This is a genomic window from Paenibacillus sp. J22P165 (assembly GCF_059692015.1).
On the sequence record NZ_JCAUAP010000008.1, the window covers coordinates 461,372 to 543,205 of the forward strand.

Sequence of the window (81,834 nt, forward strand, 5' to 3'; positions counted from 1 at the left end):
CTTGATATTTACCCAACACTCTGCGAGTTAGTTGGCGTAGAAACGCCTGCCACCGTAGAAGGATTGAATTTGCTTCCGATGATGAATAATCCAACCGTACGCTTGCGGGAATCGCTCTATTTTGCCTATAGTGATCTGATTCGCAGTGTGAAAAATGATCGCTATAAGCTCATTGAATATGTCGGAAATGTACGAGAAACGCAATTATTCGATCTGATACAGGATCCATTCGAAACGACCAATTTGATTCATGAGCCCGTGTATGAGTCAGTGGCAGCCGAGCTGCGGGAGTTGCTGTTTCATTACCGAGAGGAATGGGATGATCGACTCCACCCTCTAGGTAAATCCTATTGGGAAGCTTATGAAGGGTAATATGGAAGTTCCCGTGAGATAGACGGGAGCTTCTTTTTTGCGATATTGATCAGCCAATGAAACCGTGCTACACGCGCTTACTCACATATACATAATAAGCCCCTCGAATGTTGCCCTCATCATCTTCCAGATAGGTTTGCAAATGTGCAGGACCCGCACGCAATGCCAGCGTGAACGTGATATGTTTGTCTGCCTCTGTCACAGCACTCGTCATCTCAACATCACGAATTTTCAAGGTAGCTTGGGTCACCGCAATCGCTACACCCCCGCTATACCATCCTTGTAAAATCCCATCAATCCCACCTGTGATATCGCGGTCTTCTTCTAGCGGCCAACGCCGGAGCTCGAAGGCATACTCGCCATCCGTCTCGACCAGCAGTTCAACATAACTATTGCATATTTTGCCTGCGCGAATATCTCCTTGATTCCAAGCACAATCCCCTACATCACCTCGCCAATCGTGCGAAGTTATTTTCGTAATGAGCTCTTGCTCTGATCCAATACTTATCGGAATCTCTTCATCAAATTGTCTCGATACCTTGCTCCACCACACCTCATAATCCAATCGCAGCTGTGCAACGACAGAAGGAAATTGTTCCGCTACGTCACTTCTCTGCTCAGGGTCCAGCTGCAACGCATACAATTCCTTGCCATTGATTAACCGCCAGTTCCCTCGCATAACCGCGCTATCCTTCCACTTTACGGGTGTTGGCACACGCTGCGAATCGGTGACGACAGCCCGGTCGGGCCAAGGCTGTTCCACACGATCAAGTAGTGGCTTCAGACTTTGTCCATCGAAATTCAACACCTTCGGAGAAGATACCTCACAAAGCTCCATAAGCGTAGGCATAATATCCACATACGAAGTTAAGTGGGATATGTCTTGACCTACCCCATACCCGCCATTGGGCCAATGGAGAAAGAATGGAACGCGATGCCCCCCTTCATAGGGCGAACTCTTCTTCCCTCTCATCCCGTAATTGAAGCCGCTTGTGACGAAACCATCCGCATCAAGCTCGCATCCATTGGCTGAACCATTATCCGTAGTAAACACCAGAATCGTGTTATCAGATAGTCCTAACTCCTCCAATCTACGGCGGAGTCCTCCGACATTTTCATCAATATTGGTGATCATCCCATAAAATTTGGCCCGCTTCTCGGACACCTCTTCTCGATAGGGCTCCACATACTTATCCTCTACATGCAGTGGTGTATGAGGCGCATTTGTGGGGATATAACACAGAAAAGGTTGATCTTGATGACGTTCAATGAAATCCAGCCCTAAGCGGAACCAGATATCTGTGCAATAACCTTCAAACTTTCTGGGTACACCGTGATCATAGTACGTATCGTCAAAATAATCATTTCCCCAATAATCGGGCGTCTGCCCAATCCCACCTCCGCCATGCACGACGACTTCATCGAAGCCTCGATCTTGCGGCCTGTAGGGATAATTATCACCCAAATGCCATTTCCCAAAAATACCAGTGCGATAGCCCTCAGCCCGAAACACATCCGCTAAACTCACTTCATCCTTGCGGAGCAAGGATCTGCCGCCAATTGTGTGCCAGACACCGGTACTATTATGATAATGCCCTGTCAACAGACCTGCCCGTGTTGGCGCGCAGGTCGGTCCGACATGATAATCTGTAAGACGCAGACTTTCGGTATAAAGCTGATCGATGTTTGGCGTTCGAACGATCGGGTTGCCTGAGCAACCCAGATCGCCGTAGCCTTGATCGTCCGTTATCACGATTACGATGTTTGGCTTTTTCTCATTCACATGTGACGCTCCTTATTCTTCATATTGTTCATACACATCAAACAATTTAACATCATCAAAGTAAACATTTCCCGTGGTTGTTGTATCCGCAGCATCTCCAAGATAAATTTCATCGAAGGAAGTAATAATGTCCGTCGTCGCGATCAAAGTACCATCAATATACAACTTCGTATCGACACCCGATGAGAGATCGAACTTAAATTCGTGCCACCCCCCTGAGCGATTAACAGAAGAAGCTACCCAGGTTTGGCCATCTACTAAATACGAATATTTATTCGTTGATGTATTCGTAACCACGCCGATCATGGCGTTCTCTTCCGTTGAAGTGCTGCTGAGTCTAGCGCGAACCTTCATATCGTTGAAATTGAGGTTATCGTGGAACCACACCGTCAATATGCCATAGGTTTCATCACCCATTACATGAACAATCTCATCCTGCTCCTGATTCGGGAAAAAACTTTGCGTACCCGCATGCGCTTGAGCAGTTGTTGCCGTTGGTGTACCATACGTAGGCGTCCACGCATCGAAGCCGTTCTCAAAGTCTTCTGAGAAAGAAGCATCCGGACTAGGCTCAACGATGCTCGTTTCAATACTCATCGTGGCAGCTGTATCGGTGTAGGGATAATCCCTTTTTAAACCAATTGAACTCTGATCGATTTGCACAAACCCGCGTGCTAAGCTTGGCGAAGTGGATTGCAGGGTGTAATTATGATTAGCCGCATCGACGAACTGCGGGTTGGCGGTTGTTGAATTTTGATCATATTTGTGACTGTAGAGATTTTTCCAAGTTGCTAATGTATCACTTCCAGGTATATTGACGAAAGCATAGGATCCTGTCGAACTATAAAATGTATTATTGTTCGAAGCTTGCACCCGATTGCTCGACCAAGAGGAGAAATTATAGAACACTCTAGCCTTAAAAATAATGTTGTTCAGCAGTTGGTTATCTCGTGTTGGTTGATCGCCAATGACATTTAACTGCACACCTTTGGCACCGCCAGTGGCGTCAGCGATATTATTTTGAACTAGATTCTCAATCCCTTTGACGTTATAGGTAATTTTCGTGCCGCCTTTCAGCCCATAGACAATGTTGTTCGTCACGGTATTGTGATCTGACACATCGTCCAGATAAAGCCCCTTCTGCAGCCCAAATCTGCCGCTATCATGCAATCGGTTATTATTAATCGTTGCGTAGACAATACCGCCTGTTTTGAGAATACCTGTATCCTGCGCGTCTTGGTTCACTTTGGACACATCATTGTATTGAATCACATTATAACGGCCTGGGTTAAAATTATACCGGTTGGCTGTCGTCACTGTGACGCCTTCGATCACCGCTGGCATTTCGGTCCATTTGCTTCCTTTTACTTGAATGCCATAATGGGTCGCGTTCGTGACTTTATTATAAGAAGCTTCTGTGCTGCCGGCATTTGCAAAATAAATACCTGAACCATTCGTCGATGTACGAGCGATATCATCAATCTCATTGTTAGATACCAAATGACCGGTATGCGTGTAATCAGCCGTATTGGCGGCCCCCGTAATTCGCACGCCACTATCCCCTACATCATGAATGTAATTCCCATAAATAATCGTGTCATACGCACGGGTTTTCACGGGGGTAGTCTGAAAATCATTCGGTGGAAACGAAATACCGTTGGAAGCTGAATTCAGAATCCGGTTGTTTTTGATCGTAATATGATCCGCGTTGAGGATGACGATATTGCCTGTTTTCCCGCTATTCATATCTTGATACGTGCTATTGGAAACCATGAATGTCAAACCTTCAAACTGAATATTCGTGACACGATTCGTTGCCGTGCTCCCATTCAGTGTTACAACTCTATCTACTTTCGGGGCAATAATTTCCTGAGCGCTTATGCTGCCATTCCTTGGATAGTAGTACAGATAGCCTGCCGCTTTATCAAGATAAAATTCACCCGGCTGATCCAGCAGTTCAATCGCCCCTTGCAGGAAATAGCGAGAATTTGCACCAAGCGTTCCCAAATAAGACCAACGTTGATTCTCACTCAAAGTGATTTTCTTACTTGCTGTATTAATTGCGGTGACAGGCAAGATCTCATTAGCCCAATTTACAGCCCCTGGCCACACATAAACCTGCAAATTACTGATATCTGCTATTGCCGGCACATCGCCATTGTTGTAAATGAATGCTTTTTTCGGCTGCGAAGCATCACTGCTTTTAATCTTCTTATAACCATTATTCGGAAACCTTGCGAGTGTGGCTCTCTCCCCATTTTCATACAACGTATCGAAACTCCAGCTCGTGCCTACATTCGTTTTATAAATATTTCCCGCGTGCAGCTGCCAATTGGTTATCTTCTGACCTCCTATCAGACGAGCGCTGCCTAGTGCATCATAATTTTTATAAATCACTTTATAGCCGTTAGTTCCTGAATCAGACTCCGTGAAGGTAATGGTGGTGTCGTTAAAGTAATCTCCCGCACGTAAGTAAACCAGGATATCCCCCGTCATATTGGTATTCATAGTCCTGACGACATCCCTTGCTTTTGCGATTGTCTTAAAAGGCTGCGCGAGCGTTCCAGCATTCGTATCACTGCCATTTGCTGCAACATAAAAAGTGGCTTGCGTAGCAGCATGCGTGACCGAAGATCCAAAGGCGAAAAATTGCACAGTAAACAGTGCAGTTACAACTAGCATGAACAATGAATAGCGTTTGCGCGATAAACCTAAACTCATAAATAATCTCCTCTCACCTACATAGTGTATTATTCCTATCTACATAGTTGAGATTATGATATTTTGCTTAACCTGCCTACTGTAAACCTACTGATTAGCTGGATTAAACTAAGAAAAATTCATTTGATTCTGCTTTTGCAATTGGAATTCATTAAGAATTCACTTCAAACCTCATAGAAAAAGGAACTGGCCACAGCTTGAGCCCATGCTCCGAACTGACATCCAATTCCTTATATACTTCTTAATTGACCCGTATTTTTCCTGAACGTTCCCGGGCTAATGCCTTCCATACGCTTGAACGCCTTATAGAACGTATTCGTATTGTGATATCCGACTTGCTTAGCGATATCATCGATCGTCAGATTTTCTTTCATGAGGAGCTCACAGGCATGGGTCATACGAATATGCTCCATATAGCTAGAGAAATTCTCCCCTACCTGTTCCTTGAAAAATTGGGACAAGTACACTTCGCTAATATGAAAATGTTCCGCTACATTCGCCAAACACAAGTTGCCATCTGAGTAGTTCTTATGTAAGTATCCTATAATGCGATCCTTCAGCTCCACATTGCGGCTCTTTTTCTGTGTGTTGACATATTGGCACAAGCTGGCAAGTGTATCGGTTATATAGCGAAAGGCATCTTGAAAAGCTTGAAATGCGCTAACATGTTCTATAAAATCTCGATACGCGAGGTCTTCCTCTTTCCCATTTAACTGAAAAACCTCATGGATTAATTTATACCCTGTCGCTGATAGATCAAAAATAAGGAGCCTCATCGTATTCGTTGTCATACGTCGTTCCTGCGTATTCTCTCTATGTATATCCTCGAACAGCTTCCGGACTTCTCTCTCATTGCCTGATTTCACTAAATTCATCATTCGCTGTTCGATTTCGATCGGATAGTAGTAGCCCTCATCATCCTTCGGTATCTCGTCATAGCGAAGCACGTAGGACTCGTTCCTATTCATCAACATATCAAGCGCTTTATTGGCTTCATTAAAGGAACGATACACGTCTAGCAGGTTTTCATAGATACCGCCAACGCCAAACGTCACTTGTATATCTGTAAATTCATTCACCCTCTCATTCAACCTGTGAATGGTCCCCATCGCTAGTTCTTCGAAATGCTCCCGATTCTCATCGGAGAAATTCATCAAAATAGCAATTCGCTCCTGCCCCAAATCATGAATGAAACCCGAAGAGCCGAGTTCTTTACTAAGCAATTCTTTCATGATGACTCTTTTCATTGTCAGGAAATCATGAGCTAGACTACTCCGACCTTCCTCATGCCATTTCAGCCGCAGTACAGCAACACTATAATATTTGCCTGTCAAATGTAAGCTCATATCAGCGAACGAAGCTTCAATTTCATACGAATCATTGAATTCACCACGCAGCAAACGATCTACTAAGGCAGCTCTAAGCAACGGGATCTGCTGTTGGATCTCTGAATGCAAGGCTTCGTTATTCACAATCAACTTTGAAATAGAGCCTTCTAAGAAGCTATACTCATTGGAATTGTTATCACTTATTCCAGTGAGTTTTTCTCCGAAACGTTTAATTAACGCACGAATCGGTTGGCTATTCCGATTAGCAAAGAAGATGGCAATGATGAGACCGACGAAGAGTCCTATCAGAATAATAAACGCGTTGAGTTTCTTCAGATCATCCACTTTCTTCATGACCAGTCGGGTGGGTATGGCCGAAACGTAGGTCCATTTCGTTTCCGAGGATGTATAATAACTAACGAGCATATCCTCTCCGCTCATTCGTTGCTGAATGAAGCCCTCTTTCCCGTTAAGCGCCAAATTCTCTATATGAGGAAGACCGTTCTGGCCGCCAATTGACGTAATCACTCGCCCATTGTTGTCAGAAATATAAGACCATGCCCCGTTCTGGAGGTTAAGTCGGTTCAACAACCGATGAATTTCGGATTCTGGAATGAGTACGAGAATAGTTCCCTTGGGATGATTAAAGCCTAGTGGCACGGACTGAATATAAGTCACATACGGATTCCGTTTCCCGTTTACGACAATATCACGCGCTGGCAAGTACTCACCTTTATGGTATTTCTGCAGAAACTCCGAGTTCCACTCTTCATAGGTAAGTCCGCTGAAATTTAACGTTTCTTGATAGTACATAGGCATGCGCATTGACATATCTTTGGGTGACATAATCAAGTCCGTATTGTTGAAATGAACGTAGAAGTTTCCAATAAAATCACTGGTGAATTTATAATTTTGTATATATTTCCAGGTGTCAATCGCCTTATAGGAATCCGAATCCCCTGTTAAGGAGGTGACGTTGAGAAGAGAGCTGATTTTGGGATGAAAGCTCACCTGGGTCACGATATTCTCAACTTCCTTCAAGCGTGCATCCACGACTTCACTACTCTGCCTGAGCATGGATACATTCGATTCGGTAGCATCCTTCTCGACGACGCGCAATGCCACAACATACATAACTGCGCCAATCGACACGGTGAAAAACATAATAATCAGATAGGATACTAATAAGCTTGAGAACGTACGTTTCAACTTACTTCTCAACGGAAACACCTCCGATCACTAGCGGTGAACCCATTATATTCACATAATTCCCATGTGTCAAGTCGGAATTACACACTTTGATGAAAACGCTATCATCAGTTACCATCACCAAGTCGACGTCCTATTTTCGTTAAAACGTCCTTATCTTTGGGATCCAAAGAGCCATCTGGTAACACGCCAATATTCAAAAGCAAGTTATATTTCTTAGCTCTCGCTGCCATTAACTTATCCCATACTTCCCCTTCTGTCAGATGCTTCGCTTCGGCTTTGTATCCCCACGAAACAGGGTTATTAATCATCGTCGTGCAGACTTCGACTATCTTTCCTTCTGCTTGATCCCCTTGATTTAGCTTTTCAATATTATGCTCCGGAGCAAAAAAGTCCTCTGTACCCAATAAGCCTTGTTTGTATGAGATCAAAGCATGAGGGGATGTTGCTCGGATATGTTCGTATAACTCTTCACAATTGAACTGTGTATGGTCCCCCGTCCTCAATACGCCAATCCCATCTAACCAAATGCCCGCAGCAGTGGGATATTGGACAAGCAATTCCGTTATCTGGGCCTTCATGAAAGCCACGTAAATGGACAACTGACTCTCTTCTCCATACTTATATGTCGGCTCATCTGGGTTATATGCTGGTCGCGCAGCACTGCCCCAAAGATTATTGTTGGGTGCATGTGGATGTTTCCAATCTCTTCCATGCGAATAGTACAAGAAGAAGCCTAATTGATATTTCTCACAGGCATCAGCCAATTCTTTCACCAAGTCACGCTTTGCTGGCGAATTCAAGCTATTAAAGTCGGTCAACTGCGTCTCAAATAAGCAGAAACTTTCATGATGGCGTGTCGTCAAATTGATATAATTCATTCCGCTTTCTTTGGCAAAAGCCGCTATGGCATCCGCATCAAAATGTTCAGCCGTAAATTGATCCTTCAACTTTGCGTATTCACTGACAGGAATTTGTCGGTTATATTGCACCCATTCCATGATTTTTTCGTCTTCACGGCTATCAACGCCCAATAAGGAGTATAGGCCGTAATGAAGAAACAGTCCGTACTTGGCCTCCTTGAACCAAGCCAAATTTGCTTCACGGGGGTTGTGTTGATACAGCTCCGCATACCGTTCTAAATAAGCAGGAACAGGTAACATGATGATCTCTCCTTTAGCTTGATGAATGCTTCAATGCGCCTTGTAATTCACGCACAACCTGCTCATGTTGCTGAGCAATATCGCTATTTTCCCATGGATCATTAACGACATTAAATAACTTCGGTTCTTCATTATCGGTCATAATCAGCTTAAATGTGCCGTCGGAAATCAACGACCAGCTACGTTTATTGTGTTTGCCGTCGGCAGCCAGTGACGAGACTTGATAGTCCCGAAGCTGCACCTGTTTCCCTTCCAGAAGCGGCTTTAATGAGATTGCATCCACAGCTTCCGGCATGACCGTGCCCGCATACGCCGTGAAAGTCGCAGCTAAATCTTGCAGCTCTACTAGCGCTGCAGAAACCTCCCCGCGACGGATGCCTGGACCGCTGATCACCAGTGGAATATGCACCGAACTGCGGTGTGGAACACATTTTCCAAAACGACCATGATCTCCTAACATTTCACCATGATCCGAAGCATACACAATGATCGTATTCTCCCATTCGCCTCTAATCTTGATCTCATCGATGATCAGTCCGATATTTCGATCAATATTCTCCAGCATGGCCGCGTAGTTTTGCCGAATTTCGTTAGGGTTGCGATCCCCATCTGGTTCCCAATTGTAAGGCAATGGGAAAGTAACATCCTGCCAAGACGCTTTCATTCGTTTCGTGATATCCCATGGTCCATGCGGTCCCGTAAAGTTCACCATCAAAAACCAAGGCTGGTTTACATCAAAATTCTGCAGCAGACTCACCGCATTCGATGTAATCCAATTGTCGCAGTACGCATCTTCTGGCAGATCGGTCGGTGCTGTACCATGTCCCTTGCGATTCTTCATGTCCGCCATGTGAAGCTGTGCAAGATCACGTTGATATAAATAGGCCATATAAGGATCTTTCGGGCCTTCCTTCCCAGATAGAATAGCATCAATTTTGCCAGCATTATCTATGGCTTTAGTGAATCCAAGCGTAGCCAAATCATCGATCCAACCGTCCAACCCCCACCAGTAGGTAGGCTTGTGAAGATCGAATTTTCCTACTCCGCCGACCTGGTAACCAGCTTCTTTAAGCACACTGTAGAAGGTCTTCTTTTCTAACGGGTAATTCGCCTCATTACTCGGTGTTTCACACTGATCATACCTGACTCCGGCAGCCAAACACGCTCTCGCCGGGGCACATAAGGGCGACGGTGTAATCGCTTGTGTAAACGTAACCCCTTCCTGCATCAATTGCTGGATATGAGGCATCCGTAACGGCAAATTCGCGCCCTCATAAGGCATCCAATCCCCCCGATGGGAATCAGGAAAAACAAATAGCATATTCGGCTGCCTATTCATCGCATCATACCTTTCCTGTCTGTTGCTCTAACTGGTCAAATTCTTTTTTCCATACGTCATATGACATATGATGGATGCCAAATTTGCCAGCTGTTTGTTGTGTGGCGATGGGCTCCAAATCCATTTGCAAAATTAACTCATCCAAGAGTTGCAGCGTAAGCTGTTTCTGAATGACACCATACTCGCTTTTGTTATACAAATTGTTCAGTTCTTGCGGGTCCTGAATCAAATTGTATAGCTCACCATTCGGATCGCCAGCGACATAAACCAACTTCCATTCCTCCGTAATCAACGCATGTTGATCAGGGCTTAATCGACGATCTCGCCCTGCATGGAGAAGGGTTAAATGTTCACGTACACTTTCGCTCTCCCCATTCACGACTGCCCATTGCGATACCCCATCCGCTGACAAAGTATGCTGGTCAATACCTACAGCTTCCAGGAGTGTAGGTACAACATCTACAAATGACAAGAGGGCTTCTGTCTGAACGCCTGTGTAGGAAGAGCCCGGATTTTTGATGAGAAAAGGAATATTAATCAGCTCTTCATAGAGACAGCCACCTTTAGCCATTAAACCGTGTGAGCCCATGTATTCCCCATGATCCGAGGTAAAAACGATAATGGTATCGTCTGCTAAGCCGAGCTCTTGCAGTTTATCTAGCATTTTCCCCACATTTTTATCAATAAGACTGACTGCCCCCCAATACGCACGTGTGATCATTGCTAGATCAGACACATCCTTGACATAATGCCCACCGCCATCATAGCCTTTCCTATTTTCGTGCCGAAGCGCTCTGAATTGCTGCGGATAATTGTCTTGCTCCGCTTCTCCGTTATAAGGCGTCACAGCTGGGATCTCCACGCCTTCATACATGTCAAAGAATGGTTTCGGCGGCATAATCGGCCAATGCGGGTCCGGGAAGCTGGCAAAGCAATAAAACGGTTGTTCACTGTCCCTCACCGATTCCAGAAAGCTGCAGGTTTGATCTCCTACATAACTAGAGGAAAATAGCTGCTCAGGAATATCGTTCTTATACACCCCTTGACCACAGGATACATCCAGCTTCTGCATGTTTTCTGTCTTAAAATAGTGATAGTCTTCTGCATGCTCCTCTCGGAGCCACTTGCCATAATGCCCATACAATGAATTACTATGCCCTAGTATGAGCTGCACCGTTTCAAAACCTGCGTAAGGCCCGTTCCACGCTTCCAACTTCCCCTCTCGCCAGTCCGCGATTGACTCCTCTGTCCCTCGATGCTGTTGCGATTTGAAATGCGCTTTACCGATAAAATGTGTCCGATACCCTTGCTCGCTAAGCACATCACCTATGGTTCTCTCGCCGCTGCGCATGGAGTTATTGTGATGCGTCGCACCATGGTGACTTGATTTCTTACCCGTAACCAGTGTTATCCGCGATGGTGTGCAGACCGGACTCTCACAGTAAGCGCGATTAAACTGTATCCCTTCTTGGGCAAGCCTATCTAAATTCGGTGTCTGAATATGCTCATTGCCATAACTCCTTACTGTATCCTTGCGCTGTTGATCGGTTGTAATAAATAAGATATTTTTCCGCTTCGTCTGCATGGTGGCTCCACTTCCTTTCTGCTTTTCTACATAAAAAGAGGCACAGCCATCGTGCCCCAGATGATAACGTTGTCGTTCTTCTTATTTTTTATATTGTTTGTCGTAAGCCTTCTGCGTGAGATCAACGTATTTCTTCAAGCCGATTTTATCTAGCTCTTTCAGATAGGTATCCCAGTCTTTGTCAGCATCAAGGTCCCCAACGACAAATCTAGCCGTCGATTCTTTCACATATTCCATAATGGAGAAATCAATGCCATTGTACTCTTCCGCTGTTTTTTCCTCTAAAAAGATAGGTGGCAGCACTTCTTTTGGCTTAAACGGCTCATATTTCTTCTTCGTTTCCTGATACAGAATGGATTCTTGATCTGTCGCTTCAGCAATATTCGCACTGCGGAAGGCTTGCGGATAATACACAGGTGTATTCTTGTTCCAGTGCACATTCTGCGTGTTGCCGAATTTCAAGATTCGGAAGAATGTGCCCTTATTGCCATCAATGCCCTTCTCTCCGTCTTTCCCATATCGCCACTCAATATCCTGTCTTCCTGCATTCGATCTCAATGTGCCATCAATACTATAGAACCAGTCGATCCAACGAATCGCGGCTTCTGGATTTTTACTTGCGCTCGTAATCGCGAACTTGCCTGAGTCGACTTGATACGGATAGTATCCCGTTGTTTGTACCCCTTTTGGACCTTTCAATGGCGGAACTGAGGTGTAGCTCTTCATTCTATCGGTGCCTGCCGCCATAAACCCAGTCATCGCACCTGCAGTCACACTACCGATCAGAACATCATTTTTGTTGTTACCCAGTTGTTTTAATTGCGCATTGTCCTGCGTGATTGCTCCTTTATCCAGTAAGCCCTCCTTATACAGCTTGTTAAGGAATTTCAAGCCTTCCTTCCACTCTGCTTTGTCAAAAGAGGTAGATACTTTTCCATTCTCCAAAATAAATGGCCGCTCATCAAAGCCTCTATCATACACAAAAGCAGACATAATAAAGTGATATACGTTGATGTTATAGCCGTTAATGCTGCCTGTCAGCGGGATTTCATCCGCTTTGCCGTTGCCATTCGGATCTTTTTCTTTGAAAGCTTTGAGAACCGTGTACAGCTCATCTGTCGTTTCCGGCATTTTGAGCCCAAGCTTCGTCAGCCAATCTTGGTTAATCCATAGCTTTTGCCCTAATGTCGTATGATACGTTTCTTCAACGGAAGGCAGCGCATAGATCTTGCCATTCGGCGTAGTGATCATTTGCTTAATTAGCGGATTCGCGTCTAGGAGTTTTTTAATATGAAAGCCATATTTATCAATTAAACCGTTCAGCTCCAACAGAACCCCTTGGTTCCCATACTGCACTTGTTGGACATTGCTGATCTTCGTATTCATAAACACATCGGGCAGATCCGAGTTCGCAGCTAACAATAGATTTCTTTTCTGTTCCATATCCTTACTGCTAACAAGTGACCAATCAATATGAATGTTCGTTTTTTCTTCGTATTCCTTGGTCAGTTCATTTGTTTCGATATTTTCGATGACAGGGTCATTCAGAGTAAATATTTTGAGCGTCGTCTTTTCTTTTGTAATCGGAAAGGAACCTGCTGCTGTCACCTTCTCTTCTTTCACAGGTGTCACCGTTGGCTGATCTTGCGCAGCCTTATCGGAGCAGCCCGCAAACACGAAAGCCGTTGATACCGTTAAACTTAGCACCGCTGTTAATTTCTTGGTCTTGTTCATTGTCGTTTCCTCCTGAAAAAGTAGTTAACCTTTAATAGAACCAATCATGACTCCCTTTACAAAATACTTCTGGACAAACGGGTACATCAGTAAAACGGGGATGCTTGAAACGATAATGACAGAATACTTGAGTAGCTCCCTCACTCCTTCCCTAGCGCTCATCTCATCTAAATCCACGCCAATTAAAGATGTATCGACGGAATTGAGGATTAGAATATCGCGGAGAAACATCTGCAATGGGAACTTATCCTTATCTCGCAAGTAAATCAGCGCATCGAAAAATGAGTTCCAATGATCTACCGCGTAAAATAAGGAAATGACAGCAATGATAGCTTTGGATAATGGCAGCACGACATACCCTAGAAATTGAAAATCACTGCAGCCATCCATTTGAGCCGCTTCCAGCACTTCATCAGATATGGTGCTTTGGAAATACGTGCGAGCCAGAACCACATTCAACACGGTGATGGCACTCGGGATAATTAAGGCCCACATTGAATTCACTAATCCTAGTCCGTTTACGACCAAGTACGTTGGAATAAGGCCGCCGCTGAAAATCATCGTAAACGCCATGAATAGCATAATGCCGCCGCGCCCATAGCAATCTTTGCGAGAAAGCGGGTACGCTGCCAAAATCGTCAAGACCACATTGATGAAAGTTCCTACCACCGTATAAATGATGGAGTTCGAGTATCCTCGCCAAATGGGTTTATATTCAAATAGCGCTTTGTACCCTGCAATACTGGGCTCAACAGGCCATAGTCGCACTCTTCCTGTTAGAACAGCTTCCGGAGAGCTGAAGGATGAGCTTACGACATACAGAATAGGATACAAAACAGCTAGGAAAAACAAGGTGATACATAGATAATTAATCACATTAAAGACATGATCTTTTTTACTTTCTTGAAAAGCGTACATACAACTGCTCATCTCCTTCCCTCATGGGATTGTCGATTACCATAGACTTACTTGGCCTGCTTTTTTGGCGATTTGATTCACGGTAATGATAAAAATGAAATTGACCACGCCGGTGAATAAACCGATGGCGGTTGCAAAGGAATAGTCCGTCATCGCGGACGCTAATCCCACTTTATACACATAGGTTTGGAGCACTTCCGCCGTTCTTAAATTTAAAGGATTTTGTAGCAGCAACACTCTTTCGAAGCCTACTTGCATGATATGTCCCGTTTGTAAAATGAGGAGAATAATGGCGGTCGGCATGATGGCAGGAATATCGATATAGATTAACCGCTGGAATTTCGTCGCCCCATCCATGAGCGCTGCTTCATATCGTTCTGGATGAACACCCGCAAGCACAGCCAAGTAGATGATGGTTCCCCACCCTGCATTCTGCCAAACTTCCGTCCCCACATAGATAGATTTGAAGTAGGCGGGCTCGCCGAGAAAATCGATCTGTGGTCCTCCGAAAAAGGCAATGAGATGGTTGATGATCCCTAATCTCAAACTCAAGAACTGCAGCGCAATCCCGATAATGACGACCGTCGAAATAAAATGCGGCGCATACGTCGTCATTTGTACGATTTTCTTGTATGTCTTGTTATTCGTATTATGTATACCTAGTGCCAGAAGGATTGGAAATGGGAAAGCGACAATCAATTGGTAGAAACTTAAGCCGATTGTATTTAGCACAATTCGTTTGAATTGATAGGAAGCGAACAATTTCTCAAAGTTCCTGAAGCCAATCCAAGGGCTATCCCAAATCCCTTTCACCGCCATAAATTTCTTGAAAGCAATTTGGATGCCGAACATGGGTATATATTTGAAAATAATAAAATAGATTATCGGAAGCAGCAGCATGAGGTAAAGTTGTTTGCTTCTGCTCAGTTTCAGTACTATTTTCTTAAATTTTCCATTTTCATTAATTCCCATTGGTATACTTGGTTTCATGAGGTGACCATTCCTTCTTTCCATTCGACTGGTTACTTTAGCCTACTGAAATAGCGTCGACAAAAAAACCATCACTTCACATAAACATGGATTTAATTAGGAAATGGCAGGTTGATTATTTTAAGAAAGATGGATAATTTTATGAGCTGTACCGGCAGAAAGCTTGATCTTATGCGTAAAAAGGCTCCATCATCCGTTAAGATGAGGAGCCTTTTTATTAGCGATCAGCGCGCAGCTTTTCACTCATAATTCATTTCCAGCAGATACATAAACCCATTGTCCATCCGTGCTGCTACCAACCAAGTAATAATCGCCAGGACTAAGCTTTGCAATCATTTTCTCTTTTTGATCATCGACGTTGTAACTATACAGGGATACAGAAGAATTGGCGTTAAAGTTCATATTCTTGAATGACACAAAGCGATGAGTTCCTTTTTGCCAAAAACGTGGTTGTAAATCGGCTGGCAGGGTCATCCTTTCGTTTTCATGATACATCACACCATTACCGTTGTAATAATAACGATATGCCCCATCGTCTGAAGCCACAAATCCACTCCAACCATGATCTCCAATTGGCGATTTCCACGCCTCAAACATGCCACTGCTCCACGAATAGCGGAATTCCTGACTTTCATGTGTCTCTTCATTTATCATATACGTATAGACGTACCTGCCATCATCTTGAAATTGAATGGGAATTTTAGTAGAGCTAACTTGATTATCAGGTACTTGACCAATGAGTTTTTTGGGGAGGTTCACTATTTTCTTCGTTTCCAAGTGATAAATGACAAAATCCAAATCCGTCTCTTGCTTTTCTTGGCCGAGGGCCAGAATCAATTGCTTACGATCTAGACTAAATGAGGCCCCATGGACATAGCCCGCCACGTGAATTTCTAGTTCCGTTTCGCTTCGCGGAATCTCAACGCCGTTCTTCGGTTGCTCATAGAAAAATCCTCGTGTGTCCGCGACAAAATCGCCTTTCCCTTTATATTGAATCATAAGCGGTATAGGATACGTCTTCATTTCATTAAGACCAACGTTATAGACCGAATGGGATAGCGGTAATGTCGCATCACATTCGCAGTAGTCAAGGAATTGCGTAGCTAGCATGAAATCGGCACTATACAAGGCCTGCAAATGATAGGGTTAAGTGAACTTACTGATCTTTTCCTTACGTCCATCTTCGACGGAGATGCGCCATAATTGTTGAGGCTTTTGAATATAGGTCTGAAATGTAGGGGTATCTCTCAGTACTGTACCTGAACTTGTTACTGCTCCGTTCACATCAACGGAATAGCCATGTGTTGGATACGTATTGTTAACGAGACCTTTTATGGAGACGGTGAGGTTTAACTCTCTCTCATTGTGCCAATTGAATACGACGTCTATTTGTGGACTAGGATCTCCACTCATCGTGATAGCTTTACGTAATGTTTCCTCTACAGATTTGCGATTCATCCCTTCAGGAAACGTAATGGCGAATGTTTGCGGTGTGTCCGCGACAATCGTCTCAACGGGTGCTCTTAAGTAACCTCTTGGCTCCAAACGAATACTGACAGCTTGCTGAGGTACTTCCACGAATGGTGTGACTTCACTTGACTTGGAAGTTGGTGATACGGAGGGCATTTCAACCGGTATCGTACTCTCCTTAGCAGGTGTTACGGGTACATCCTTTTCTTCTCTTTCACAGCCGACGATACAAGTAAGGATTAAAATTGCGTAAATCAACCATTTCCTATTCATCAAACCAAACCACCTCTACATCCAATGTATGCCATTTTAGTTAGACGTATGGTACCCCTCATTTGTTGTGCAAATAAACTAATATTGGAAAAAAATCTATGTTAAAGATAAAGGGATGCCATACGCTCTTCGCGTATAGCATCCCTTTATCTCTTATGGTGCTAGCGGTCCTACTTGTGCAGTTGTCAACGGCACTTGGACTACTGAACTTGTTGCATACTCATCCGCGCCTACATCATTCGTTCCCGAACGGCTCTGACCATCCATATCCGTCGTAACAAACGTGTAAGAACCTGCTGAAGCATTAATCGCCGGGCTTGAACTAGATAACTTCTGTAAGCCGCCTGACGTCGTTAACAATGGATTCACGTTATTGATTTCAGCAGATGTTCTAGCCACATTGCTTAACGTGGAACCGAAGCCAATGTTTCCTTGGAACGTGGTATTGCTGGTTTTCACCTGATTGTATAACGTACCTGTTGCGTTTTTCACGATATTGTTTGCAATGATGCTGTCTACAGGCGCTTGTGAGTAGTTCCCGCCGATCACGATCCCGGTTGTACTGTTTACAATCGTGTTGTTAACAATCTGCGCGCGGTACACTCTCCAGTGCTTGCTTAAATCAGAGCTCGTGTACGAATTACCATTCGTACCTCCGTCAAAATCCCCACCGTCTACGTTAATCGCATCCGAGTACCCACTGCCCGTTAGGTTTTCAAAATAATTATTGAACACCTTGTGATCATTCGCGTACAGACGGATACCGCCGATGCCTGATTTCACCCCATCCCCTAGGAAGAAGTTGCCGTAAAAGCTCTGAGCATGTCCATGCCGAGATGAAAGCACGCCTTGCGAGTTGCGGAACGTATTATACCGAACGGTGTTGTTACCGCTTTTCACAGAGATATATTCGGGATCACCGTCACAGTTTTCAAACAAATTATATTGAATCGTTGCATAGGCGTTCGACATGGACAGTGTACTGACGCCTAATCGTATGGCTTCCATTTCATTCGTTGCACGAGGACCGATGTCATGGAAGTAGTTGTACTCAATCGTATCGTATTGCGAGATTTGAGTCGAAGATCCGTCCACTGTAATAAAGTTACCCAAGTCATGCTTAGGCCCGAATTCATTATGATCAATACGGTTATGATGGCTGTTGGCACCACCAATGTAAACCCATTTCAGTGAATTCCCATTTTCAGTAAGGGCAAACGTATTACGTGTCACGCGTACGTTGTTACTTTGATCTAATTTTACCGCTGTATTGCCTGTATTCGTAAATTTCAAGCCTTCAATCGTGACATAGGAGGAATTGGCTACGATAAAATATGCGCTGCCCGATATAATAGCCTGCCCGGTGTTGGCAGCTTTAATCGTAATCGGATTTGAGGCTGTTCCATTTTTGCCGCTGATACTGAAGTTACCCCCATTGGTATAGGTACCATTGGCAAGTACAATCGTTGTCCCAGCTGTCGCGCTGCTAATCGCAGACGTTAGTTGCGCGGATGTTGACACATTGACAACCGTACCGCCTCCACCGGCTTGGGTTGTTGCTGAAGCTGTACTGCTTGCTGCAGATGTATTGCCTGCCGCATCCTTGGATCTAATCGTATAAGAATACGATGTGGATGCGCTCAAGCCGGAGTCACTGTAGGCGGTTGTAGCGGATGAACCCACAAGTGTGCCAGCACGATAAATATCGTAGCCTGTCACGCCGACGTTGTCGGTCGAAGCTGTCCAGCTCAAGTTAATTTGGCTGCTCGACACCGCGGTAGCAGCTAACCCAGTAGGCACTGTTGGTGCTTGGGTATCACTTGAACCCGCTTGCGTTGTAGCGCTTGCTGTACTGCTCGCTGCTGAAGTATTGCCTGCTGCATCCTTGGCTCTAACCGTATATGAATACGATGTCGATGCACTCAAACCGGAATCGCTATAAGTAGTTGTAGCGGATGATCCGAGAAGTGTGCCAGCACGATAAATATCGTAGCCTGTCACACCGACATTGTCGGTCGAAGCTGTCCAGCTCAAGTTAATCTGGCTGCTAGAGGCTGCCGAGGCTGCTAGTCCCGTTGGGACTGTTGGTGCCTGCGTATCACTGGCCGCACTGTCGGTTACCGAAACATCGTCATACTCAGCGACACCATTGGCATAAAAGCCTGGTACACCATTCGTCAAGCTGCTATCGGTGCCTTGGACCAATAAGGTCCCATTCACGTAGCCTTTGACCGAAGTTCCATTCACTTCTAGCTGCAAATTATAAAAAGTTGAGGTATTAGCTGTGAAAGGAACCTGCTGAATCGTCGATGTGGAACCGCTTACTTTTTTATTCAGAAGTAAATTCCCATTATATAAAATCAGGAAATAGTAGTTATTACTATTCGTATAACGAGCTACGATCCCATTACGAACACTAGTTGATCCCACTTTTACTTTGGCCGAATACGTATAATTCGTCCAAGATGACGTTCCATTCGTCATAATGTACGTATTGGAAGTGGATGACGTTTGGGTAGCAACCTTACTTCCATCCGTAGCAATGCTCCAAGTTCCATTTCCGGAAGCGTTCGTCCATCCACCGGATGGGAAACTGCTGTAGGCTTCAAAATTATCACTTAACAATGTCGCCGCGAAGGCGGGTGTAGCAAGCGGCAGTAAGGAGAATGAAAGCATACAACTAAGAGCCAAAGGAATGATCTTTTTCGACTTGTCGATTTTCATGTGCGTTTGCTCCTTAAGTTTTAATATTCGTACCGTGAAAAATAATAATTACGAGCCTCCTCTTATGTATGCGCTTTCTAGTTGTCAAAGCCTATTGCCTTGTTACGTCGATTGGTCTTTCCTTCTCCTTCTCAACTCCTTTTGCACATCTAAAGTTAGCTTGTACTTGATCCAATAAATGCCAATCCAACTAACAACTTCATTATAAAATCAATTCATATCCCTTAGACAGGGATTATTCTAGGTCAAGTTGTGTTTTATATAGGATTTGTTCACCAATTTGAAATATCTGCCTTTATAAATTTATTGTCAAAAGGTGTAGAATAATGTAATACGTTTTTTTCTACGCAAAGGAGGAGTTGTCATATGTCACAGACATCAGTTCAAGAAGTAGCAGCAACACTTGCTGCTGAACCCAAAACATTAGACGTACTTGACCAATTATTAAAGCCTGAGGTTCAAGAATCTCTTTCTATTCTGGTCGATAATCTTCCTAAGTTAGCTGAGATGGTTACCATGCTAACGAAGGCGTACGACTTCGCGCAAAATGTGGCGACAGACAAAGTACTCATCAACGATTTTGCCCAAGGAATTGGCGAATTCGTGAAACCCGTACAAGAAAAAGCAAAAAACATCGCATCAGCTGCAATTGAAGCTGGCGAACGCTCACAAGCTGACGTAGGAACGACCATCGGTCTTTTCGGTATGTTGAAAATGCTGAAAGACCCTGAAGTGCAGAAAACACTTCGTTTTGCACAAGCATTCTTGAACGTACTCGCTGAACGAAAAAATTAATCCGGACAAGGGATGATAACGATGGCTAAACAAATACTAATTCTTGGTGGCGGTTACGGCGGTCTACTGACTGCATTAACAGCACGTAAACATTTGACAGCTTCAGAAGCAAACATTACGATCATCAATAAATTCTCAACGCATCAAATCATTACTGAATTACACAGATTAGCTGGTGGTACGATTCAAGAGCAAGCCGTTGCGCTTCCTCTTCAAAAACTTCTTGGAGACAAGAACGTAAATATCGTAGTTGACACCATTTCTGAGATTAAACCTAATGAGAAAAAAGTACTTACAAACAGCGGTGCTGTACATACGTACGATGCGCTGGTTGTAGCTCTAGGCAGCGAAACGAATTACTTTGGTATTCCTGGTTTGGAAGCGAACAGCATGATTCTGAAATCCGCGGCAGATGCTAACCGCATTCGTGAGCATGTCGAAGCTCGTTTGGACGCTTACAAAGCATCTGGCAATAAAGCTGATGCAACGATTGTTGTTGGCGGCGGCGGCTTAACAGGTGTTGAGCTTGTAGGTGAATTTGCAGATAAACTTCCTGAAGTATGCCGTGCGAAAGGTATCGACTTCAAGGATGTTTCCATCTATTGTGTGGAAGCTGGCCCTGCTGTTCTACCTGTATTCCCACAAGTACTCATTGAGCGCGCAGTAACAAGCCTTGAGAAGCGTGGCGTAACGTTCTTAACAGGTGTTGCAATCACAGAAGCTACAGCCAATACTGTATCTCTGAAAAGTGGACAAACGATCGAGGCTGGTACGATTATTTGGACTGGCGGCGTGAAAGGCAATGCTGTTGTCGGCAGCTGTGGTATCGCGGAAGATCGCGGTCGTGCTACCGTAACATCAACGCTGCAATCCACAAGCCATGCTGATATTTTCTTAGCTGGAGATTGCGCAGTTGTCTTCCCTGAAGGCAGTGAAAGACCTTACCCACCTACTGCTCAACTTGCTTGGCAAATGGGTGAAACGGTAGGTTATAACTTGTCCGTTCAATTAAAAGGCGGCGTGATGGACAAATTCGTTCCTGTTTTCTCCGGTACACTGGGCAGCCTTGGTCGCAAAGACGGCGTTGGCACCATTGGCGGAAAAAATACACAGCTCAAAGGCTTACCTGCAACACTTATGAAAGAAGCGAGCAACGTTCGCTACTTGTCACATATTCATGGTCTTTTCGCATTAGCTTATTAATTTCTCAAAGATGTCTCACTGCCTTATGGCTTGTGGGGCATCTTTTTTTATTCCCCATTTATTTCCCAATAAAATCCTTTATACTAAGAATGAACTGGGAAATGGAGGCGTCCACCGAATGACTGATTTCATATCCTTTTCTGCCAAAGAAAATCTGATCACGATCCCTGGGAAGCTGATATCAGGCCATTATCGACAATCCTACGGCTACCAAGTTAGACGGTCCAACGGTACGAAAGATTATTATCTCACCTTGACGTTACAAGGAACTGGCCTTTTCAACAACGGGAAAGAAACTTATCCTTGTCAGCAGAATGAGGTAACGATCATCACACCAGGTACCCCTCATTTCTATGGAACACCTGAGAATACCCTCTGGGAATTTTATTGGTGTCATTTTGTACCACAGAAAGAATGGTTACCACTCTTACAGCTGCCAGAGGCAATTAAAGGAATTCGACTTGCCCGTTTGGATAACGATAAAGAGTTGTTCCGGTTATCGAACGCTTTTGCCCAATTACTTCAATATAACGAAGAAGCGGATCCCTTTGCAGAACGATTAGCCATGAACGCGTTAGAACAAATCCTCCTTCTGCTATCCAAAAGTACGATGCAAACCGAATACCCGCTCGATTCCCGCATCAAGCTAACCCTAGCGTTAATTGCAGAACATTATAACCAACCCTATACCGTTGCTGATCTGGCTGCTTCAGTTAATTTATCCCCTTCTAGATTCGCTCACCTCTTTAAAACGCAAACCGGTGAATCCGTTATGGACATGTTAAACAAAACACGACTTCGACAAGCTAGAAAACTCATAGAAACAACGTCATTGCCTATGGCCGAAGTTGCCGAAGAAGTTGGTTTCAATCATCCCTTCTACTTTTCACGGCAGTTTTCCGCTTTTTATGGCACTTCACCTGCTGCTTTCCGAAAGCGCATTCAACAAATGAGAATGGAATAAAAAAGAAACGCTGGCGTTAACCCAACGTTTCTCATGACTACTTCTTATGGCGTGGTATAGATATTCGGCTGTGCAGGCGTTGCCATGCCTGTTCCAAGATAATAACTCGTGTGCGGCGGTTGGTTGTAAGCCACATTCTGCCATGCGATATCCAGACGGTATAAAGGATCGTGCATTAACGTCCAAAGACGCGTACTTGTCACATACGGTGTTGCGTAGATACGTAAAGCTGTACTATCCGACTTCCGCCAAATGACCTCTTCACGCCAGTCTCCCAGTAAATCGGCTTGCAAGCTAGGATTCCCTTTCGTGTAGTTATTTGAATTGGTTCCTGTTGCGGTTAATAAAGTCGTTGTATTGAGACTGGTGTAATTCCATTTATCAATGCGTCCAACACCGTTCGTGCCATCCCAATTGTGATCAAGAAGCTCTCGAGAAACATCGCCGTCCCACCAAATACCGAAGTTAATGGAAGAAGGGATCGTCGAACTGATTTTGGTCCCATTGATTTGATAAAGACCGACTCCGTTACTTGCCCACACTTCTTCGCCAGCGTATCGTGGATCAATATCGGCTGACATTCCTCTTCCTGTATCAGCGCCTGTATTCACGCCCCACTTGATGGCGCCTGTTCCAGCATTCCACACGGCAGCGCCATAGGCTGCGCTTGTGCTTTCCATGACTTTGAACACTTCGAGCCCCGCGCTGTTTGGATCCAAATCGCCTACGTGAAGAGCATCGCCATGACCTAAAGCTGTGTTGTATTTCTTAGCGCCGTTGTCATCGATCGTCATCGCACCATAGACGATTTCATCCTTGCCATCTCCATCTACGTCAGCGGCTGTTAAGTTGTGGTTGCCTTGACCTGCATACGCAGAGTTACCCGAGGTGTTGCTATCAAAAGTCCATAATTTAGACAGTGTACCATTCCGCCAATTGTAAGCCACGAGAACGCTTCTTGTGTAATAGCCGCGTGCCATGACAATGCTCGGCTTTTGCCCATCGAGATAGGCAACCGTTGCTAGAAAGCGATCTACCCGATTTCCGTATGTATCGCCCCAATCTCCAACTGTCCCACGCGGAGGATCATAGCTCGTTGAAGTCAATACTCTTCCTGTCGTCCCTTCAAATATTGTCAAAAATTCAGGACCACTCAGCACTCTCCCCACACTGTTGCGATAATCCGCTGTTGAACTACCGATCACGACACCAGTGCCGTCTTTCGTTCCATCCGCTGTTTTCATCGCGATTTCGGCTTTGCCATCCCCATCTAAATCGTAGACCATGAATTGCGTATAGTGCGCGCCAGCCCGAATATTTTTACCCATGCTAATTCGCCATAACCGCGTGCCGTTCAGTTTATAGGCATCGACAAATACTTCGCCTGTATAGCCATCTTGGGAATTGTCTTTCGCATTCGTAGGATCCCATTTCAAAATAATTTCATATTGACCGTCACCATCCATATCACCAACACTTGCATCATTGGCCGTATAGGTATAGCTGACACCGTCCGGCGTCGTACCACCTGCTGGTTTCTGCAACGGTACATCCAAATAGTTGTTCGCCCATGGGGTAGCGGCAGCAGATGCAGATTGCTCTACGCCACCTACTACAGCTGTGACGGTATAGCTAGAGCTTGTTGTCCCTGAGTTATCTTGATAGTTCGTGCTTGTCGTAATCGGTGTAGCATTAAGTTTCACACCATTCCGATAAACATTGAATGATGTACTAGCTGCCTCCGTACCCAACAGTCTCCAGCTGACGAGGACGCCTGTGCTCACCTTAACGGCGACTAAGCCGCGATCTAGCTTCTCCATCTGCCTGGCTACGGCTGCATGTGCGGAAGGTGCTGGGATCCCGAATGAAGTTAAGAGAAGCGAACCCAACGTAATCATGCATACTGATTTGATAAGCTGCTTTGCGTTTTTCAACATTTCTACAACCTCCATGTCATCAAAAGTATTTCACCACTATGATTACGCTTACATTCATTTCGTTCCTCATTATAACGTGAAATTATCTAAGTTTTAATGCAGACAATGGCTAACTTCCTACACAATACTGCTACTTCACTTTCTATAAGCCTCAAGCAAAAAGACGGTCTTATCCTGTTCTTTCTGCAACAGATTCTTGATCTGTTCCCCAGTCATTCGACTGAATTTGCCCCATATGAGATTCCGGCACACATTGTGCGGAAATGCCAGATCGAGATACATGAATTTCATTTCATGTGATGTCAGCCCATTTTGCGCTAAATAAGCTCGCATCACCTTCTTAAAAACGAGTGGATTCCAGCCTGTTGATTTTTTTACTATGGCATACAGAAGTCGATTCAAGTCCCTTGAAGGAACATCGAATCTAACAAATTCCCAATCCAGAATATAAATAGCTTGAGACTCTTCTTGTATGATATTTTGAAGATGAAAATCATTGTGACTTACGACTAGTTGAGGTTGATTCTCCTTCCAGTCACGAGAACAAGCGCTTATCTGCTCTTGGACATACTTGCCTGTTGTTATACAAAAATCTACATAGGATAGCACAGCCAGTCGCCATGGTTCATCACTTTGCAAGCTTTCATTCTTCCATCTTTCTAAATAGCTAATAGCTTCCTCGTATTCACGCTCCCACCTAGCCGATCCATGATAGACAGGGCCATATGAGGTATAATATTCTTTCGAAATCGCATGGATATTTCCCAATAATGCGGCTAATTTCATCGCTTTATCTACCGTTGTCAGTGGATACGAAACACCGCAAATCCATTGTTGAAGAACATATAAATCCCCTTTATAACTCAAGTAATTCTGATTCTCATTGGTAGGATATACGAGTGGAATATGAATGCCTCGGCTTCTGAGAAAGTTTTCGATATCGAGCATATCTTTTAATCGGTACTCGTCCATCGACATCCTTTTCAAAATAAACAGACCTTCGTCTGCAGTAATTTTCACGACAAAAGCCCGCGATGTATGCCTTATGAGCTCAACTCGTTGGATCGTCAAACTGTACCTTAGCGCAACGGCTCTAAGAATTCCTTTTCCCATCTGCACCACTCTCTCAACATCGTAGTTCTTGATAGTTTATGTCCCTTGTCCCAATTGGTTTGGATGCAAGCGGAGATGAGAATGCCTGATTGAGAGACGATAGAAACACAAAAAAGCAGCGCGCCGCGGCGCCTGCTTCGTCTAATTATGCTTCCTACATTAGTGTGTGAACAAAACAATCTGTATAAAAAACAACACCGCAAAAAGATAGAAAATAGGATGTACATCCTTCCTTTTCCCCCGGATGAGCTTGAGAATCGGATATACGATAAAGCCAATGCCAATCCCCGTGGCGATACTATACGTCAGTGGCATCAGAACCACGATTAGAAAGGCTGGGAAAGCTTCCTCCAGGTCTTGCCATTCGATTTTGCGCAGTACATTCATCATGAGAAAGCCAACAATGATTAAGGTTGGAGCCGTGATGGCCGGAATACTCGCTAGAACCGCAATAATCGGTGAAAAGAATAAGGTCAGCGCCAATAACACGCAAACCACAACGGCAGTAAGCCCTGTCCTCCCTCCTACGGCAACTCCTGAACTAGATTCGATATACGCTGAGGTTGGACTCGTCCCAAGCAGTGCCCCTGTCGTTGTACCAACCGCATCGGCCATAAGCGCTCCTCGCGAGCGTGGAAATTTATTATCCTTGAGGAGGCCTGCTTGCTCGGCTACCCCTAGCATGGTACCCGTTGTATCAAATAAGGTAATCAATAAGAAAGTGAAAATAACGGCGTATAAGCCTCCCGAAAATACTCCCTGTATATCAAGTTGGAAAGCTGTTGCACCTAATCCTGTAGGAGCTGCAACAAAGGTCTCCGGCATAGCTAAAAGTCCGTACATCCATGCCAGTACCGCCGTGATCAGCATACCGAAGAATAAGTAGCCACGAACTTGATACGCTAATAAGACGAGCGAAATGATGAGACCAATTAATGTAAGAGCCGTCATGGGCTCTTTCAGATTTCCTAAGGTAAGTAAGGTAGCAGGTGAATCCACGATGATTTTGGCATTTTGCAACCCGATAAACGTGATAAACAGTCCTATACCAGCAGTGATTGCGTGTTTGAGACTGGTGGGAATTGCGTCGAGCAACACATAACGGAATGACGTGAGCGACAGCACGATGAACAGAATGCCAGCCATAAACACAGCGCCTAGAGCTACTTGCCACGGCACACCATTGCCTCCCACCACCGTGAATGCGAAATAAGCATTCAAACCCATACCTGGCGCAAGTACGATCGGATAATTCGCGAACAGGCCCATGATGAGCGTGGCTGCTATGCTTGCGAGCACAGTGGCCATGAATACCCCATGAAAGTCCATCCCTGTTGTGCTTAATATCCCTGGATTCACAATGACAATATAGACCATTGTAAGAAATGTTGTAACACCGGCCAACAGCTCTGTGGATATGGAAGTCCCTCGTTCTTTCAATTTGAACAGTTGATTCATGGTTGTCCTCCTGCAATCAGGATTTGTTAAGTTAGATTGTTAATTATCACAATTCCGTCATCAACTAAATGTAGTTCACTGTCACTGTCACTGTCACTGTCACTGTCACTGTCACTGTTCCTTTTTCCGTTTATCTCGGAGATCATAAATATAAAACAAGATGAGCAGCAGTGCGGGAATCATGACACAAAAAGTTAAGTCAAACCAAGTGTAATAAGTTTCCAGAATCGCATTATATTGCGTAATATTAGGCGTACCTGCAACGGTTCCTACGAGAAGCAGCATACTTATAGGTATAGTCAGCATATGACTCTCCTTCAACTGAAACAGTTCTGCTAGGCCTGAGGTCAGTGAGAAAAAGATAAGCAACGTTTTGTAAAACACCGATATGAACCATAGAAAAGCCATAACTGCCTCTAGTCTCTCTAGGAAGTGTCCTATCGTTATTTTCTGTGCGAGTACGAAGGTCGGAAAATATTTCGTTTCCATTAAATTTGGTCCTAACACAAGGACACACAGAATTACGGTGACAAATAAAATGGTACCACCGATCGCGTAACCAGTTAAGATTGGTTTGGTCAGTGATATATTACCAACGACATTGGGTACTAGCATTAGAAGTACAACCATTTCTGTAAAGGCAGTTGCAAAAGACATTAAAGCCCCACGCCAAATCGTTCCCATTCCGTCTGCTGCTATGGGTCGCAAATTGGCAAATTCCACTTGTGGCAGCAATAAAACGAAGAGAATGAGGAATAACAGCATAAAAACAGGAAATAATAACTCTCCCATTCGAGCAAATGCTTCAATACCATACCTATAAGCGATAATAATGACCAAAGTGAATACAGCGATAATCGCATTAATGGGTGTTTCTGGCATTAATTGCGTTGTCATAAACTGACTCATCTCACTTAACAACGTTAGTGAACACAAATAGAATTCGAGTAGAAATAGTAGGATGACCAAACTTCCCAACCAAACTCCTAGATTTAGCTTAATGAGATTAAAAAGTCTCCGCCTGCGAAGCTTGTTCGCAATACCTGCAAATATACCTCCTGTTACGAGTCCAAGAAAGATGGCTAACAACATAGATAACCATGCATCTTGCTTTGCAGTTGATGCAAGGATGGTCGGCATAATGAGAATTGAATCTCCAATAACCCCCAGAATAATCAAGATCGTAAACTGCCGTACGGAAATGGTAGCATTGTCAAAAGTGCTCATTAGGACCTCCTTATCTCCGCATACAGCCTAATTTAAACAGTCCAACCGAACATCCACTCAATCATTTTGAATGGATTCGGTAGAACAACTTCTAATGTCAACAAAACATAAGAACCACTTGCTATCAGTAGAAGCGAAGTGAAAATGACTAACTCGCGTCTATGATTTTGACGTAATAGTCTAGGCGCCTCTAACCAGAATGTTCCAACAGTTAATACAAGAACAGTAAGTACAGACGCCATCCACAATCAAGTCCTCTCTCATTGCTTATTGCATGGTTGAATTTCCGATTGTACCGGTTTTTCTAATAAACATTTCAATTTTATAGTGAACATTTGTTTGCGGAAACATATCATCATTCCACGTCTTTTTAACTTCTTTCCAATATGCAGGCTGATCTTTTCCGAGTTGACTACCGAATCCGAGTATATCCGATTTCATTTTCTGAGCACGTGTAACCACAGCCTCAACATGCGATTGTAAGATATGTTCGCTTTCCTCTTCCAGTCGTTCGATCACTTGAGGATCTGTCAAATCGACATCCCTGCATTGCCTGCCCACGATATTCGCTTCCGTTCGTATGGACACATTCATCTCAGGTTTCCCGTTCTTCACGCCTGCTTTCAGCTTTGTTTTCGATGAGGTAACTTCAATTCCCATATATTTCTGCTCACCGCAGGAAATTTCGATAGATGTACTATCCAAATTGTTTGTTATGTCTGTATAACCTTTACTTTCTATCTCATCTAGCCAACCAATTAATTTATCATCTTTGAAAGCTGCGATTCCCGTGTAGCGGAATCGACTAGGAGGTTGAAAATATTCTATGTTCTTTTTGGTTTCGCCCATTGAAGGGTCACCGATTATTTTGATACCTGTTAATGCTAGTTCGAAACCTTTGCCAGACAGCTTATTCAAGGATTCATCCAATGTCATAGCGATAGTCGGAGCCCAAGACTTTTGTGAGGTTTGTAAGGATTGCTGCATACTATAACTTGGTAATTTCTCAACTGGTGTATATAATTTCAAAATATTCTCCGCCATCGTTCCTCTTGCGACAACAATATTAAAATCCATGCGTAATTCATTATCACGGAATGAATTATCGAGGAAATCTTTAATCCCTCGCTTCGCCAATTCCTCTCCAATGACATACATTTGCAAATGCCCCATGTAGACTTTCCGTGGTGCCTCCGCTGTTAAAGACCTGGCTGCCTCAAATAATGTCTTCCCTCTACCTTGATAGAGCGTGCTTGGCGGTCGATCTCCCCCTTTTCGTTGGGCGGATATTTCAGTTGTATTAACGACTTGGAAGGACACCAAATACTCGCCATCCTTCCAGTCCACGCCGATTCCAAGCACAATAAGCAGCTCATTTAATTCACGTCTGCTCCAACAGCCAGTTAGCATTAATAAGCAAAGAAGCATAATAGTTAATTTATATTTCATCCTAATGTGCCTCCTTGCTACCGCTTTGTTATTCGATTAGTACCCTCATCAAGTGACGTCTCAGGACGTTTAAACATAAGCCATCTTGGTAAACGTACCAACGTATCCTCTAAATCTGCTTTGCGGTATGGTGAAAATGGAGACATATACGGCTCTCCGAAAGAACGTAGAGCACACAAATGAAGTAATAATACAAACATTCCCATGGCAATTCCGAATAACCCAAAACTTGCCCCCGCCCCCATAAATACAAACCGAAGTAGACGCACTGGAATAGACATGCTATACGCTGGCAACGTAAAGGTAGAAATGGCCGTTACTGAAACGACAATAACCATAGCTGCTGAAACAATTCCCGCTTCTACTGCTGCTTGACCGATGACAAGTGTGCCAACGACAGAAACGGCTTGTCCAATTGCTCGCGGCATGCGAAGCCCGGCTTCTCGCAAAATTTCGAAAGTTACTTCCATGACAAGCGCTTCAACAAAAGCGGGCAATGGCACCCCTTCTCGTTGGGCGGCTAAGCCAATTAACAGAGAGGCTGGCAGCATATCACGATGAAAAGTCGTAATGGCGATATAAATAGAAGGCAATAACAAAGAGATGAATACTGTACTAAATCGAAGTAGACGAAGAAGACTTGCATAGTAGGCTCGTTGGTAATAGTCCTCCGCTGATTGGAAAAATGTAACGAGCTGTGTTGGTACTAACAAAATATTAGGTGTACCATCTACGAGAATCGCCACTTTCCCCTCTAATAATTGAGCGGCAGTGCTATCTGGGAGCTCAGAATTGTAAATTGTCGGAAAAATTGAAAGTTTATTATCTTCGATCAATTCTTCGATATAACCGCTGTCCAGAATGCTATCGATATCAATGGCTTTTAATCTAGACCGAACGAGATCAATGACGGATGGCTTGGCGATCCCATTTATATACATGATCGTTACATCCGTTTTGGTCGTTCTCCCAATCGACATCGTCTCCAGCCACAGTCTTTGATCCTTTATTTTACGTCGAATTAATGATGTATTGGTACGAAGTGTCTCCGTAAAGCTTTCCCTAGGTCCACGTACAGCTGTCTGGTTGGTGGATTCAGTCACATCACGTCCCTTCCATTTACGAATGTCTGCGCGATAGGCGTGATGCTGCTGATTAACTAAAATTATAGCTTCACCTGAGAGCATATGTTCATACAGAGCTGTCATATCCGCTACTGTTTCAATGGAGCCCAATCCCGTAAGCAGCTCTTTGGCAAGTGTTTCTGTATGCAAGCTGTCTCCATGCTCCTCCTGTGGGACGGCCCTTAACATCGTTTTTAACACATCAAAAATATACGTATTAATGGCAATCGTATCCGAAAGCCCATCGATATACACAACCGCTGCGGCTATCGTAAGCGTACCTTCATCTTGAATCTCGCGGATGACAACATCATCACTGCCGCCTAAATCCACCATGATGCGTTCAAGGTTAATTTCAACACTAGGGTCAATAGGAATCGTTGCATCAGGCATGATGTGGGTCCCTCCTTCTACTCATCCCTTTCCCATTATGACCATTTGGACAGGGGGATAAACCGGAATGAACGAATCCCCTCACACCGAATAGACAGAAAAAAAGCCGTTCCCAATGGGGACGACTTCGAATTATTTACTAATAGATGAACTTCACTCGTTTATTTCGCATGTCATTTCTAATGGTGAATATACTCAAGTAACAAACGGAACAATCTAACGCGCTAGTCCAATGAAAACCTAGAAAGAGAGGTGATACTCATGTTGCTGACTTTAACATCGGATGGCGATTTATTTACGGCCGCACTTTCCCAAACAACAGTATCTGTCTGGCAGATCGACGAGCATGGTGTTTACTGCGAGGTAGATCGCGGCATCATCGAAGAATTCACCAGAATCTCAATCCGAATGAGTACAATTTCCGACGAAATTGCCTTTTACTTTCGTGATGACGGGACTTTATTCCGCGCTGAAACCTAGCTCTCTGCTATCGCTCAGGTTACTGATAACTAATTCGCTTACCGGATCTGGACGATTCATAAATATCCATAACTAGATTGAAAGCTTTAAATCCTTCAGGTCCATTCAAGACATAGCTGCGATTGTGCAGAAGATGGTCATAGAAATCTGCAATCTGCGTACCGTGACTAATTCCCCAGTAGGATTTCGCTCCCAAATTTGTTGCTTCTGGTGACGTCAATACGGTTTGCTCACCATCTACTACGCGATACAATGTATCACCTGTGAGTACTAATTTCCCTTTTTCGAAGACAAGCTCGATTTCAGGCGGGGAGTTGACCCCATAAGAATTTGTTGCATAAAAGATAGCTGTAGCCCCGTTCTGATACGTCAAATGCGCGTGTACGGTATCTTCGACTTCAATAATGCCCTCTAGGGAATCCGTCGACATCGTCCCTTTCACACTTGACACCTCGCCACCTATCCACTGCAGTAGATCTAAGGTATGAATGGATTGGTTAATGAGGACACCCCCACCTTCCGTAGCCCATTTCCCTTTCCATTCCGTTTGATAGTAAGAAGCATCTCTGCTCCATGTGACAATGCCCTTCAGACAAAGCAATTTTCCGAGCTCTCCCGAATTGACAGCTTGTTTCATGAGGATGGAGGCAGGGTTATATCGATTTTGGAAAATAACACCTAACTGCACATTCGGATTTGCTTCTGCTGCACGTAACATCGTAATCGCGGCTTCTTTCGTTTCAGCCATTGGCTTCTCCGTCAGAACATGCTTGCCAGCGTTAAGTGCATCAACAGTCATTGGCGCGTGCAAATAATGCGCTGTACATATATGAACAACGTCAATGTCTGGATTCTTCAACATTTCGAGATAATCCGTGTAATAACTGCATTGATTTGCTTCTGCTGTTTGCGCAGCCAATTCGGCATTCGTGTCTACAACTGCCACTAATTTGGCCGTCGGTATTTCTGAAATAGCTTTCAAATGTACGCTCGAAATCGCTCCGCAACCAATGAGTGCAACGCCAATCTGTTTCATGGGAAACCTCTTTTCTGCATAAGTAGGATAGTACTGCATGATGGTGCTAATGTATATATTAGAGGTTCGCTCATCAACCAGTAATTCCTTTTAGGTCGTGCATGCGGAAATTGACTACTTATTGCTTTATCATGACTATTCTCAGCGAGGTGTCAACGCGATCTCCCATAGTATCTTCTTGTTGGTATACCTGTCCATTTCATATTCCGCTATATGCACGTACGACCACATGTCCTGATCAAAAAATCGTTCAATCTCACCTCGATCAAAAAACCTTCTATACAGATCGTCACCTTCTCTTATATTTACAATTTCATTGGTTGAATTCAATCTCACTAACAGAAGGCCATCTTGCTTAAGCACTTGATGAAGATCTCGTATGATTCTATGCGTCGTGACCTCATCGAAATAGTGAATACTTAAATCAGCAATCAGGACTTGTACGGTTCCTTTGGTGAACGGAAGTCCCGTTGTCATATCCAAACAGCGTGTTCGAATATCAGGCAGAAAGGTTTGCAGTTTCTTCAGCGCCTCTTCGGATATATCACAAGCAATCGGGGACAAGCCGTGCTCGAATAAATATTGGGTATTATTCCCGACACCACAACCTAGATCAACAATTAGTGTATGGCTGTTATACGCCGATAGGTAAGCCTCCCAATATTTGTCCAACCAATTATCGTATGTAGGTGCAGCTTCTAATCTTTGATACGTTTCGTTCCAGTATTGCTCGAGTGATTTCATCTCGTTACTTCCCCTCACCTATCACCATATGTACAGCCATATCTTACGGCAATCCCAAGAAAAATCCAAGTTGAGTAAAAAAACAAAAAGGCATGCAAGAAGCACACCTTTTTGCAGCTAACGACCATTACTGATCCTTCTGCTTATCTTTCGAATCTTCCTCTTCAAGTAAGCCTTTTGTTCCTTGTCTAAATTCCTTAATGGTTGTACCGAAAGCACGGCCTAATTGCGGAAGTTTTGTTGGGCCGAATAAGAGTAATGCAACACCTACGATCACAATAAGACCCGGAATGCCAATACCTGATAACATACGAATCACCTACCTTTCTTTTAGAATAGTAGCTATTAAAATTTTACCATGAATGCCGTCGCATACATAATTAATATTCCTGCTGTAACCCCACTGAAGTTTAACCAAGAGACAGGAGAAAGACCCTTCTTCTCCGATTCTCTAAGAATCATTTTAGAAATGACATAAATAACCTGCAGAATTGCACCAGCGCCGATTCCGAAGAAAAGTGCCGCTAATGTATCGTTAAATATGAAGCCACCGGCCCAAGTGCCAATAATGGCTGGACCACCCGCGATCAGAGCTAATTTGACAAACGTCTGCCACGTTGGACGATCCTTTAATAACGGTGCCGCAATCCCTACACCCTCAGTAATGTTGTGTAAGGTAAAACCAATGATGAGGAACGTACCTAACGCTGCCTCCCCTACAGCAAATGCAGAGCCTATTGCAAGACCTTCACCGAAATTATGAAGCCCGATCCCGGTTGCGATTTTGTTGGCTACGCGCTTACCCACATAAACTTCATTGTTAAGTTTACGTTCGTTCGACTGATCTACTGCAATTAAGAAAAGACAGCTCAGCAGTGCTCCGAACCAGACTAACCCAGATCCTTGAAATATACCAGGTGCTTCAGCAGCCATCTCAAACCCTTCACCGAAAGTATCAATGACTAAAAAGAACAATAATCCTACGGTCAAGGCAAGGATAGCATGCATGCCTCTTACTGAAAATCTGCGTAGAAATGGATACCAAAGTAAGCCGAGCCCTACAGGAATTACGCCTACGTAGAAGCCAATCAACGCATATTGCCCGAATAACTTGCCATTTGGCTCAGGTGTTGCTGCTGCAGCTGCGACTTCACCTACGAAGATTAAACCATTGGAGGTGATGAATTTAACTTCATGTGGATCACCTTGAACCCAAGGGTATGGAATATGAACCATTCCTTGTTCGAACCTTTTGAGCGTGTCGCTTGGTGAAAAAGAAGCATTCCAAAAAGCGCCATCCACAACTACCTGGGCAATGGTTATATCTTCGGGTCCCGAATTTAACACTTTTACTTGTATCCCGTCATCATTCAACGTGATTTTCTCCACATTCAGGACTTCAATTGGCGCTGCGGGCTCATTCTCAACTCCTGTACCTACTTTAACAATAGTGGTTATGATGGCAAATAACAAGATCAGCGGAAGAATGCCCCACAGAATCGCCTTCCATTTCGATGATGAAGATTTGCTCGTAGTTTGATCATTGATATGCATGACGTATCGCCTCCCTTCTTACTCAGCTATGAAGAAACCCATCCAGCCTAGTTCTGCGAATTCACTTTGATGTGCATGGAACATGTATCGTCCAGGTGAAGGAAAAACAATTTCTAGAATACCTCGTTCTCCTTGGCACTGCATGATGGTATCGGTATACGCAGGTCGTGCTTCAGGATCTGCTCCAGTTGCGTAATAATTAAAAAAGTTCGCGTGCAAATGAAACGAATTAATTAAATCGAATTCCGTCAAGTTACTTAAGTAAATGCGAACAAGCTCTCCGGTTTTCACTTTAATCGGTTCTTGCTGATAAGCAAAAGCATATCCATTCACGGTATAAATCTCATTTTCCCCGTCGAGGTCCAGATCGTAACCATTCATGAGCATGTTGAACTCCTTGGCTGCTGCTCTTGGCTTCTTCGGATCAATGATGAAATTTCCATAAAGTCCTTTATGAATATGTCTGGCAAGTGGTGCGACATGGCAGTGATAGACATGCATACCAGCAGGTTTAGCTTCGAATTCGTAAATAAATGAATTACCAGAAAGCACAGCTTCCAGTCCATCCATATTCGTCGGATGCATGCCATGGAAGTGAATAGAATGTGGATGCATGGTTCCATTCGTAAACTTCACACGGAGTACATCCCCTTCTGTACAACGAATAGTCGGGCCAGGGATCGTTCCATTAAATGTCCAACCGGAAAATTTGATTCCTTTGGCGATTTCCACGTTGGTTTCCATAGCTGTGATCTCATATTCTCTGAGTGTTCTGCCATCCGGGAGCTTACTGACCTTGCCATAATCAAAAGCAGTAAGCGCATGCTGCGCTGCTTTGAACCCTTCTGTCACTTCGGTACTCGGAACATAGCCATGCTTCATTCCCTCATGCAATTGTTCTTTCATGGCATGGTGAATATCATGCTTATCTTGTGCTTGCGCGACTGGTGGCCTGCCGAATAAAGAGGAAGGATTTAACAACGTACTCCCAATTAAAGCAAAAGCTCCTGTCGTTCCTAACTTCAACAAATTACGCCTCGATAGCTTATTGTCTGGTTTCTGAAACATCGCTTTGACCTCCTATTTTAAATTGCTTGTTTACAATAGTTTTTACCTAGGGAAACATTTGGGGTGAAAATAAAGTTTCCAGTGGGACAAAAAGTTTACCAAAGGAAACACCGTGTTTTTAACTATATGCTGAAAGTGGCAGAAAGTAAACCTATTTGTTAAAAATTTCTTTTCCATCATTTGACACATACCTTTTTTAAATCTGATTTCGACAAAACTAGTAGAATTCTTACCGACATTCTGACAAATATTTTCGCCTGATGACGATATAATGAAGGTAGTTAACCGTGAAAATTTTTACGCAAGTTGTACTAACACTTAGGAGGATGATCGACATGGACGAGCAGTTTATTAAACGATTACACACGCTTAATCGCCGCGATTCATTAAGGTCTTTGCTGCTCATCGAAGGTGTTCGACTGACTCTCCGTCGTAAAAAGAAAGTTAGCTTATTTAAAAGAATTTTTCAGCGCAAAAAACAAACCGTCACTGCAAAAGGTTGGAAATAGCTCGTCGCCAATCCTACTGCATGAAATTTATAGCGTCTTTTCTCGCATAACGTCCCCTTTTATAGTAGAATAATGACTCAGCTACATGAAATGGATACGGGGTGTAAGAATGGCCATTAGTTTTACCAACTCAATTGTTAGTCAATTGAAAAAAGACATTACAGAGCTTGAAAATAAAATAGTGAATGAGAAGAAAAAGAAAGATAAAGCCCAAGCGAAGATGAAACAGGTTCAACGGGATATGAAATTAAGTCAGTCCCACAGTGACTTGAGCAGCAAAATGTCTCGTGTGAGCAAGCTAACGGAAGAAATAAAAACAAGCGAGCGGCTGCAAAAAGATTTCGCCAAGGAATTAGCTGCCAAGAACACTTCGTTGAAACAGAATCTTGCCAAAGAAACCAAACAAGATGACAACATCTAATCGGTATTCACTGTAAAGCAAAACACCGCCCTGTTAGTAAGTAACAGGGCGGTGTTTTTTGGCTGCTCTTTTTAGGAAGTAATAATGTGAAGCTCGGGGATGTACGTTTTCATATGTTTCGTTATCATTTGGTAGTTAGAACTAGCCTGCGGGAGTTGATCATTGGTTAATCTGTCCATTGAAAGTATCTGAAATTGTTTGCCTTGTTGGCTATACGTATACGTCGGAAGAAAACTGGGATTGGTGATCTCAATCTGCTTGGTCTTATTCGTAGTCGTTTTTACGACTTCAATGGTAGCCATGCCACCTACTTGCTTAAACAAGTTGATTTGAGCAGATAGAAAGTTGCCCAGTGAATAGACCACAAAGGTTCGATGCCCATTCTTCCCTTCTACCCAAGCGGGAGGCTGCAGGACATGTGGATGATTCCCAATCAGGATATGCACGCCCATATCTGCTAGTTTGTGTGCAAGACCCGTTTGGTTCTTGTCAGGAAGACGCTGATATTCGTTCCCCCAATGCATCGCAACGACAATCACATCTGCCAATGGTTTCGCCTGCTCCACATCAGAGCGAATTTGCCTATCATCAATCCGGTTAACCAGAAAGGGTTTGCCTGCTGGCGTTGAAATCCCATTCGTTCCATACGTGTAACTTAAGAAGGCGAATGTAATCCCATTTTCCGTGAGCGTCCTGAGGTTGTCGCGGTCATTTTGAGATTTGAATGCACCGGTATAAGGAATGCCAAGAGTATCCCAGTAAGTGAGTGCACTTTGAATCACTTTTTCGCCGCGGTCCAGCGCATGATTATTAGCAATAGTCACAACATCAACCCCAGCATATTTCAGTGCATCGCCAATTTCATGAGGACTATTAAAGGTTGGATAACTGGAAAGCCTCATTTCCTTACCGCCAATCATCGTCTCTTGGTTAGCAACAAGGATATCTGGCGCTTGCAGCAAGGTTTTCACCTTTTCAAAAATAGGCTTAAAATTATACGTCCCATCTTTCTGCTTAGCATCTAGATAAACCTTATCATGGATGAGGATATCTCCGATCGCGCCTAACGTAACTTTAGAGATTTGTTTTTGCGGTTGTGGTTGAGTTTGCTGTTGTGGTTGAGGCTCTGCTTGCGGCTCTTGCTTTGCAGTAGCATGAAATTGCGAAATAGGCGGCGGAGTAGTCTCGGTCCGAACGAGAGGTGGACTGCTTTTTACAACCAAGCCTGTATCTTTCGGAGTCAACGAGCTGCCTACGCATCCGCTTGCCAAAATGAGTGTTGAAACGATCGCTGCCATGCGCTTTATCACGACAAACCAGCTCCTTAAGCGTCAAACCTTATCTTTTCCCGTAGTATTCCCCCCTTAAAATCTCTCATGAATGAGGATTATTACCATTTCCCATCCTTTAAATTTCATTTGGCGCTTGCAGCCCAATCAGCTTTAATCCATTGCGCAACGTGGTTTGAACGCTAGTAACCAGTGCCAAACGCGCCTCACGCACCTGTTTTTCTTCTACAAGAATGTAACACGTATGGTAAAAGCGGTTGAACGCTTGTGCGAGATCGATGAGATAACGGGAGATAATCGACGGCTCCAGCTTCACCATGGCTTGCTCAATACGTTCGCTGAACAGGTAGAGCATTTTGATAACGGCAATGGCTTCTTTTTCTAGCAAATAGGACCCATCAACCTCGGAAGTTAGGAAGTCATAGCCATATCCCTGCTGTGCTTTCTTCAACAAACTGCATGTTCTTGCGTGCGTGTATTGGACATAGGGTCCTGTTTCACCATCGAAGTTAAGGGCATCTTCCCACGAAAAATCAATATCTTTAATTCGATTGGCGCTCAAATCATTAAAAATGACGGCCCCAATCCCCACTTGCTCAGCGACTTCTTCTTTATTCGGCAAGCTTGGATTTCTGGCTTCTATGACTTCTTTGATTTTTTGGACCGTCTGCTCCAGCACGTTTTCTAATTTAATTACATTGCCTTTACGTGTCGACAAGCCGCCTCCTTCAATGCTCACACGGCCAAACGCCACATGCTCCAGCTTGGACGCCCAGGCGTAACCCATTAATTCAAGTACCTTGAAACATTGCTGAAAATGAAGATTTTGAGCATAATCGGTTACGTATATCAATTTAGCAAAATCATAGGTCTCCGCTCTATAAATCGCAGCAGTCAGATCACGTGTATGGTAGAGGGAGCTGCCATCTTTTTTCAGCATTAAAGCTGGCGCCATACCAAAGGCCTCCAACCTAACTAACAGAGCTCCCTCATCTTCTTCCAAGAGCTGCTTTTCTTGTAACGCCTGAATGACTGGTTCCATCTTATCATTGTAGAAGCTTTCACCTTGATAAGCGTCAAATTGAACGCCTAGCAGCTTATAAATCTTCTGAAATTCTGCCATGCTGATGTCAATAAACCACTGCCATAACGTAAGTGCTTCCTGATCACCATGCTCCATTTTCGTAAACCAAGCACGTGCCTGATCTTCTAACGTAGGATCCTTCTCCGCTTCCTCATGGAATTTCACATACAGATGGAGCAGCTCATCAATAGCCCCTTGATTCACGGCCTCTTTACTTCCCCATTGCTGGTAGGCAACGATCAATTTCCCGAACTGCGTCCCCCAATCACCTAAATGATTGATCCCCACACATCTATATCCAAGAAAAGCGTGGATGTGATATAGCGCATTTCCGATTACGGTGGATCTTAAATGGCCAACATGAAACGGTTTTGCGATGTTCGGGGAGGAGTAATCGATCACGATCGTCTTACCCTCTCCCACATTCTGGGACCCATATTGATGACCAGCATGATGTATTTGTTGAATCAAGGATTCAGCCCAACGCTGCTTTTTTAGGAAAATATTCAAATACCCATTAACTGCTTCTACCTGGTCGATTTCCTCATCTTGCAGGGTAGCCTGCAAGTGTTCCGCAATATCTTTCGGTGACTTGCCAAGCACTTTACTCAGACGGAAACAGGGTAAACAGAGATCCCCTTTATCGTGATTCGTTGGGTACTCCATCAGTGCAGCAAGCTCTTGTGGTTCGAAGCTGTCTAGTAACGATGATATTTTCTCAGCCACATGCAGTTTATAATTTAACATGATGTCACTCCTATCTATTTTTTTGAAAATATAAAAAGCCCCCGTCTCTATAAAAGAGACGAGAGCTGAAGATTCCCGCGGTACCACTCTAAGTGTTAAACCTATGGTTTAACCCCTCAATTTCGTAACGGTCGTCTGACCGGATTCGCCTACTAACGTTCAGCAAACCATTTCCTGGGTCCGTTTCATTCGTAACATCCGTACCGGCTTACACTGACCCGGCTCGCTGTGACTGTCTGTTAGGAATTACTGTCCCATTCATCAATATTTCATTATGAATTTTTCAATATCTTACAAGGGATCTCATCGATTGTCAAGGGCTATTGCAGCTGAAATTCCCACGGTCCGCGAATAATTACATGCGCTTCTTTGATGTAGAACGTAAATGTTGTATCTTTCACAGGAAAGTCTACGACTACATATTCCATTACACGTGTTTGATCGTTTACTCGCCAATTAGAGCCACTTGTGTTCTTTATTTTCAAATAATCCAACGTGAAGGACAAAAGCGATGAAGCCGCTTGCGCATTATACTTCATATCCAGATAGATCTTAAGTCCTCCAAATTCAGAAGCCGATGCATTACTTGGTACTCTTTCAACTTTAGTAATATCTACAGGATATCCACTAATCATGATGGATTTATTGACGTCAATGACACCTTGAGCGGGAATCGGAACCGTGAATGATTCTGGCTTTGGAGATTGTAGCGTTGCTAGTACCGCTGGGATTTTCAAATGATAGCTTGTCAATGACGCGCCATCACGCTCGAAACTCAGTTCATTTGGATTCGGAAAATTAGGATCGCGATAATACGCAACTGCTTCTCCCTTATTCGTCGTTAGTTCGGGTTTATCCACGTAGTCATATTGCGATAAACCGTACGCATGAATCTGCATTCCCACTGGAGCTTGTGGAAGTAACGTGATCTTGGTATTGTTTTGATCTGTGGTTCGTAATAACGCTGTTAGACTTACCTCGTGATGGGTGTCTGTTACGCCAAGATCATTAATTCGATCAACCTCTTCCACCTTTGCTAGTTGAATCGGAATACTAGGAAGTTGACTATCGAGAGTTAGACGCATATTGTCGGTCACTTTGATTGACCCTTCATAATAATAAGAGCCAATCCATTCATTCCCAGCACTTGAAATACTGCCATATTTAATCAAATAGGACGTTCCTTCTCCATTACTCAGCGTGAATGAACGCATAGAAGGTGTACCTGCGCTGACTAGCGTGACGTTAGTGTACTGATCACCAATGGATATCCCGCGTATTTGGATATTACCCACAAGTGTTGGCGCTTCTATCGGAGTCTGCAGAACATAGTGAACAAGCTGTTTCTCTGAATCTTGAACGGTGGCGAATCCAGGTAAGAACTGAAAAACTTTGTGAATTTGGGCTCTCACCTCTGGCGAGCTCATGGCGAAGATAACAATAAAAATAATGGATGCGGCGCCAACAACGATCATTCGCTTTCTCAGTTTGGCATGACGTGCAAGCTTCTGTTTCTCCTGATCGCTACTTGTTGGAGTCGATTCCAGGGTTGTTACCAGGGGCGATTGCGATAATCCCAATTTACTATACGTTTGTGCCTTGATCCGAGCTAGCGTTTCTGCAGCAATAGGTTCATCCTCATGTATATCCAGTTGACTCATAACAAGATTAGATTGATGATCATTTAATTGATCTATTTTGAGGTACCAATCACTATCACTCTTCTTATTCATGTGAGATATCCTCCTTCCAAGCGAGAATCAATTGTTCCTTCAGAGCATTTCGCGTGCGCCTCAAACGGTTTTCAACCGCTTTTCTTGTTAATCCAAGGGCTGAAGCAATCATATCCAAGGATTCATATAAATAATATTTTTTATAAAAAATCGTACGATCAACGGGAGCATAGGAATCCACGATACGTAAAATCTCTTCGGTTTCTGCCTTCTGGATGACCGTACGCTCCAAATTATCGCTGTTTGTCAGATCTCCATCCATGACGACAAGCTGAGGTCGATCTGTCAATTTCCGCCGACAATCCAGTGCGCGATACTTGGTAAGCATATAGATCCATGTTTGGAGCGAGCTTCTTAACGGATCGTACTCATCAATTTTATTCCAAGCCATGATGAACACGTCACTAACACACTCCTCGACGTCCTCTCTACTGCCATACGAATCTAGAATCCTTTGCGCAAAAAGGTACATCGTTGAGCCATATCTATCCATCAAAAATTCTAATGCTGCAGAATCTTTTATTTTCAGTCGTGTAATTAACTCCTCTTCAGATACGTCCAATCCATCACCTCATTTACTGTCTACTTAGTACTACGTAAGTTTGGAGGAAAAACCCTCACACTTCCAACCAATGCTATACTGCGGGGCAATAATGTATAAAAATCCCATAAAAAAACCCATTGGAACTCCAATGGATGTATTGAACCCTATTATGATAGCTCTACGAAAGATTATGTACCTATTTGACGAACCAATCATCCAGACGCTGGCTTTGAATAGGCATTTCTTCCGTCAGCAGCCAATTCACGGCTTGTAAAACAAGAGGTGAAGCATTTTCAACCGTACATTCCCCTAACGATACCCAACTTGCCCCCAAGGAATCTTGTCCTTCGAATACGTCCGGCTTCGCGGTTAGATGCCCATCCAGATAGTCAACAGCAAAAAATAACGCTACATGATGGATATGTGAAGTTCCTCGCTTAGATAGCTCATAGGGGACTACATACTCACAAACGCCTACTTGCTTCTTCACTTGAACCTCCACTCCAACTTCCTCTTGAATCTCTCGGTGAAGAGCTTCAATGATGGTTTCTTGAGGTTCAATTGTGCCTCCTGGAAGGTCGAACCGACCTGTATAGGGGCCACCATTTTTATGAATAACAAGAAGCTTCCCATGCCTCTCACAAATTCCGTATACACCCAAATGCCGATGCCACTTCTCCTCCAAATTGATCGCCCCCCACTTTTCAGATTACTGGTCACCTCTATAATAAGCAAACACTTGCTCAATCGGCTTAAAATACAAATGTCCATCTTCCCATGGCTGAAAATGCAGATCCATGCGTGAATCGTTCCAATTCTCGGGGGTCCCCTTGGTGTTCAATCGACCCGCTACTTCCGGCTCCTCAATGACCTTCGGAAATTCCTGATAACCGAATAAGAGATTCTCATGCATGGCAATAATCTCATATTTATCCCCATTGAAAGCACGCTCTTCTTGCAGCTGATAATGGTAGTAAATGTAACTGCTCATCATCTCTGGCTTCAAATGTGCAACTCTCCCTACGCGAGACTCGACCGGTTCCTTACGCAACCAGTGTTCATAGCTTGCAGGTTCGTTAAAGTGGAACACGTCGATCATTAATATCCACTTCCGAGGCTCATCTTGTCCAGGCCAATCTTGTAAGAACGGGACCGCAGCCCCTGCGATTTCATCAGGAAACACCTCTCGGTTCATACACTCATAATAGAGAAATAGATTTTTCCGCCAAATAAAAGCAGCAGCGGTCATGAGTTCTCCCTGTTTGACTAACTGTTGCGCTTGTTGGTTCAACACCAACGCCTTCAAGCCACTATCTTCTTGTCCTAACTGCCATTGCGCTCGATACATCCTACGTTGTATCATTAATCGCTCACCTCGCGTCGGATTTGAACACCAAAAATAACTCTGCTAAAATAAGGTCATCTCAACTGAGGGGGGAACAGACTTATTTTACTTAACTTCTACCATACTTCGCTTAAGCTGCTCGTTGCTCTGATAACTGCCCTTCTAGGCGGATACCTATTTAAACTCTTACATATCCCCATTCCTTGGCTGCTCGGACCGATGATTGCTGTATTACTAGGTTCGAATCTATTCAAAAATCGTTACGCTTGGCCTACCTCCATTAGAAACGCAGGACTCATCATCGTGGGGTATACAATTGGTCTTTCGATGACGGCAGCCGCCTTGCATGAAATGGCCATCCAGCTGCCGTCCATGCTGCTCATGACACTACTCCTTATGCTGCTTTGCGCCATACTTGCCTACTTGATAACCAAGTTGTCCAATATCAACTACAAAACAGCACTTCTTGGCAGCATACCTGGCGGTCTCACCCAGATGGTCATCTTGGCAGAAGAAACGGAAGGCATCCAGCTAACCATTGTGACTGTCCTACAAGTTATCCGACTCATGATGATTGTGGTGTGTGTACCATTGCTGGTGTTTAGCCCGATCATGGGCAATCACAAAATCGTTGAATCGGTAATAAACAGCGTCACTACATCTACTGCAAGTTGGGGATCGCTGATGCCGAATATTTTTCTTTTCGCGGCGGTCAGCATTTTCTGTGCACTTCTAGGAAATAAAATTAATTTCCCAACTGCTTTCTTGCTTGGGCCCGCATTCAGTACTGCGATCCTACAACTTACCGGAATTCATGGACCCGCACTGCCCACCAGTATCATCAATGCAGCCCAAATCATGATCGGCATCCATGTTGGACTCATGTTAAAGCCAGCTCAATTAACTCATAAGCTTCAAATTATTTCGCTGGCTATTGGCAGCAGTGTTGTGCTTTTATTCGGATCATTCGGACTAAGTTATGTCTTTATGAAGCTGCATGCTGTATCCAAATCTACCGCCCTGCTTAGTCTAGCTCCAGGTGGCATGGATCAGATGGGGATCATTGCTCACGAAATCAATGCGAACTTATCTGTCGTTGTTGGCTACCAGTTATTTCGCACATTTTTCATATTCTTCGCTGTACCGCCGCTATTGCGCATGATATTCAAATACAGTGCTGCAAAAAGAGTCATTCGAAACACCCCCTCCTAGTCAGGATGGGGCTGTTTGGCATTTCAGCTATTCGCCCGGTAGGCTTGTTCATGGTACTCCGTAATGTAGCTGAACAATTGCCTACCGTCATCTTGCTGTTGGAACTCACCCAAGCTCAAATACATCGCCCTGTACGTTTCTGGCACCCAAATGTAGGTATGTACATAGTCAGTTAACCGAAATCCAGCCTTTTCCCAGAATCGAATTCGCTCCGCATTCTCTTTACTTAGCTCAGCCTCAACTTCAATAACGATACCATGACAGCCTGCTGTTTCTGCCCACTTACGTATGTCACCCATACATGCCAAACCCACTCCTTGCCCACGCTGAGCACGTCCAACAGCGATATAGTCGATGATAAGTACGTGTGCCGCTTGATTCCAAGCAGTCAACGCCATCGCAATCACATCGGAACCTTCACGCCAGGTGTGCAGCATACAAATGCCTCTTTCGAACATGCTCTGAATGAGCGCACGATTTTTTCTTCCATGTGCTGGAAAAGCTTCCTCATACACATGCTCCGCTTTATCCCATAAGTCTTCATTCCAAGATGTCGTTATTTCATAGATCATCCTTTTCGTACTCCCCTAATGCAAAGTCCACTGCAGATTCAGCATGAATTCTTGTCGTATCGAATAAGGGCACCGCAACATCCTGTTGCGATATTAACAACGTGATTTCGGTGCAGCCCAAAATAACGGCTTCTGCCCCATCTTGGACCAACTGATTGATAATCGTGATATAGGATTGCTTTGACTCTTCCCGAAGGATGCCCAGACATAATTCCTCATAAATAATCTCGTGGACGATCTTTCGTGACGCTTCGTCAGGGACGATGACGTCTAGTCCATATTTTCGCACTAGATTACCTTTATAAAAATCTTGTTCCATCGTAAACGCTGTGCCCAATAAGGCTACTTTCTTTCTACCTGATTGAACAATTTTCTTCGCTGTTGCATCCGCGATATGCAGGAGAGGGATGGCAACTGCCTCTTCCACTTCTTTGGCCATCTTGTGCATAGTATTCGTGCAAATGACGATACAATCCGAACCCGCAGTCTCCAGTTTGCGAGCCGTATCCACCATGATTTGGGTTGCTTCGTCCCACTTCCCCTCATGCTGGAGCGTCTTAATCTCATGAAAATCTACCGAGTACATCAGACTTTTAGCCGAATGATGGCCGCCTAATTTCTCCTTTACACGCTGATTAATGATTTGGTAATAAAGTAAAGATGATTCCCAGCTCATTCCACCGATTAACCCAATTGTCTTCATCCATGAACCCCTCATCATAAACTATTTCCTCATATAATAGCAGAAAGTGGTCCTTATGATAAAATGCTATGTTGCGCTCATCTTTATGAAGGCTTACCATTCAAAGGATTCCCCTTTCTTAAAAATGCAACTTTTTCCTTTTTCTGGCGTTTAATGAGTGTTACTACTTCCTAATAAAGGAGATTTAACCTCAATGAGACGCAAATCAATTGTAGGATTCGCAACGTTACTATGTGCGGCTATTGCTATCATTCCTCTGCCTCTTACCAATGTTCATGCAAACGATCTGCCTGTTGGAACCGTCGTTGGAAGCGTGCTAACAACAGATATTCGTGCTTTCGTAAATGGTAGTGCCATCCGTTCGATGAATATTGACGGCAAAACTGCTGTTTACCTCGAGGATTTGCGAAGTCACGGCTTTCACATTGCATGGGAACCGAATCAGCGCCAAGTTTCCATTTTCCCAGACCCCAACGAATTAGATCCATCAAAGAGCGATCCTAACCTAGGCTTTACTGGCTCAGGGATTGGTATCAAAATCGCCGATGTGGTCGCAACAGATATTCACACATTTGCCTTAGGCAAAGAGATTCCTTCCTACAATGTAGAAGGCAGAACGGCCGTGTTTCTGGAGGATCTCTCACCGCTGCTTGGCGGACTCACGTGGAACGATCAACTACATACCGCGTCCTTCCTGTCGGATACTACCTTGGCTCCTGATCCACGAGCAGTCCAGAGTGTCGAATACCCCTTACAGGTGGAACAAACGTCGAGCACTCGCTTTACCATTCAGTTTCAAGATGACGGCCTTTATGTAGGGGACTCTCTTATTGGATTCGGGCAAGATGGCAGAGCGATGCTCTCGGTAACGAAAATGGCACAATTACTTACCTATCAGACGGAAATCCAAAATCATGAACTTTATTTGTCCGACAAAACTTACGGTTTTCGCATCGCGCCACATCTAGACACAGTTAGTTTATATTGGTTCAATGGTGAAACCAACGAGGTCAAACTCACTTTTCCAACGATAGAACGCGCAGGTGAACTCTACGTTTCTGAATATGATTTAAAACAATTATTCGGTTATTCCGGTAACTGGCAATCGGAGCTGAAGCAATTGGATATCGATTATGCCCATTTCGATGTGAAGGATTTTGGCGTTTCCACACATACGAATAACTATTTGTACACCTTAAAGGGATTATATGTGGGACCAAGTCGTATGGAAATGCCGACAATTTCCATGTTCGTCTCTCGGGACGGTACAAAGTTCGGAAGTAATTCTGAGATTTCGTTAATGGAACAAAAGTCGGCAACCGGATCGCCGATATATCAATTCTCCTCATCTGTGCAGCTTGATTTAGGTAACAATGACATCCAGATCGTCTACCACATTGGGAACCGTATTATATACAGTAACGCTTTCGACAACTCCCTTACACCACTGTTACTGAACCCGGTTATTAATTACAGTGAGAATGGCTTGGGTAGCTTCAGTTCGATCACCTTGGATTCGCCTGAATCCGGACTCATTCACTCTGATAACGGCAACATTGAGCTCAAAGGTGCCGTGCTAAAAGCACAAGGCAGCGGATTACAAGCTGTAATCGAAAAAGAAGACAACGGAACCTGGATTGAACCAGAGACAGCTCTCATTCCTTTTAAAGAGGAACGATTTGCAGCTTCACTGCCGCTAACGCATGGAACGGGGCGATATCGGGTCACACTTCGATCTAATTTGTCTATTCCTTCTCCAAGACAAACTACAACCTACATCGACGTTGCTCGTTTCTATGTTGATTACCGAGAGAACCTCCCCGGCATTCAAGGCATGCAATCATCCGATGGTCTGAGCTGGCGTGATGGGAAGCTGCTGCAGACATCGGATAATGGCCTTTCTTGGCAGGTGGTCATACCGGATGGAATTGCTGACAAAGATCGTCTGCTAGCTGCTAAATTTGAAGTGCCTGTCTGGGGATATGCGGTTTATCTCACAGACGATCCGCAACCAAATCTCATTGCCACTCATCAAGTAGACGATGGAGTCTGGGAATCGGTCGTACTGCCTACGGCAGAAGCATGGGAAACGTCCGCTGATGTTAAACCGATCGTAGCCAATCTATACACGGATCCCGCTTATATCATGCTGACTTCATCAACTAAGGATAATCACACGTTAAAATCACTTTACCGCACCGATGACCGTGGTAAAACTTGGATCCGCGTAGGGAATCTGAGCTCTGACACTATGGGTTCCCCGACTGGTCACAGTTACCGCAATGCGAAAGAGGGCTGGTTAACCACCTTGAAGGATGGCACCAACCATATCCCGCTATATCGCACGCAGGATGGTGGCGAAATCTGGTCGATGCAGCATGTCGACGTCCCCATCGATTTGCAGAAGGGTTATGCTAACGCTTATCCCCCTGTTTTCGATCAAGAAAGCAATTATCACGCTATTTTCATCGCTGAGTTCGTACAGGACAACACGAAAACCTATGTCATTTATGAATCGAGAGATGCCGGCGATACCTGGATCCCGCTCCCTTATCGATTACATGATTTGCAAGACATTCCAGTCCTGCACTTTGATGCCTTGCTTATGGGCAGAGCGATTTCTCAGGATGGCCTAACCATCTACACGATGGATACCTACAACCGTACAGACTGGCAACCGACGAAGCCTACTATTTCGTTGCAAAATGCTACCCAATTTCACCTACGCATGGATGGCTTTGGCTGGGTACTTATAAACGGCAGCGTCTTGGTGACGAAAGATGGTGGTCGGACTTGGGAAGAGCCTGGTGCAACTCGTAATTAATCAACATGTAGAAAGAGGCCGTTTCAAAAGTCGATCTAGACTTTTTGAAACAGCCTCTATTTTCGTTAATGACCTATGAGTATTAAACCTGCTTCCCGCAATCTAACTGGATTTTCTCCATCTATTTGCAGTAGATTTCTTGTATCCGAAAGGTTAACTGTATTTCCTGTAGTTAATTTTCTTCGATTTGATCGATTCCTCAAATATTATTCAAATTAAATGTACTTTTTCCATCTAATCATCAAAACACGCCAAATTCGAGCAAATTAGCTGTAGTAATTACATCTAAACACGAAGAAGCAGTTATCACAAGTTCTTCAAAGAATTATCGTTCCACTTAAAAAACAAACGAAGATCGCATCTTCTTATCCATCATGGCTTTAATCTCATGGACTAATTGAATGGAAGCTTCAATCTCGACTTTGCGCGTGGAGACACTTTCAACACTGCACCCGATCGGAATTCCTTTTTCCAATCCAAATTCGAATAATTCTTCGAAAATTTGTTGCGATACAGCTACCGATTTGTCCAAAACATCATGGGAATATTTCAAATCATTTTCCAACCATTTCGGGATACTGATCCCTAGCCATTTCATAAATTCTAAGGTTTTGGTTGATCCGCAAGGCGCAATATTCATCAAAATCGGCACCATGTCTAGCTTATTTTCTCTACAGTGATAATAATAGTCCGATAAGAAGTTTTTGGACGCTTCCACATTATAGGTTGCTTGCGATATGAAGAAGCGGCTTCCACTCTCTATTTTGCTAGCCATTCTTAGATGCTCATCATCTTTTTTCATGTGTCTTTCCGGAATGACAACGGCACCTAATGTAAGATTATTGTTCAGCTTCTGACTTAACGCATAGGCTTCCGGAAGCCCCATATGAACCTCTTGATTACTAGAAGAGGCGCCAACAAACACGGAAAACCGCTCTTCATCATGATCAGCCCTGATCCAATCTGACAATTGTTCCTCCGTATATTTACCAACACAGCGATAAATAATCTTGGGAACCTTTAGCTTGGACAAATACTCCTTGCTGTAAGTCGTCGGATCAACGGTTTGCAAATACGGGAAAGGACGATCTTGATCAATCCGATCACTTTCCTCCTGCACATCGTAAAGAATTAAGCCATCTATTTGAAGCTTCTGAAGCCGCTCACATTGCTTTTGTGAAATTTCAGCCATTTTCTCTAGGGATTGTGTTTCTTTCGGCGGCGTCATCCCATAGGTAAGGATACCTGTTTCTCTTCGCAGTATTTTGTCTTTTAGCATATGTGTCACAACCTTATCTCTCTAATTCCCGAAAAAATGAAATCATAGCAAACTACTCGGTATTCTATAGTTCGACCCCCAAATACCGTATTCCTCTTCAAATCGGAATACCCGTTAAAGGAACTTACTACGCATAAAGGCCAAACTTGCTGCAAACTCCTTCTCTGGATCATGCACCGTACACTCAGCGGAAATCATACCTTTATACCCGGATGCATGCAAGGCCGTAACGAATTGATCATAGGGATACTGTCCAGTCCCAGGGGACAATCGTCCTGTATCGGCAAGATGAATATGTTGGAGCCATTCTTTATTTTCGATAAGGGTAGTGATTGAATCCTGTTCTTCATCCATATGGTAGAAATCAGCCAAAACCCGTATGGAGGGATGATTTACTTGTTTAGCAAAAGCTACCGCCTCAGAAACTGTGTTGATTATGTTAGATTCCTTGCGATTCAAAGGCTCTATAGCCAATGAAACACTTGTATCTTGGAATTCTTCACCGATGACAGAGAGTAATTGAAGCAGCTGTTCCTCTGCGCGATTGCGCTCCCAACCGTCCGGGATTTGACGTGCTTTTCCACTTCCCAATACGGCTGTCTGAGCTCCTATCTTATTTAAAGCGCTTGCAGCTTTATGAACATAACGACGGATTCGTTCTTCATCCGCTTCTGGACCTACCACTTTCAAGTCTCCAGGAAAAAATATACTGAAAGCTTGCACCGGCAATGGACTGTTCACGTACAAAGGAAGCTTGGTGTTGAAGTCCGCCTCATCCTCTAAATTTAATGATACGAGAGCGCATTCCATATAATCGAAGCCAATACGTTGAAGTCTTTCCGCTTCCTGAATTCCACTGCACCATCCAAATTTATACATGTCCATTCCTCCCTATCGTTACTTACTCTTTTAATATAGCAAAAAAACCAAAGAATAGGATCATGAATTTGTCCAATTCTTTGGCTATTTTATCTAGAAGGTATTTAGAGTTCTCGCTGCTCCGCAAATCCCATTCTACACATGGAATAATTGAAACTCGCTTGCTGAATTTTATCAGACAAGTCCCATAAATTATTCAAAATGCGAACTTCCACGTTTCTTCTAAAGAGCTCTCCGAACAAATCTCGAATTTCAACTTTATGGATAGGTATTTGTGACTTCTCACTCACATAGTACCCAGCTCCAGGATCTAGCGAGTAAAAATCGGTCGAATCAAGTTCGTACAAATATAGCGTTGTCTGTTTCATAATATCAAACCATTTATGCTCGATAGCAACAACATGCGTCGTTGACTGCGAGGAAATAAAGTGTCTTTTATCTTCATCAGAAGTGGTTTCATTGCAATGATAGGTCACTCTTGGACAATTCCGAGGTGTCAGAAAATTAGGTAGGCATTGTTCATTAATCGCCCATACTAATCCTTTTTCTGGATCCAAGTCTTTTCTTGTAGGAATTCTAGGGTTAAAAATAGCAATGTCTTTCTCTTCGCTTACGTGAAATAATTTCACCTATGCTCCTGCCCCCTATCATCTAGAATTCACATACTTCTCCGCTGCATCAACTGTATGTTTCAATAAGGTTGCTATAGTAACGGGTCCTACTCCCGCAGGAACAGGTGTAATCGCTGATGCCTTCACGCGACAAGCCTCATAATCAACATCTCCAATGTTGCCTGGATTATATCCCGCATCCATCACGACCGCTCCTGGTTTAATCCAATCTCCTTGCACAAAATTCGGTTTACCAACAGCCGCTACCACAATGTCCGCTAATCGAACCATGTCTCCCACATTCGACGTCTTTGAGTGACAGATGGTTACAGTTGCGTTCCGATTTAATAGCATCATAGAAACCGGCTTCCCCAGAATGGGACTTCTGCCAATCACCACAGCGTGTTTGCCCTCTATGGGAATCTGGTAATCATCCATAATGGCTAGGATAGCCGCTGGTGTACAGGATGGAAAAGCAGCAATGCCGAAGGCATTTTGAGCAAAACCTTGTGTCGTTACGCCATCTACATCCTTATCCATATGAATCGCTTCAAATGCCGCCCTTTCATCAATATGATGAGGGACAGGATGTTGAAGCAAAATCCCATGCACACTTGGGTCAGCATTCAGTTTCTGAATGGCAGCGATTAATTCTTCAGTCGTTGTATGCGCGGGTAGCTCAACTCGAATAGAACGGATACCCAGTCGTTTACACGCATTTCCTTTCATTTTCACATAAGTAGCTGAAGAAGGATCATCGCCAACTAAAATCGTCGCTAGGCAAGGTGTGACCCCTTTCAAAGCTAACTGACTAATTCTACTTATCAGCGCCTCTTTCATGTTCGTTGCCACCCGATTACCGTCCAAGATTACTGTTTCCACATTCATCTCATCATTCCTCCCAAGGTAAGAACATAAAGAGGTAAGGGGAATTCCCCTTACCTCTGCCCAGGCGTACGGCTATTATCGGTGTGCTCCCTCATGGTTACCCATGCTCCGCCAGTTACACATCGTTTATTGATAGGTATATCATAGCAATCCATTCCCCTATGTTCAACATGTTTGTCAAAAAAATGACTATAAAGATGCTGGTGACAGGAAGAACGAATACCACAAATTCGTCATGAATACATCAAGCACAACAAAGTAGAACATCTCGAGCCCTACATTTCGCTCAGATAAACCTCTTCGCCATAAGCGAGTTACACCATAAGAAATGACAGCAAAAATAGCGAGTAACAACAAGCCAGCCCACACAGATTGCAAGCTATCTGGCATGACTTGCAGAGCCATTGATTTTCGAAAATCCCCAATAAAAAGGGCTTTGACGATGAGATACATCGCAAGGGATATCCCAAAATGCCGCTTGGCATGCTCATCATAATGATATTGCCAAAATACACTGATAATGACTAAATAAAGGCCAGGTAGTAAAATCCATTTTAAGCTTATAAGTGCCGTGAGAACGCCAATCCCCCAAAAAAGCGGTAAGTTTCCAGCTGCTTCTTGCAAATCCTCTGTGCCTATATGGTTCATACGCTCCAAATAAGGTATCTGATCTGTTGCGTAATAAACGCGATAGGACTCCGCATTCACGGCATCCAGCCAAACAGCTAATGAACTATCTGCTCTTGTCGCTAAGCTCGGATAGGACGCGAATCCACTGAATTGACTAATCCGAGCAGAATCTCTCATTTTACCATCCTTGAAACTAACTTTGTACACCTCTTGACTCGTTTGGCGCCTATTTTTCTCATAAACAGACGATACCACAAGCGTAACTTCGCCAGAGGAAGATTGTGTGAAGGAAGGATGCAAAATCGTATCCGAATCGCTCTTAGTCGTGACAGGCAGGTTGATAACATCATCTACCAACTTATCTGGTTGATTCGAAGGGAATGTAAGCAAGTGCAACGTACTCTTCCCAGATTTACGAGAACTCGTCGTATACACCGTCATCATTGATGAACCATCGACTGCCAGCGCTATATCATCTAAACTACTCGTTGCATAATCGACATCCTTTAACTTGCGCTGTACAAGCGGTTTCCAAGTTTCTGATGCGAGTTGAACGTAATGAAAAGATTCATTGCCTTCTTTACTGATTGCGTAGACGAGTGAAAGACTGCCGGTCGCATCCCGATGTCCTTGGATATGTCTGATATTGGGGATATCAAGCTGGGACCAAGTTAGCTTCTCATTCGGATGAAAAGCACTCACATACAGTGTTGTATCATTGTAAGCCAACAGGATGCTTTCCCCTTGAGAATTCTTTACCGTTTGAACAGCCGTAATTTCATTGGCATTCATTACGAACATCGGCGACCAAGCGCCGTTCTTCCACTCGCTCGTATATAGCTGATTTCCGTCCCCAATCCAAACCACATGATCCTTATCTAATTGCCTATAGGAACGAAATGAACCCTCAGCAGGTAAGCCGCGTGTTTCCGAAGTACGCTGCCCCTTATCATCAATCGTGACCAATTCAATCGTTTTTCCTGCCAAATACGCAAAGCTGCGATCGCCAACCATTTGCACAGGTTCACCGATCGTTGCTACTTGCGTTAATTCCGTTGCACGGCCAAAAGGTTCTGGATATGGCTTTACATTTTCATTCGCCAACATGAACGTTTGAATCAAACCGATGACGATGATCGCCGCCAAAAAAGGAACATACGTAAACAGCTTCCATCTTGATTTCTTCACTTCGTAAAAACCTCCAAAACTTTCATACTGCCCTAGTAGTTAAAATGATTGCTTAATAAGAATGATTGCTGCGTATTAATTTTCCATTGTTCAATAAACGCGCCACCCAATCATAACATTGATTCAATTGATCTTCACTAATAAAATCAGAACGGTGCTCAAACATGATTTTCACTTGATCATTCTGCTCAGCAACTATCGCGAGATAATCCTCAATAGGGGCCCAACCGTCTCGTGGATCCAATTCAGGTAGGACAGGATGACGCGAATTGGAAATTGTATCCTTAATTTGCACTGTACTTAGATGAATCGAATAGGCATAACGGGCAAATTTATGTATCACTTTTCTAGCATCAAAGTATGGGTCTACCTTTTCCTGTAAATACAGTCTCGCTGTATCTAGACAAACTTTGATTTGGGGATACTTCCCTAACAGCTCCTCAAGAAAAGTCGTATCATAGATATATCGATTCAACGCATCAAATTCAAGAACAGGGATGAAGCCATACGCTTCGCTTTTCATAGTCAACCATTGAAAAAGCACTTCTGTTCTTTCGATTAATTCTGTAAGTGTCATCTCATTTTCAGACATATACTCCGATTTGTCAGAGAATCTCCACGTACGCCAATCTACCCGATCATCCAGAACAACAGGCTTCGGATAGTGAAAAAGGATGTACGTTGGGTTCATGGAAGCAAGGTACTCCAGCTCACTCTGCACCCAAGCATAGGCGGATTCTCTCATCTCAGGCGTATTTGCCAGGAATAAAGCATCTCGCATGTTAGATACATGAGGACGTAATGGAAAATGAATCCCCACTTGAAAATGGTTGCGTTGCGCGGCTAGTATAAGCTTTTGCGTATCTTCTTCTGACTCAAATAAGCAAGCTTCTATCCCGAAAAAACCTTCGCGGAAATCCCTCTTCATTTTAGACTCATCAAAACTTCCGTATTGACCAATCAGGAATCGATTCATCATAGGCATCCCTCCTATTCTACAAATTCAAAAATAGAATCTACTATGATCGGCAGATTGTCTCTCAAAGAAACGGCTCCAAAAACAGATCTTGCATGCACACCATTCTCTCCAAATACATCTAACATGAGATCCGAACAACCATTCAACACTTTGTGATGCTCCTCAAATTCTGGGACTGCATTGACAAATCCTTGCAGCTTCACCACTTGTTTAATGCGTGATAGAGAACCGACCGCAGACTGCAGAACAGCTAGAATCTCAATACCAGTTAATCTAGCAAATTCATACCCTTCTTCGGTCGTATAGTCTCTCCCTAGTTTTCCCTTGGGACTGCCTAAAGGACCTTTTCCCGAAACGTACAATAAACCGTTCACCTTCACAAAATTAGCATATTTCGCTGCTGGTTCACTTGCTATGGGTAGGACGATTCCTAGGGCTTTTAATCTTTGAGCAATGGTTTGTTCGGACATATGGAATCCTCCTAAGCTACTATGAGATTATCTTACTTATAACCGCTTCATGGCCCAGAACTCAAGCTCTTTATTTGATATTCACCATTTAACTTTTGAAGCGTTACGTAATGCTTACGGTTTATGATCCATCCATCCTCGGTCCGTTCTCCGCCGCCAGCAAGGATGAATTCGATCGATGCTGGTAATATATCGTAGGAGACAATAAAGTAGGTATGTTCATCATTTTGTAAAATGAGAATATCATCGTGAATCTTATACTTTAAAATTCTTTTACTCGCGGATACCGATGCTTGCTCATCCAAATCTAATTGGGCTGCAAATAGTTTCTTTACAATCGGCTTCAATTCATCTTGTTGTTGGATACTCATCTCACTAGTTGGAGCTATAACGGCATGGGCTGTGCAACCTGTCATACAGCTTACACTTGCAAGTAAGATAAGGGTTTTCAACCACTTCATGATATCACCTCGTCTACTATCTAATTGTTGTTTTAATACAACATAATCGTTATATTACTTTATCTAGTATGGCCAACAACCCATATTTTAACAATTCACTTCATTAGACGAGGTGTAACACCGATAAGTTTCACAAAAATCTCAATTATTTACAAACATTCATCGGACTGGATAAAACAACTGGCCCAAGCTTTCCTGTTTTCCCATTGGAGAGTCGAATCTCCATCGTGCTTTTCGTTACATCCGCTGTAATATCATCCAATCTTCCTGCCCAAGTCGGTCCTCCATCTTGAGGTGTTGGGTACAGCTTGAACCGCCAACTAATCTCATTCGGAATAAACGTAAATCCTTCATATCCATCGTAGTCTCCAAGTGTTGAGGGGACAGGTAAGTGATTCGCAAGCATGCTGATACTGGTACGAGGAAAACTTGGTGTGAGCTTCACTTTGTAGACGAGCGCCGCTCCTTTGGCATTCGCATTGTCCATAGCGATAGGCTCAAGCACTGCACTGCAAGGCATGGGTACTTCGGCCTTACTGCATGCTGGACGAATCGACACACATCCCGCAATCAACATAACCGTCATTATTTTCTTCATCGCTATCCCTCCATCGGTTTCATATGGTTATTTTTCCTACTTCCCCGATTTCTATGACGTTTAGGAAAAAGCCACCTCCCGGTGGCTGCTTCCTTTTGATGCGTGGTTATCTTGGAATTACTTGCTCACGTCTTGGTCCGACCGAAACGGTTGCAATCTTCACCCCGATCGCAGATTCTACGAAATCAATATAGTTTCTCGCCTCTAGCGGCAGGTCTTCCATGCGTTGAACTTGAGAAATATCGCATTTCCACCCAGGCAAGCGAGTCAATATAGGCTTTGCCGAATCCATTATCGCTGTGACTGGAAACCGTTCAACGATCGAACCATCTCCCAGTTCATATCCGACACAGACTGGAATTTCATCCAAGTAGCCTAATACGTCCAAATTGGTTAGAACAACACTTGTCGCTCCTTGTATCATACAGCCGTATCTTGTGGCAACCAGATCCAACCACCCCATCCGTCTTGGACGCTTGGTATTGACACCATATTCACCAGCGTCGCCCCCACGACGACGTAATTCTTCCGCTTCGCTCCCCTCCAGCTCCGTGACGAAAGGTCCCGCTCCGACGCAGCTAGAATAGGCTTTTACTACCGCGAACACATTCGTTATTGAACTAGCAGGTAGACCTGCACCAACTGGAGCAAAACCTGCAAGGGTCGAGGATGATGTTGAGTACGGATAGATGCCATGATCTGGATCACGCAAGGCACCGAGCTGTCCTTCCACTAAGATGGACTCTCCCTTTGCATTCGCTTGTTGGAGTAGTGTTGTCGTATCACACACATACGGAGCAATGCGTTCAGCCTGCAACAGCAGCTGCGCCATAAGTTCATCCACCTGAATCGCCGGCTGTCCATAGAGGTGTTGGAGTAACACATTTTTCGATGTGAGCAAATGTTCCAATCGGGCCTGTAATCGATTCTGATCATATAAATCGGCTACCTGAATGCCGAGCTTCGCATATTTGTCGGCGTAAAATGGCGCGATCCCACGCTTAGTGGAACCATAACTGAGTGCGCCAAGCCGCTCTTCTTCGAGTTCATCTAAGCGTTGATGAACTGACAATACGACTTGAGCTCGCTCAGAAATAACCAACTTCGGTTGAGGAACACCTCTCCCTGCAAGTGCCTCTAATTCACTTATTAATATATCCACATCAAGAGCCGTTCCCGGCCCGATCACATTCGTTACATGTGAATAAAACACACCAGAAGGCAGCATCCGCAAAGCGAATTTCCCGAAATCGTTAATGATCGTGTGACCAGCATTGCTTCCACCTTGGTATCTTACAACGAAGGATGATTGTGCAGCTAAAACATCCGTCATCTTCCCCTTGCCCTCGTCTCCCCAATTCGCACCTACAATTGCAGTTACTGTCAAATTGAACGCCTCCAACACTTGTTTTGTCTTACACCGCTTATTATAATGGCTCTAATGACATTAGAATAATTGATATAAGTAATATCAGATATAAAGTGAGGTAATATAATGGACGTTAATTTGGAGTGGTATCGGGTCTTCTATTGGACCACCAAGACCGGCAGTTTGTCGAAAGCGGCTGAAGTGCTTCACATCACCCAACCCGCAGTGAGTCACACGATCAAGCAGCTTGAGAACGTGCTTGGTGGGCAACTCTTTTTTCGTACGGCGAAGGGAGTCACGTTAACCGTTGAAGGTGAAGTGTTATTTCGTTATGTAGAACAAGCCTTTAGCTTTATGAAAATCGGCGAGAAAGCTATCGCCGACATGCATAGCTTACAAAGCGGAGAAATCAATATCGGAGCTAGCGATACCCTTTGTAAATATTATCTCCTACCTTATCTCGAAGCCTTTCACAATCAGCATCCAGGCGTGAAAATACGGGTTACAAACCGTACGACGCCTGAAACGTTAGCCTTGCTCAAAGAAGGCAAAATCGATTTCGGGATCGTTAGTCTGCCCGCTTCGGACAAACAAATTGAGTTCCGAGAAAGCTCCTCGATTCAAGATTGTCTTGTCGGCGGCAAAGCCTATGCACACCTTGCTGGTAATCCGATAGCGTTAGCAGATTTACATGCACACCCGCTGCTATTATTGGAACATACGGCGAGCACGAGGCGCTATATCGAGGACTTTGCTGCTTCGAAGGGCGTAACACTCTCACCCGAATTCGAGCTGGGCAGCATCGATCTTCTCGTTCAATTCGCCAAACGTGGTTTCGGACTGGCTTTTGTCATTGGCAATTATATCGCTGAGGAGCTTGCTTCAGGCGAGTTAATTGAAATCCCTTTAACCCAACCTCTTCCTGCACGCCAAATAGGACTTGCAACACTTCGGGGAGTTCCACTCTCCGCGGCGTCGAAGTCTTTTATGGCCTTGCTACCTTAATCTCAAGATACTCTCGCTTATTTATTCATAAAACACCATATGAGATTTATCCGCTTTGTAATATGCGAGTCTATCCATCAGCGTCCCTGTGTGGAATTCAAACTTGTGTCCGTCAGGGTCCGTGAAATAAATGGACCTTTTATCTCGCTCATCTCTGGTTCGACCAGGAAGCAGGGATACATTCAGCTGGCGAAGTTTTTCTACTAAATCATCAAAATCACACTCATCAACCGTAAACGCGATATGGGTATACGAATATTGAATATCCTGACGTGGAATATCTTTCTCTTGATTCAATGCCAACCACTGTCCGTTCAAGTCAAAGTAGGCCAAATTTCTTCCTTTTACCAATAGCTTCGCATCAAAGACCTGTTGATAAAAGTCAATTGATTTCTCTAAATCGGAGACGGAGAAAAGCAAATGATTAATCGCTCCTATTTTCATATAACGATCCCCTTTCGCTTATGAATGACTTCTCCCACTCTTTGTACCGGAACACTGAACAGAATAAGAATAGCCGATAGACCATCCATCCAAGTCAGCCGCTCTCCTAACATCAACATAATAAATACAAGTGTGACAAAAGGAGCAAAGAAGGTGAAACTCGCAATGAGTGACGCAGATGAATACTTCAATGCTCTGAAATACAAGAAAAATCCGAAAACAATATTGCTGAGGCAGAGCCATAAGACACCATAGAAGTCGACCATTTGAAGCAACTTGCCCTGTGAATAAACCAGCATCCCTACAATCGCCAGCAGCCAAGCTACCAATGTGATGACAAAGGTACTCATTAGCATATCTTTCTTGTTTTTCTTCACTAGATTCGTAAACAACCCCCAACTCACCGCAGCAGAAATCGCCAAAAGATCGCCCTCAAGGTTTGTAAAACTGAAATTGGAGAAATTACCTTTTGTTATCAATAAAATGGTTCCCATAAAACCCATAAAAATAGAGAAAATTTTGTAGCGATTGAGTTTCTCTTTATGGATGGGGATGGCGAAAATCACGATAAAAATGGGAAATAAATAGTTTAACATGGACGCTTCTACTGCAGGTATGAGTTCTAGGGATTTTAGATAGAGAAAGTCGTATAAGAACGTAAAAACTCCGTAGGCAAGCACTAGCATCCACTCCGAAAATGTCCATGATTGGAAGATAGATCCTCTCGTTTTGATGAGTACAATGACTGCAAAAATAACTACACCGATGCCGTACATATAAAATAATACCTGATAGCTGTCTAATTGGTTCAAAACCAATTTACTCACGGCAGCAACCGATCCCCATATTAGCAGCAAAAGGGGCATGAGTACAAAGGGATTCTGGGTGACATGTAATCGTTTATCATCACTTAACACGATAAATGGACTCCTTAAGCACGCTATTTTCCTTGCCCGAGTCCAATCTTACCTGATTTTCAAAGAAAAATTCAACTTTCATGCAAAAGGCAAATTCAACTGGACAGGTACATTTTCAGGAAAGGATGTAACTCTTAGATGTATACAGTAGGCATCCAACTTAAAAATAAGTTCTCCCGCTGCTGTTAGCTCACAAAGAATGCCAGCTTCGTCTAGCCTTTCTTGCACTTGTTTGATAAAAGCATGGCTGCTTACGCCAAAAGTGACAACCATGGCTGTTGGTTGCAAAGCCTTCATTGCAATCGGAATCCATTTGCGTTTCGTCGAAGGGATCACGGCATGCGCAGTGCCACCAATCGCAAAGCAGAAGTTATCCATCACTTTATCTAATTTAAAATGAAAAAGACGTACGAACATCTCCCGATACGCGACAACATCCTCTACCGGAAAACCGACTTCTCGCAAGTATAGGATGCTGAGATCACCATGAGCCTGTAAGATCCCCTCCTTGACATAGGAATGTGCAATGATTTCTAGCAAGTTCCCATCTCCATCGCGGAAATACACATTCTTTCCCGTTTCGAACTGGTCGATGCTTCGACCATCTGGCCAGTTTAGAAGAGTAACACCCGCAGCTTGCAGCTTGCTGACAACCGCATCAAATTCCGAATACGGGACTTCGAATGCGACATGCACAGGATGTAGAGCTGTTTCAGTTTCTTTACATGTTAAGGTGAAGTCGCCCGTTGGCTGAAAACGGATTTCATCCTGGGATTCCCAGATCACTGGAAATTTCAACTGTTCGCGATAAAATTGCTTCGCGCCCTGCAAGGAAACTGTCGGTAATTGCAGCCCAGCATAATGAGTAATCATGACTCCCACAACCTCTCTGAAGGCATTCATTTGTCCCTTTCACTTAGTATACATTTATGTATAGAAAGTACCAATCAGAAATTATTATATAAAATTAATACGCCATTGATATTCCCCGAATACTTCCAAGCTACGCTGAAGCTAAATTGGAACTACTGGAGGGATTCCTATGCGTCTCGCGTTGTTTACCGACACTTTTGTTCCACAAATGAACGGCGTTGCACTCACGATGGGTCGGTTAACGTCATATTTGAATCGCCGTGGCATCGATCATCTCGTTTTTTCACCAAAAAGCACGGCTGATATGGTGTATTCGGATCCTATTCGTCCCATTCGCAGCATCCCTTTGTTTCTGTACCCCGAGTGTCGACTTGCCTTCCCCAACTTAGCTGCCATTCGAACTGAACTCGATCGTTTCCGTCCTGATTTGCTCCACCTAGCCACCCCATTTAACTTAGGCTTATGTGGGCTTCATTACGCTCGTAAGCGGCTCATTTCTCATGTAGCCTCCTATCATACCCACTTTGATCAGTACCTGACTTATTATCATATGAAGGCAGCAGTCCCCCTTTATTGGAGCTACATCAAATGGTTTCACCATTCCTGCGATGCAACCTTTGCGCCATCCAGCGATACCATTCATACGTTGCAGAAACAGGGCATTGAACGTCTGCAGCTGTGGACGCGAGGAGTTGATTGCCTGTTATATACGCCTGACAAGAAGAATAATCAGGTTCGAGAGCGATATGGCATAACGGCTCAATACCTCTTTCTTTACGTTGGCCGAATCGCACCTGAGAAGGATATCGATACCTTATCCGCAATCATGAAAGACTTGCCCGATTCCTTGAAAGCGAATGTGCACTGGCTCATCGTAGGAGACGGCCCACAGCTTCAAGAACTGCGTGAGCAAGCACCTGCGAATGTGACGTTCGCTGGGTATAAACATGGCGAAGAGCTTGCTCAGATTTATGCTTCTGCTGACCTTTTTGTCTTCCCTTCCAGCACCGAAACGTTCGGAAATGTCGTTCAAGAAGCCATGGCATCTGGACTCCCTGTGGTTACGGCGAACAGCGGTGGTGTACTCGAAATGGTGCGCCATGGGGAGAACGGCGTCTTATGTACACCACGTCAGCCGCAGTCTTTTATACAAGAAATCTGTGACTTAGTGAATCATGAAGAGCGTATGCACAGCTTTCGTGTTGAGGCTCGTCAATTCGCTCTTGGACGATCGTGGGATGCTATCTTCGACCAATTAATTCATGATTATGAGCACATCATTGATTTGCGTCGCATCGAAAAAAAATCTGGCTTCTATTCGGCATAAGAGGAGGACATTGGCATGCGTATTACGATTATTGGGGCCGGTTATGTGGGGTTAGTAGCTGCGGTTTGTTTAGCTAAACTAGGACATATCGTAACAGCTGTGGATCGGGAACATGTGGTCCAAGATTTACAAGATAATCACTTGAGCATCTGGGAATCTAATCTGTTTGACATGCTTGTCATAAGCCGCAGTGAAGGGAAATTATTGTTCGCAACCGATCTCATAAAAGCCTCAGCAGGAGCTGATGCCCTCATGATTGCTGTCGGAACCCCTACGCGAGAGGATGGTCAGACTGATCTTAGTCAAGTTGAACAAGTAGCAGCTCAATTGTATGCAGCTGGCAGCTGTCCTCCGCTAGTCATTATGAAAAGTACAGTTCCCGTTGGTACTTGCGACAAGCTAGAACAAAGCTTACTGGCAGCTGGCATCCAAACTGAAGTTGCCTTCAATCCTGAATTTTTACGTCAAGGTAGTGCCGTTAGGGACTTTATGCACCCAGATCGTATCGTATTCGGTTGCCATTCGCGCCAAGCTGAGGCTAAACTTCGTCAACTTTACCAAGGGATTGATGCCCCCATTCAAGTCTGTGATCGACGCAGTGCGGAACTTATCAAATATGCTTCCAATGCCTTCCTTGCGATGAAAATTTCATTTGCCAATATGATTTCTGATGTATGTGAAGGATATGAGGCGGATATTCGCCAAGTGATGGAAGGCGTTGGTGCAGATCGACGCATCGGTCCTCACTTTTTGCAAGCAGGCCTCGGGTACGGTGGTTCTTGCTTCTCTAAAGATTTACAGTCCCTACTGACTTCCGGCAAAGCCATCGGTCGCTCACTTCCCTTACTCGAAGCAACAGCTCAAATTAATGAGGAGCGCATTCCGCAGATGATGGATAAGCTGATTGCTCTATGGGGAAATCCTCGCGGCAAGCGTTTAGGTGTACTCGGTATCTCCTTTAAACCGCATACGAATGATGTGCGTGATGCGCCATTTCTCACTTTGGTGCAGCTCTGTCACCTCTATGGCATTGATGTGCAAGCCTACGATCCCGTCGTTCAACATGTCTCCATAAAAGGGGTTACCCAGGTGGATTCTGCTTTTGAAGTATCGGCTGGTGCTGATGCCGTCATCATCCTAACGGAATGGCCGCAGTTCACTGAGCTGAACTGGGTTCTCATGGTTCAATTAATGCACCAGCGTATCCTATTGGACGGTCGAAATATCTTATCAGATGCGATGATTTCGCGATTGATAAAGCAAGAAGACGTCGTTTACATACCTGTTGGGAGACCTGTCGTACACAGCGAAGAACATGATCGTGAACAAGCTAGATAAATGAAAAAACGGCAACCTTAGACGATAATGCCGTCTTGGGTTGCCGTTTATGGCTTACTCGGTTCTGCCTGGATAAATGAATCGCATCGCATAAGGAAAATAAGCGTTAAAATAGCGATGAAGATGTACACCATCAGGATCTATTTCGAGACGAATACGTTCCTGCCCGCCAGGTATTTTCGCCGATAAGAACTCGTGGGCCTTCCTCGTATTGGGAACCATGTACTGCTGTAAAGTCGTGCGACCCACACCTTCTTGTTCACCTACAAACATATAGATCCGCATATCAGACTGTGTGAACACATTCTTTTCAATAAAATCCATGATATTCGCATACCAGAGTGATGCGGACATCAGAGCGAATCTGCCGAAATGATCAGGTTTTTGAAACGCTGCATAAAGTGAAATCAATCCCCCGAATGAGGCGCCTGTAATTCCCATTTGAGCAGCATCTTCCAGAATCCGATAACGGGATTTGACAAATGGCAGAATGTCTTCCGTGACCAATTGGAGATACGCGTCACCTTCACCGTCAAAATATCCGCCATCATTCAACAGATTCTCAGCTTTCCATGGGGTATACTCGCGATTGCGTTCCTGCGGTTCGATCCCAACGAAGATTACTTCCTGTGTGACACCGCAAGTGAAATCCGCTTCCAATTCGGTCATTGAATCCATGAATAAATAACATCCATCTTGCACGATAACGACTGGAAATTGCTTGTTGACATCCTTATGGTAAGTTGGCGGTGTATATACATAAATCGTTCGATTGGCAAATTCCAGCGTATCCAAAGTCCCCTGCAACTCTATCAGCTCCATATTGAGAATAGTAACTTCAGCAGTACTGATAATCATTATCACTGAACTCATGGTAGCATAGGATGGATCTTCTGTAAATATACGGATTAACCAAAGAAACTGAATCTAAACCCCTATTTTAAAAACCGTGATCTCCGGCGAACACCCCACGCGAATTGGTAACCGCGAAGTCCCTAAGCCTCGATTTATATAAAAATGCTTTCGCTCGTCTATTCGTTTAAGCCCAACATGAAAATCTCTATAAGCCCCTATCGTACGCCCAAGCAGCCTAACCTGACCGCCATGTGTGTGCCCCACCAGTAGTAAATCATAGGACGGATGCTCATGTGCGAGCGCTGTCTTGATGATACTCGGGGAATGGGCCAGCATGATGACAAAATCATAGCGTTGTAATTCTTCCTCACTTAGTGTCATCCGTTCTTTGTCATATAGGGAGTTGTCAAATCCATAAACCAACCCCATCTTCTCACCCATTTGGAAGGGCAGCCCACGATTGGCTAACACAGCGATATTAGACTCTTCTATGGTTCGCATACAAGCATCATAAGCTTGATCCGCTTTCTGCTTAGACGACGATTGGCTGCCTATATATCTTTCATGATTACCCGGAACAAAATATAAATGAGCACAGTTAATTCGTCGAATTTCCGCTAAAACATGTTCCAATTGCTCCCTCGTTGATCCCAAATCCCCTGTGATCATCACGAGATCAGGGTTGACGTTATTCACTTTTTGACTCAGAGAGCCATTGATGAAGTGGGTTTGCCCATGCATATCGGATATCTGAACTACGGTGAAATTCTTCTTATCTGGTTGGCCTAGCTGAATATAGACATAGTTAACCCAGAAGGTACTATATAGAATAAAAAGTGCGCCGAGCGCTAGTATGACGAGAATACTGGTGATGACCAACTCCAAATCCTAACCTCCCACAGACAATTTCACAACGCTTAAAATGACATTCATGCCAATATACACCTTTTGCTTCACGGATGCCACTTTTACAAGATTCACCTCTACTCCCCCAAATATAACCTATTGAAAAAATAAAAAGCCAGCTGCAATCGCAACTGGCCCCACTACTATGATTTAATAAATACCGTCTTTACATCTGTGTAAAACTCAATAGCCGCCTGTCCTTGCTCGCGCGATCCTGAGCTCGACATTTTCACACCGCCGAACGGTGCTTGCAGCTCCACTCCAGCACTCTCAGCATTGACACGTACGAGTCCTGCGTCAATATCCTGTACGAAGGTTAGTATATTCGAAATATCCCTCGTGAAAATTGAAGCACTAAGACCGAACTTCACATCGTTGGCAATGCCAATCGCTTCCTCGAACGTATCCACTTTCATTAAGGCGAGAACAGGTCCGAAAATTTCTTCCTGTGCGATCGTCATCGCGCTTGTAATGTTTTCAAAAACGGTAGGCTCAATATAGAAACCTGCATCCAAGCCCTCATCTTGCACTTTACTTCCACCGCAAAGCAAGGTGCCACCTTCTTCGATCCCTTTGGCTATATAGGATAACACCGTATGATATTGCTTTTCACTCGCACATGGCCCCATCCACGAGGAGGGATCCATTCCTGGGCCTACCCGAATTTGCCCAATACGTGCCAATAGCTTACTTTTAAAAGCTTCGTAAACTTCGCTTAGCACGATTACACGGCTCGTGGCCGTGCATTTCTGCCCGGTTGAACGTAACCCACCGCTAACTGTGGCCTCAACAGCGAGATCGAGATCCGCATCCGTGAGCACAATTACGGGGTTTTTACCTCCCATTTCTAACTGATACTTCGCCCCTTTGGCAAGTGCGCTTTGACCTACAAGCTTTCCTATACGATCTGATCCGGTAAAGGTAATACCTTGTACGTCTGGATGATCGGAGATCCCCTGACCTATGACATCCCCTTGGCCTGTCACCATATTGATGACACCTGCTGGAATTCCCGCCTCCTGGAAGCATTCCATGACCAGGGCAGCCGTGATAGCTGTTTCCTGAGCAGGCTTGAACACAATGGTGTTCCCAAAAATCAAGGCAGGCGCAATTTTCCAAATAGGAATGGCAACAGGAAAATTCCACGGTGTAATAACCCCAACAACGCCTAATGGCACACGTGTTGTAAACATTAATGCTGTGCTGTCCGTAGATGGGATCACATCACCGGCCTTTCGCATGCCTTCGCCTGCGTAATAGCGCAGAATCGCGACACCTCTAGCCGTTTCACCTTTTGCCTCAGGGAACGTTTTCCCCATTTCTCGGGTCATCATCTCAGCGATTTCATCCAATCGACGCTCTAGCCTATCCGCAGCCTTGAACAAGTACTCTCCACGAGCAGAGCCAGATAATTTGCGCCAGCTGAGCTTCGCAGCTTTTGCCGCATCAACAGCTTCGTTCAAATCTGCAAGGGACGATTGCTGCACATAGCCTACGATTTCATGTCGATTTGCAGGATCAATGCTTGCTTCAACTTCACCGCTGCTTGCCTGTTGCCACCCGCCATTGATCAAGTTCAGATACGTTTTAATCTCACTCATTTTAATCTCTCCCGCCTCTAAACTCCGTCAATGCGGCTAATAGCGCCTTTACATAACCAATTGCATAAGCCCATCCGACCCAGTTCATTTTGGATTCAGCACTTCGATGCGGTGCGCGATCCATTTCGAGCGACGTAATGTGATCGGGATTGATACAGCCGTTATAGCCAACTTTATGAAGCTCCAGCAATATTTTAGCCATATTCATATGTCCATCGTCTAGCATAGCCTCTTCGAATGCACCTGCTGTCGCTAAGCTTCCCCGTACATTGCGGAAATGGACAAGAAAGATTTTATCCTTCCGGCCATATTGATAGATTTCATCCAGAACAAGCGGTGTTCCTCCCGCCTCTCCACGGCTGCCAACACAATAGACAAGTCCCACATTTCTGCTAGGAAAGCTGTCAATTACCCGGTTCAAACCAAGCCCGCCGAACGGTGTGTTATGATAAGGCGTGTCAGAAGGATGAACTGCTAGCTTCATTTCATACTCCTCTGCTAAAGGAACTAGCTTACTGAAGACAAGATCAAATCGCTTCCACCATGCATTCAGTTGCTCTACCGTTGGCGGTTGTTTATCCAAATTGCGTCTCAATGACTCTCCGCGAACTAACGCGCCACCACGATGTACAGCTGTGTACTCCTCCGCCATATAGGGAAACACATCACCTGCAAAACGCTGCCGAACTAACGTGATCCCCGCTTCGCCGAAGGTTTTAATCGCATTGCTGACGTTGTCCAACTGGATCTCAGAACCTGGCTCATCCAGCATAAAGCTCGTTGACATGTCAGGCAGCGTGACTCGATTAATTTCCATGCCATGGGCGCGAACTCTGCGTTTTAATTGCAACAGCTTATCCAAATCAGGAAAGCCCAACTCACGAACACCTGGGAAAGAACCTCCCTGCGTAAAATCAATACAGTCAACCCCAAGTTGACACATTTGCTTCAAATCACTATCGGATAGTTCACATGTGGGAACTTGAATCGACACCTTCATCATGACATTTTCCTCCTAACCGTTATTGGCGATCGCGACAAGGTCTAAGCTTCGTTTAATAATCGTCTCCAAACGCTCATAATGCTCTTGTTCGACTTGGACGAGCGGCGTCCGAACCTCCAACCCTACTGGCAAACCAACAATGTTCATGCCTGCCTTAATTAGTGATACCGCGTAGCCTTTACGCAATTGACGAATCCGGTGAATCGGTAAAATGACTTCCTGATAAATGGATCTAACCGTCGCCTGATCACCAGCAAGCAAGCTTGTATAAAAAGTTCTTGATACCTGCGGAATATAATTGGAAATGGCCGATGAGTAGGATAGATAACCTAGTGCCGAATAGGCTGGCATCGTTAATTCCGCTAGCGGCATGCCATTCATCCATTGTAACCTTGGGCCGATCGATTGTACGAATTCAATATTTAGCTCAAAATTGCCTAAACCATCCTTAAATCCGATAACATTAGGTAAGCTGATTAGCTTTTCTAACGTACTTAACGTAAAAATCGCGTTATCACGCTGATATATGATGACAGGTAAGCTAGTACTCTGGGCAAGTGTCCGATAATAGTTAAACAATCCTTCTTGCTCAGGAATGATCAAATATGGCGGCAGCAGTAAAAGTCCATCTGCACCAAGTTTTTCTGCAAGCTGAACACGTGATATAGCTTCTCTAATATTGCCTCCTGCCCCTGCAAAAACAGGAACTTTACCAGCTGCAGTCGCTACACCCACAGAAACTAATTGTTCATATTCGTTGATATCTAAGGATTGGAACTCACCGGAGCCAGCGCAAACGAACACAGAATCTAACCCATTTTCCACCAAAAATCGGACATTTGCTTGAAAAGCTTTCTCATCCAACTGTTCATTACGATCATACGGCGTTACCGGAAAGCCCATAATTCCTGCCAGTGAAATGTTCACATCTTTCCCCACTGTTCACAGCCCCTTTGCAAATTCTACTTGTCTATGAACGTAATTATAAAAAAATGAAGGCGTTTTCGTCTTTATAAAAACAGGCCGCTTTTTTTCAAAAAAACCATGCTATAATAGTTTTCAATCTACTCGAGAGGAGACCCCTGCATGCTGAGTCCATCCGTTTATTCGCGTAGCAACCTGTACCTCAATCAAAATGTGGTGCAGCTGCAAGGTGCCTCCGCCTCCATCTTTGTTCATTACTGGGGAGCTAAACCGCAGCATAAGGGTAATCGTCCACATACGCATTCATTTTTCGAAATATGCTACGTCGCCGAAGGTGAAGGACAATACTTTCACGATGGGATTACCTATCCACTCCGGCCGGGAACACTGTATTGCTCGAAACCCGAGAGTCGCCATTCGATCCAAAGCGATGAGGGTATGCTGCTCTTATTTTTCGCACTAGAGCCGGTCGCTGCTGAATCGAGTGAGGCATTTTTGCAGGATTTCAGCCAACTATGTGCGTATCCACATCTGTTTATTCCTCATGCAGATCGCACGGCATCGATGCTGATTTGGCAAGCTCTGCTCATCCAAGCTTCAGAGACGAACGATCGGTACCAAGAAACCATTACGCATTTAGCCTATACGCTGGTCATGAGTTGTATCTCTTTATTTTTGCAGCATTGCCGCTCTGGTGAAACATCTTCGTCCACCGCTAATTTGGAGCTGCAAGGTACTTTGAAGAAAGTCAAAGCCTACATTCAGGATCATCTTTCTCATAAAATAGCACTTAGTGACGTGGCACAGAGTCTCCACCTATCAGAACGACAGCTATCACGTCTGATATCTGATGAATTGGGACAATCCTTCCCCTCCATTGTCAAAACGGAGAGAATCAAACGCGCTGCCTATGTACTCGGCTACACGGATGTCCCCTTGAAACAAATCGCCGAGGATACCGGTTTTGAAAGCATCCACTACTTTACCCAGGTGTTTACCCGGGAAATGGGCACACCGCCGAGTCAATTTCGTAAACATTGTTTGAATTCCGAAACGGTCGATGCCTGGATTCATACTTATTTGGCTCAGGTGGCAACGCGGTATCAGAAGAATCGGGCGGGGCAGTGAGGGCAGTGACATGTAACCATCCCTCACTCACTACTTTGAAGTTTGAGTAAATGGAAAATATACAGCTAATAATGCCCAAATCCCTCTTCAAGGGTGAGTAAATGGAAAAACTCCAGCTATTTTCAACTATTTGCTCACATGCGGCGCCATAGTGAAATTTAACTGGAGTTTTTCCATTTAAGTGCAATAAAGAGCCATATCCTGCAGAATTAACTGTACTTTATCCATTTCGTTGATGTTATCTACTGGTATCTACTACGATTTGCTTATTCCATCGCGGCATTCCGAAGCACCATATGAATATGATCTTCCCATACCCCATGAATTTTCAAGTATTTGATCGCTAGGCCTTCCTCATAAAAGCCCAACTTCTGAACAACCTTCATCGAAGCTTGATTGCGAGGCATAATATTGGCTTCGATCCGATGAAGCTGCAGCTCTTCGAACGCATAGGCAATTACGCCTTGGAGTCCTTCCGTCATCAGACCTTGATTGAGCAGCTCGCCATCCATCCGATAGCCTAAATGACACGATTGGAAGGCTCCTCGCACGATATTATTGAGAGCAATGGATCCAATGATTCGATGATCATACAGCATCCATACTTTAAAGAGCTGTCCGTCCTCGTGCAATTTCTTCTCTTTCTCCAACAATTCTGCGTGGTAATCTGCTGTATAAAATGACGCCTCCCTCACCATTTCCCATGGTTCTAGAAAGTCCCGATTACGACGAAAGTAATCCACGACTAAGTCACTGGAAGATGAGTCTAGCTGTACTAAGGACATGCGTTTGGTTGTGTGAATGACTTTCATATCTATACCTGAATATGTGCGTACGGAGCCTTGTCCGATACAAGATTCAAACGGAGCCCATGCTCTAGATATGCTTTTAATCCGCACAAAACAATCGTAAATCCTTCAGTTGCATCCAGAGATTGCTTGACGATGTCATCATCACTGCCTGTGAAACCCGTATTCGTGATCGTCACAAAGGTCGCATCATCAGCTTGCGAGGTAAATGTCCACTCGACCAAGGTGCCCCAATCAAGAAGAATTCGTTGGTTAACTTCAATTTCTTTGACCTCAACCTTCGCGCTAGCGCCATACATAGCCCAATCCCATTGAACGCTAGCTCCAGTTTCTAATTTTCCGCTTCCTTTTGTAAACCAGAATTTCGATGTGATCTCAGGGTCTATAAAAGCCTCAAACACCTCATGTGCTGGTCTGCGAATTAACATTTCTACTTTTACGATCGGCGCTTGTATGTGTTCATCCATCTTTCAATGCCTCCATTCACTGACCTATTTCTCTTCATCATAGCATAGGTGGACATGCAACTAAAAACCTAAGCAACAAGACCTAAGAAAAACAAAACCTAAGCAAAACAAAAACAGCTTCCATAGAATCATTCTCTACGGAAGCTGCTGCATAACACCAATGTCATTTAGTTAGACAAAATGATGGCCACAGGATGAGCAGAACTTCGTGTCAGCAACAACCACTTTGCCGCACACGCATTCTTTTTCATTCCGAACCTCGGTAATCTTGACTTCAATCTCACTGATTTCTTGGTTAATTTGAGCAATACCTTGGCAATAGTCCTTAACATTCGCTTCCACTTGTGAATAATCACCGGATAGATACGACGTGTAAACCGACTCGCCAATTAATTTATAAATCTTATCAATTTCTCTTTCTTTTAAGGAAATATGTGTTTTATGTTTCGTTATCTCTACCGTTTGTTGCGCTTTCCTCGCTGCTTCAGATGCCCCTTGCTTCACTTTATCAAAAAATGACATGCCACTCCCACTCCCCGGCCTGCATAAATTCGCTTCCTAACGAATCATATGCGTTAATGTCGGAAAGTAATACTATCAAGTCGACCATTCGGGGATATATCATCTTTATTGAATAACCAACTGTGGCTTATTAGCCCCATTTTCACTCGTATTCAGCGTCGTGTACTTCCCTGCACTCTCCTGCAGTTCGATGGATACAATCTTATCTCCCGCAACTTGAGCTTGCACATAGGATGTGATGTCAATTTCATAATAAGCATTGGTCGCATTCATAGCGATGCTGCCAGCTGCACTGCCAATCGCAGGCTTATTGTTCCACGTCAACGTAGCTTCCGTCCAGCTATCCGTTGTTTGATAAGCCGTCACCGTCGTATTCGCTGATGCGCTGCCGTAAACGCGAAGTTTTGCGCTCGTCGTGCTGGAAATACTGCTCAAATCAAACTTCACATACACAACGCGGTTTGCTCCTGACGAAGTCTTGAGGAACATCGTTGTATCGTTGCCATAATTGGTTGTGGGATTGCTTTCGTGTACATACGCATCATCCGTGGGATTCAACGTAGCCGCAGTGCTGCCGCTCAGCGTCGTCGCGCTGGCTGTATTACTTGCCGCAGAAGCGTTGCCTGCTGCATCCTTTGCACGGACATAGTAGCTGTACGCCGTGCTTGACGTCAAGCCTGTATCCGTTGTCGATGTGCCCGTTACCGTCTTCAAAAACGTGCCACCACGGTACACATCGTATCCCGTTACGCCGACATTGTCTGTGGATGCCGTCCAACTCAAGTTAATCTGCGTGCTTGACGCTGCGGTTGCCGTCAGCCCTGCTGGCACGGTTGGTGCTTGCGTGTCAGTAGCTGCAAGTGTCGTTGCGCTCGCCGTATTACTTGCCGCAGAAGCGTTGCCTGCTGCATCCTTCGCTCGAACATAGTAGCTGTACGCCGTGCTTGACGTTAGGCCTGTATCCGTTGTGGATGTGCCCGTTACCGTCTTCAAAAACGTGCCACCACGGTACACATCGTATCCCGTTACGCCGACATTGTCCGTGGATGCCGTCCAGCTCAAGTTAATCTGCGCGCTTGATACTGCCGTTGCCGTCAGCCCTGCTGGCACGGTTGGGGCTTGCGTGTCCGTCCCACCGGTACACGAGTTTGTTGCCGTTCCGCTTCCTAACAAGGAGCTGCCCGTAAAGCTCAAGCAAGCATAGACGCCCTTATTTGGCGCTTGGGAGAAATCGACGGTCTCATTTTGCCCCCATGTTGATATAAAAGTCCCTGTGGGCTTCTGTAAATGCGTCCACTGCGTGCCATCCCAACCGATTTGATAAATCGTGTTCGCATTATTGTATGGCGCAAAAGGGACATAGGCTCCGCCTTTCGTCGTCTGCTTAGACATCGTATTGTTGAAGAATACGTTCTGCTCTCCCGTACCGCCAGACCATTTGGAAGCATGTGGGCCAGCGCCGTACCAAATCGGATACCACGTGCCCTCGAGCATATCCTGGCCGCCTTCACCCTCTCCCCAAGAGCTATGCTCGAATGGGATGCTGATCGTGTTTTGCTCAATTAAATTGTGACGCTCCCAGCCTCCGTGCAGGTTCATGTCAGCACTCAGTGCATTCCCTTGAATCACATTGCCGGTCGCCGACCATTGCAAGGTTAGATGTCGAACACGATCAATTGTATTATTCGTGATTTTGGAATCGTACAATTTGGAACCACGAACGTAGCCATGACCACCCTTGCCTTTATTCCATGCTCCAAAAATAATGTTATTCGTAATCTCCATATTCTTCGCAAATTCTGTCACGATCGGATGAGAGCCCGTCATGTAGGTTTGAATCCCTTTGACCCAGCCATCCTGTGCAAATTTGAACAAAATACCATGCACCGCGTACTCCAGCGCTTCATTTTTATATTTTAGTCCCACTCCGCCCGGGTTGGTAACCGCATCGTAGTCATTGGCATTAATGAGCCCGTTGTAAGGCGTATACGAAATATCTTGTGTAAAATAAAAATCCTCAAATCCCACGCCCTTCACAGCCGTAACCTTCATGACTTTACTGTAATACGTCGAATTGGAACCGCCAGGATCTGCAGGAAGTTGGCCACTGTTGCTAAAAGGGATATCAAACTCAAGCGGCTTATCTATCGTCAGATTATCACCACTGACACTGACGACCTTGAACATTTGCGTACGCATATGGCCGTTGTAGCGATAAGCTTGCGGGGCCTGCATCTGATCATAAAAAGCAACCGTATTGGCGGCGCCAACATAAATCGTGTCTCCAGCCGCGAATTGAGAGCCTTTGCCTGAGGCAACTTTCACCAATGTGCTGCCTTTGGTGCCACCGCCTGCTGAGGCAACTCGTTGTCCCGTTAACCAGTGAAAGTTAACACTTCCCTCGTAGGTTGTGTCCCCTGAGTCTTTGGCGCGATCCTCCACGCGGAAGGCCGCATATCCTGGCCACATTTTGCCATCGATGAGTGGCGCCCCTGGATTAGCCGGATCCTCCGAGTACGTCGCCGCTGGCTTGAACACGATCTTCGTCCCCGTTGTCGGATTATTGCCTGCACCACGAAGCGTAATGAAGCTCGCATCTACACGAATTTGCTTGTTGAGGTCAATTTGACCAGCAGGAAACTTCAGAATCGCCCGATTGGCATCGCTTACAACACTGCCATTCACTGTCAACGTGCCACTGCGAATATCATTAATCACTTGTTGCAAAGCGTTTGAGTCGTCGATGCCATCGTTGGCTGTAATGCCCTTTGTCGTTAAATCAATCAAAGTGCCGCCTGTCGGCAGTGCCTGACCACCTTTATACCCCGCTGTTGTCCAGTTAGGTAAAGTTGGATCGACTGCAGCTAATGCCGGTGTGATTCCGAATGTTGCTGAGACGAGTAAAGAGACTAGTGTTGATTGGAAGAGCAGCTTGCTTGACTTTGATATACGCATGCTTGATTTCCTCCTATAGGGACCGTTTCTTTAAAAGCAGCAAAGTAGCGTTCATCGAGTATCCAGTTCACTTAGGTAACTTTTCGAATTCCCTCCTTTACACGGATTAGCGTCAAGACATGTAATGAGCTTCGTCTACATCAAGCGTAGCACGTTTGTAAGCGCTGTTATAGGCGCTTATTGCTTAATTGTTGCACGCTATTGCTATTTTTTTGGGGAGGTGCTTGGTTTGCGCGTGCGCGAGGGGGAAAAGCGAAGAGATACTCGAATTTTTCGAGTATCTCTTCGCTTTTCACGCGCACGAGATCGAGATGCTCGAATTTTTCGAGTATCTCCTCCCTTTTCTCTCGCGCGCGTCCGCGTTACTCGAATTTTTCGAGTATCTCCTCCCTTTTCTCTCGCGCGAGACCGTGTTACTCGAATTTTTCGAGTATCTCCTCCCTTTTCTCTCGCGTGTGGCCGAGATACTCGAATTTTTCGAGTATCTCCTCCCCGCCCCGCGCGAAGCCGCACTCAATTGGGTATGTACCATCCCCAATACAAAAAAAACCGCTCAAGTCTAATTCACCTTGAACGGTTCAACGCTTTTCCCCTCTCGAAACTCAGAGGGAGTCCGATTTGTAATCGTTTTGAATACCCGATTAAAATGTCTGATATTCGTAAATCCGGTTGAATCCGAAATTGCTTGAATCTTTTCATCGGAATAGAGCAGCAGCGATTTCGCCTTCTCAATCCGTTTCTCCGTCAAAAAGTCAATGAATGACTTTCCTTGTTTACTTTTAAACAAGCTACTTAAATAAGACGGACTGAGATACACGATTTCAGCCATCGTATTCAAGGTGATGGATTCCGCATAATGCTCCTCAACGTAACGCACCACGATTTCGACTGGGCTGGTCACCATTTTTTTCTTGCGATTTCCGATGCTTACGGTGAGATCACCCAGCAGCTTCTGGCAGCGCTCAATCAATTCTTTACTGGATGAATAAGAGTAAATGTCCACCAAAACCTGCTTTACATCCGTATTTTGCAACCACATCTTCACAACGGCCAAATTCACGGCCAACTCGTAGAAATGCAGCAGCATTTTACAAATTTGTTGGTGAATCATTTCTGGATCCTTCCACTCTTGGCAAAGCTTTGTCACATAAAGACTAGCTTGTTGCTGTACATTCGCTAAGTCCCCTTCTTGAACGAATTGATTCAAGGAATGCCAATCGGCAGCGTGCCAATCGTGCTTTTCCATCGCCATCTCCGCAACAATTTCGTTGGACAGTAACCGATCCCCACCAATAACCAAACGATACAACAACGCTAATCCAGCCTCTTTATACGACTTGGAAATGGCTTCCAAATCTTTCGCAGGACTGCCTAGCCCGAATGTCAGTGTAAAATTAGACTGAACCCGAATATCCTTCCGAATTCGATTAGTCAGCTTTTCGATATCTGAATTAATCGTTGCCGTACCTGCATGATTAATCAGTGCGACGACTTCCGTGTCGTGGTGAATGAATACATACCCATTGAAACTCTCATTAAGACTCTCTTGAATAAACTGCTGAATATAGATGGAGAAAAGTGATGGATTCAACTGATAATAACGCTCATCTGTCACTGAATCCCGATCCAATTTGGCAATTAAACAACTAATATACGGTTGTGGAAAATGTAGCCCAACATTCTCAAGCAACTCCGTCTCTTCGTGATGAACATTCCCTGTGAGAAGCCCCGCAAGCACATGCTGCCGCATCTGATTCTGAACCTGTTGATCCATGCCGTTCGATTTATTCGGTCTTTTCTCGCTTAACCACTCTTCTTGCAGCTTTGCAAGCAAAGCATATAGTTCTTCCCGTTGAAAAGGTTTCATTAAGTAATCCTTCGCACCTAACCGCAAGGATTCTCGCGCATATTGAAAATCGTTATAACCACTCATCACGACACACGAAATATGAGGATAGCGCTCTTTCACAATATATTGGAGCTGAATACCATCGATCCTTGGCATTTTGATATCTGTAATAATTAAATCAGGCTGCAATTCTTCGAGCTTCTCTAAAGCCTCAGCACCATCCGTCGCTTCATCAATCACATGCCATTCACTTTGCATATCCCCAATCATCAACCGTATCCCCTTGCGAAATATGGTTTCGTCGTCCACGATTAAGATACTAGGCATCATTCGTTCTCCCTTCGTGATCACCTTCGATGAGCGGTAAAGTTAATGAAATCGTCGTACCTTGTTTGAGACTACTCTCGATGGTCACACCATACTGATTCCCGTACCGTAAGGCGATTCTACGATGTACATTCATTAACCCTGTGCCGCCAGTTCCTTCTTCTGTTGTCGTCATCTGGAACTTCCGATCCTTCAGATTCTGTAATTGCTGGGCACTCATCCCTGCGCCATCATCTTGAATTTGAATCAACATCTGATGATCCTGCTTTTTCCCAAATAAGCTGATCGTTCCGTAGCCATTGCCTTTATCAATCCCATGAACAATACTGTTCTCGACAATCGGTTGTAAAATAAATCGAATCACCGAATAGCTCAGCAACTCAGGCTCTATGCATACGTTGAACTTTATTTTATCCTCAAAACGAATTTGTTGAATCGCCATATAACCTGTCACATGCTCTAGTTCCAAATGTAAAGGGACTTGGCTCTGATGACTATTGATACTATAACGAAGCAGCTTGCTGAGATGATTGGTCATTTTCACAACTTCTTTATTACCTTGAATTTCCGCATACATACTAATCGAACCAAGCGTGTTGTATAAAAAATGAGGATTGATTTGGCTCTGAAGCGCCGAAATTTGTGCATTTTTCTCTCGAATCTCCGACTCGAACAACCGATATCCCAGATCACTGAGCTTCGATACCATGATGTTAAAAGATTGACTTAACTGGCCAATTTCATCACGGCTATGAATAGGAATGGAAACAGCAAGATCGCCTACTACAACTTTTTTCATCAGATTACGTAACTCACTGATTGGATTGGTGATCCGAAGGGCAAATAACGTGAAAATAATAATCGCCATCAGCAAGCACACCACACCAATTAGAATAATATAATTCCGTACATACACCGTGTCCTGAAGCAAAATAGCCAAAGGAACCATCTCGATCATGGTCCAACCCGTTAAAGGTGACGTATAGTAGGATACCAACTCTGAGTCGTTATTTTGCTTATAGACAACGGTCCCCATCCCTTTAAACTGCTTGATTTGCTCCGCATCTGGGCCAGTCAGGGTGCTTTTATAAATCATGGAACCTTCATTATCCACGATCATGATATTTTTCTTATCATTCGAGATCGCTTCAATTTTATTGCGAATCACATTTTTATCCACATCGAGAACGAGATAGGCCAGTACAGCCCCCGTATCCACACTCCGAATTTTCCTTGCAAAAGAATACACCTGACTCGTCGTTCCTAATCCATTCTTGTTAAAAGTTCCAAGATACACGACTTTGCCCGTTTGGGAAACCTTGTCGTACCAGACTTCCTTCTTCACGTCTCGCATGGTGTAATTGGCCTGTTCTTCCGTTATGGCTGTGTACACATTCCCGCCTCTGGTGCGATATAACGTCAACCCCGAAATGTCCACACGTCCATTGGCAAAAACACGCTTCGCGAAATCCTCAATCGTAACGCGGTCATTAAAGGAAAGATTCTCATTTGCCTTCTCGCTCACTTCCAAATATTTCATGATCTGAGGAGATTGATAAGGCAATAACGTCAGTAGATTGAGCTCATTCAAATACGTATCAATGTTGGCAGTGAGCTCTTTCACTACGTCCATCTGATATTTTCCTGTATTCTTCTGAATTGACGCAGAATAGCTTGTAAAGGTTAAATAGCTGGCTATGCCTAACGGTACCGCTATAAAAATAGCACTCATCACAATTAACTTGATGGCAATAGGCAAATCTTTCATCCCTTGCATCCTATTGCTGAGGTGTATTTTGCTGGATTTGAAGATTGATATTAATGATCTTTTGCGCATTTTGCAGCACCTCTTGCGGCGAGATTTGTCCCGCCATCATCTTCTCGAACTCACGCACAAGCTCATCGTTAATCGAACCCTGTCGCGGTTGATTTGGGAAATATTTCACATCATCTGCGGCACTGGCATAATCTGGACGGTATTTCAGCTTTTGAAATTCTTCTGAAGCGACTGCTTTTTTCACGGCAGGGATATGGCCAGCCTTCGCCCAGCTCGCGCCGTGAGCGGCTACCCAATTCGCAAATTTGATCGCAGCTAATTGCTTTTGTTTATCCGGTTTTTCATGGAACGGGAGTGAAAACGTATGAGAATCCCCCCAGGCTGCAGGGTGATCGTAGATTTGTGGGATTTTGGTCACCCCGAAGTGTAAATCTGCTGCCTTCTCTAGCGTTCCCGTCCCCCATACCCCTGAAATTAACGTCGCCGCATTGCCCTTCGCGAAGCTTTGGATCTGATCATTAATGTTAGGCAAAATGAGCTTCTTCGTGTAGAGGGAGTTGACGAATTCCAACGATTTCAGTGCAGATGGATTGTCAATCGCAGCCGCTTTCCCATCATCGGTATAAAACCTACCGCCATCCTGTTTCATTTGGTTATAGAAGGAGAACCAGATCCAGAACGAGTCAATCCGAACATTGGGTTCAGCTAATGGCGTAATATTCGGCGGTACACTCGCGCGTATCTTCTCTAGAAACGCTAAGTAACCTGCCTCGCCTTCTGCCATAATCGGTTTTTCTTTCTCATCCAATAGACCGGCGACTCTCAGCCAATCCTTGTTGTAATACATCACTTCTAGGTGTGTATCCAGTGGAATTCCGAGATGTTTATTGTCAGCAACCGTGCTTTGTAGAATCGTAGGGTTAAAATCGTCCCAATGGACGCCAGCTTCAATCGCTAGCGCATTCAAATCCGTCAAAAATCCCGCTGGTGCATACTGCGAATATTTTGCCGAGTGAACGATCGCGATGTCAGGTGCTTCTTCGGTCACGATTGCCGTGGAAAGCTTGGTATAATAATCACCTGAATTATTGTTAATCTGCTCTATTTTTACATGATCCGTATTTTCATTGTTATATTGCTGAATGAGCTCCGCCATAAATTGCCCATCCCCACCGCTAAACGGTGTCCAAAAGGTAATTCGCAGCTTACTAGCCGCTGGCTCCTCCGTTGCCACATTCGTCTGCGCATTATCGCAGCCTACCGTGCACAGGCTCAACATGAGAAGAAAACATATCGCTTTTGCTGCTTTCCTACCTGGTTGTTGTCTTCTACTCAGATGAAACCCCTCCTGCCTTCAAACTATGCCTTCATTATACAAACTTAAGCTGAGGCAAGCCAATGACCTATTTCCGTTAGTCATGGACATATTTTTGGATTTCTAGACAAAAAGAAACTGAAATGCCCGGAATGGGGATTTCAGTTTCTTTTATTGCCTGCGTGACGCACAGCTGGGGATAGCAGCCTTACCATTGCTGTAACTCGATAAAATCGACTTACAGCAGTCTACTGTTGCCTTTCTTCTTCCGTAACTCGATAAAATCGACTAACAGCCGGCAACTGCTGCCTTTCTTCTTCCGTAAGTCGATAAAATCGACTTACAGTGGGCAAATGCTACTCTTCAACTTCCGTAACTCGATAAAATCGGCTTACAGCGGACAACTGCTGCTCTTCTGCTTCTGTAAGTCGATAAAATCGACTTACAGTGGGCAAATGCTGCTCTTCAACCTCCGTAACTCGATAAAATCGACTTACAGCCGGCAACTGCTGCACTTCAGCTTCCGTAACTCGATAAAATCGACTTACAGCGGGCAACAGCTGCACTTCTTCTTCCGTAACTCGATAAAATCGACTTACAGCGGCCAACAGCTGCCTTTCTTCTTCCGTAAGTCGATAAAATCGACTTACAGAGGCCAACTACTGCTCTTCTGCTTCCGTAAGTCGATAAAATCGACTTACAGCGGCAACTGCTGCCTTTCTTCTTCCGTAACTCGATAAAATCGACTTACAGCAGTCTACAGCTAGCTTTCTTCTTCCGTAAGTCGATAAATGCTCTTCTGTCAATAAAGTGGACGTCACTAAGTTAAGCCACCTGCTGGTAGTATAGCTGCTCAAATTGAGCGGGAGATATGTAACCAATTGTGCTATTCGACCTTGTTCTGTTGTAAAAGAACTCAAGATACCTGTACAGCTTTTGCTGGGCTTCCTGTTTAGTCTTAAATTTCGGGTTACTGTAGATGAACTCGCGCTTCAAAATGCTA

At 44.3% G+C, this 81,834-nt stretch carries 73 protein-coding genes, 1 riboswitch and 1 other annotated feature (1 of these 75 running past the window's edge); of the genes, 13 read left to right on the forward strand and 60 right to left on the reverse strand.

Translation table 11 applies throughout. From position 1 onward, the window contains the following. Nucleotides 1-372, forward strand: partial view of a sulfatase family protein gene (locus tag AC58QM_RS22170; RefSeq protein ID WP_497287028.1) — the 3' portion only. The gene continues 1,023 nt to the left of window position 1, outside the view; only the last 372 of its 1,395 coding nucleotides appear in the window; its start codon lies beyond the left edge, outside the window; the stop codon is at nucleotides 370-372. A 67-nt stretch (nucleotides 373-439) separates the two neighbouring features. Here the strand turns inward: AC58QM_RS22170 and AC58QM_RS22175 are convergent, their stop codons facing one another. From AC58QM_RS22175 to AC58QM_RS22230, 12 genes are all read right to left on the reverse strand, one after another. Further along, entirely contained in the window at nucleotides 440-2,155 is a 1,716-nt protein-coding gene (locus AC58QM_RS22175; protein WP_497287029.1) for an arylsulfatase, read from the reverse strand. Between the two features lie 12 nt (nucleotides 2,156-2,167). Then, nucleotides 2,168-4,876, reverse strand: coding sequence for a right-handed parallel beta-helix repeat-containing protein (locus tag AC58QM_RS22180; RefSeq protein WP_497287030.1), 2,709 nt, complete (start codon nucleotides 4,874-4,876; stop codon nucleotides 2,168-2,170). Between the two features lie 230 nt (nucleotides 4,877-5,106). Next, nucleotides 5,107-7,425: a helix-turn-helix domain-containing protein gene (locus AC58QM_RS22185; protein WP_497287031.1), complete on the reverse strand. Its 2,319-nt coding sequence runs from the start codon at nucleotides 7,423-7,425 to the stop codon at nucleotides 5,107-5,109. A 95-nt stretch (nucleotides 7,426-7,520) separates the two neighbouring features. Further along, the gene (locus AC58QM_RS22190; protein ID WP_497287032.1) at nucleotides 7,521-8,576 is read right to left on the reverse strand and encodes an alpha-L-fucosidase; all 1,056 of its coding nucleotides are present in this window, start codon (nucleotides 8,574-8,576) and stop codon (nucleotides 7,521-7,523) included. Nucleotides 8,577-8,589: 13 nt separating this feature from the next. After that, a complete protein-coding gene (locus AC58QM_RS22195) occupies nucleotides 8,590-9,915 on the reverse strand; it encodes a sulfatase family protein (protein ID WP_497287033.1) in 1,326 nt (441 codons plus the stop codon). A 4-nt stretch (nucleotides 9,916-9,919) separates the two neighbouring features. Continuing rightward, nucleotides 9,920-11,500: a sulfatase family protein gene (locus AC58QM_RS22200; RefSeq protein WP_497287034.1), complete on the reverse strand. Its 1,581-nt coding sequence runs from the start codon at nucleotides 11,498-11,500 to the stop codon at nucleotides 9,920-9,922. 81 nt (nucleotides 11,501-11,581) lie between these two features. Then, nucleotides 11,582-13,234 carry an extracellular solute-binding protein gene (locus tag AC58QM_RS22205; protein WP_497287035.1) on the reverse strand — a complete coding sequence of 551 codons (1,653 nt, stop codon included), beginning with the start codon at nucleotides 13,232-13,234 and terminating at the stop codon, nucleotides 11,582-11,584. Between the two features lie 24 nt (nucleotides 13,235-13,258). Further along, nucleotides 13,259-14,164, reverse strand: coding sequence for a carbohydrate ABC transporter permease (locus tag AC58QM_RS22210; RefSeq protein ID WP_497287036.1), 906 nt, complete (start codon nucleotides 14,162-14,164; stop codon nucleotides 13,259-13,261). A gap of 24 nt (nucleotides 14,165-14,188) precedes the next feature. Further along, on the reverse strand, nucleotides 14,189-15,142 hold the full coding sequence (locus tag AC58QM_RS22215; RefSeq protein WP_497287037.1) for an ABC transporter permease: 954 nt from the start codon (nucleotides 15,140-15,142) through the stop codon (nucleotides 14,189-14,191). Between the two features lie 243 nt (nucleotides 15,143-15,385). Further along, nucleotides 15,386-16,252, reverse strand: coding sequence for a hypothetical protein (locus tag AC58QM_RS22220; RefSeq protein WP_497287038.1), 867 nt, complete (start codon nucleotides 16,250-16,252; stop codon nucleotides 15,386-15,388). A gap of 36 nt (nucleotides 16,253-16,288) precedes the next feature. Continuing rightward, nucleotides 16,289-16,885, reverse strand: coding sequence for a hypothetical protein (locus AC58QM_RS22225; RefSeq protein ID WP_497287039.1), 597 nt, complete (start codon nucleotides 16,883-16,885; stop codon nucleotides 16,289-16,291). Nucleotides 16,886-17,038: 153 nt separating this feature from the next. Further along, a complete protein-coding gene (locus AC58QM_RS22230) occupies nucleotides 17,039-19,609 on the reverse strand; it encodes a chondroitinase-B domain-containing protein (RefSeq protein WP_497287040.1) in 2,571 nt (856 codons plus the stop codon). Nucleotides 19,610-19,975: 366 nt separating this feature from the next. On the opposite strand from AC58QM_RS22230, the gene AC58QM_RS22235 reads away from it, so the two are divergent. From AC58QM_RS22235 to AC58QM_RS22245, 3 genes are all read left to right on the forward strand, one after another. After that, a complete protein-coding gene (locus AC58QM_RS22235; protein ID WP_310224276.1) occupies nucleotides 19,976-20,404 on the forward strand; it encodes a DUF1641 domain-containing protein in 429 nt (142 codons plus the stop codon). 21 nt (nucleotides 20,405-20,425) lie between these two features. After that, complete coding sequence (locus AC58QM_RS22240; RefSeq protein WP_497287041.1) at nucleotides 20,426-21,607, forward strand: NAD(P)/FAD-dependent oxidoreductase; 1,182 nt, start codon at nucleotides 20,426-20,428, stop codon at nucleotides 21,605-21,607. Nucleotides 21,608-21,725: 118 nt separating this feature from the next. Further along, nucleotides 21,726-22,571, forward strand: coding sequence for a helix-turn-helix domain-containing protein (locus AC58QM_RS22245; RefSeq protein ID WP_497287042.1), 846 nt, complete (start codon nucleotides 21,726-21,728; stop codon nucleotides 22,569-22,571). A 44-nt stretch (nucleotides 22,572-22,615) separates the two neighbouring features. Here the strand turns inward: AC58QM_RS22245 and AC58QM_RS22250 are convergent, their stop codons facing one another. The 7 genes from AC58QM_RS22250 to AC58QM_RS22280 all read right to left on the reverse strand — a co-directional run bounded on the left by AC58QM_RS22250 (nucleotide 22,616) and on the right by AC58QM_RS22280 (nucleotide 31,272). After that, entirely contained in the window at nucleotides 22,616-24,469 is a 1,854-nt protein-coding gene (locus AC58QM_RS22250) for a rhamnogalacturonan lyase (protein WP_497287112.1), read from the reverse strand. Nucleotides 24,470-24,643: 174 nt separating this feature from the next. Further along, a complete protein-coding gene (locus AC58QM_RS22255; protein ID WP_497287043.1) occupies nucleotides 24,644-25,621 on the reverse strand; it encodes a YutH/CotS family kinase-like spore coat protein in 978 nt (325 codons plus the stop codon). A gap of 159 nt (nucleotides 25,622-25,780) precedes the next feature. Next, entirely contained in the window at nucleotides 25,781-27,079 is a 1,299-nt protein-coding gene (locus tag AC58QM_RS22260; protein ID WP_497287044.1) for an NCS2 family permease, read from the reverse strand. Nucleotides 27,080-27,190: 111 nt separating this feature from the next. Next, nucleotides 27,191-28,306: a GerAB/ArcD/ProY family transporter gene (locus AC58QM_RS22265; RefSeq protein WP_497287045.1), complete on the reverse strand. Its 1,116-nt coding sequence runs from the start codon at nucleotides 28,304-28,306 to the stop codon at nucleotides 27,191-27,193. A 32-nt stretch (nucleotides 28,307-28,338) separates the two neighbouring features. Then, nucleotides 28,339-28,548 (reverse strand): hypothetical protein, encoded by a 210-nt coding sequence (locus tag AC58QM_RS22270; RefSeq protein WP_497287046.1) that lies wholly within the window; start codon nucleotides 28,546-28,548, stop codon nucleotides 28,339-28,341. 25 nt (nucleotides 28,549-28,573) lie between these two features. After that, nucleotides 28,574-29,755, reverse strand: a complete 1,182-nt coding sequence (locus AC58QM_RS22275; protein WP_497287047.1) for a Ger(x)C family spore germination protein — start codon at nucleotides 29,753-29,755, stop codon at nucleotides 28,574-28,576. Nucleotides 29,756-29,772: 17 nt separating this feature from the next. After that, nucleotides 29,773-31,272: a spore germination protein gene (locus AC58QM_RS22280; protein WP_497287048.1), complete on the reverse strand. Its 1,500-nt coding sequence runs from the start codon at nucleotides 31,270-31,272 to the stop codon at nucleotides 29,773-29,775. Nucleotides 31,273-31,533: 261 nt separating this feature from the next. Here AC58QM_RS22280 and AC58QM_RS22285 point away from each other — a divergent pair, with 261 nt between their 5' ends. Continuing rightward, complete coding sequence (locus AC58QM_RS22285) at nucleotides 31,534-31,752, forward strand: hypothetical protein (RefSeq protein ID WP_497287049.1); 219 nt, start codon at nucleotides 31,534-31,536, stop codon at nucleotides 31,750-31,752. Between the two features lie 19 nt (nucleotides 31,753-31,771). Here AC58QM_RS22285 and AC58QM_RS22290 read toward each other — a convergent pair whose 3' ends face one another. From AC58QM_RS22290 to AC58QM_RS22310, 5 genes are all read right to left on the reverse strand, one after another. Further along, nucleotides 31,772-32,788 carry a Gfo/Idh/MocA family protein gene (locus tag AC58QM_RS22290; protein ID WP_497287050.1) on the reverse strand — a complete coding sequence of 339 codons (1,017 nt, stop codon included), beginning with the start codon at nucleotides 32,786-32,788 and terminating at the stop codon, nucleotides 31,772-31,774. Nucleotides 32,789-32,929: 141 nt separating this feature from the next. Further along, nucleotides 32,930-33,532 (reverse strand): class I SAM-dependent methyltransferase, encoded by a 603-nt coding sequence (locus tag AC58QM_RS22295; RefSeq protein WP_497287051.1) that lies wholly within the window; start codon nucleotides 33,530-33,532, stop codon nucleotides 32,930-32,932. Nucleotides 33,533-33,659: 127 nt separating this feature from the next. Next, nucleotides 33,660-33,842, reverse strand: coding sequence for a twin-arginine translocase TatA/TatE family subunit (locus AC58QM_RS22300; protein WP_497287052.1), 183 nt, complete (start codon nucleotides 33,840-33,842; stop codon nucleotides 33,660-33,662). A 35-nt stretch (nucleotides 33,843-33,877) separates the two neighbouring features. Beyond that, nucleotides 33,878-35,086, reverse strand: a complete 1,209-nt coding sequence (locus AC58QM_RS22305) for a ZIP family metal transporter (RefSeq protein WP_497287053.1) — start codon at nucleotides 35,084-35,086, stop codon at nucleotides 33,878-33,880. 18 nt (nucleotides 35,087-35,104) lie between these two features. Continuing rightward, nucleotides 35,105-36,154, reverse strand: a complete 1,050-nt coding sequence (locus tag AC58QM_RS22310) for a multicopper oxidase domain-containing protein (RefSeq protein WP_497287054.1) — start codon at nucleotides 36,152-36,154, stop codon at nucleotides 35,105-35,107. 335 nt (nucleotides 36,155-36,489) lie between these two features. Between AC58QM_RS22310 and AC58QM_RS22315 the strand changes: the two genes are divergently transcribed. Together AC58QM_RS22315 and AC58QM_RS22320 are read left to right on the forward strand one after the other, a co-directional pair. Further along, the gene (locus AC58QM_RS22315; protein WP_497287055.1) at nucleotides 36,490-36,663 is read left to right on the forward strand and encodes a hypothetical protein; all 174 of its coding nucleotides are present in this window, start codon (nucleotides 36,490-36,492) and stop codon (nucleotides 36,661-36,663) included. A 109-nt stretch (nucleotides 36,664-36,772) separates the two neighbouring features. Continuing rightward, a complete protein-coding gene (locus AC58QM_RS22320) occupies nucleotides 36,773-37,084 on the forward strand; it encodes a hypothetical protein (protein ID WP_497287056.1) in 312 nt (103 codons plus the stop codon). Between the two features lie 71 nt (nucleotides 37,085-37,155). On the opposite strand, the gene AC58QM_RS22325 is transcribed toward AC58QM_RS22320, so the two are convergent. From AC58QM_RS22325 to AC58QM_RS22350, 6 genes are all read right to left on the reverse strand, one after another. Next, nucleotides 37,156-38,394: a CapA family protein gene (locus AC58QM_RS22325; protein WP_497287057.1), complete on the reverse strand. Its 1,239-nt coding sequence runs from the start codon at nucleotides 38,392-38,394 to the stop codon at nucleotides 37,156-37,158. A gap of 97 nt (nucleotides 38,395-38,491) precedes the next feature. After that, nucleotides 38,492-40,204 carry an arginine--tRNA ligase gene (gene argS, locus AC58QM_RS22330; RefSeq protein ID WP_497287058.1) on the reverse strand — a complete coding sequence of 571 codons (1,713 nt, stop codon included), beginning with the start codon at nucleotides 40,202-40,204 and terminating at the stop codon, nucleotides 38,492-38,494. 51 nt (nucleotides 40,205-40,255) lie between these two features. Continuing rightward, nucleotides 40,256-40,475 (reverse strand) — a binding site (T-box leader). Nucleotides 40,476-40,524: 49 nt separating this feature from the next. Then, nucleotides 40,525-41,937: a hypothetical protein gene (locus AC58QM_RS22335; protein WP_497287059.1), complete on the reverse strand. Its 1,413-nt coding sequence runs from the start codon at nucleotides 41,935-41,937 to the stop codon at nucleotides 40,525-40,527. Continuing rightward, nucleotides 41,930-42,499 carry a sigma-70 family RNA polymerase sigma factor gene (locus AC58QM_RS22340; protein ID WP_497287060.1) on the reverse strand — a complete coding sequence of 190 codons (570 nt, stop codon included), beginning with the start codon at nucleotides 42,497-42,499 and terminating at the stop codon, nucleotides 41,930-41,932. Before AC58QM_RS22340 ends, AC58QM_RS22335 begins: the two co-directional genes overlap by 8 nt. Before the next feature lie 178 nt (nucleotides 42,500-42,677). Then, a complete protein-coding gene (locus AC58QM_RS22345) occupies nucleotides 42,678-43,166 on the reverse strand; it encodes an NUDIX hydrolase (RefSeq protein ID WP_497287061.1) in 489 nt (162 codons plus the stop codon). A gap of 24 nt (nucleotides 43,167-43,190) precedes the next feature. Continuing rightward, the gene (locus AC58QM_RS22350; protein WP_497287062.1) at nucleotides 43,191-43,844 is read right to left on the reverse strand and encodes a hypothetical protein; all 654 of its coding nucleotides are present in this window, start codon (nucleotides 43,842-43,844) and stop codon (nucleotides 43,191-43,193) included. A 129-nt stretch (nucleotides 43,845-43,973) separates the two neighbouring features. Here AC58QM_RS22350 and AC58QM_RS22355 point away from each other — a divergent pair, with 129 nt between their 5' ends. After that, a complete protein-coding gene (locus AC58QM_RS22355; protein ID WP_497287113.1) occupies nucleotides 43,974-45,038 on the forward strand; it encodes an AbrB family transcriptional regulator in 1,065 nt (354 codons plus the stop codon). 23 nt (nucleotides 45,039-45,061) lie between these two features. On the opposite strand, the gene AC58QM_RS22360 is transcribed toward AC58QM_RS22355, so the two are convergent. Together AC58QM_RS22360 and AC58QM_RS22365 are read right to left on the reverse strand one after the other, a co-directional pair. After that, on the reverse strand, nucleotides 45,062-45,610 hold the full coding sequence (locus AC58QM_RS22360) for a GNAT family N-acetyltransferase (protein WP_497287063.1): 549 nt from the start codon (nucleotides 45,608-45,610) through the stop codon (nucleotides 45,062-45,064). Beyond that, nucleotides 45,600-46,313 (reverse strand): aspartate/glutamate racemase family protein, encoded by a 714-nt coding sequence (locus AC58QM_RS22365; RefSeq protein WP_497287064.1) that lies wholly within the window; start codon nucleotides 46,311-46,313, stop codon nucleotides 45,600-45,602. Before AC58QM_RS22365 ends, AC58QM_RS22360 begins: the two co-directional genes overlap by 11 nt. Nucleotides 46,314-46,506: 193 nt before the next feature. Between AC58QM_RS22365 and AC58QM_RS22370 the strand changes: the two genes are divergently transcribed. Further along, nucleotides 46,507-49,137, forward strand: coding sequence for a hypothetical protein (locus AC58QM_RS22370; protein ID WP_497287065.1), 2,631 nt, complete (start codon nucleotides 46,507-46,509; stop codon nucleotides 49,135-49,137). Between the two features lie 337 nt (nucleotides 49,138-49,474). Here the strand turns inward: AC58QM_RS22370 and AC58QM_RS22375 are convergent, their stop codons facing one another. From AC58QM_RS22375 to AC58QM_RS22420, 10 genes are all read right to left on the reverse strand, one after another. After that, nucleotides 49,475-50,416, reverse strand: a complete 942-nt coding sequence (locus AC58QM_RS22375) for a methylenetetrahydrofolate reductase (RefSeq protein ID WP_497287114.1) — start codon at nucleotides 50,414-50,416, stop codon at nucleotides 49,475-49,477. Between the two features lie 114 nt (nucleotides 50,417-50,530). After that, nucleotides 50,531-51,295: a sugar phosphate isomerase/epimerase family protein gene (locus AC58QM_RS22380; protein WP_497287066.1), complete on the reverse strand. Its 765-nt coding sequence runs from the start codon at nucleotides 51,293-51,295 to the stop codon at nucleotides 50,531-50,533. A gap of 104 nt (nucleotides 51,296-51,399) precedes the next feature. Next, nucleotides 51,400-51,924 carry a DUF6886 family protein gene (locus AC58QM_RS22385; RefSeq protein WP_497287067.1) on the reverse strand — a complete coding sequence of 175 codons (525 nt, stop codon included), beginning with the start codon at nucleotides 51,922-51,924 and terminating at the stop codon, nucleotides 51,400-51,402. A gap of 18 nt (nucleotides 51,925-51,942) precedes the next feature. Beyond that, nucleotides 51,943-52,794, reverse strand: a complete 852-nt coding sequence (locus tag AC58QM_RS22390; protein ID WP_497287068.1) for a bifunctional 5,10-methylenetetrahydrofolate dehydrogenase/5,10-methenyltetrahydrofolate cyclohydrolase — start codon at nucleotides 52,792-52,794, stop codon at nucleotides 51,943-51,945. A gap of 51 nt (nucleotides 52,795-52,845) precedes the next feature. After that, nucleotides 52,846-52,923: riboswitch (ZMP/ZTP riboswitch) on the reverse strand. 60 nt (nucleotides 52,924-52,983) lie between these two features. Then, nucleotides 52,984-54,612, reverse strand: coding sequence for a hypothetical protein (locus tag AC58QM_RS22395; RefSeq protein ID WP_497287069.1), 1,629 nt, complete (start codon nucleotides 54,610-54,612; stop codon nucleotides 52,984-52,986). 52 nt (nucleotides 54,613-54,664) lie between these two features. Further along, a complete protein-coding gene (locus AC58QM_RS22400) occupies nucleotides 54,665-55,591 on the reverse strand; it encodes an apurinic/apyrimidinic endonuclease family protein (RefSeq protein WP_497287070.1) in 927 nt (308 codons plus the stop codon). An 11-nt stretch (nucleotides 55,592-55,602) separates the two neighbouring features. Continuing rightward, the gene (locus AC58QM_RS22405; protein WP_497287071.1) at nucleotides 55,603-56,061 is read right to left on the reverse strand and encodes a RidA family protein; all 459 of its coding nucleotides are present in this window, start codon (nucleotides 56,059-56,061) and stop codon (nucleotides 55,603-55,605) included. Between the two features lie 47 nt (nucleotides 56,062-56,108). Beyond that, the gene (locus tag AC58QM_RS22410; RefSeq protein WP_497287072.1) at nucleotides 56,109-56,522 is read right to left on the reverse strand and encodes a hypothetical protein; all 414 of its coding nucleotides are present in this window, start codon (nucleotides 56,520-56,522) and stop codon (nucleotides 56,109-56,111) included. A 145-nt stretch (nucleotides 56,523-56,667) separates the two neighbouring features. After that, nucleotides 56,668-57,120, reverse strand: coding sequence for a YoqH family protein (locus tag AC58QM_RS22415; RefSeq protein WP_497287073.1), 453 nt, complete (start codon nucleotides 57,118-57,120; stop codon nucleotides 56,668-56,670). A gap of 106 nt (nucleotides 57,121-57,226) precedes the next feature. Continuing rightward, a complete protein-coding gene (locus AC58QM_RS22420; protein WP_497287074.1) occupies nucleotides 57,227-58,507 on the reverse strand; it encodes an adenylosuccinate synthase in 1,281 nt (426 codons plus the stop codon). Between the two features lie 108 nt (nucleotides 58,508-58,615). On the opposite strand from AC58QM_RS22420, the gene AC58QM_RS22425 reads away from it, so the two are divergent. Beyond that, complete coding sequence (locus AC58QM_RS22425) at nucleotides 58,616-59,494, forward strand: LysR family transcriptional regulator (protein WP_497287075.1); 879 nt, start codon at nucleotides 58,616-58,618, stop codon at nucleotides 59,492-59,494. A 21-nt stretch (nucleotides 59,495-59,515) separates the two neighbouring features. On the opposite strand, the gene fosB is transcribed toward AC58QM_RS22425, so the two are convergent. From fosB to AC58QM_RS22440, 3 genes are all read right to left on the reverse strand, one after another. Beyond that, nucleotides 59,516-59,938: a metallothiol transferase FosB gene (gene fosB, locus AC58QM_RS22430; RefSeq protein WP_497287076.1), complete on the reverse strand. Its 423-nt coding sequence runs from the start codon at nucleotides 59,936-59,938 to the stop codon at nucleotides 59,516-59,518. Continuing rightward, nucleotides 59,935-60,855: a DMT family transporter gene (locus AC58QM_RS22435; RefSeq protein WP_497287077.1), complete on the reverse strand. Its 921-nt coding sequence runs from the start codon at nucleotides 60,853-60,855 to the stop codon at nucleotides 59,935-59,937. Before AC58QM_RS22435 ends, fosB begins: the two co-directional genes overlap by 4 nt. Nucleotides 60,856-60,933: 78 nt before the next feature. After that, nucleotides 60,934-61,728, reverse strand: a complete 795-nt coding sequence (locus AC58QM_RS22440) for a VOC family protein (protein WP_497287078.1) — start codon at nucleotides 61,726-61,728, stop codon at nucleotides 60,934-60,936. A 169-nt stretch (nucleotides 61,729-61,897) separates the two neighbouring features. On the opposite strand from AC58QM_RS22440, the gene AC58QM_RS22445 reads away from it, so the two are divergent. Both AC58QM_RS22445 and AC58QM_RS22450 read left to right on the forward strand, forming a co-directional pair. Further along, nucleotides 61,898-63,055 (forward strand): glycosyltransferase family 4 protein, encoded by a 1,158-nt coding sequence (locus AC58QM_RS22445; protein ID WP_497287079.1) that lies wholly within the window; start codon nucleotides 61,898-61,900, stop codon nucleotides 63,053-63,055. 15 nt (nucleotides 63,056-63,070) lie between these two features. Further along, on the forward strand, nucleotides 63,071-64,393 hold the full coding sequence (locus AC58QM_RS22450) for a UDP-glucose dehydrogenase family protein (RefSeq protein ID WP_497287080.1): 1,323 nt from the start codon (nucleotides 63,071-63,073) through the stop codon (nucleotides 64,391-64,393). 54 nt (nucleotides 64,394-64,447) lie between these two features. Here the strand turns inward: AC58QM_RS22450 and AC58QM_RS22455 are convergent, their stop codons facing one another. The 5 genes from AC58QM_RS22455 to kdgD all read right to left on the reverse strand — a co-directional run bounded on the left by AC58QM_RS22455 (nucleotide 64,448) and on the right by kdgD (nucleotide 69,697). Next, a complete protein-coding gene (locus tag AC58QM_RS22455; RefSeq protein WP_497287081.1) occupies nucleotides 64,448-65,251 on the reverse strand; it encodes an alpha/beta hydrolase in 804 nt (267 codons plus the stop codon). A 69-nt stretch (nucleotides 65,252-65,320) separates the two neighbouring features. Continuing rightward, nucleotides 65,321-66,133 carry a metallophosphoesterase gene (locus AC58QM_RS22460; protein ID WP_497287082.1) on the reverse strand — a complete coding sequence of 271 codons (813 nt, stop codon included), beginning with the start codon at nucleotides 66,131-66,133 and terminating at the stop codon, nucleotides 65,321-65,323. 164 nt (nucleotides 66,134-66,297) lie between these two features. Further along, nucleotides 66,298-67,755, reverse strand: a complete 1,458-nt coding sequence (gene gucD, locus AC58QM_RS22465; RefSeq protein ID WP_497287083.1) for an alpha-ketoglutaric semialdehyde dehydrogenase GucD — start codon at nucleotides 67,753-67,755, stop codon at nucleotides 66,298-66,300. Nucleotide 67,756: 1 nt separating this feature from the next. Continuing rightward, nucleotides 67,757-68,758, reverse strand: coding sequence for a mannonate dehydratase (locus tag AC58QM_RS22470; RefSeq protein ID WP_497287084.1), 1,002 nt, complete (start codon nucleotides 68,756-68,758; stop codon nucleotides 67,757-67,759). A gap of 12 nt (nucleotides 68,759-68,770) precedes the next feature. Continuing rightward, nucleotides 68,771-69,697 carry a 5-dehydro-4-deoxyglucarate dehydratase gene (gene kdgD / locus AC58QM_RS22475; protein ID WP_497287085.1) on the reverse strand — a complete coding sequence of 309 codons (927 nt, stop codon included), beginning with the start codon at nucleotides 69,695-69,697 and terminating at the stop codon, nucleotides 68,771-68,773. A gap of 147 nt (nucleotides 69,698-69,844) precedes the next feature. Between kdgD and AC58QM_RS22480 the strand changes: the two genes are divergently transcribed. After that, the gene (locus AC58QM_RS22480) at nucleotides 69,845-70,810 is read left to right on the forward strand and encodes a helix-turn-helix domain-containing protein (protein WP_497287086.1); all 966 of its coding nucleotides are present in this window, start codon (nucleotides 69,845-69,847) and stop codon (nucleotides 70,808-70,810) included. 266 nt (nucleotides 70,811-71,076) lie between these two features. On the opposite strand, the gene AC58QM_RS22485 is transcribed toward AC58QM_RS22480, so the two are convergent. From AC58QM_RS22485 to AC58QM_RS22530, 10 genes are all read right to left on the reverse strand, one after another. Beyond that, nucleotides 71,077-71,622: a GNAT family N-acetyltransferase gene (locus AC58QM_RS22485; protein WP_497287087.1), complete on the reverse strand. Its 546-nt coding sequence runs from the start codon at nucleotides 71,620-71,622 to the stop codon at nucleotides 71,077-71,079. A gap of 2 nt (nucleotides 71,623-71,624) precedes the next feature. After that, nucleotides 71,625-72,086, reverse strand: a complete 462-nt coding sequence (locus tag AC58QM_RS22490; RefSeq protein WP_497287088.1) for an SRPBCC family protein — start codon at nucleotides 72,084-72,086, stop codon at nucleotides 71,625-71,627. A gap of 171 nt (nucleotides 72,087-72,257) precedes the next feature. Beyond that, nucleotides 72,258-72,608: a zinc ribbon domain-containing protein gene (locus tag AC58QM_RS22495; RefSeq protein ID WP_310224186.1), complete on the reverse strand. Its 351-nt coding sequence runs from the start codon at nucleotides 72,606-72,608 to the stop codon at nucleotides 72,258-72,260. A gap of 105 nt (nucleotides 72,609-72,713) precedes the next feature. Next, nucleotides 72,714-75,563, reverse strand: a complete 2,850-nt coding sequence (locus AC58QM_RS22500; RefSeq protein ID WP_497287089.1) for a CBM96 family carbohydrate-binding protein — start codon at nucleotides 75,561-75,563, stop codon at nucleotides 72,714-72,716. A gap of 559 nt (nucleotides 75,564-76,122) precedes the next feature. Further along, nucleotides 76,123-77,742: a response regulator gene (locus tag AC58QM_RS22505; RefSeq protein ID WP_497287090.1), complete on the reverse strand. Its 1,620-nt coding sequence runs from the start codon at nucleotides 77,740-77,742 to the stop codon at nucleotides 76,123-76,125. Further along, nucleotides 77,732-79,507, reverse strand: a complete 1,776-nt coding sequence (locus tag AC58QM_RS22510; protein WP_497287091.1) for a cache domain-containing sensor histidine kinase — start codon at nucleotides 79,505-79,507, stop codon at nucleotides 77,732-77,734. The genes AC58QM_RS22505 and AC58QM_RS22510 overlap by 11 nt, the downstream gene beginning before the upstream one ends. Before the next feature lie 10 nt (nucleotides 79,508-79,517). After that, nucleotides 79,518-80,795: an ABC transporter substrate-binding protein gene (locus tag AC58QM_RS22515; RefSeq protein WP_497287092.1), complete on the reverse strand. Its 1,278-nt coding sequence runs from the start codon at nucleotides 80,793-80,795 to the stop codon at nucleotides 79,518-79,520. A gap of 392 nt (nucleotides 80,796-81,187) precedes the next feature. Then, nucleotides 81,188-81,490, reverse strand: a complete 303-nt coding sequence (locus tag AC58QM_RS22520; protein ID WP_497287093.1) for a hypothetical protein — start codon at nucleotides 81,488-81,490, stop codon at nucleotides 81,188-81,190. Then, nucleotides 81,491-81,652 carry a hypothetical protein gene (locus AC58QM_RS22525; RefSeq protein ID WP_497287094.1) on the reverse strand — a complete coding sequence of 54 codons (162 nt, stop codon included), beginning with the start codon at nucleotides 81,650-81,652 and terminating at the stop codon, nucleotides 81,491-81,493. 4 nt (nucleotides 81,653-81,656) lie between these two features. Then, nucleotides 81,657-81,827, reverse strand: a complete 171-nt coding sequence (locus tag AC58QM_RS22530) for an IS3 family transposase (RefSeq protein ID WP_497281543.1) — start codon at nucleotides 81,825-81,827, stop codon at nucleotides 81,657-81,659. Nucleotides 81,828-81,834: the final 7 nt, after the last annotated feature.

Excerpts from the sequence above, each read along its gene's own strand:
- AC58QM_RS22180 (WP_497287030.1), bottom strand. The coding sequence starts at position 4,876 with ATGAGTTTAGGTTTATCGCGCAAACGCTATTCATTGTTCATGCTAGTT.
- AC58QM_RS22190 (WP_497287032.1), bottom strand. The coding sequence starts at position 8,576 with ATGTTACCTGTTCCTGCTTATTTAGAACGGTATGCGGAGCTGTATCAA.
- AC58QM_RS22195 (WP_497287033.1), bottom strand. The coding sequence starts at position 9,915 with ATGAATAGGCAGCCGAATATGCTATTTGTTTTTCCTGATTCCCATCGG.
- AC58QM_RS22200 (WP_497287034.1), bottom strand. The coding sequence starts at position 11,500 with ATGCAGACGAAGCGGAAAAATATCTTATTTATTACAACCGATCAACAG.
- AC58QM_RS22205 (WP_497287035.1), bottom strand. The coding sequence starts at position 13,234 with ATGAACAAGACCAAGAAATTAACAGCGGTGCTAAGTTTAACGGTATCA.
- AC58QM_RS22210 (WP_497287036.1), bottom strand. The coding sequence starts at position 14,164 with ATGAGCAGTTGTATGTACGCTTTTCAAGAAAGTAAAAAAGATCATGTC.
- AC58QM_RS22215 (WP_497287037.1), bottom strand. The coding sequence starts at position 15,142 with ATGAAACCAAGTATACCAATGGGAATTAATGAAAATGGAAAATTTAAG.
- AC58QM_RS22220 (WP_497287038.1), bottom strand. The coding sequence starts at position 16,252 with ATGCTAGCTACGCAATTCCTTGACTACTGCGAATGTGATGCGACATTA.
- AC58QM_RS22225 (WP_497287039.1), bottom strand. The coding sequence starts at position 16,885 with ATGAATAGGAAATGGTTGATTTACGCAATTTTAATCCTTACTTGTATC.
- AC58QM_RS22230 (WP_497287040.1), bottom strand. The coding sequence starts at position 19,609 with ATGAAAATCGACAAGTCGAAAAAGATCATTCCTTTGGCTCTTAGTTGT.
- AC58QM_RS22235 (WP_310224276.1), top strand. The coding sequence starts at position 19,976 with ATGTCACAGACATCAGTTCAAGAAGTAGCAGCAACACTTGCTGCTGAA.
- AC58QM_RS22240 (WP_497287041.1), top strand. The coding sequence starts at position 20,426 with ATGGCTAAACAAATACTAATTCTTGGTGGCGGTTACGGCGGTCTACTG.
- AC58QM_RS22245 (WP_497287042.1), top strand. The coding sequence starts at position 21,726 with ATGACTGATTTCATATCCTTTTCTGCCAAAGAAAATCTGATCACGATC.
- AC58QM_RS22250 (WP_497287112.1), bottom strand. The coding sequence starts at position 24,469 with ATGATTACGTTGGGTTCGCTTCTCTTAACTTCATTCGGGATCCCAGCA.
- AC58QM_RS22255 (WP_497287043.1), bottom strand. The coding sequence starts at position 25,621 with ATGGGAAAAGGAATTCTTAGAGCCGTTGCGCTAAGGTACAGTTTGACG.
- AC58QM_RS22260 (WP_497287044.1), bottom strand. The coding sequence starts at position 27,079 with ATGAATCAACTGTTCAAATTGAAAGAACGAGGGACTTCCATATCCACA.
- AC58QM_RS22265 (WP_497287045.1), bottom strand. The coding sequence starts at position 28,306 with ATGAGCACTTTTGACAATGCTACCATTTCCGTACGGCAGTTTACGATC.
- AC58QM_RS22270 (WP_497287046.1), bottom strand. The coding sequence starts at position 28,548 with ATGGCGTCTGTACTTACTGTTCTTGTATTAACTGTTGGAACATTCTGG.
- AC58QM_RS22275 (WP_497287047.1), bottom strand. The coding sequence starts at position 29,755 with ATGAAATATAAATTAACTATTATGCTTCTTTGCTTATTAATGCTAACT.
- AC58QM_RS22280 (WP_497287048.1), bottom strand. The coding sequence starts at position 31,272 with ATGCCTGATGCAACGATTCCTATTGACCCTAGTGTTGAAATTAACCTT.
- AC58QM_RS22285 (WP_497287049.1), top strand. The coding sequence starts at position 31,534 with ATGTTGCTGACTTTAACATCGGATGGCGATTTATTTACGGCCGCACTT.
- AC58QM_RS22290 (WP_497287050.1), bottom strand. The coding sequence starts at position 32,788 with ATGAAACAGATTGGCGTTGCACTCATTGGTTGCGGAGCGATTTCGAGC.
- AC58QM_RS22295 (WP_497287051.1), bottom strand. The coding sequence starts at position 33,532 with ATGAAATCACTCGAGCAATACTGGAACGAAACGTATCAAAGATTAGAA.
- AC58QM_RS22300 (WP_497287052.1), bottom strand. The coding sequence starts at position 33,842 with ATGTTATCAGGTATTGGCATTCCGGGTCTTATTGTGATCGTAGGTGTT.
- AC58QM_RS22305 (WP_497287053.1), bottom strand. The coding sequence starts at position 35,086 with ATGCATATCAATGATCAAACTACGAGCAAATCTTCATCATCGAAATGG.
- AC58QM_RS22310 (WP_497287054.1), bottom strand. The coding sequence starts at position 36,154 with ATGTTTCAGAAACCAGACAATAAGCTATCGAGGCGTAATTTGTTGAAG.
- AC58QM_RS22315 (WP_497287055.1), top strand. The coding sequence starts at position 36,490 with ATGGACGAGCAGTTTATTAAACGATTACACACGCTTAATCGCCGCGAT.
- AC58QM_RS22320 (WP_497287056.1), top strand. The coding sequence starts at position 36,773 with ATGGCCATTAGTTTTACCAACTCAATTGTTAGTCAATTGAAAAAAGAC.
- argS (WP_497287058.1), bottom strand. The coding sequence starts at position 40,204 with ATGTTAAATTATAAACTGCATGTGGCTGAGAAAATATCATCGTTACTA.
- AC58QM_RS22335 (WP_497287059.1), bottom strand. The coding sequence starts at position 41,937 with ATGAATAAGAAGAGTGATAGTGATTGGTACCTCAAAATAGATCAATTA.
- AC58QM_RS22350 (WP_497287062.1), bottom strand. The coding sequence starts at position 43,844 with ATGATACAACGTAGGATGTATCGAGCGCAATGGCAGTTAGGACAAGAA.
- AC58QM_RS22360 (WP_497287063.1), bottom strand. The coding sequence starts at position 45,610 with ATGATCTATGAAATAACGACATCTTGGAATGAAGACTTATGGGATAAA.
- AC58QM_RS22365 (WP_497287064.1), bottom strand. The coding sequence starts at position 46,313 with ATGAAGACAATTGGGTTAATCGGTGGAATGAGCTGGGAATCATCTTTA.
- AC58QM_RS22370 (WP_497287065.1), top strand. The coding sequence starts at position 46,507 with ATGAGACGCAAATCAATTGTAGGATTCGCAACGTTACTATGTGCGGCT.
- AC58QM_RS22375 (WP_497287114.1), bottom strand. The coding sequence starts at position 50,416 with ATGCTAAAAGACAAAATACTGCGAAGAGAAACAGGTATCCTTACCTAT.
- AC58QM_RS22380 (WP_497287066.1), bottom strand. The coding sequence starts at position 51,295 with ATGTATAAATTTGGATGGTGCAGTGGAATTCAGGAAGCGGAAAGACTT.
- AC58QM_RS22390 (WP_497287068.1), bottom strand. The coding sequence starts at position 52,794 with ATGAATGTGGAAACAGTAATCTTGGACGGTAATCGGGTGGCAACGAAC.
- AC58QM_RS22400 (WP_497287070.1), bottom strand. The coding sequence starts at position 55,591 with ATGATGAATCGATTCCTGATTGGTCAATACGGAAGTTTTGATGAGTCT.
- AC58QM_RS22405 (WP_497287071.1), bottom strand. The coding sequence starts at position 56,061 with ATGTCCGAACAAACCATTGCTCAAAGATTAAAAGCCCTAGGAATCGTC.
- AC58QM_RS22410 (WP_497287072.1), bottom strand. The coding sequence starts at position 56,522 with ATGAAGTGGTTGAAAACCCTTATCTTACTTGCAAGTGTAAGCTGTATG.
- AC58QM_RS22415 (WP_497287073.1), bottom strand. The coding sequence starts at position 57,120 with ATGAAGAAAATAATGACGGTTATGTTGATTGCGGGATGTGTGTCGATT.
- AC58QM_RS22425 (WP_497287075.1), top strand. The coding sequence starts at position 58,616 with ATGGACGTTAATTTGGAGTGGTATCGGGTCTTCTATTGGACCACCAAG.
- fosB (WP_497287076.1), bottom strand. The coding sequence starts at position 59,938 with ATGAAAATAGGAGCGATTAATCATTTGCTTTTCTCCGTCTCCGATTTA.
- AC58QM_RS22440 (WP_497287078.1), bottom strand. The coding sequence starts at position 61,728 with ATGATTACTCATTATGCTGGGCTGCAATTACCGACAGTTTCCTTGCAG.
- AC58QM_RS22445 (WP_497287079.1), top strand. The coding sequence starts at position 61,898 with ATGCGTCTCGCGTTGTTTACCGACACTTTTGTTCCACAAATGAACGGC.
- AC58QM_RS22450 (WP_497287080.1), top strand. The coding sequence starts at position 63,071 with ATGCGTATTACGATTATTGGGGCCGGTTATGTGGGGTTAGTAGCTGCG.
- AC58QM_RS22455 (WP_497287081.1), bottom strand. The coding sequence starts at position 65,251 with ATGATTATCAGTACTGCTGAAGTTACTATTCTCAATATGGAGCTGATA.
- gucD (WP_497287083.1), bottom strand. The coding sequence starts at position 67,755 with ATGAGTGAGATTAAAACGTATCTGAACTTGATCAATGGCGGGTGGCAA.
- AC58QM_RS22470 (WP_497287084.1), bottom strand. The coding sequence starts at position 68,758 with ATGATGAAGGTGTCGATTCAAGTTCCCACATGTGAACTATCCGATAGT.
- AC58QM_RS22480 (WP_497287086.1), top strand. The coding sequence starts at position 69,845 with ATGCTGAGTCCATCCGTTTATTCGCGTAGCAACCTGTACCTCAATCAA.
- AC58QM_RS22485 (WP_497287087.1), bottom strand. The coding sequence starts at position 71,622 with ATGAAAGTCATTCACACAACCAAACGCATGTCCTTAGTACAGCTAGAC.
- AC58QM_RS22490 (WP_497287088.1), bottom strand. The coding sequence starts at position 72,086 with ATGGATGAACACATACAAGCGCCGATCGTAAAAGTAGAAATGTTAATT.
- AC58QM_RS22495 (WP_310224186.1), bottom strand. The coding sequence starts at position 72,608 with ATGTCATTTTTTGATAAAGTGAAGCAAGGGGCATCTGAAGCAGCGAGG.
- AC58QM_RS22500 (WP_497287089.1), bottom strand. The coding sequence starts at position 75,563 with ATGCGTATATCAAAGTCAAGCAAGCTGCTCTTCCAATCAACACTAGTC.
- AC58QM_RS22505 (WP_497287090.1), bottom strand. The coding sequence starts at position 77,742 with ATGATGCCTAGTATCTTAATCGTGGACGACGAAACCATATTTCGCAAG.
- AC58QM_RS22510 (WP_497287091.1), bottom strand. The coding sequence starts at position 79,507 with ATGAAAGATTTGCCTATTGCCATCAAGTTAATTGTGATGAGTGCTATT.
- AC58QM_RS22515 (WP_497287092.1), bottom strand. The coding sequence starts at position 80,795 with ATGTTGAGCCTGTGCACGGTAGGCTGCGATAATGCGCAGACGAATGTG.